Origin of the sequence: Burkholderia sp. IMCC1007, assembly GCF_027257875.1 — a bacterium.
Taxonomy (GTDB): Bacteria; Pseudomonadota; Gammaproteobacteria; order Burkholderiales; family Burkholderiaceae; genus Burkholderia.
Genome location: NZ_JAPVQY010000002.1, coordinates 160,355 through 275,697, shown reverse-complemented (window position 1 = coordinate 275,697; position 115,343 = coordinate 160,355). Strand labels below are relative to the sequence as shown.

The 115,343-nt window shown below is 61.5% G+C and carries 103 protein-coding genes and 2 pseudogenes (2 of these 105 running past the window's edge); 65 read left to right on the top strand and 40 right to left on the bottom strand.

The features are described 5' to 3' along the window. The 6 genes from O1Q03_RS03765 to O1Q03_RS03740 all read right to left on the bottom strand — a co-directional run. Nucleotides 1-1,157 carry the 5' portion of a porin gene (locus tag O1Q03_RS03765; protein WP_059623711.1) on the bottom strand. 22 nt of this gene lie to the left of the window's left edge, so 1,157 of the gene's 1,179 nt are visible here — the first part of the coding sequence; the start codon lies at nt 1,155-1,157; its stop codon lies off the left edge, out of view. A 694-nt stretch (nt 1,158-1,851) separates the two neighbouring features. Continuing rightward, a complete protein-coding gene (locus O1Q03_RS03760) occupies nt 1,852-2,595 on the bottom strand; it encodes an SDR family NAD(P)-dependent oxidoreductase (RefSeq protein ID WP_059623713.1) in 744 nt (247 codons plus the stop codon). 123 nt (nt 2,596-2,718) lie between these two features. Continuing rightward, complete coding sequence (locus O1Q03_RS03755) at nt 2,719-4,389, bottom strand: class I adenylate-forming enzyme family protein (RefSeq protein ID WP_059623714.1); 1,671 nt, start codon at nt 4,387-4,389, stop codon at nt 2,719-2,721. 27 nt (nt 4,390-4,416) lie between these two features. Next, entirely contained in the window at nt 4,417-5,196 is a 780-nt protein-coding gene (locus tag O1Q03_RS03750; RefSeq protein ID WP_059623715.1) for an enoyl-CoA hydratase-related protein, read from the bottom strand. Nucleotides 5,197-5,694: 498 nt separating this feature from the next. Continuing rightward, the gene (locus O1Q03_RS03745) at nt 5,695-6,489 is read right to left on the bottom strand and encodes an enoyl-CoA hydratase/isomerase family protein (RefSeq protein ID WP_059623717.1); all 795 of its coding nucleotides are present in this window, start codon (nt 6,487-6,489) and stop codon (nt 5,695-5,697) included. Nucleotides 6,490-6,757: 268 nt separating this feature from the next. Beyond that, nucleotides 6,758-7,744 carry an NADPH:quinone oxidoreductase family protein gene (locus tag O1Q03_RS03740; RefSeq protein ID WP_269501695.1) on the bottom strand — a complete coding sequence of 329 codons (987 nt, stop codon included), beginning with the start codon at nt 7,742-7,744 and terminating at the stop codon, nt 6,758-6,760. A 503-nt stretch (nt 7,745-8,247) separates the two neighbouring features. Between O1Q03_RS03740 and O1Q03_RS03735 the strand changes: the two genes are divergently transcribed. The 17 genes from O1Q03_RS03735 (at nt 8,248) to O1Q03_RS03655 (ending at nt 28,078) form a co-directional block, all read left to right on the top strand. Further along, complete coding sequence (locus O1Q03_RS03735) at nt 8,248-9,036, top strand: enoyl-CoA hydratase/isomerase family protein (protein ID WP_059623724.1); 789 nt, start codon at nt 8,248-8,250, stop codon at nt 9,034-9,036. A 30-nt stretch (nt 9,037-9,066) separates the two neighbouring features. Next, on the top strand, nt 9,067-11,142 hold the full coding sequence (locus O1Q03_RS03730) for an acetate--CoA ligase family protein (protein ID WP_111442762.1): 2,076 nt from the start codon (nt 9,067-9,069) through the stop codon (nt 11,140-11,142). Nucleotides 11,143-11,208: 66 nt separating this feature from the next. Continuing rightward, nucleotides 11,209-11,958 carry an electron transfer flavoprotein subunit beta/FixA family protein gene (locus O1Q03_RS03725; RefSeq protein WP_059623727.1) on the top strand — a complete coding sequence of 250 codons (750 nt, stop codon included), beginning with the start codon at nt 11,209-11,211 and terminating at the stop codon, nt 11,956-11,958. Nucleotides 11,959-11,989: 31 nt separating this feature from the next. After that, complete coding sequence (locus O1Q03_RS03720) at nt 11,990-12,937, top strand: electron transfer flavoprotein subunit alpha/FixB family protein (protein WP_111442769.1); 948 nt, start codon at nt 11,990-11,992, stop codon at nt 12,935-12,937. A 538-nt stretch (nt 12,938-13,475) separates the two neighbouring features. Then, nucleotides 13,476-14,993: a 3-hydroxyacyl-CoA dehydrogenase gene (locus O1Q03_RS03715; RefSeq protein ID WP_258399111.1), complete on the top strand. Its 1,518-nt coding sequence runs from the start codon at nt 13,476-13,478 to the stop codon at nt 14,991-14,993. A gap of 89 nt (nt 14,994-15,082) precedes the next feature. Next, nucleotides 15,083-16,291 carry an ABC transporter substrate-binding protein gene (locus tag O1Q03_RS03710; protein ID WP_059623774.1) on the top strand — a complete coding sequence of 403 codons (1,209 nt, stop codon included), beginning with the start codon at nt 15,083-15,085 and terminating at the stop codon, nt 16,289-16,291. A 306-nt stretch (nt 16,292-16,597) separates the two neighbouring features. After that, nucleotides 16,598-17,803 carry a 3-oxoadipyl-CoA thiolase gene (gene pcaF / locus O1Q03_RS03705; protein WP_059623729.1) on the top strand — a complete coding sequence of 402 codons (1,206 nt, stop codon included), beginning with the start codon at nt 16,598-16,600 and terminating at the stop codon, nt 17,801-17,803. 185 nt (nt 17,804-17,988) lie between these two features. Then, nucleotides 17,989-19,149, top strand: coding sequence for a Re/Si-specific NAD(P)(+) transhydrogenase subunit alpha (locus O1Q03_RS03700; RefSeq protein ID WP_059623731.1), 1,161 nt, complete (start codon nt 17,989-17,991; stop codon nt 19,147-19,149). Nucleotides 19,150-19,157: 8 nt separating this feature from the next. Continuing rightward, nucleotides 19,158-19,475, top strand: coding sequence for an NAD(P) transhydrogenase subunit alpha (locus O1Q03_RS03695; RefSeq protein WP_059623733.1), 318 nt, complete (start codon nt 19,158-19,160; stop codon nt 19,473-19,475). A gap of 5 nt (nt 19,476-19,480) precedes the next feature. Further along, nucleotides 19,481-20,938 carry an NAD(P)(+) transhydrogenase (Re/Si-specific) subunit beta gene (locus O1Q03_RS03690; protein WP_059623735.1) on the top strand — a complete coding sequence of 486 codons (1,458 nt, stop codon included), beginning with the start codon at nt 19,481-19,483 and terminating at the stop codon, nt 20,936-20,938. A gap of 63 nt (nt 20,939-21,001) precedes the next feature. Continuing rightward, nucleotides 21,002-21,229: a hypothetical protein gene (locus tag O1Q03_RS03685; protein WP_111442765.1), complete on the top strand. Its 228-nt coding sequence runs from the start codon at nt 21,002-21,004 to the stop codon at nt 21,227-21,229. A gap of 90 nt (nt 21,230-21,319) precedes the next feature. Beyond that, nucleotides 21,320-22,999, top strand: a complete 1,680-nt coding sequence (locus O1Q03_RS03680; protein WP_269501685.1) for an electron transfer flavoprotein-ubiquinone oxidoreductase — start codon at nt 21,320-21,322, stop codon at nt 22,997-22,999. A 697-nt stretch (nt 23,000-23,696) separates the two neighbouring features. Continuing rightward, nucleotides 23,697-24,563, top strand: coding sequence for a branched-chain amino acid ABC transporter permease (locus O1Q03_RS03675; RefSeq protein WP_111442627.1), 867 nt, complete (start codon nt 23,697-23,699; stop codon nt 24,561-24,563). Between the two features lie 3 nt (nt 24,564-24,566). After that, complete coding sequence (locus tag O1Q03_RS03670; RefSeq protein WP_111442628.1) at nt 24,567-25,565, top strand: branched-chain amino acid ABC transporter permease; 999 nt, start codon at nt 24,567-24,569, stop codon at nt 25,563-25,565. Next, nucleotides 25,562-26,329: an ABC transporter ATP-binding protein gene (locus O1Q03_RS03665; RefSeq protein ID WP_059623742.1), complete on the top strand. Its 768-nt coding sequence runs from the start codon at nt 25,562-25,564 to the stop codon at nt 26,327-26,329. The genes O1Q03_RS03670 and O1Q03_RS03665 overlap by 4 nt, the downstream gene beginning before the upstream one ends. A gap of 2 nt (nt 26,330-26,331) precedes the next feature. Beyond that, a complete protein-coding gene (locus O1Q03_RS03660) occupies nt 26,332-27,024 on the top strand; it encodes an ABC transporter ATP-binding protein (protein ID WP_059623744.1) in 693 nt (230 codons plus the stop codon). A 31-nt stretch (nt 27,025-27,055) separates the two neighbouring features. Then, nucleotides 27,056-28,078, top strand: a complete 1,023-nt coding sequence (locus O1Q03_RS03655; RefSeq protein WP_241308701.1) for an amidohydrolase family protein — start codon at nt 27,056-27,058, stop codon at nt 28,076-28,078. Nucleotides 28,079-28,196: 118 nt separating this feature from the next. On the opposite strand, the gene O1Q03_RS03650 is transcribed toward O1Q03_RS03655, so the two are convergent. After that, nucleotides 28,197-28,961 (bottom strand): SDR family NAD(P)-dependent oxidoreductase, encoded by a 765-nt coding sequence (locus tag O1Q03_RS03650; protein ID WP_059623746.1) that lies wholly within the window; start codon nt 28,959-28,961, stop codon nt 28,197-28,199. Between the two features lie 183 nt (nt 28,962-29,144). After that, nucleotides 29,145-30,344: an ABC transporter substrate-binding protein gene (locus O1Q03_RS03645; RefSeq protein ID WP_059623748.1), complete on the bottom strand. Its 1,200-nt coding sequence runs from the start codon at nt 30,342-30,344 to the stop codon at nt 29,145-29,147. A gap of 449 nt (nt 30,345-30,793) precedes the next feature. Here O1Q03_RS03645 and O1Q03_RS03640 point away from each other — a divergent pair, with 449 nt between their 5' ends. From O1Q03_RS03640 to O1Q03_RS03605, 8 genes are all read left to right on the top strand, one after another. Further along, on the top strand, nt 30,794-32,611 hold the full coding sequence (locus tag O1Q03_RS03640; protein WP_269501680.1) for an NAD(P)-dependent oxidoreductase: 1,818 nt from the start codon (nt 30,794-30,796) through the stop codon (nt 32,609-32,611). A gap of 205 nt (nt 32,612-32,816) precedes the next feature. Then, complete coding sequence (locus tag O1Q03_RS03635) at nt 32,817-34,004, top strand: iron-containing alcohol dehydrogenase family protein (RefSeq protein WP_166677943.1); 1,188 nt, start codon at nt 32,817-32,819, stop codon at nt 34,002-34,004. Between the two features lie 31 nt (nt 34,005-34,035). Next, the gene (locus O1Q03_RS03630; RefSeq protein WP_269501677.1) at nt 34,036-35,016 is read left to right on the top strand and encodes a Bug family tripartite tricarboxylate transporter substrate binding protein; all 981 of its coding nucleotides are present in this window, start codon (nt 34,036-34,038) and stop codon (nt 35,014-35,016) included. 99 nt (nt 35,017-35,115) lie between these two features. Beyond that, entirely contained in the window at nt 35,116-36,096 is a 981-nt protein-coding gene (locus tag O1Q03_RS03625; RefSeq protein WP_111442634.1) for a Bug family tripartite tricarboxylate transporter substrate binding protein, read from the top strand. Nucleotides 36,097-36,127: 31 nt separating this feature from the next. Further along, on the top strand, nt 36,128-37,522 hold the full coding sequence (locus O1Q03_RS03620; protein ID WP_063808274.1) for an MmgE/PrpD family protein: 1,395 nt from the start codon (nt 36,128-36,130) through the stop codon (nt 37,520-37,522). 283 nt (nt 37,523-37,805) lie between these two features. Continuing rightward, nucleotides 37,806-39,524, top strand: coding sequence for a sigma-54 interaction domain-containing protein (locus tag O1Q03_RS03615; RefSeq protein WP_059620118.1), 1,719 nt, complete (start codon nt 37,806-37,808; stop codon nt 39,522-39,524). A gap of 397 nt (nt 39,525-39,921) precedes the next feature. Further along, entirely contained in the window at nt 39,922-41,340 is a 1,419-nt protein-coding gene (locus O1Q03_RS03610; RefSeq protein ID WP_059620116.1) for an aldehyde dehydrogenase family protein, read from the top strand. 141 nt (nt 41,341-41,481) lie between these two features. Beyond that, on the top strand, nt 41,482-42,576 hold the full coding sequence (locus O1Q03_RS03605; RefSeq protein ID WP_241308702.1) for an alpha/beta hydrolase: 1,095 nt from the start codon (nt 41,482-41,484) through the stop codon (nt 42,574-42,576). 58 nt (nt 42,577-42,634) lie between these two features. On the opposite strand, the gene O1Q03_RS03600 is transcribed toward O1Q03_RS03605, so the two are convergent. The 6 genes from O1Q03_RS03600 to O1Q03_RS03575 all read right to left on the bottom strand — a co-directional run bounded on the left by O1Q03_RS03600 (nt 42,635) and on the right by O1Q03_RS03575 (nt 46,663). After that, nucleotides 42,635-43,339 (bottom strand): helix-turn-helix transcriptional regulator, encoded by a 705-nt coding sequence (locus tag O1Q03_RS03600; protein WP_111442635.1) that lies wholly within the window; start codon nt 43,337-43,339, stop codon nt 42,635-42,637. 2 nt (nt 43,340-43,341) lie between these two features. Further along, nucleotides 43,342-44,274 (bottom strand): NAD(P)-dependent alcohol dehydrogenase, encoded by a 933-nt coding sequence (locus tag O1Q03_RS03595; RefSeq protein ID WP_111442636.1) that lies wholly within the window; start codon nt 44,272-44,274, stop codon nt 43,342-43,344. Between the two features lie 19 nt (nt 44,275-44,293). Continuing rightward, nucleotides 44,294-44,662 carry an antibiotic biosynthesis monooxygenase gene (locus tag O1Q03_RS03590; RefSeq protein ID WP_111442637.1) on the bottom strand — a complete coding sequence of 123 codons (369 nt, stop codon included), beginning with the start codon at nt 44,660-44,662 and terminating at the stop codon, nt 44,294-44,296. 166 nt (nt 44,663-44,828) lie between these two features. After that, on the bottom strand, nt 44,829-45,239 hold the full coding sequence (locus O1Q03_RS03585) for a DUF1330 domain-containing protein (RefSeq protein ID WP_059620112.1): 411 nt from the start codon (nt 45,237-45,239) through the stop codon (nt 44,829-44,831). Between the two features lie 25 nt (nt 45,240-45,264). Continuing rightward, the gene (locus O1Q03_RS03580) at nt 45,265-45,687 is read right to left on the bottom strand and encodes a putative quinol monooxygenase (RefSeq protein WP_111442638.1); all 423 of its coding nucleotides are present in this window, start codon (nt 45,685-45,687) and stop codon (nt 45,265-45,267) included. A gap of 70 nt (nt 45,688-45,757) precedes the next feature. Further along, the gene (locus O1Q03_RS03575; RefSeq protein ID WP_059620110.1) at nt 45,758-46,663 is read right to left on the bottom strand and encodes a LysR family transcriptional regulator; all 906 of its coding nucleotides are present in this window, start codon (nt 46,661-46,663) and stop codon (nt 45,758-45,760) included. A gap of 182 nt (nt 46,664-46,845) precedes the next feature. On the opposite strand from O1Q03_RS03575, the gene O1Q03_RS03570 reads away from it, so the two are divergent. The 6 genes from O1Q03_RS03570 (at nt 46,846) to O1Q03_RS03545 (ending at nt 51,951) form a co-directional block, all read left to right on the top strand. Next, nucleotides 46,846-47,412, top strand: a complete 567-nt coding sequence (locus O1Q03_RS03570; protein ID WP_059620109.1) for a flavodoxin family protein — start codon at nt 46,846-46,848, stop codon at nt 47,410-47,412. Nucleotides 47,413-47,443: 31 nt separating this feature from the next. Then, nucleotides 47,444-47,743: a hypothetical protein gene (locus O1Q03_RS03565; RefSeq protein WP_059620107.1), complete on the top strand. Its 300-nt coding sequence runs from the start codon at nt 47,444-47,446 to the stop codon at nt 47,741-47,743. 104 nt (nt 47,744-47,847) lie between these two features. Beyond that, nucleotides 47,848-48,912 (top strand): NAD(P)-dependent alcohol dehydrogenase, encoded by a 1,065-nt coding sequence (locus O1Q03_RS03560; RefSeq protein WP_059620105.1) that lies wholly within the window; start codon nt 47,848-47,850, stop codon nt 48,910-48,912. Beyond that, the gene (locus O1Q03_RS03555; RefSeq protein ID WP_111442639.1) at nt 48,909-49,607 is read left to right on the top strand and encodes a type 1 glutamine amidotransferase domain-containing protein; all 699 of its coding nucleotides are present in this window, start codon (nt 48,909-48,911) and stop codon (nt 49,605-49,607) included. The genes O1Q03_RS03560 and O1Q03_RS03555 overlap by 4 nt, the downstream gene beginning before the upstream one ends. Nucleotides 49,608-49,825: 218 nt before the next feature. Continuing rightward, nucleotides 49,826-50,809, top strand: coding sequence for an aldo/keto reductase (locus tag O1Q03_RS03550; protein ID WP_059620102.1), 984 nt, complete (start codon nt 49,826-49,828; stop codon nt 50,807-50,809). 149 nt (nt 50,810-50,958) lie between these two features. Next, complete coding sequence (locus O1Q03_RS03545; RefSeq protein ID WP_059620100.1) at nt 50,959-51,951, top strand: amidohydrolase family protein; 993 nt, start codon at nt 50,959-50,961, stop codon at nt 51,949-51,951. A 23-nt stretch (nt 51,952-51,974) separates the two neighbouring features. Here O1Q03_RS03545 and O1Q03_RS03540 read toward each other — a convergent pair whose 3' ends face one another. The 3 genes from O1Q03_RS03540 to O1Q03_RS03530 form a co-directional block, all read right to left on the bottom strand. Continuing rightward, entirely contained in the window at nt 51,975-52,742 is a 768-nt protein-coding gene (locus O1Q03_RS03540) for a glucose 1-dehydrogenase (RefSeq protein WP_111442640.1), read from the bottom strand. Nucleotides 52,743-52,789: 47 nt separating this feature from the next. Then, complete coding sequence (locus O1Q03_RS03535) at nt 52,790-53,815, bottom strand: aldo/keto reductase (protein ID WP_111442641.1); 1,026 nt, start codon at nt 53,813-53,815, stop codon at nt 52,790-52,792. A 139-nt stretch (nt 53,816-53,954) separates the two neighbouring features. Further along, nucleotides 53,955-55,148 (bottom strand): arabinose transporter, encoded by a 1,194-nt coding sequence (locus tag O1Q03_RS03530; RefSeq protein WP_111442642.1) that lies wholly within the window; start codon nt 55,146-55,148, stop codon nt 53,955-53,957. A 370-nt stretch (nt 55,149-55,518) separates the two neighbouring features. Here O1Q03_RS03530 and O1Q03_RS03525 point away from each other — a divergent pair, with 370 nt between their 5' ends. From O1Q03_RS03525 to O1Q03_RS03500, 6 genes are all read left to right on the top strand, one after another. Beyond that, on the top strand, nt 55,519-56,505 hold the full coding sequence (locus O1Q03_RS03525; RefSeq protein WP_059620092.1) for an aldo/keto reductase: 987 nt from the start codon (nt 55,519-55,521) through the stop codon (nt 56,503-56,505). 73 nt (nt 56,506-56,578) lie between these two features. After that, a complete protein-coding gene (paoA, locus tag O1Q03_RS03520) occupies nt 56,579-57,238 on the top strand; it encodes an aldehyde dehydrogenase iron-sulfur subunit PaoA (RefSeq protein ID WP_059620090.1) in 660 nt (219 codons plus the stop codon). Continuing rightward, nucleotides 57,235-58,185 carry an FAD binding domain-containing protein gene (locus O1Q03_RS03515; protein WP_111442643.1) on the top strand — a complete coding sequence of 317 codons (951 nt, stop codon included), beginning with the start codon at nt 57,235-57,237 and terminating at the stop codon, nt 58,183-58,185. The genes paoA and O1Q03_RS03515 overlap by 4 nt, the downstream gene beginning before the upstream one ends. 3 nt (nt 58,186-58,188) lie before the next feature. After that, entirely contained in the window at nt 58,189-60,399 is a 2,211-nt protein-coding gene (gene paoC / locus O1Q03_RS03510) for an aldehyde oxidoreductase molybdenum-binding subunit PaoC (RefSeq protein ID WP_111442644.1), read from the top strand. Nucleotides 60,400-60,586: 187 nt separating this feature from the next. Further along, nucleotides 60,587-61,264: a carboxymuconolactone decarboxylase family protein gene (locus O1Q03_RS03505; RefSeq protein ID WP_059620084.1), complete on the top strand. Its 678-nt coding sequence runs from the start codon at nt 60,587-60,589 to the stop codon at nt 61,262-61,264. Nucleotides 61,265-61,466: 202 nt separating this feature from the next. Continuing rightward, entirely contained in the window at nt 61,467-62,387 is a 921-nt protein-coding gene (locus tag O1Q03_RS03500; protein WP_111442645.1) for a branched-chain amino acid ABC transporter substrate-binding protein, read from the top strand. A gap of 250 nt (nt 62,388-62,637) precedes the next feature. Here the strand turns inward: O1Q03_RS03500 and O1Q03_RS03495 are convergent, their stop codons facing one another. The 8 genes and pseudogenes from O1Q03_RS03495 to O1Q03_RS03460 form a co-directional block, all read right to left on the bottom strand. Beyond that, nucleotides 62,638-64,197 (bottom strand): methyl-accepting chemotaxis protein, encoded by a 1,560-nt coding sequence (locus tag O1Q03_RS03495; RefSeq protein ID WP_111442646.1) that lies wholly within the window; start codon nt 64,195-64,197, stop codon nt 62,638-62,640. 163 nt (nt 64,198-64,360) lie between these two features. After that, nucleotides 64,361-65,452: a lactonase family protein gene (locus tag O1Q03_RS03490; protein ID WP_111442647.1), complete on the bottom strand. Its 1,092-nt coding sequence runs from the start codon at nt 65,450-65,452 to the stop codon at nt 64,361-64,363. 248 nt (nt 65,453-65,700) lie between these two features. Further along, nucleotides 65,701-65,958: pseudogene (locus O1Q03_RS40090) on the bottom strand (hypothetical protein); the annotation flags it as partial. A gap of 28 nt (nt 65,959-65,986) precedes the next feature. Then, on the bottom strand, nt 65,987-67,363 hold the full coding sequence (locus tag O1Q03_RS03480; protein ID WP_111442649.1) for a glycoside hydrolase family 28 protein: 1,377 nt from the start codon (nt 67,361-67,363) through the stop codon (nt 65,987-65,989). 168 nt (nt 67,364-67,531) lie between these two features. Next, the gene (locus tag O1Q03_RS03475) at nt 67,532-69,454 is read right to left on the bottom strand and encodes a glycoside hydrolase family 28 protein (protein WP_241308703.1); all 1,923 of its coding nucleotides are present in this window, start codon (nt 69,452-69,454) and stop codon (nt 67,532-67,534) included. Nucleotides 69,455-70,091: 637 nt separating this feature from the next. Next, nucleotides 70,092-70,677 (bottom strand): annotated as a pseudogene (locus tag O1Q03_RS03470) (LacI family DNA-binding transcriptional regulator); the annotation flags it as partial. Between the two features lie 565 nt (nt 70,678-71,242). Beyond that, nucleotides 71,243-72,405 (bottom strand): IS3 family transposase gene (locus tag O1Q03_RS03465; RefSeq protein WP_124455148.1). Its coding sequence is split into 2 segments (ribosomal slippage): nt 71,243-72,150 and nt 72,150-72,405, totalling 1,164 coding nucleotides; the frame shifts between segments, so codons are not numbered across the junction. A gap of 337 nt (nt 72,406-72,742) precedes the next feature. Then, nucleotides 72,743-73,036 carry an H-NS histone family protein gene (locus O1Q03_RS03460; RefSeq protein WP_059620058.1) on the bottom strand — a complete coding sequence of 98 codons (294 nt, stop codon included), beginning with the start codon at nt 73,034-73,036 and terminating at the stop codon, nt 72,743-72,745. A gap of 683 nt (nt 73,037-73,719) precedes the next feature. Here O1Q03_RS03460 and O1Q03_RS03455 point away from each other — a divergent pair. Beyond that, nucleotides 73,720-74,286 carry a hypothetical protein gene (locus O1Q03_RS03455; protein ID WP_185658222.1) on the top strand — a complete coding sequence of 189 codons (567 nt, stop codon included), beginning with the start codon at nt 73,720-73,722 and terminating at the stop codon, nt 74,284-74,286. 65 nt (nt 74,287-74,351) lie between these two features. Here the strand turns inward: O1Q03_RS03455 and O1Q03_RS03450 are convergent, their stop codons facing one another. The 12 genes from O1Q03_RS03450 to O1Q03_RS03395 all read right to left on the bottom strand — a co-directional run bounded on the left by O1Q03_RS03450 (nt 74,352) and on the right by O1Q03_RS03395 (nt 86,461). Beyond that, a complete protein-coding gene (locus tag O1Q03_RS03450) occupies nt 74,352-75,002 on the bottom strand; it encodes an acyl-homoserine-lactone synthase (protein WP_269501669.1) in 651 nt (216 codons plus the stop codon). 237 nt (nt 75,003-75,239) lie between these two features. Continuing rightward, nucleotides 75,240-75,944: an autoinducer binding domain-containing protein gene (locus tag O1Q03_RS03445; RefSeq protein ID WP_260434949.1), complete on the bottom strand. Its 705-nt coding sequence runs from the start codon at nt 75,942-75,944 to the stop codon at nt 75,240-75,242. A gap of 419 nt (nt 75,945-76,363) precedes the next feature. After that, nucleotides 76,364-77,290: a 3-oxoacyl-ACP synthase gene (locus O1Q03_RS03440; protein WP_124455146.1), complete on the bottom strand. Its 927-nt coding sequence runs from the start codon at nt 77,288-77,290 to the stop codon at nt 76,364-76,366. Then, the gene (locus O1Q03_RS03435; protein WP_269501667.1) at nt 77,287-78,327 is read right to left on the bottom strand and encodes a 3-oxoacyl-ACP synthase; all 1,041 of its coding nucleotides are present in this window, start codon (nt 78,325-78,327) and stop codon (nt 77,287-77,289) included. Before O1Q03_RS03435 ends, O1Q03_RS03440 begins: the two co-directional genes overlap by 4 nt. Continuing rightward, nucleotides 78,324-78,917 (bottom strand): GNAT family N-acetyltransferase, encoded by a 594-nt coding sequence (locus O1Q03_RS03430; RefSeq protein ID WP_124455144.1) that lies wholly within the window; start codon nt 78,915-78,917, stop codon nt 78,324-78,326. The genes O1Q03_RS03435 and O1Q03_RS03430 overlap by 4 nt, the downstream gene beginning before the upstream one ends. Continuing rightward, nucleotides 78,914-80,023, bottom strand: coding sequence for an acyl-CoA dehydrogenase family protein (locus O1Q03_RS03425; protein WP_124455143.1), 1,110 nt, complete (start codon nt 80,021-80,023; stop codon nt 78,914-78,916). The genes O1Q03_RS03430 and O1Q03_RS03425 overlap by 4 nt, the downstream gene beginning before the upstream one ends. A 28-nt stretch (nt 80,024-80,051) precedes the next feature. Further along, nucleotides 80,052-81,260, bottom strand: coding sequence for a pyridoxal-dependent decarboxylase, exosortase A system-associated (locus O1Q03_RS03420; RefSeq protein ID WP_124455142.1), 1,209 nt, complete (start codon nt 81,258-81,260; stop codon nt 80,052-80,054). Further along, the gene (locus O1Q03_RS03415; RefSeq protein WP_124455140.1) at nt 81,257-82,876 is read right to left on the bottom strand and encodes an acyl-CoA ligase (AMP-forming), exosortase A system-associated; all 1,620 of its coding nucleotides are present in this window, start codon (nt 82,874-82,876) and stop codon (nt 81,257-81,259) included. The genes O1Q03_RS03420 and O1Q03_RS03415 overlap by 4 nt, the downstream gene beginning before the upstream one ends. A gap of 50 nt (nt 82,877-82,926) precedes the next feature. Then, nucleotides 82,927-83,874: a 3-oxoacyl-[acyl-carrier-protein] synthase III C-terminal domain-containing protein gene (locus O1Q03_RS03410; protein WP_111442660.1), complete on the bottom strand. Its 948-nt coding sequence runs from the start codon at nt 83,872-83,874 to the stop codon at nt 82,927-82,929. Next, nucleotides 83,871-84,770: a 3-oxoacyl-[acyl-carrier-protein] synthase III C-terminal domain-containing protein gene (locus tag O1Q03_RS03405; RefSeq protein WP_260434948.1), complete on the bottom strand. Its 900-nt coding sequence runs from the start codon at nt 84,768-84,770 to the stop codon at nt 83,871-83,873. Before O1Q03_RS03405 ends, O1Q03_RS03410 begins: the two co-directional genes overlap by 4 nt. Before the next feature lie 121 nt (nt 84,771-84,891). Continuing rightward, on the bottom strand, nt 84,892-85,170 hold the full coding sequence (locus tag O1Q03_RS03400; protein WP_124455136.1) for an acyl carrier protein: 279 nt from the start codon (nt 85,168-85,170) through the stop codon (nt 84,892-84,894). 31 nt (nt 85,171-85,201) lie between these two features. After that, nucleotides 85,202-86,461 (bottom strand): acyl-CoA dehydrogenase family protein, encoded by a 1,260-nt coding sequence (locus O1Q03_RS03395; protein WP_124455134.1) that lies wholly within the window; start codon nt 86,459-86,461, stop codon nt 85,202-85,204. Between the two features lie 231 nt (nt 86,462-86,692). On the opposite strand from O1Q03_RS03395, the gene O1Q03_RS03390 reads away from it, so the two are divergent. After that, nucleotides 86,693-87,529 (top strand): FadR/GntR family transcriptional regulator, encoded by an 837-nt coding sequence (locus O1Q03_RS03390; RefSeq protein WP_124455160.1) that lies wholly within the window; start codon nt 86,693-86,695, stop codon nt 87,527-87,529. 41 nt (nt 87,530-87,570) lie between these two features. On the opposite strand, the gene O1Q03_RS03385 is transcribed toward O1Q03_RS03390, so the two are convergent. The 3 genes from O1Q03_RS03385 to O1Q03_RS03375 all read right to left on the bottom strand — a co-directional run bounded on the left by O1Q03_RS03385 (nt 87,571) and on the right by O1Q03_RS03375 (nt 90,097). Continuing rightward, nucleotides 87,571-88,995 carry an amidase family protein gene (locus tag O1Q03_RS03385; RefSeq protein WP_124455132.1) on the bottom strand — a complete coding sequence of 475 codons (1,425 nt, stop codon included), beginning with the start codon at nt 88,993-88,995 and terminating at the stop codon, nt 87,571-87,573. 360 nt (nt 88,996-89,355) lie between these two features. Further along, a complete protein-coding gene (locus tag O1Q03_RS03380) occupies nt 89,356-89,682 on the bottom strand; it encodes a helix-turn-helix transcriptional regulator (protein WP_124455130.1) in 327 nt (108 codons plus the stop codon). A gap of 64 nt (nt 89,683-89,746) precedes the next feature. After that, nucleotides 89,747-90,097 carry a helix-turn-helix domain-containing protein gene (locus O1Q03_RS03375; protein ID WP_124455128.1) on the bottom strand — a complete coding sequence of 117 codons (351 nt, stop codon included), beginning with the start codon at nt 90,095-90,097 and terminating at the stop codon, nt 89,747-89,749. A gap of 180 nt (nt 90,098-90,277) precedes the next feature. On the opposite strand from O1Q03_RS03375, the gene O1Q03_RS03370 reads away from it, so the two are divergent. From O1Q03_RS03370 to O1Q03_RS03245, 26 genes are all read left to right on the top strand, one after another. Next, the gene (locus O1Q03_RS03370; protein WP_124455126.1) at nt 90,278-91,153 is read left to right on the top strand and encodes a branched-chain amino acid ABC transporter permease; all 876 of its coding nucleotides are present in this window, start codon (nt 90,278-90,280) and stop codon (nt 91,151-91,153) included. Between the two features lie 3 nt (nt 91,154-91,156). Beyond that, on the top strand, nt 91,157-92,230 hold the full coding sequence (locus O1Q03_RS03365; RefSeq protein ID WP_124455124.1) for a branched-chain amino acid ABC transporter permease: 1,074 nt from the start codon (nt 91,157-91,159) through the stop codon (nt 92,228-92,230). Continuing rightward, nucleotides 92,230-92,964: an ABC transporter ATP-binding protein gene (locus tag O1Q03_RS03360; protein ID WP_124455122.1), complete on the top strand. Its 735-nt coding sequence runs from the start codon at nt 92,230-92,232 to the stop codon at nt 92,962-92,964. Before O1Q03_RS03365 ends, O1Q03_RS03360 begins: the two co-directional genes overlap by 1 nt. Next, nucleotides 92,951-93,721 carry an ABC transporter ATP-binding protein gene (locus O1Q03_RS03355; RefSeq protein ID WP_124455120.1) on the top strand — a complete coding sequence of 257 codons (771 nt, stop codon included), beginning with the start codon at nt 92,951-92,953 and terminating at the stop codon, nt 93,719-93,721. The genes O1Q03_RS03360 and O1Q03_RS03355 overlap by 14 nt, the downstream gene beginning before the upstream one ends. Nucleotides 93,722-93,729: 8 nt before the next feature. Continuing rightward, nucleotides 93,730-94,908 (top strand): ABC transporter substrate-binding protein, encoded by a 1,179-nt coding sequence (locus O1Q03_RS03350; protein WP_269501737.1) that lies wholly within the window; start codon nt 93,730-93,732, stop codon nt 94,906-94,908. A 52-nt stretch (nt 94,909-94,960) separates the two neighbouring features. Next, a complete protein-coding gene (locus O1Q03_RS03345) occupies nt 94,961-96,373 on the top strand; it encodes an amidase family protein (protein ID WP_124455118.1) in 1,413 nt (470 codons plus the stop codon). After that, the gene (locus O1Q03_RS03340; RefSeq protein ID WP_124455116.1) at nt 96,370-96,924 is read left to right on the top strand and encodes an amino acid synthesis family protein; all 555 of its coding nucleotides are present in this window, start codon (nt 96,370-96,372) and stop codon (nt 96,922-96,924) included. The genes O1Q03_RS03345 and O1Q03_RS03340 overlap by 4 nt, the downstream gene beginning before the upstream one ends. A gap of 115 nt (nt 96,925-97,039) precedes the next feature. Next, entirely contained in the window at nt 97,040-98,023 is a 984-nt protein-coding gene (locus tag O1Q03_RS03335; protein WP_260434953.1) for a porin, read from the top strand. Between the two features lie 149 nt (nt 98,024-98,172). Continuing rightward, complete coding sequence (locus tag O1Q03_RS03330) at nt 98,173-98,631, top strand: hypothetical protein (protein WP_124455112.1); 459 nt, start codon at nt 98,173-98,175, stop codon at nt 98,629-98,631. A 277-nt stretch (nt 98,632-98,908) separates the two neighbouring features. Continuing rightward, nucleotides 98,909-99,160, top strand: a complete 252-nt coding sequence (locus O1Q03_RS03325; protein WP_124455110.1) for a helix-turn-helix transcriptional regulator — start codon at nt 98,909-98,911, stop codon at nt 99,158-99,160. Next, nucleotides 99,147-99,440 carry a hypothetical protein gene (locus O1Q03_RS03320; RefSeq protein WP_124455108.1) on the top strand — a complete coding sequence of 98 codons (294 nt, stop codon included), beginning with the start codon at nt 99,147-99,149 and terminating at the stop codon, nt 99,438-99,440. Before O1Q03_RS03325 ends, O1Q03_RS03320 begins: the two co-directional genes overlap by 14 nt. Nucleotides 99,441-99,914: 474 nt before the next feature. Next, complete coding sequence (locus O1Q03_RS03315) at nt 99,915-100,760, top strand: ParA family protein (protein ID WP_185658220.1); 846 nt, start codon at nt 99,915-99,917, stop codon at nt 100,758-100,760. Between the two features lie 357 nt (nt 100,761-101,117). Continuing rightward, entirely contained in the window at nt 101,118-101,795 is a 678-nt protein-coding gene (locus O1Q03_RS03310; RefSeq protein ID WP_124455101.1) for a lytic transglycosylase domain-containing protein, read from the top strand. Between the two features lie 95 nt (nt 101,796-101,890). Further along, the gene (locus O1Q03_RS03305; RefSeq protein WP_260434947.1) at nt 101,891-102,184 is read left to right on the top strand and encodes a TrbC/VirB2 family protein; all 294 of its coding nucleotides are present in this window, start codon (nt 101,891-101,893) and stop codon (nt 102,182-102,184) included. A 17-nt stretch (nt 102,185-102,201) separates the two neighbouring features. Then, a complete protein-coding gene (locus O1Q03_RS03300) occupies nt 102,202-102,522 on the top strand; it encodes a type IV secretion system protein VirB3 (RefSeq protein WP_269501659.1) in 321 nt (106 codons plus the stop codon). 1 nt (nt 102,523) lies between these two features. Next, nucleotides 102,524-104,992: a VirB4 family type IV secretion/conjugal transfer ATPase gene (locus O1Q03_RS03295; protein WP_124455095.1), complete on the top strand. Its 2,469-nt coding sequence runs from the start codon at nt 102,524-102,526 to the stop codon at nt 104,990-104,992. Further along, the gene (locus tag O1Q03_RS03290) at nt 104,989-106,152 is read left to right on the top strand and encodes a type IV secretion system protein (protein WP_124455093.1); all 1,164 of its coding nucleotides are present in this window, start codon (nt 104,989-104,991) and stop codon (nt 106,150-106,152) included. Before O1Q03_RS03295 ends, O1Q03_RS03290 begins: the two co-directional genes overlap by 4 nt. A gap of 16 nt (nt 106,153-106,168) precedes the next feature. After that, a complete protein-coding gene (virB5, locus tag O1Q03_RS03285; RefSeq protein WP_124455091.1) occupies nt 106,169-106,864 on the top strand; it encodes a P-type DNA transfer protein VirB5 in 696 nt (231 codons plus the stop codon). Nucleotides 106,865-107,073: 209 nt separating this feature from the next. Further along, nucleotides 107,074-107,769 (top strand): virB8 family protein, encoded by a 696-nt coding sequence (locus O1Q03_RS03280; protein WP_124455087.1) that lies wholly within the window; start codon nt 107,074-107,076, stop codon nt 107,767-107,769. After that, a complete protein-coding gene (locus O1Q03_RS03275; protein ID WP_124455086.1) occupies nt 107,766-108,590 on the top strand; it encodes a TrbG/VirB9 family P-type conjugative transfer protein in 825 nt (274 codons plus the stop codon). The genes O1Q03_RS03280 and O1Q03_RS03275 overlap by 4 nt, the downstream gene beginning before the upstream one ends. Beyond that, entirely contained in the window at nt 108,583-109,809 is a 1,227-nt protein-coding gene (gene virB10, locus O1Q03_RS03270; protein WP_124455085.1) for a type IV secretion system protein VirB10, read from the top strand. The genes O1Q03_RS03275 and virB10 overlap by 8 nt, the downstream gene beginning before the upstream one ends. After that, nucleotides 109,806-110,924: a P-type DNA transfer ATPase VirB11 gene (gene virB11 / locus O1Q03_RS03265; protein ID WP_111442662.1), complete on the top strand. Its 1,119-nt coding sequence runs from the start codon at nt 109,806-109,808 to the stop codon at nt 110,922-110,924. Before virB10 ends, virB11 begins: the two co-directional genes overlap by 4 nt. 9 nt (nt 110,925-110,933) lie before the next feature. Beyond that, nucleotides 110,934-111,308, top strand: coding sequence for a hypothetical protein (locus tag O1Q03_RS03260; RefSeq protein ID WP_111442663.1), 375 nt, complete (start codon nt 110,934-110,936; stop codon nt 111,306-111,308). Continuing rightward, on the top strand, nt 111,305-113,023 hold the full coding sequence (locus O1Q03_RS03255) for a type IV secretory system conjugative DNA transfer family protein (protein ID WP_124455083.1): 1,719 nt from the start codon (nt 111,305-111,307) through the stop codon (nt 113,021-113,023). Before O1Q03_RS03260 ends, O1Q03_RS03255 begins: the two co-directional genes overlap by 4 nt. Beyond that, nucleotides 113,020-114,876, top strand: a complete 1,857-nt coding sequence (locus O1Q03_RS03250; protein ID WP_124455081.1) for a PriCT-2 domain-containing protein — start codon at nt 113,020-113,022, stop codon at nt 114,874-114,876. The genes O1Q03_RS03255 and O1Q03_RS03250 overlap by 4 nt, the downstream gene beginning before the upstream one ends. 56 nt (nt 114,877-114,932) lie before the next feature. Further along, nucleotides 114,933-115,343: the 5' end (the start) of an LPD7 domain-containing protein gene (locus tag O1Q03_RS03245; RefSeq protein ID WP_124455079.1), read on the top strand. Its footprint extends 1,113 nt past the window's final position; only the first 411 of its 1,524 coding nucleotides appear in the window; the start codon lies at nt 114,933-114,935; the stop codon falls past the right edge of the window.

The following is a 115,343-nucleotide window of genomic DNA, read 5'->3' as shown; positions in this document are numbered from 1 at the left end:
ACGCGGATCAGGAACTGGTGATTGTTTGAAGAATCGCCAAGGTTGTCGATGTCGGCAACGGCGGGCGTGCCCACCGACGAGGTCCCGGACGCGCGCTGCCAGCCCACCGTTCCGTAAATATCGGTTCGTTTGGAAAACAGGTAGTCCGCCAGAATGGCGACTTGATTGTAGTGTTGGCCACCCACTGTCGTGCCGGTCGCCGTATGCACGGCTCGGCCGTTCAGATAGTCGTAGGCGATGCCGGCGAAAAAGGTCGGCGCGAATTGATACTGCGCGCCCACGTCGAAGTTGTTGAAACGCGCGGAGCCGCTCGCAAACCCGGCGCCCAATTGCCCGTATTGAACGTTCGAGTAGGATGCCGCGAGCGTCAATGCGCCGATTCTGTAGTTGGCGGCGACCAGGGCCGTTTGATACGCTTGCGCGCTCTTGTACCCCTTGTTGAGGGAAAGAGCCAGTGGGGAGGCGCCGCTCACGTTATCGGTGAAGAATCCGGATCCGGCGGTCGCAGCGGTCGGATTCTTGAAGTATTCGAAACCGGCGCCGATCTGCAGCGGGCCATATTGATAGGACGTTCCCAATGAATACCCGCTGTTGGCGGTGAGATTCCCCGCAACGCCGCCCACACTATATTCACCGCCGAACTTCAGGCCGTTGAAATTCGGACTCATGTAGCGAATGGCATTGTTGACGCGCACCGTATTCGCGCCGTTGTCGATATCCCCCGGGTGCACCGCGGCAGGGCCGCCGATTAAGCTGGCTGCGGTCAGCGGCAGAGGATAGTAGTAGATCATGTCGTACTGGCGGCCGAGGGTGATGGTACCGAGACGGTCGCTGCTCAGACCGACGAAAGCCTGACGGCCAAACGCGGTGCCCCCTTGGCCGAACGCGCCGTTGTTCAGGTTGACGCCGGATTCGATCGTGAAGATCGCTTTCATCCCGCCGCCAAGGTCCTCGCTGCCGATCATCCCCCACCGGCTGCCAAAGATGCCGCTCAGTGAATCAAGAAAGACTCTCCGACCACCTTCGTTGTTGTTCTGGAACATGATGCCTTCGTCGATGACCCCGTAGAGGGTGATGTTGCTTTGAGCATGTGCTGCTGCTGCGAATGCGCCGGCGAGGGAAGCGCAAAGAATTTTCCGTGTGAAAGTCTTGTTCATAATTAGGTATACGAAGTATTGTATGAATATTGGCACCGCTGAGCCGATATTTATCCGACATGGCCGTCGCGCCTACTCGGCCGCAGGGGCTCGAAAGTCCGCTGAATGCGGACGATATATCGGTAGGCGCAGGCTGAATGCGGGTGTGCAGCGCGATGTCTGAATGGCGAGAAATTGAATTGACGTGCTTCTGCGAACATCTCCTTCGGGTCGAGGACAACGCGTGGCAGGTCACGCACGCCTTGTCGGTTACGGTGCGTTCGGATGAGAATGATCGAGTGCGGGCAGCGGATGCTCGCCAGGCGTCGATGCGGGTCGACGTGCGATTACGAAGGAGGGCTGATCGTCACGGAAGTCTCCAATTGATGCGTTCTTTTATTTGCTGGCGTCACCGAACGATTCGGTCATACGTGGCAGCTGTTATCGATAACGCAACGTCCGTGCCAGTGAGACAGCGCTGTGTCAGGCTGATGTCATGTGTCGCGCGCCAGCCGTGACGGCGCGCGGCGCGCTATTGCGTTGTGCGTCCGTGTCATCGTGTTCGAGCGTGTTTTTGATTTCGACAGTGATGTACTTGGGGACAACAGATCACGATCCTGGGTGTCTCGCATGGCGAGAAGGGTCGTGCGTCAGCGGGACACGTGTACCGCTCGGCAAGGCCGCGCCACCGCGACCTTGCGCGACTGCTGAACCGTCAGTGTGCGATTCCTTGCCCGCCGTCAACGTAAATCGTTTCCCCGGTCAGGAACGTCGTTCCATGCGCAAACAGCGTCGCCACAAGCGTGCCGATTTCCTCAGCACTACCGGGACGACCCCGCGGAATCCGCTTTTCGAGATACGCAGACAGGGAACCTGACGCGATCATGTCGGCGTTCAGGTCAGTGTGAATGTAACCGGGCGCGATGTTGATGACGCGAATTCCCTTGCTGGCCCACTCGACGGCCAGACAGCGGGTGATGGCTCCGACGGCTGCCTTGCTCGCACAGTACGCGAGGTTGCGTTTGACGCCGAGCTTGTCGAAGAAGGAGCCGATATTGACGATCAGCGCATTACCTGCCGATACGAGATGGGGGTAGGCGGCCTGACATGCAGCGATGACAGACGTCGCGTTCATGTCCATCACCTGATGCCACTCATCGAGAGAAAGCTCCGCTGACGGGGCGTCGATGTGCAATCCCGCGTTATTGACGAGGCCGACGATACGCCATCCTTCTTGGGCGAGCGCTCCCAGTACTGTCTTGAGGTCGTCCGGACGCATGACGTCCGCGGTGCGCGGCAGCCAGCGCGCGGACACGTCGGGACTGACGTCGGAAAATGGCGGCAGCGCGCCCGAACGTGACAGACACGCCACATGGAGGCCCTGCTGGGCCAGCGCTAGCGCGATGCCGGCGCCAATGCCACGGCTCGCGCCGGTTACGACTATGCAATCACGGGTCATGAAGACTACTCCAGGGAAACGATTGCGGTGTTGGAGAGCGAGTCGACAGTCGTACGCGGCCATCGACGCGCGGTTCGACTTTCAGCCCTCGCAACACATGCAGAATTGCGGATCGGAAATATGTCAGGCGGCGCGAAACCGTACAGGAGCGGGCGCGATACGGCCGTCTCGTACCCACTGGACCAACTCGCGCTTCAGGATCTTGCCGCTGGCGGTCAGCGGAAACGCTGGCAGCACGACGAAGTACTCGGGCATGTCGAACTTCGATAGCCCTTCTCGGGCCAGATGCGCAAGCAACTCTTCGGCGGCGGGTGGCGCGCCGTCGCCGATAATCGCAAGGCACACCTTTTCCCCGAGGCGCTCGTCTGGTACACCGAATGCCGCCGCTTTCTTGACGGCAGGATGACGATGAGCGAACTCCTCGATGTGCGACGGATGAATGTTGTGGCCGCCGCGTATGATCAGATCCTTTTTGCGCCCGACGATTTCGAGGTTGCCGTCGCCATCGAAGCGCCCCAGGTCGCCGCTCATGAACCAGCCGCTGCTGTTGAAGGACGATTCGGTGGCAGACTGATTGTCGAAGTAGCCAAGCATCAGCACGCCGCCGCGGCCGCCGATTTCGCCGACTTCGCCGGGAACGGCCTCCAGATCGGGGTTGTCGGGTTGCCAGAGGCGCACCTCGTATCCGTTACATGCCTTTCCGCATGTCGCGGTAATGACGTCCATCAAATCGGTGGGGCTGGTGTATTGATGCGAGCCGTTTTCCGTCATCCCGTACACGTTCTGCGGCGTTGCGCCAAGCGCGAGGAGCTTGCGGGCGGTTTCGCTCGGAATCAAGCTTCCGGCCATGTAGAAAACCTTGACGGAGCCGAGCTGGGTGACGCCGCGTCGCTCGATTTCCTGCAGCAGGTCGATTGCGTGCGTGGGGACACCCATCACGTAGGTGGCCTCGGTGGATACGATCCAATCGAGCGGCGCGATGGCGGCGGTGGGATCGTAAATGACCAGCTCGCAGCCTGCGACGAGCGCTTGTTCGAAGGCCACTGTGCCGACATGATGACTCAGAGGACTCAAAGTGAGCAGTACGGTGTCGCTGGTTTGTTTCCAGTCGGATACCAATGCGCGCCCGTTTGCGAGCAGCGTGTTGTCGCTGTGCATCACGCCTTTCGGCGCGCCGGTCGTGCCGCTCGTGAATGCCAGGTAGACGACTTGATCGGGATTCTGGCTCGGCGGCGGAAGAGGAATTTGCGACATGTGTCCCGGAATCGGGAACGGGTGGGTTCCGGGCGGCGTGTCGGGATCGGCTGCACGCAATGAAGGCAGCGCATAGACGCGCTTGACGTGACTCAAAGCGCTGGCGGCCGAGAATACATCGGCCCGATCGGCATCCGCGCCCCAGCCGGGCTGGGCAAACAACGCCCGGCATTCGATGCGGCCGAGCATCGACAGAATCTCGGCAACCGTATAGTTCTGATGCAACGACGGGTTGCAGACGTATCCATTGCGCGAGCACGCCAGTTGAATGACCGTCATTTCGACGCGGTTTGGGAGCCATACGGACACGCGATCGCCGCTGCACAGTCCGCTGTCATGGAGATCGGCGGCGACGGCGTCCGCCCATGCGACGAGCGCGCTCCAGGTCAGGCGCCTGGTGCTGTCTCTCACGGCGAAAGCGGTGCCTCGCTCGGTTGCATGGCGTCTCGCGAGCGAGTAAAGCGTGTCGGTTTGCCAGATTCCGGTCAGATAGTGTTTTCGGGCCGTTGCCGGATCATGCAAGGTAAGGAGATGCGACATGGTCGGGAGCTCCAGGAGTCGTGCGCGTTAATGGCCGAATCGCGTTGCATCCGGCGCCCTGCGGTCGGCGAATGCATCGGCCAGTTCCGCGTGCTCGCCGGAGTCGAGGTATGCGCGCAGCAGCAGATCGTGCGCCATGCGTGACAGGCCGGACACACCGCCGTGGCGCGCGTTGAATGCGGCCTTGATCGATGCGAGTGCGAATGCGCCGCGGTCGGCGATTTCGAGCGCCAACTTGCGCGTCGCCTCCTGGAGTTCCGCGTCGGGAACCACGTGATTGACGAGGCCCCAGTCGAGCGCTTCTCGTGCAGTCAACTTGGGGTTGCGATACCACATCTCTTTCGCGCGCTTTTTGCCGACGAGATCTTCGAGATACCAGGTGCCGTAGCCGCCATCGAAACTGCCGACCATCGGTCCGACTTGTCGGAACACCGCGCTTTCCTTCGCGATGGTGATATCGCACACGACCTGCAGCACGTTGCCGCCACCTACGGCGTAGCCGTTGACCGATGCGATCACCGGTTTTTGCAGCCGGTCGATGCTCTCGTACATTTCCAGGGTTGGCAGGACGCCTGCATACAGCAGCGAGTCCTCCATGCCCTCCTTGCGGCCTCCCGTACAAAAGAACTTGTCGCCGGCTCCGGTAATCACGACGACGCGCGTGCGCGTCTCGCGACGGATTTCGTTGATGCAATCGCGAATCTCGTGGCACATGCGCGGCGTGAACATGTTGCCGTCTTGCGGGCGATTGAGCGTGATGGTGCCGATCGGGCCGTCTTCCTGATAAATGATTTCTTCGAATTGCATGGACTGTCCTTTCAGAGCGATGCGCAGTGCGCGAAGTTGACGAATTCCGGACGATCGCGATGGACCGCGACAGCGCAATTGGGGCCTTGTGCTCAAACCGATGGCAGCTGGCGCGAGCGCCGCGAATGTCGTCACGGCGTCTGATCTGCAAGCTTCGTGCCAAACGGGGGTGTGGCGGGCGATCTCGATTGCGTCCGGAAAACGCGGTACCCGGATCTGGTCGAACCGCCGGCAAGTGTCCGCGGCGACGACAGTGGTTGGCCGTGCTCAGGTGATTTCCGTGCAGACACCACCGGTCACATTGCAGTGCACAGTGCCGACCGCCGATGTACTGGCATACCGGGATGAGACTGCGCGATGCTGGCGTCGCGCTGCGACCCCGGATAAAAAAGATGCCCGCCTAGAGGGCGGGCGATATTCGCGGTAACGCCGTCGACGGCAAGCGTGAGGCCAAGCGGCCGCCTCATGGTCGCGTCGGGAGCGAGTACTTGCCGCGGCTTATTGGTCCGATGCGGCTCGGCTGAAGTCCGCAGGGCGGCCGTCCAGGGCGGCGCCGAGTCCTTCCTGAAACTCGGGACTGGACATGGCCAGAATCTGCCCGAATCCTTCGAACGCGAGCATGTCCTGAAGGCTTGTTTCGAAACTGCGCGCCATCAGGTTCTTGGCAAGCCCCATGACCTCGGCGGGACCATTCGCGAGACGCGTGGCTTCCGCGAGTCCGGCTTCATCGACCTTCTCGTCGGGCACCACCTGTGCAACGAGCCCCAGCTCGAGCGCGTCCTGCGCGGACAGCGTCGCGCCGCTGTACAGCAGCCGCTTCGCAGCCGCCATACCGATGAGCCGCGGAAGGTGGTACATCGTTCCAATGTCGGGGACCACGCCGATACGGAAGAATCCGGGGATGAACTTCGCCCCCTCGCCGGCGATCAGCAGGTCGCCTGTCAGCGCGAGGCCGAATCCTCCTCCCACTGCCTGGCCTCGTACGCCCACGACGACCGGCTTGTCGAGCGTGATGAGCGGGGTCAGCCATGTGCTGAGACCGCGAAAGCGCCGATGGACGGCCCAGGGTGCGGACGCATTTTTCAACATGTTCAGATTTCCCCCGGAGCAGAACGTCGGACCTTCGCCCGTGAGATAAACCGCGCGCACCGCGCGACTGTTCTGCGCGCGTTCGATCGCATCGCCGAGCTGTTCCCGCAGTTCCGTCGTCAACGCATTGCGGTCGGCAGGGCTACAGAGCCGGATGACGAGTACGGAACCTTCGACCGAGGTGTTCACCAACTGTTGGGTCATGCGATGTCTCCTGGACGCTGCTTTGACGAGTGATTGCGGATGCATGCAATCGCCATGCCAATCCGCCTGGTTCGCGTGGTGGGCACTCAGCGCCCGGGGAATGCGTTTTTGCAGAACACGGATGTGCCCGGGCGGCAGACACGCGATACACGTACGAACGTCGACGTATCGAGCAACGAGCGCCGGCATGGAGGTCGCGCAATCGAGCTCTTACGCGCTCGTCGCGCATCGGACACGCCAGAGAACACGGCCCGATTCAACTCCGCGTTCAGTCCATCGTCAGTACGACGCGCCCCGTCGCGCGACGCGTGGCGATCAGCCGGAGGGCTTCGGAAAAGTGGCTCAGCGCAATCGTTTGCATGATATTGGCGCTCAGCGTCCCCTTGGCCCACATGGATGCCATGACCGTGTGCGCTTGTGCGACCTTCCATGGCTGCCGATCGCGATAGTCTGTCCATTGCAATCCGCTGACCGTAGCGTTCTTTACGAGCAGGTGGCCGGCCTTGACTTCGGGAATTCGTCCGGCGGCGAAACCGATAGTGACGATTCGGCCATCCCATGCAAGCGCACGCAGCGACGCATCGAAGATTTCGCCACCGAGCATATCGATCACGATGTCCGCGCCTCGGCTCTCAGTCGCAGTGTGGACCTGGGTGCGAAGGCTGTTGCGCAGATCGGGTGCACTCAGGTCGATGATGCTGCAAGGTACGTCGCTCAGCAGGGTTCTCGCACGCTCCGGTGAATTCACGCCTGCGAGGACTGTCGCGCCCATCGCTCGTGCAATCTGCACGGCGGCATACCCGACTGCGCCTGTGGCGCCATTGACGAGGACGGTGTCGCCGGGCCAGCGGCCGCGTTCCATCAGTGCGAACCATGCCGTTTGCGCCGGAAGGCCGAGGACGGCCGCCTCCGTGAACGCCATACCGTCGGGCAGCGGCAGGCATTGATCTTCGTGCGCGAGCGCCTGCGTTGCGAAAGCGCCCCATTCCACATGGATCAGCACGTGATCTCCAGGTTTGACCCGCGTGACGCCCGCTCCGACGATGCGTACGACACCCGCCGCTTCCTTCCCCGCGGTGAACGGCAATGGCGGGCGCGTTTGATATTGACCGGAAATCACGAGCAGATCCGGATAATTGATCGCAGCGCTCTTGACGTCGATGACGACCTCGTGATGCCCCGGTTCGAGATCGGGAAGCTCCTCAAGCGTATGAGTTTCAGCCAGGCCGAGCGTCTTGATCCGAACCGCGCGCATTGATGTTCCTCCGCTTTTTTTCGATATGGCCGAGTGCTTCCAGCTATGCCGGGTGAGTTCGCTGGGCCGCGTGTATCGCTTGCAATGCGCGTGCCATCTTCGCCGCAGGCTGGATCGGCCACCAGCCCGCGCGGCATGTCTCTGGATCGCGCGCGGCATTTCACTCGTGTCCGCGTCGCGGACACTTTGCAATGCGCCCGTCCGCCTGATGTACATGATCGAGAACGTGTGTGTGCGGTCGCCGCCGACAGCGCGGGCTCCGACGGCCGATAGCGGTTGCAAAACGACTCATGGTGATCGATGGCATGCATGTTGCTGAGATGACGTGTCGAAAAGCACGCGAGGTGGGCTGACGAGGATACCGTTCGGCGCGCCCCAACCGAAGCCTCGACCGAAAGACCCGTGAAGGAGGAGGCGAGTGGATCAGGCGACATCAGAGGAAATCGATGCGATACACGACGTGCTGAAGCATTTAGAACAAGCGGAGTAGTGAGGATGACGATATGGTGGATCAACTGAAATTCGAAATCGATCGTGGCATTGCGACGATTACGCTCAATCGTCCGGACAAGCTGAACGCCTTTACCGAGGCGATGCAGGACGTATGGCTCGAGGCGCTTGAGGAGTGCCGTGCGAATCCGGAGATTCGCGTCGTCGTGATGACTGGTACCGGGCGCGCATTCACGACGGGTGGTGACATCGAGACCTTTTCCGAGTCGGCAGCGCAGACGCCGGCGAATATCAAGGCGCGAGTAGCCGATGGCGTACAGCGTCTGCCACGCAAGATCACCGAGCTCGACAAGCCGGTAATCGCAGCGTTGAACGGTCTGGCGACAGGCGGTGGTCTGGATATCGCCCTCGCATGCGACATCCGTTTCGCAGCGCAGAGTGCGCGCTTTGCCGAGACCTACGTGCGCATGGGACTGATTCCCGGCGTCGGCGGGGCGTATCTGCTGCCGCGCATCGTCGGGATGTCGAAGGCGCTCGAGATGTTCTGGACAGCGGACTGGGTGGAGGCGTGCGATGCGGAACGAATCGGTCTGGTGAACAGAGTATTTCCCGACGCGGAGTTGATGGACGAGACGTATGCGTTCGCACGCCGGATCGCGGACGGGCCGCCGCTTGCCGTGCAGTTGATCAAGCGAGTGATGCGGTTTGGTCTGGACAAAGACCTTCAGACGGCTCACGAACTGGTGGCTGCGAATCTGCCGATCGTACGCGCGAGCGAGGACCATCAGGAAGCGGTGAATGCGTTCAAGGAGAAGCGCACACCTAAATTCATTGGGCGCTGACAGCGCTGTCGACTCGAGAAGAAACGGAATATGGACAGACAGGCATTCGAGAAGTTTATTGAACCGCGCAGCGTCGCGATCGTCGGCGCATCACCGCAGCCGGGTAGTCCGCGCAATTCGCTGGTGCGTGTGCTGTTGAAGCATGGATTTGACGGCACCGTGTATCCGGTGAGCCCGAACCACGCCGAGGTAGAAGGGCTGAAGGCGTATCCGTCGGTGGCGGAATTGCCGGAAGTGCCGGACGTTGCGCTGGTGATCACGCCGGCTCACACAGTGCCGGGCGTCATTGCGGAGTGCGGTGAGAAGGGGATACGCAGCGCGATTGTCTTCAGTTCCGGATTCGAAGAGACGGAAGCCGGAAAGGAACATGCGCAGCGCCTGGCCGAAGCGGCGCGGGAGCACGGTGTGGCGGTAATCGGCGCCAACTGTCAGGGCGTGTGGTCGGTTCGTCGGCGCGTCATGATGACGTTCGGATCGGCAGCAATGAGTCTTCCGGCGCTCAAGCACGCGCCGATCGCGGTCGTCAGCCAGAGTGGCGCGCTTGCCGGGGCAATCGGCAATTTCCTGCAGAGCAACGGGATCGGATGCTCGTACATCGTCAGCGTCGGCAATGAGACATGCGCCGATGCGCTCGACGTACTCGAACACATCGTCGAGCAGGACGATGTGCGCGTGGTCGCGCTCTACATCGAAGGACTCGATGAAGCGAGCCGGATCGTGAGGATCGCCGAGCGTGCGCGAGAACGCGGTGTGCAAATCGTCGCATTGAAGGCTGGCCGATCGACGATCGGCCAGCAGGCGACGGCGTCGCACACCGGGAAAATTGCTTCGGCGCACGCGGTCTATGCGGATGTGCTGGAGCAGGCAGGGGTGATCACGGTCGACAGCCTGATCGATGCAATGTCGGCGGTCGAGGTGCTGGCGTATCTGCCGTCACCGCGCTTGAGCGGCGATAGGCAGGGGGGGCTGGCCGTGTTGAGTTCGTCGGGCGGGGCAGGCGCGCTGCTCGCCGACCACAGCAGTGAATATGGGATCTCGATGGCGGAATTCGGCCTGCAAACCGCAGCAGAACTGGAGCGGGTTCTGCCGGCGTTCGCACGGACAGCCAATCCGGTGGATTTAACGGGGCAGATTCAGAGCGTGCCGACGCTGTTCCGTGACACGTGTTTCGCTATCGAGGCGGAGCCGAGGGCGGAGGCACTGATCGTGCAGTTTGCCAGTAGCGGTCGTCGGTACCTCGAGCCGAACGCCGAAGTGTTCAAGAAAGTGGCGCAGTCCATGCCGGTGGTGCTGAGTTTCATCGGGGAGTTGCCGGATCACGAGGCGCGCCGGTCGTTCAGGGAGGCGGGCGTGCTGCTGGTCGCGGATCCGTCCCATGCGATGAAAGCGCTGTCGTTGCTGTACAAGCGTACTCGGATGCTGTCATTGCCAAGATCAGAGATTCGGACGCCATTGGCGAGCCGGGCGGCGCCGCAGGATTGGACGCAGACGATGCGGTTTTGCGCTGAGAGCGGGATGACGCCCGCGAAGTGGGCGGTGCTTGGGCCGGAGGACCGCGCGTCGGACGCATGTGCCGGAATGGCCTACCCGCTGGTCGTGAAAGTACTGCCATCGGAATGCGAGCACAAGACCGAGCTTGGCCTGGTGAAGTTGCGCGTTCAAACCGCGGAGGAGGTCGATGCGTGTGCGCGCGAGTTTCGCGAGCGGGTAGGCAGACCTGATATGGGTGTGCTGGTTCAGGAAATGATCAGTGATGGCGTAGAGATCGTCGTGTCGTGCATGAGGCAGACGGACTTCGGACCGATCATCTCGATCGGCTCCGGTGGCGTCGCGGTGGAACTGTACCGCGACATGTCGCACCTGGCGCTGCCGGTGACTGCCGATCAGGTTCGTCAGGCGCTTCGGAAGCTGAAGCTATGGACGCTTCTGGAAGGTTTCCGTGGAAAGCCTGCGGCGGACCTGGACGCGCTGGTGGCGGCTGCAGTGCGGTTTGGCGACATGTTCCTCGCGAGCCCGGCGATCCAGGAGTTCGAGATCAACCCGGTGATCGTGAAGTCTCGTGGCCGGGGACTGGGTGCCGTCGATGCGCTGGTGACGGTGCAGTGAAAGAATGCCGGACGCGCTGGGGACAGCGCGTTCGGCTGCTTCGGTTCTTGATGTTCGGGTTAAAGAATGAAAATCCTGGTGCCAGTGAAAAGAGTGGTCGATTACAACGTGAAGGTCCGCGTGAAGCCGGGCAACACGGGTGTCGACATTACGAATGTGAAGATGTCGATGAACCCGTTCGACGAAATCGCGGTGGAAGAAGCCGTGCGCCTGAAGGAAGCGGGCGTGGCGACTGAAGTGATCGCCGTGTCGGTGGGCGTTGCGCAAGCGCAGGAAACGCTGCGTACGGCGCTGGCGATCGGCGCGGATCGCGCGATCCTCGTCGAGTCGAACGACAGTGTCGAGCCGCTGGGCGTCGCGAAGATCCTGAAGGCGCTGGTCGACAAGGAACAGCCGCAACTGGTGATCCTCGGCAAGCAGGCGATCGACGACGATTCGAACCAGACGGGCCAGATGCTGGCTGCGCTGGCTGGCCTGCCGCAAGCGACGTTTGCATCGAAGGTGACGGTCGCCGACGGTAAGGCAACGGTTGCACGCGAAGTCGACGGCGGCGCGGAAACGCTGTCGCTGACGCTGCCGGCCGTGGTCACGACCGACCTGCGCCTGAACGAGCCGCGCTACGTGACGCTGCCGAACATCATGAAGGCGAAGAAGAAGCCGCTCGAAACCGTGAAGCCGGAAGACCTGGGCGTCGACGTTACGCCGCGTCTGAAGACGCTGAAGGTGGTCGAGCCGCCGAAGCGCGCAGCCGGCGTGAAGGTGCCGGACGTGAAGACGCTGGTCGAGAAGCTGAAGACCGAAGCCAAGGTGATGTAAGAGGGAGCGGAAAGAAATGACGGTTCTGGTGATGGCAGAGCACGAGACGATTCTGGTGATTGCAGAACACGACAATGCGTCGCTCAAGGCCGCGACGTTGAACACGGTGGCAGCGGCGGCGAAGATTGGCGGTGACATTCACGTGCTGGTGGCAGGCCACAACGCACAGGGCGCAGCCGATGCGGCAGCGAAGATTGCAGGCGTGTCGAAGGTGCTGCTGGCCGACGCACCGCAACTGGCCGCAGGCCTGGCGGAAAACGTCGAAGCGACGGCGCTGAACATCGCGAAGGACTACTCGCACATCCTCGCGCCGGCAACGGCCTACGGCAAGAACATCGCGCCGCGTATCGCCGCGAAGCTGGACGTCGCGCAGATCTCGGACATCACGGCAGTGGACTCGGCCGATACGTTCGAGCGTCCGATCTACGCAGGCAATGCGATCGCGACGGTGCAGTCGGGCGACCCGATCAAGGTCATCACGGTGCGTGCGACGGGCTTCGATCCGGTCGCAGCGGCAGGCGGCAGCGCGTCGGTCGAGAAGATCGAAGCCGCGGCCGATACAGGCAAGTCGCAATTCGTGAGCCGTGAAGTGACGAAGCTGGACCGTCCGGAACTCACCAGCGCGAAGATCATCGTGTCGGGCGGCCGCGGTCTGGGTAGCGGCGAGAACTACACGAAGGTGCTGGAGCCGCTGGCGGACAAGCTGTCGGCAGCGCTGGGCGCATCGCGCGCGGCAGTCGATGCGGGCTACGTACCGAACGACTATCAGGTTGGCCAGACCGGCAAGATCGTCGCCGCGCAGCTGTACATCGCGGTCGGCATCTCGGGTGCGATCCAGCATCTGGCCGGCATGAAGGATTCGAAGGTGATCGTCGCGATCAACAAGGATCCGGAAGCGCCGATCTTCAGCGTGGCCGATTACGGCCTCGTCGGCGATTTGTTCACGGTCGTGCCGGAACTCGTCGGCGAACTGGGCTGACGCGCGCGATATCGTGACGACGATTTTAGGTGACGCAACGCGGCCTTGCTTCATGAACAGGCGGCGACGCCACCGGGGATCGTTCAGGCCGACGCCCCGATCACGAGCCCACGCAATGCCGCGAGATGCGGTCGCGTGACTCACCGGGCGGAGGAGCTGAGATGACTGCACCGAAACGTTCTCTGCGAGCGGCAATCGGGAAATGGTTGGGCAGCGGTGTTGCCGGGTGTTTTCGTCTCTCGCGTATCGGTCGATCGGATGAAAGCCGGTGGCGTTGTGTGCGAATCGACGTCGATTGCCCGTCCGGAACCTTATCGCTCGTGTTCTTTCGTCACGACGACGGGGCGTGGCACGTTTTTCCCCCCGGCAGAAGGCGGGCGGCGATCGGCGGATCGCGCTATGCCGGCCAGTTTCTCTTCGACGTACACGAACCGAGAAAAAATCTTGCACGTGTTTAGCGCGTCGGCGGTGCGCGCACGACTGCCGGTGACTGACGTTTGTCGATTGAATGAAGCGCAAATTGAATGGGAGATCGAGATTGGGACAATCTCTGAATAGCGTCGGCGTGGTAGGCGCGGGCGCGATGGGGCGCGGTATCGCACAAGTTTGCGCGATGGCCGGTTGCGACGTGACATTGTTCGATGTGAATGACGGCGCAGTGACACGGGCCATTTCAGCGATACGCAACGATCTGATGCGGTCGGTTGAAAATGGGCGGATCGAGCAGTGCGACGCGGACGCTGCGCTGCACCGGATCACCGCGGCGACCAGTCTGACAGAAATGGCCGGGTGCGATCTGGTCGTGGAAGCGATCGTCGAGAACCTCGAGTTCAAGCAGCGGCTGTTGCGGGATCTGGAGTCGATCGTGTCGCCGTCGTGCATTCTGGTGACCAACACGTCGTCGTTGAGCGTGACGTCGATCGCATCCGGTTGTGTACAGCCATCTCGCGTGGCCGGGTGGCACTTCTTCAATCCCGTCACGCGGATGAGACTGGTCGAGATCGTGCAGGCGCCCCGAACGGCAACGGAAGCGATCGATGCGCTGGCCGAGCTGTCGCGGCGCATCGGACATCGGCCGATCGTTGTGCCGGATTCGCCGGGTTTCGTGGTCAACCATGCGGGCCGTGCCTTTGTCACCGAAGGGTTGAAGCTGCTCGCGGAAAAAAACGCTGAGCACTCGGTGCTGGATGCGATCCTGCGCCAGTGCGCAGGGTTCCGCATGGGTCCGTTCGAGCTGCTGGATCTGACTGGGCTCGACGTGTCTGTTCCCGTGATGGAATCGATTCATGCGCAGTACTACGGCGACGATCGCTACCGACCGGTGATGCTCGCACGCACGCGCCTCCACGCCGGCCTGTTGGGTCGCAAGGCGGGACAAGGTTTTTACAGCTACGACGGCAAGCCGGCGGCGGCACATGCGCCGGCGCAGCAGGCGGTACCGGTGGTCGACTTCGCGGTGTGGTGGCCGACGGAGGGGGCGGCGGCGTTGCCCGAAACGGTTGTGCCGTTGCTGTCGCAGGTGACGCGTGCGGCCGACTTGCATGCCGCCGATGTGGTCCTGATCGCGCCACTGGACACGGACCTTTCAACTGCGATTGCGAATTTCCGGCTCGATCCGAGCAAGGTCGTCGGGATCGATCCCGTGTTCTGCGGGACTTCGGGCGTGACGTTGATGACCTGCCCGGGAACAGTGAAGTCGACGGTAGATCGCGCGCAGGCGATATTCGCAGCGCAATCGATTCCCGCGTTTGTCATTTCGGATTCCCCTGGATTCGTTGCGCCCCGAGTGGTGGCGTGCATTGTCAATCTCGCTTGCGAAATGGCCCAGCAGGGCATCGCGTCACCGGAGGATATCGATGTATCGGTGCGTCTCGGCCTCGGTTATCCGACGGGGCCATTCGAGTGGGGCGATGCGCTCGGCGCGCATCGGGTGCTCGACATCCTCAGGGGACTTTACGAGACCTTCGGGGATCAGCGATACCGACCGTCGCCGTGGCTCGTTCGGCGTGCACGTCTCGGTCTGCCGTTGACGTCACCGGAGCGGGCCGCTGCCTGACGAACATCGATCGACGGACGACGGACTGCTCCGGCCGTTCCGCGTACTGTGCGTCGCGCAGCCGGAAATTAAACGGGAGGAGACTGATGATGAAACTGCGATTTGCGCTTACATGGACGCTCGCCGTCGCCGTGGCGATGCCGGGCGCCTTTGCGGCTTCGTCGGGAGAGCCGCTGAAGGTCGGCGTGATTGTCGATATGTCCGGCGTCTACTCGGGCATCGGCGGAACGGGCGGGGTGGCGGCGGTCAAGATGGCCGTGCGCGATTTCGGTGGCAAGGTGCTCGGCAGACCGATCGAAGTGCTGTCTGCAGACTACCAGAACAAGGTCGATATTACGGCGACGCGCGCGCGGCAATGGTACGACAGGGATAACGTGTCGATGGTGATCGAATCGACCGATTCGGCCTCGGCACTCGCGCTGCAGAAGCTAGGCATGGAAAAGCGCAAGGTGACGATCTTTGCTGGCTCGGCAACGACGGATCTGACCGGCAAGCAGTGTTCCCCGTACGGCGTGCACTATGTGTACGACACCTATGCGCTCGCGAACGGGACGGCCCGGGCGGTGGTATCGGAAGGTGGGAAACGCTGGTTCTTCATCACGGCCGACTACGCATTCGGTCATTCGTTGCAGTCGCAGGCCACGCAGGTTGTCACGTCGATGGGCGGACAGGTCGTGGGAAGTATCGACCATCCTCTGGCGACATCGGACTTCGCGTCCTTCCTGATGCAGGCCCAGTCGTCGAAGGCCCAGGTCATCGGGCTCGCGAACGCGGGGCGCGACACGCAAAATGCGATTCGTCAGGCTGCCGAGTTCGGCATGATGACCGGCAAGCAGATCGTTGCACCGCTGCTGATCTTCGATGGCGATCTGAAGGGCATCGGCCTGAAGACGGCTCAGGGTGTTCAGTTCACCACCGCGTTCTACTGGGACTACAACGATCGGACGCGCGCGTTCGCGAAGGCATTCAACGCCGAGACCGGCAAGATGCCTACGATGGTCCAGGCGGGCATGTACTCCGCCGTAACTCACTATCTCCAGGCCGTTCAGGCAGCGGGAACGGTGGACAGCGATGCGGTCATAGCGAAAATGAAGGCGATGCCGATCAATGATTTCTTTGCCCGGGACGGCCGTATTCTGGCAAACGGCCTGATGGTGCACGACATGTATCTGGCCGAGGCGAAGAAACCGTCGGAATCGAAGGGCGAGTGGGACCTGCTGAAGATTCGATCGGTGATCCCGAAGGAAACGGCGTTCCAGACGCTCCAGCAGAGTGGGTGCCAATTTACCGCACACTGAGCGAGCGTACGTTGCAGGCGCGTGCGCGGTATGCCGTTCAGGAAGCAGCACTGCACATCATGTCGGACTCGACTCGGCACATGTCCGTCGAAACGACATCTGATGTAGAGACCGCAGACAACGATGCATCGCTGTCGCGTGAACGTGATCATGTCGTGGCGCGAAGAGCGGGCGTCGCACGTCGGTGAAAGCCCGTTGCGCATGTCCATGCCGACCGCATTGGAGCCCGAAAGCCGAATCCGGGCGTGACTGGCATGTTCATTGCATTAAGAGTGTGATTTCAACTTCTCGATGCGACGCCACGTCATGAGTACACAAGCCTTTATCTGCGATGCAATCCGTACGCCGTTCGGCCGCTATGGCGGCTCGCTTTCTTCCGTGCGCGCCGACGATTTGGCCGCGATTCCGATCAGGGCGCTGATGGCGCGCAATCCTGGCGTCGACTGGGAGGCGGTCGGCGACGTGCTGCTCGGCTGCGCGAATCAGGCCGGTGAGGACAACCGCAACGTCGCGCGCATGGCGAGCTTGCTCGCCGGCCTGCCGCTCGGCGTACCGGGCGCCACGATCAATCGACTGTGCGGCTCGGGCCTCGATGCGGTGGGCAGCGCAGCGCGCGCGATCAAGTCCGGCGAAACAGCGTTGATGGTTGCGGGCGGCGTGGAAAGCATGAGTCGCGCGCCCTTTGTCATGCCGAAGGCGGAGTCGGCTTTCAGCCGTGCGAACGCGGTCTACGACACGACGATCGGCTGGCGATTCGTCAACAAGCTGATGAAGGAGCAGTACGGCGCCGATGCGATGCCGGAAACGGCGGAGAACGTTGCGGTCGACTACAAGATCGGGCGTGACGCTCAGGATCGGATGGCGCTGGCTTCGCAGACGAAGGCGCTGGCCGCGCAAAAGCGCGGGTTCTTCGATAGCGAGATCACGCCTGTCTACATCCCGCAGAAAAAAGGCGAGCCGCTGGTCGTGAAGCAGGACGAGCATCCTCGCGAGACGTCGTTCGAAGCCCTTGCGAAGCTCAAGGGTGTCGTGCGGCCTGACGGCAGCGTGACGGCCGGAAACGCGAGCGGCGTCAACGACGGAGCCTGTGCGTTGCTGCTGTCCGACGAGCGCGCGATCGCCCAACACAGTCTCACGCCCCGTGCTCGGGTGGTCGCGATGGCAACCGCGGGTGTGCCGCCGCGCGTGATGGGTATCGGTCCGGCGCCGGCGACGGAGAAGGTTCTGGCACTGGCCGGATTGCGGCTCGACGAGATCGACGTGATCGAACTCAACGAGGCGTTCGCCGCACAGGGGCTGGCCGTGTTGCGCCTGCTGGGCCTGAAGGACGATGATCCCCGGGTCAACCCCAACGGCGGGGCGATTGCACTCGGTCATCCGCTCGGCGCGTCGGGCGCGCGTCTCGTGACGACGGCAATCAATCAGTTGCACGCCACGAGCGGTCGCTACGCATTGTGCACGATGTGCATCGGAGTGGGCCAGGGCATCGCATTGATCCTGGAGCGCGTCTGAGTGCGATCGGATACGCGTAACGAATTCGGCTGAAACCGGCGAGTTCATTTCGCGCGCCGGCCGCGTGGCGTTCATGTAACACACGTGCCGCTCATCGTTGGTTCATCGCCGGCGCGACATCGAGCGTTGGTCCGCGTATCCGCTGCGCGGCAACGAACGATCATTTTTCTCAAGGAGCAGAAGTCATGCTGATAGGTGTGCCCGTCGAAACAACGCCGGGCGAAGCCCGCGTCGCCGTTACCCCGGAGACGGCCAGGAAACTGCAGGATCAGGGACACACGGTGCGCGTGGCTTCCGGTGCGGGGCAGGGGGCCAGCTATACCGACGACGTTTATCGGGCCGCCGGCGCCGAGATCGTGGATCAAGCGGCTGCGCTCGGCTGCGAGGTCGTGCTGAAAGTCAGGTCGCCTCTCGACAGCGAACTCGCCGCTTTCCGCGTGGGGGCCGTGCTGGTCGGGATGCTCAATCCGTTCGATGCAACTGGTCTCCAACGGCTCGCCAAAGCTGGCATCACGGCGTTCGCGCTCGAGGCCGCGCCGCGAACGACGCGCGCGCAAAGCCTGGATGTGCTGTCGAGCCAGGCGAATATCGCAGGCTACAAGGCTGTCATGATCGCCGCCGATCGATATCGGCGCATCTTCCCGATGTTGATGACGGCGGCGGGGACCGTGAAGGCGGCGCGCGTCGTGATTCTCGGTGTCGGGGTTGCCGGGTTGCAGGCCATCGCGACGGCAAAACGCCTGGGCGCTGTCATCGAAGCGAGCGACGTGCGTCCGAGCGTCAAGGAGCAGGTGGAGTCTCTGGGGGCGAAGTTCATCGACGTGCCCTACGAAACGGCGGAAGAAAAAGAGGCCGCGGAGGGTGTCGGCGGATACGCGAGGCCGATGCCGGCCTCGTGGCTGCAGCGTCAGCAGGTTGAAGTGGCCAGGCGTGTCGCGGCCGCCGATATCGTCATCACCACGGCGCTGATTCCCGGGCGGCCCGCGCCGGTGCTGGTGACCGAGGCGATGGTGGAATCGATGAAGCCGGGTTCCGTCATCGTGGATCTCGCGGCGGCCCAGGGTGGCAATTGCCCGCTGACCGAGCCGGGCAGCACTGCGATTCGGCACGGGGTGACGATCGTCGGCGAAACGAACCTGCCTGCGCTGGTTGCCACCGACGCCAGCAACCTGTATGCGCGCAACGTACTCGATTTCCTGAAACTGATTCTGCCGAAGGGCGGCGGCGTGACGATCGATCTCGAGGATGACATCGTTGCCGCCTGCCTGGTTGCCCGGGACGGAATGGTCATGCGCGATCAACCTGCTCCCGTCCGGTCAACGGCGGAAGCTTCGACCACGAACTGAGAATCGCCATGGAAGCTGTCAGCCACATCATCACCAACCTGATCATCTTTGCCCTGGCCATCTATGTCGGCTATCACGTCGTCTGGAATGTGACGCCCGCACTGCATACGCCCTTGATGGCCGTGACCAACGCGATCTCGGCGATCGTCATCGTCGGCGCGATGCTCGCGGCGGGACTGACATCGAGCGGTCTCGGCAGAACCGCTGGCGTGCTCGCGGTTGCGCTCGCCGCGGTCAACGTGTTCGGGGGCTTCCTCGTCACGCGACGGATGCTGGAAATGTTCAGGAAGAAAGAAAGAAAGACGACTGAAAAGGCGGGGGCGTAACGATCATGAGCATGAACCTCGTTACCTTGTTGTATTTGCTGGCCAGCATCTGTTTCATTCAGGCGCTGAAGGGGCTGTCTCACCCGACGACGGCCATTCGCGGAAACGCATTCGGCATGACGGGCATGGCAATCGCAGTACTGACCACCGCGGCTCTGATCGTGAAGCTCGCCGCCACGCCGACCGGGATCGGGCTCGTGCTGCTCGGTCTGCTCCTGGGGGGAACCGTCGGCGCCGTGATGGCGTATCGCGTGGAAATGACCAAGATGCCGGAGCTGGTGGCGTTCATGCACAGCATGATCGGCTTGGCAGCCGTCTTCATCGCGGTGGCCGCGGTGACGGAGCCTTGGGCGTTCGGCATTACGCCTGCACCGTTGGCTGCGGGCGCGGGCCTGGACGGTCTCGCGCACCCGTCGATCCCGACCGGCAACCGGCTCGAGCTTTTCCTCGGAGCGGCGATTGGCGCGATCACGTTCAGCGGATCAGTGATCGCGTTCGGCAAGCTCAGCGGTAAGTACACGCTGCGCGTATTTCAGGGCGCGCCGGTCCAGTTCAAGGGGCAGCATTTTCTGAACCTCGTGCTGGGACTGACCACGATCGGGCTCGGCCTGACGTTCATGGCGACCGAAAGCTGGTCCGTGTTTCTGTTGATGCTGGCATTCGCGTTCGTGATGGGCGTGTTGATCATCATCCCGATCGGCGGCGCAGACATGCCGGTGGTGGTGTCGATGCTGAACAGCTACTCCGGCTGGGCGGCTGCGGGCATCGGCTTTTCGCTCGGCAATCCGATGCTGATCATTGCCGGCTCGTTGGTGGGCAGCTCCGGTGCGATTCTGTCCTACATCATGTGCAAGGCGATGAACCGATCGTTCTTCAACGTGATTCTGGGCGGGTTCGGCGGCGAGGCCAATGCCGCTGCCGGCGGGGCCAAGGAACAGCGTCCGGTCAAGAGCGGCAGCGCGGACGACGCCGCGTACATGCTGTCGAACGCGGAATCCGTGATCATCGTTCCGGGATATGGCCTGGCGGTCGCGCGTGCGCAACACGCGATCAACGAGCTGTCTCAGAAACTCACGGAAAAGGGTGTGACGGTGAAGTATGCAATTCATCCGGTCGCGGGGCGCATGCCCGGTCACATGAACGTGCTGCTCGCGGAAGCCGAGGTGCCGTATGACCAGGTGTTCGAGATGGAGGAGATCAACGGCGAATTCTCGCAGGCCGATGTCGCGATCGTGCTCGGTGCCAACGACGTGGTGAACCCGGTCGCGCTGGAAAAGGGCAGTCCGATCTACGGTATGCCGATCCTCGACGCATACAAGGCGCGGACGGTCATCGTCAATAAACGTTCGATGGCTGCCGGATATGCGGGGCTCGACAACGAGTTGTTCTATATGGACAAGACGATGATGGTTTTCGGCGATGCGAAGAAGGTTGTCGAGGACATGGTGAAGGCCATCGACTAAACGGGCCGACTGACACGGACTCGCTCCGGTCCGCATCCGTGTCCGAGTGATCAGGAGGGGAAAATGTTTGGTTCGACGCTGGTACAAAGGCATGTCGGCAACACGTCGCTGACGGCCGAATTTCACGAAGGCTCGGGACGACTTCGCATATCGTCGAACGGCGTGCTGTCGCACGAATTCTTTCCGCCCCAGTCATGGATGATCGTGGCCACGAGCGCCGGTGTAAGCAATTGGGGCACGCGCCCGAGCAAGACAGACCTTCTGCATGTCCTCGAGCAGTTCGACGGATGACGCGAGACGGCGGTCTGCGATTCCGGGTTACGCGTTGCATGGGGCGCCGTCTCGCCATCGCGCAGTTCGTCCGTTTATTCAGAGAGATCGATGACAAATTCAGCTGTCGTGCATAGTGACGCAGCGCAACAGCGCGAATCCATGGAATACGACGTCGTGATCGTCGGCGGCGGCCCCGCCGGGCTGTCGGCGGCGATCCGGCTCAAGCAGCTGGCCGCCGAGAAAGGCACCGAGATCGGCGTGTGCGTGCTCGAGAAGGGTTCCGAGATCGGCGCGCACATCCTGTCGGGCGCGGTGATGGACCCGCGCGCGATCAACGAACTGTTCCCCGACTGGAAGGAACAAGGCGCGCCGCTCACCGTCGAGGTGACGGAAGACCGCTTCCTGTTCCTGTCCGAGAAGAGCGCGGTCACCACGCCGAACTGGGCGCTGCCCGCGAACTTCAAGAACCACGGCAACTACGTGATTTCGCTGGGCAACGTCACGCGCTGGCTCGGCGCGCAGGCCGAAGCGCTCGGCGTCGAGATCTTCCCGGGCTTCCCGGCCGCGGAGATTCTCTATAACGACGACGGCTCGGTGAAGGGCGTCGCGACCGGCAACATGGGCGTGGGCAAGGACGGCGAGCCGACCGAGAACTTCCAGCTCGGCATGGAGCTGCACGCGAAGTACACGCTGTTCGCCGAAGGCTGCCGTGGCCACCTCGGCCGCCAGCTGATCTCCAAGTTCAAGCTCGACGCGAACGCCGATCCGCAGGCCTACGGGATCGGCATCAAGGAACTGTGGGAAATCGACCCGGCCAAGCACAAGCCGGGCCTCGTGATCCACACGGCCGGCTGGCCGCTGAAGTCCGACACGTACGGCGGCTCGTTCCTGTATCACATGGACAACAACCAGGTGGTGGTCGGCTTCGTGGTGGGCCTGGGCTACACGAACCCGTACCTGTCGCCGTTCGAGGAATTCCAGCGCTACAAGACGCATCCGTCGATCCGCGCGTTCCTCGAAGGCGGCAAGCGCGTGTCGTACGGCGCGCGCGCGATCACGGCCGGCGGCCTGCTGTCGCTGCCGAAGACGGTGTTCCCGGGCGGCGCGCTGATCGGTGACGACGCGGGTTTCCTGAACGCATCGCGGATCAAGGGCAGCCACGCGGCGATCAAGACCGGCATGCTGGCCGCCGACGCCGCGTTCGACGCGGTGCAGGCAGGCCGCCAGTCGGACGAGCTCAATGCGTACCCGGACGCGTTCAAGCAATCGTGGCTGTACACGGAGCTGTACCGCGCGCGCAACTTCAAGCAGTGGATGGCGAAGGGCCTGTACCTCGGCACGCTGATGGTCGGGCTCGAGCAGAAGGTGATGGGCGGCAACGTGCCGTGGACGCTGCACCACAAGCACGCGGACCACGAGATGCTGAAGCCGGCGTCGCAATGCACGCCGATCGAGTATCCGAAGCCGGACGGCAAGCTGACGTTCGATCGGCTGTCGTCGGTGTTCATCTCGAACACGAACCACGAGGAGAACCAGCCGGCGCACCTGACGCTGAAGGACGCGAGCGTGCCGGTGAACGTGAACCTGCGCACGTACGCGGGGCCGGAGGCGCGCTTCTGCCCGGCGGCCGTGTACGAGTTCGTGAAGAACGACGATGGCAGCGACCGGCTGGTGATCAACGCGCAGAACTGCGTGCACTGCAAGACCTGCGACATCAAGGACCCGACGCAGAACATCGTGTGGGTCACGCCGGAAGGCGGCGGCGGGCCGAATTACCCGGCCCTGTAGCGCACCATCGAAACGAGAGCGGCCGTGACGCGAAATCGGCGATCCACGCCAGTTCGATACGGCGTCCGAAGTGGACGGCACAGGTTACTTTCGAGGGTATTCCCGATGCCCGGGGCCTTGCCTGGCGGGAGTCGCCGGAATGGACACCTGTCTTTTGCAAGGACACATCTGCCGCGTTGTGTGCACTTGTCCCTTTCGCATCTCCGTCGACTTCGATGATCGATGAAGTCGCGTCTTGCCAGACGCCCTCCGATCGGAGCCGCATGGATACGGGGCCCCGGTTCTTTCGCTTCAAGATCACGTTTGCCCGGCGTGGGTGCCGTGCGGGTCGCCTGGAACATCGGCCCGATGCTGGCATGGGCATTGCATTATCCGTGCTACTTGACGTGCCGCCGGAGGACGGCGGATTCAAGCACAGGGCCGATGCCCCCGAGGTCGCGGACGGTTCGTCGTTTCGCACAGACAGCCGGCGGCATTCGAGGTCGAGCGATAGCAGCAAAAAACAGGAGACAATCGATGCACAACCTTCCATTTTTCGAAACCGCACACCGCGACGCGCGGCGCGGGACAGACGACGCTTCCCATGCGCGGCCATCGGTGATCCGCCTTTCGATTGACTGAACGCCGTCCCGAACGTTGACAGCCGTTCGTTCGGCGCGTCCTCTATCCCTACGATCGAAAGAGAGGTATCAAAGTCATGGAAGGCTTGATTTCGGCTGGCGTCATCGGCCTGAGCCTGGGCACCCAGTATGCGTTGATCAGCATCGGGTTCACGCTCATATTCGGCATCATGGGCGTGGTGAACTTCGCTCATGGCGGTTTCTACATCCTCGGCGGTTACATCGCCTATTCACTGTCCCAGTCCCTGGGCGTGCCGTTTGCGGCAGCGGTGCTGATCGCCGCGTTGGCCACGGGCGTGGTCGGCTATCTGGTGGAAGTCGTGGTTGTGGAGCGGAACGTCTCCGACCATTTGGCGACGATGCTGATGACGTTGGGCATCTATCAGATCATCACGACCGGCATGACGGCCGTCTATGGGGCCGAGCCGATGAATTTCCCGTTCCCGGTGACCGGCTCGCTGCGCGGTCCGGGTTTCTATATCCCTTACGCAAACCTGATCGTCTTCGGCGTGTGCGCGCTCGCGATCGGCAGCGTCTATTACCTCGTCTTCAGGACCCGATACGGTATTGCGCTGCGTGCGATGGCAGACGACAGCCCGGTTGCGCGCGCACAGGGAATTCGGCCCGCGCGTATGTTCCCGCTGGCGTTTGCCATTGCAACGGCGCTGGCGGGGCTCACCGGCGCACTCGTCACGCCGATTCTTGCGTTGGAGCCTTCCAGCGGAGATGCCGTGCTCGGCAGGGCGTTCATCGTCGTCGTCATGGGCGGACTGGGCAGTGTCGGCGGTGCCACGATCTCCGCATTCGTCGTCGGCCTCGTGGAGGCTTATGCGAGTGTCTATCTCGGCGGTTCCCAAGGCGCGCTCGTGCTGTTCGTGATCGTGATGCTGATCCTCTTGGTTCGCCCGCAGGGGCTGTTCGGTACCGTTACACGCAAGGCCTGAATTATGAAAATGACCTATCGTCGCCGTGACTTCATGCTCGACATATCGGGCGTGATCGTACTGCTACTGCTTCTTATCGTACCCTTCGCGTCAACGGACCCGTTCATGTATTCGCTGGCCGGTCAGTCCGCCATCGGCGTGTGTGCCGCGCTGGGCATCTACATCATGCTGCGGCTTGGGCTCCTGTCGTTCTCCGCGCCGTCTTTCATGGCGCTCGGTGGCTATGCCGCCGCCATCGCGGCGAATGCCGGTACGACGAACCTCGTTCTGCTCATGCTGATCAGTGCGATCGTGCCGGCGCTCGTGGCGCTGCCGCTCGGGGCGTTGGTGCTCCGACTCAAAGGCGTGTACTTCATTTTCATTACGTTCGTCTTCAACGAAATACTTCAGATCGTCATCTTCCAAACGCCGACATTGACAGGCGGTGCCAACGGGATCACCGGTGTCCCGCCAGCATTGCTGTTCGGGATGGGTGCCACGTCGCCGGCGACGGTCGTCGTCGTCACTGTTGCCATTTGCATCGTCTCCGCGTTGTTTACGCTTGGCATGACGCACGTTCTCCGGCCCGAGTTCTCGTCGATCGAGGAGAACGAGACGCTCGCGGAAAGCCTGGGCGTTGCGCCGTGGAAATATCGCACCATCGGCTTCGTTACCTCGGCCGCCGTATCCGGACTGGCGGGTTTCGCACTTGTCAACATGCTCTCGACCGCCCATCCGAGCTCGTTCACCACGTGGTCGGTGAACAGCTACATCGCGTACGTCTTCGTCGGGGGCCGCGGATCGTTGCTGGGTGTCGTGGTGGGCAGCCTTCTGCTCATCACGATGAACGATGTTTTCAGCAGCTACGCTCAATTGTCGTCCGGATTGTTCGGGCTGCTGCTCGTCATCGTGATGATGATTGCACCCGGCGGCATCGTGGGAACACTGACGAACGTGTTTGACAAGATGAGGGTACGCCATCGCGGCGTACTTCAACCGCGTATCGAGGATCGTCGAGCATGAGTTCGCCTATTGGTATTTCAAAACAGAGCAACCGAGCGCCCGTGCCGGCGACATTGCAAGTCGAAGCGATCACCAAGCGATTCGGCGGCCTGCGCGTATTCGAAGGCATTTCATTCGAAGTGTCGGCGGGCGACGTGCTTGGCGTGATCGGCCCGAACGGCGCGGGCAAGACTACGCTGATCAATGTCATGAGCGGCATGCTGCCGCCGACGTCGGGACGCATTTTGCTGGGCGGGCAGGTCATCTCCGGGATGCGGTTCTACAACGTGGCACGTCTTGGTGTCGCTCGCAGCTTCCAGCAGACCAACACGTTCAAGAGCGCGACGGTCGAAGAGAACCTGTTTCGTGCGCAGCGCTTCAGCACGATCCATTCGAATGCGGATCTCGGCATCGAAGGGTTGCTGGACGAGTTCGGTCTTGCACAGCACCTTTACGACCCGAGCGACAAGTTGCCGTATGGACTCCAGAAAATGCTTGGCCTGGTGATGGTGCTCGCTTCGAGACCCCGATTTTTGCTTCTGGACGAGCCGGCCGCAGGGCTGGAGGCCCGGGAGCGGCCGCAGGTGGACCGCTTCATCGAGCATGCGCGCAGCGTGCTGGGCTGCGGCGTCCTGATCGTGGAGCACGACATGGATATGGTCAAGCGACTGTGCCCGCGCATTGTCGTGCTCGAGGCGGGGCGGCTTCTCGCTGAGGGAGCGCCGGGCGATGTGCTTTCCCGCCGTGATGTCATCGAGGCCTATCTGGGCGTGAGTGAGGAATGAAAATGCTGAGCATCGAGAAGCTGGTCGTTCGTTATGGCGGCATCGTGGCCCTACGGGAAGTGTCGATCGACGTGAAGGAGGGCGAAACGGTCCTGTTGGTCGGCGCGAATGGCGCGGGCAAGTCGAGCCTGATCAATGCCGTAGTCGGTCTGGTTCCCGCGATATCCGGTCAGATCCGTTTTGCCGGGAAGGACCTGGTTGGTGTCTCGTGCCCGGGCCGAGCCCGTCTGGGCATCGGCTATTCGCCGGAGGGGCGCCGGATATTCCGCTCGCTGAGCGTGAGGGAAAACGTCCTGGCGGGCACGCTCGGTATTTCGAAGATGCAGGCGCAAGCGAACCTCGAGTGGATGGAGCGGACTTTTCCGTTGCTCGCTGAGCGCGCAGACCAACCGGCCAACCAACTGAGCGGCGGGCAGCAGCAGGTCGTCGCGCTGGCTCGAGCGGCAAGCACGCTGCCCAAACTGCTGCTTTTGGACGAACCGTTCCTCGGACTGGCACCCGTCTGGATCGAGCGCATCAGCGAGTCGATTCGGGAGCTGCAGCGTCGCGGCACCACGATCCTGATGACTGAACAAATGGCCCGCCCCGCGCTTAAGCTTGTCGACCGCGCGTACGTCATGCGTGGCGGCGAGGTCCGGCGAAGCGGCACGGTCGACGAGATTCGGGATGTCGCGCTCGCGGAGGAATATCTTTGAATTCGAATTCACATCAAGACAAGGTGATGCAATGACGAACATGTTTCCGTACCCGCAACTGAAGGCCGGTCGCGATGAGCCTATCATCGATCCCGACCTGCCGATCATCGACTCAGCTCACCATCTCTTTGACAGACCGGCATTGCGCTACATGTTCGAGGATTACCTGGCGGACGTGAACGCGGGACATCGAATCGTCGCGTCCATCTACGTGGAAACGCTTGCCTTCGCACGCAAGGATGGCCCGGAGGTGCTGCGGCCGCTTGGCGAGGTTGAGTTCGCGAACGGGGTTGCGGCGATGAGCGCCACCGGCGCCTATGGCGATTGCCGCGTCTGCGCGGCGATCGTCGGGAACGCGGACCTGCGATTCGGGTCGGCAGTGGCCGAATTGCTCGACCGGTCGCTTGAAGCCGCGCCAGAGCGATTCCGGGGCGTTCGGCAGATCACGATCGAGGATCCGAGCGATGCGCCTTTCCGCTATGTCACGAACCGGCCGGCGCCCGGAATCATGAAATCCCCGGGATTTCGTGCCGGCTTCCAGGAGGTGGCAGCACGCGGCCTGACGTTCGATGCGGCAGTGTTCCATCACCAGATGGCCGACGTTTGCGAGCTTGCCGATATGTTTCCCGATACGTCCATCGTCCTCAACCACCTGGGCCAGGCGATGGGCATGGACATGGACGCCGACGGCCGTGCCGGCGTGTTCGCGCAGTGGCGATCGGCAGTGCGCGAGGTGGCGCGCCGCCAAAACGTGCTGTGCAAGATCGGCGGCCTGGGATTGCCGTTTTGGGGGTTCGGTTTCGAGAAACGCGCGGAGCCGGTCGGCTATCTGGAACTCGCGGATGCGTGGAGGCCCTATGTCGAGACCGTCATTGATGCTTTCGGCGTCGAGCGCTGCATGATGGAAAGCAATTATCCGCCCGATGGTCGATCGTGCGGATTCGTGCCGATGTGGAACGCGCTGAAGCATATCGTCCGGGGCGCATCGGCTCGAGAAAAGGCAGCGCTTTTTCACGATACCGCAGCCCGCGTTTACCGCATCGACCTTTCCTGAACCGGGCGTCGTGCGCCGTGGGCGCGCGAGCAGATTGCTCGACGCGCCGCACCAACCCGGCGAGAAGATCCACGGTTCAGCCTGCCGTCCGCGCATCGTGGACGGCAGGCGCGATGTCTCAGTGAGATGGAATGCCCGCCGTGGAGCCGCCGTCCACGGGCATGACGATGCCCGTGACGAAGCTGGCATCATCCGACAGCAGAAACGCGATGGCGGCGGCAACCTCTTCAGGCTCTCCCTCGCGGCCGATCGGATGCGCCGCGCGAATGCGCTTTTCGTTTTCCGGATCCTCGAACATCACGGCTGTCATCGGGGTGCGAATCATCCCCGGCGCTACGGCGTTCACGCGGATACCGTAAGAGGCAAGTTCGAGCGCCATGGTATGCGTGATGCCCGAGACGCCGAACTTCGACGCGGAGTATGCGAGGCGGTTCGGTACGCCGCGGATTCCCGCCCCCGACGAAACGTTGACGATTGCCGCGGGTGTTTTCGCTTCCGTCGCGACGCGTGCAAATGCTTGGCAGACGTTGAACGTTCCATCGAGATTCACTGACAGGACGCGATGCCACGCCTCCGGATCGAAATCCAGCACGTTGCCCACGCCGCGGATGCCGGCGGAGTTCACGAGCCCGTGAAGCGGGCCGAATCGTCGAGCGGCGTCGGCCACGATGGCGTTGACGTCGTCGCGATTCGACACGTCCATCGCGACGGCGTGGATACGGTTAGTCGGGCCGAATTCCGAGGCGACCTTGTCAACATCGCCCTTGCGTACGTCTGCTGCGACGACCAATGCACCCTCGTCGAACAGACGTCGAACACACGCCGCGCCAATCCCGCTGCCGGCTCCCGTTACGAGGATCGTTTTCCCTTCAAAACGCTTCATGTCACCTTTTCCTTTTCATGTCGAAGCCACCACGTGCGGTCGGGCAACGCGGTCGAGACGCACGGATTCCGGATGTGGTCTCGTTGCTCCGCGATGCCGTGGCGATCGAGAGATTCGCCGAAAGTCGCGCGGTAGCGCGGACGCCCCATACGGCCTTCGGCGATTAACCGCACTATCCGAGGTTCACGGCGTCGCGGGTTCCGACGCAATGGCGATGCGTCGATCCTTTTGCCTTTTACCGTTCGCGATCACGCCCATCCCGATCGGGAAGGCGAGCTGCTGATTGATTCCGTATTGCGCCTTGCCGCGCCATCCGCCTTTGCCGAGGTAGCGGGATTCCGGCGTCGTCTCTCGCAACGCGGCCGCGATCTTTTGGCCATCCTGATCGGTTCCGGCTCGCGAGATCGCACGCAGAAGATGCTCCGCGGCGAGTGCGGACGGATAGAACAGCGTGTTGTCCGGCACCTTCGACTTCATCACGCGCTCGTAGTCGGCATTCAGACGCTGGATGCCGGGGTCGTCCAGCGGAGCGAGTTCGAGCCAGTAGAACGCCTTCTGGGTTGAAATGTCTCCCACGGTGTTCAGCACCACCTCTGCGCCGCTGCCGAGGTCACCGAACGCGCCCGTGTATCCGGCGCCTAGCATTTGCTTGACTAGGACGCCGGCTTCACCCGGCGGCATCGGTCCGAACTCCACCGATTCGGGGCCCATGCTCATCAGGCGGGCCACGATGGGCGCGAAGTTCGTGGTGCCGCGTTGATAGAATTCGAGCGTCGCCTTGGCACCGGCCTTTTCGTACTCCTGGACCAGTGCTTTGCCTGCATCGGTGCCGCCCTGGTCGTTCGGTGCAACAACGATCACCTTGTTGAATTTGAACTCGTCCCTTGCGGCTTTCACGACATAGGCACCCCAGACCTGCGGCGTGAGTGATACCGCGAAGGCGAGCGGATATTGCGTGTTGATGACATCCTTCGCGTACGAGTGCGCGAAATTCACGATGCCGTACCGCTTCGCGATGGGCTTGAATCCCGCCAGTTCGACCGACGGAACCGGGCCCACAGCCGCATGAACCCCCTGGCTCGCGAAATAGTTGGCGGCGGCCGCTCCACCGGCAGCGGTCGCTTGCGAGTCATAACTCGTCGGCACCACCTTGCACTTGCGGTTGCCGACTTGCAGGCCGCCATTGGCATTGGTATAGGCGGCCTCGAACTCGACGGCGGCTTTCTCGGCGAGGCCCTGCGACGATCCACCGCCGCTCATCGGGCCGAGCACGCCGATCTTGACTTCGCACGATTGTGCTGCCGCCGGCGTGCAAACCGCCCAGGATGCGGCGAGCGTCGCTGCGCAGGCCGCCGCTTTGGCCGTGTTCCAATGTTTCGCCATCAAAGTCTCCTTCTGGTAGTTATCTATGGGTGCAAGTCCGGAAAGGGCGCTACCTCATCCGAACACCCGAATCGGCCCGAAATACCTAGCGCTGGGCGCGAAAAAGATTGGCTTCGCGATTCGACCGAAAACGGATAGCCGTTTTTCGGCCCGGCGATAACCGATCTGGCAGTAATGAAGCAATTGCGATGCCAACGGACGCCGGATGTGCTGCCGATCTAAGGAGAAGCGTCGCACGCGGGCGCGCCCGGTGTGATTCGACCGTCGCTGATACGGACAACTGTGTTTCCCGACGACATGCACGAGCAATAGCGACGTTCCGGCGATCGCGCGATCGCCGTGGCGGCGTATGGGGTGGCGCCCAACGAAGCTGGTACGGAACCTGCAATCGATTCGCGCCTGAGCGGAATGAAACCGCGACGCGGCATATTTTGGAAAAGGGGCTGTACATGAAAGTCGGGTATATCGGTTTGGGCGCGATGGGGGCGCCGTTGGCACAAAGGCTCATCGGCACATACGACCTGTGCGTCTGGGATATCAATACTGCGGCTGTCGCCGAGTTCGAGAAGCTCGGTGCGGGCGTCGCATCATCCGCGGCTGAGCTGGCGTATCGCTGCGACGTCCTGATGCTGTGTCTGCCGCGCACGGAGAACGTGCGGCAGGTGATCTTCGGCGCACAAGGGCTGGCGCAAGGGCTGACGCCAGGAAAGATCATCATCGATCAGACGAGCGGTGTGCCGGAGCAAACCCGGGACATCGCACGCCAATTGGAGGCAAAGGGCGTCGCGATGATCGACGCGCCGGTGGCGGGCGGTGTGGCGGCCGCTCGCGCGGGCAAGGTGACCATCATGGTTTCCGGTCCCGATAGTGCCTATCAGACAGTATCGCCGATCCTGCATGCAATCAGTTCGAACGTCTTCCGATGCGGGGAACGGGTCGGCGACGGGCAGGCAATCAAGCTCGTCAACAACGTGATGAACGCGGCATGCCGCCTGGCGACGCTGGAAATCGTCGCGATGGGAAGAAAGTCGGGACTGCCGCTCGCGACCTTGACTGACTTGCTCAACAAAAGCACGGCTCGGAACCGCATCACGGAGACCATGTTGCCGGCCATTGTCGAAGGCAGGGCCGCGACCAACTTCGCGCTTCCCCTGATGGTGAAGGACGTTCGTCAAGCGATCGAACTCGGCATGAATGCCGGTGCGCCGATGCCTGTGTCGAGCATCGCGCTCGGCTTGCTGCAGACCGGCGTCAATACGTTGGGGCAGGATGCCCGGCTCGAGGATGTCGTCAAGCTGATCGAGTCGATGGCGGGCACGCGGCTGCGTGATGATGCGATGTCGATGTCGATGTCGACGGCAGCAACGGCGGGGCGGGACGAGCTGACGGTCGGCTATGTCGGGCTTGGCGCCATGGGCGCGGCGCTGGTGCGGCGTCTGATGAAGTTTCGAAAGGTGCAGGTGTTCGATGTGCGGCCCGATATCGTCCGCGATCTCGAAGCCGACGGCGCGGTCGCGGCGTCGGACTTGCCCTCGCTGGCACGCGACTGCGACGTCATCATGATTTGCGTGCCCGACTCGACAGTCGTCCGAGAGGTTGTGTTCGGAAAGGGGGGGTTAAGGGAAGGCCTCGCCGCAGGCAAGGTCGTCATCGATCAGACGACGGGCGATCCGTCCGTCACGCGACAGACGGCAGAGGAACTCAGGGCGCTGGGCGTGGCGCTAGTGGACGCGCCCGTTTCAGGCGGTCCGAGCGGCGCGCAGGCAGGTACCGTGGCGATTATGTGCAGCGGGGCGCAGGACGTGTGCGCACGCGTGCGGCCGCTTCTCGAATCCATCAGCCCGAACGTGGTGTATTGCGGCGAAACCGGATATGGGCATATCGCCAAGCTAGTCAAGAACGCATTGGGTGCGTGCAATCGGCTGATCGCGTATGAAGCCGTGGCGATGGGTATCAAAAACGGCCTGAAACTCCGGGACATGGAGAAAGTGATCAACAGCGGTTCAGGGTGGAGCGCTACGTTCGAGCGTGTCGTTCCTGTTCTCGCGGCGGGCGGCCGGTCGGCGAGCCTGCGGCTGGAACTCATGGTGAAGGACCTTCGGCTTGCATGTGAGACCGCCATGAATTGCGGGGCGCCGATGTTGATTGCGAATGCGGTCCGTAATGCGGTCGAGGCCGGAGCGAACGAGCTTGGGGGAGACGCCAATATCGACGAACTGGCCAGGCTGTTCGAAGCGCGGGCGGGGATCACGTTTGCCGCTGCATGAGCGGGCCATTCTGCACGCACCGGTGCGGCAGCGATGAAGGCGCGGCGAGCGGCACGTGTCGCCGCGGTGGACACGAATCGGGCAGGCCGTCGCCGGCGTGGACAGTTTGTCGGCACCCGTAGACTGCGACGTTCCTGCGGCAAGCATGGCACGTCAATTGCAAGTTGATGGGCAACCTCGTTCCACGCGTTCGCGCATACAGACAATGAACCAGACCTTTCGATCGATCTCCTTTCAACACATTGCCCCGGAATTGCGACTGTACTGCGGTGAGGAAAGTCTCGCTGCCTTGGCGAGGGAGATCAAGCGCAGTGGGTGTCAGCGTGCAGTGATCGTCAGCGGTCGGTCAGTCGGCTCGTCCAATGCGATGCAGCAGTTGCGCGATGTGCTCGGCCCCGTGCTGGTCGGCGAATCTCCTACGGTTCGGCCGAATAGTCCCGTGCGCGCCGTGGAGGAAGCGGCGCGTGCGCTGAGCGCACTGGACGCAGACGCCGTGATCGCGGTGGGCGGTGGGTCGGCCGCCGTCACGGCGCGTGCGGCAAGCATCCTGCTCGCGGAGAAGCGGCCTGCGCACGAGCTTTGCACCCGCAGGCTCCCGGACGGCGCGTTCGATAGTCCTCGGCTTGCCGCTCCCAAGCTCGCGCAATTCGTTGTGCCGACCACACCCAGTACGGCGTTCGTCAAGGCGGGAAGCGCCGTGCATGACGAGGAGACGGGACAGCGGCTTGCCTTGTTCGATCCGAAGACGCGGGCCAAGGCAATCTTCCTTCACTCGGGGTTTCTCGGCACCGCACCGGCGGCGCTCGTCGAGGGTGCGACGCTCAACACGCTTTCCACTGCAGTCGAGGCGCTGGAGTCGCCGCGCTGCGACCTCGTGTCGGAGGCGATGTTGACACAAGCGCTACGACTTGTCGCGCGCAACATCGACCGCATGTCGCCCGAAGACGTCGCGGCTCGGGAACGTTTGGCGATCGCCGCCGTTCTTTGCGGCCGGGGTACCGAGCAGTCGGGCGGCGGGCTTTCGTCGGTACTCGCACACGCAATCGGTCATCGAAGCGACGTATCGAACGGGATCATCAACGCAATCGTGCTGCCGCACACGATGGGTTTCAATAGCCCGGCGACGCACTATACGGTCGGGCGCATTGCCGAAAGCCTATGGCTTCCGCTGACTGCCGATTCGGACCAGCGGTACGCGATGTCGGCCGTCGAGATCCTTGAGCGCCTGCTCGCGAAAGTGGACATTCCCCGGAGGCTTCGCGACATCGGCGTGGCCCGGGAGGCTCTCGATCCGATCGCGGAAGCGGCGATGCAGGACTGGTTCATCAAGCGTAGCCCCCGTGAGGTGACGAACGTCGCCGATGTGCGGGCGATCCTCGACGCAGCGTGGTAGGCAATAACAATCTCGGAGACGGAGGCTTCTCGTGAAGCACGCTTCTTTTGACTGTCGATTCGCGGCGTGCGCCTTCGTGGTGGTCAGGGCAACGACGGCTTCGGCATCCGACCAGTTTCCGGTCAAGCCCGTGCATATCGTGGTGGCGATGGCGCCTGGCGGCATGGTCGATACGGTCACGCGTTTGCTGGCGCCAAAGCTGGGGCAGAGCCTGGGGCAGCCGGTGATTATCGAGAATCGCGGCGGCGGAGGCGGCCTGGTCGGCATCCGCTATGTGAAGGATGCGGCGCCGGATGGATATACGCTGCTGGCCACTTCGGCGGATACGCTCGGCCTCCAGTCGGCAGTCCGCCAGGATCCGGGCTTTGTTCTCCGCAGGGACTTTGCGGGAGTGGGGCCGATGGTCGAATCGCCGCTTTTGCTCGACGTTGGCGCCGGCCAGCCCTTCAAGACATTCGGCGAACTGGCCGCGTACGCGAAGGCGAATCCGGACAAGCTGACCTACGGATCGGGCGGCGTGGGCAGTGCGACTCACTTTGCGACGGCCGCATTCCTGCAGCGGACCGCTCTGAAGATGATGCACGTTCCGTTCAAAGGCAACGGGGAGGCGCTGCCTGAAGTAATGAGTGGACGCATCTCCGTCATCTTCGACGCGCCAGTCAGCAGTGCTCCCTATCTGAAGGCAGGGAAGCTGAGAGCCCTGGCAGTGATATCCCCGAAGCGCCTCGCTGCCCTTCCGGACGTGCCGACGGTCGCCGAGGCCGGTTATCCCGACTACAGCTACGTTCTGTATCAAGGGCTGATGGCGCCGGCCGGAACGCCGCCGGCCGTCGTTCAACGCCTGTCGGCGGCGTTGCAGGCGGCCCTGTCGGACAAGGTGCTGGCGGACCGCCTTCGAAGCTACGGGCTCGAGCCGGTGGCCATGTCGCCCACGGCGTTTACGAATCTTCTTTTGAAAAACGAAGCCGGGAAGGCAAAGCTGGCCGCCTATGTCGGCATGCCGAAGCAGTAGCCGGCGGGATCGGCAAGCAGGTGACGAACGCCGTCGACATGCGAGGCATCCTCGACGCGGCGTAGCAGGAAATCAAGGTCTTGGAGAAAGGATTCTCTTATGAAGAAAGCATTGTTTTGCCGCAGACTGGCGGCGGGCACATTCGTCCTGTTCAGCGCGGCGGCCGCTTCGGCGTCGGACCCATTCCCCACCAAGCCGGTGCATATTGTGGTTGCGACGGCGCCGGGTGGCCTGGCAGACACCGTCACCCGCTTGCTGGCGCCAAAGCTGGGGCAGAGCCTGGGGCAGCCGGTGATTATCGAGAATCGCGGCGGCGGAGGTGGCCTGGTTGGCATCCGCTATGTGAAGGATGCGGCGCCGGATGGATATACGCTGCTGGCCACTTCGGCGGATACGCTCGGCCTCCAGTCAGCAGTCAAGCGTGATCCGGGCTTCGTTCTCCGCAAGGACTTCACGGGCGTGGGGCCGTCGGTCGCGGCACCGCTTTTGATCGAAGTCGGCGCCAGCCAGCCCTTCAAGACGTTCGGCGAACTGGCCGCGTACGCGAAGGCGAACCCGGACAAGCTGTCATACGGATCCGCGGGCGTGGGCAGTACGACTCACCTTGCGACAGCTGCGTTCCTCCAGCAGAGCGCCTTGAAGATGATGCACGTTCCGTTCAAAGGCAACGGGGAGGCGCTGCCTGAAGTAATGAGTGGTCGCATCTCCGTCATCTTCGACGCGCTGATCAGCAGTTCTCCGTATCTGAAGGCAGGAAAGATGAGGGCGCTGGCGGTGACATCCCCGAAGCGCGTCACTGCCCTTCCGGACGTGCCGACGGTCGCCGAGGCCGGTTATCCCAACTACAGCTACGTTCTGTATCAAGGGCTGATGGCGCCGGCCGGAACGCCGCCGGCCGTCGTTCAACGCCTGTCGGCGGCGTTGCAGGCGGCGCTGTCGGACAAGGCGCTGGCAGACCGCCTTCGGAGCTATGGACTCGAGCCGGTGACCATGTCACCACGAGAGTTCACGGATCTCCTGTTGAAAAATGAAGCCGAGAAAACAAAGCTGGCCGCCTATGTGGGCATGCCGAAGCAGTGATTTGCACAATGAAATTTGGAGGAGTTGATTCATGACGTCATATACGCGTCAATTGGCAGATTTTGCAGCAGGACTCAAACTGGCCGACGTTCCGGAGGATGTGCGCAATCGCGCGAAGCTGATCATGCTCGATGGTCTCGGATGCGGGTTGTTCGGCGCAAATCTCGAGTGGACCCGAATCCTGGCTGGCGTCGTCGGCAAGCTCGAACCAGATGGCGGCCGAGCATCGGTGTGGGGGCGGGGCGAAACGGCATCTGCGGTGAATGCGGCGCTACTCAACGGCACGATGATTCAAGGTTATGAGCTGGACGACGCGAATCCGGCTTCCATTCACAGCTGCGCCGCCGTGCTGCCGGCGGCGCTCGCGGCGGCCGAATTGGTCGGCACCGAAAACGTAGATGGCGAAACTCTCCTGACCGCCATCATCGCAGGCTTCGAAGTCGGCCCTCGCGTGGGCCTGTGCATGAACGGCAACAAGATGCTGGTGCGGGGCTGGCATACGCCCGGCATCTTCGGACCATTTCCGGCGGCGGTGGCGGCCGGCATCGTTCTCGGTCTCGACGGCGAGCAGATCTACCATGCGTTTGGTATTGCGGGTGCCCAGGCGTCCGGCATCATGGCCGCCCAGTTCGGCTCGATGGTGAAGCGGATGCTGTCGGCGAAGGCGGCGCAAAGCGGGCTGTATTCGGCACTACTCGCTGCGGACGGATTTACCGGCATCGAGGACGTGTTCGAGGAAACCTATGGCGGATATTGCACCACCTTCACGCAGACCGCCGACCAGTTCGACTTGTCGGCGCTGACCAGCGAGCTCGGCACGCGCTGGGAAACGATGCGGATTTCGATCAAGCGGCACGCGGCAGTCGGCACGAATCTGTCCGCACTGGACGCGATTGAGGAGCTCATGGAGGAAACGGGCCTGACCGCGACCGACGTCGAGCGAATTACCGTGCGAATGACCGAGGATGCGGTGCGCCATTCATTCTGGACACCCTACATCCCCAACGGTCTGACGGCGGCCCAGATGCATCTCGGCTTCTGCATCGGCATGAAGCTCATCGACGGTGAGGTGTTCGTCGATCAGATGATCGACGAAAACGTCGGCCGACCGGATCTCGTTGAATTCGCGAAGCGCGTCGATGTGGTGCGAAGCGAAGCGCGCGAGCAAAAGGGCAGGGCGTTTGCGCGAGGTGCTGATGTCGAGATTCTGCTGACCAGCGGAAAGAAATTGAGCAAGACCGTCGACAACTTTCTCGGAAGTTACCAGCGTCCGATGAGCGATGAACTGATGGCGGCCAAGTTTCGCCGCCTCGCATCGAAAGCGCTGCCTGTGGATCAGGTGGGCCGCCTGGAGGCCGCTGTGTGCGCGCTCGAACGTGCCGACTCTACAACAGAGTTGCTTCGTCTTCTGCAGTTGCCCCAGTGATGAATCGAGCGGTTCGTCCGGCGATATGCGAGTGGATAGGGAAAAGTGGAATGATACGTATGATGAATGGGCGATCCTCATCGTAGGTACGGTTTCGTCAGCGACGAAGCGGCAGTGCGGGCGGTCGCCACGGTGACGTCGAAAGATTGATGAGTCCGATAGACAGGTACTGTCGATTCGGCTCACTAATCATTGGGTATCGTGGTGATAGGCTATGTCCGCGGTGAAGACACATCCAAAAAAAGCGATTCAATGATCGCCACGGAGACATAGGGATAACACCATGGAGACACTCGATTTGGCAAGGCCTGGTGTGACGGCGGCGTCGCTGCGTGGCGTTTTGATTCTGTCGTCAGACGGAAAGGAGATGATGGCGACCGGTATCGTCGAGCAACGCGAAATGGCGACGAGAATCATCGCGGGTTGGCACGAAGCACGGCGTCGCCAGCAACACCTTTTCTCGGTTGAAGGTCCCGATTCTTCGTCGGTTGTGGTAATCGTGTTACCGGCCACGGACGCGACGATACTCGTTGCGCTGCTTCGAGATGGACGCGATGCGCTGTTCGAATTCGTCGGTTCCGTTGATTTCGCGAGCGACATCCTCAGTCATTTTCTGACGAATCCATTCGAGGCGCTGACCGTCGTCGATCGCGACGGGGTGCTGCGGTATATCAGCCCCGTCCATGAGCGCTTTTTCGGAATGAAACCTGGCAGCTCGGTTGGCCGTCACGTATCCGAGGTAATCGAAAATACACGGCTCGATCAGGTCGCGTCGTCCGGTAAGGCGGAGATTGGCGCAATTCAGGAGATGCGAGGCGTGACGCGGGTTGTCACGCGACATCCGATCAAGAACGCTCGTGGGGAGACCGTCGGCGCGATTGGTCAAGTCATGTTCAAGGGACCTGAGCAATTGCAGTCGTTCTCGACGGAGTTGACGAAATTGAAGTCGGAGGTGGCGTACTACAGGCGCGAGCTGAAGGATCTGAAAAATCGGAGCTACGGTCTGGATCAGATTGTCGGGGACAGTCAGGCGATGCAGCGCTTGAAGCAGCAAATCGTGAAGGTTGCGCCGCTCGATGTACCGGTTCTGCTGACAGGGGAAAGCGGAACGGGCAAGGAATTGGCGGCGCACGCGATTCATAAGTTAAGCGCCCGGCGGGATGGCAATCTGGTGATGGTGAACGCGGCGGCATTACCGTCGACGCTGGTCGAGAGTGAGCTGTTCGGTTATGAGGGCGGGTCATTCACCGGTGCTGAACGCAAAGGCCGGCGCGGCAAGATAGAGCAGGCAGATGCCGGGAGCCTGTTTTTCGACGAGGTCGGAGACATGCCGGCCGACGTGCAGGTGAAGTTGCTGCGCGTGTTGCAGGACGGGTCGTTCCAGCGTGTCGGCGGAACCGAAGCACGAAACTCCAATTTCCGTTTGATCAGCGCGAGCAACCGCAACTTCGAAGCGATGATTGCCGACGGGACGTTTCGGCTCGATTTGTTCTATCGAATCGGAGCGGTCGTCATTCGACTACCGGCGCTTCGCGAGCGACTCGACGATATCCCGCTGCTTGCGGATCTGGCGCTTGACCAGTTTGCGGAACGGCACGGGCAGCGGCCGAAGCGGCTGTCGGACCATGCGCTTGCCTATCTCCAAGCACATTCATGGCCGGGTAACGTGCGACAGCTGATGCATACGGTCGAGCGGGCCGCCATATTCAGCGACACGGACATCATTGATGCAACCGACTTCGGCATCATCGATCTGTCGGATGCAGGTCCTCAGGCGGCCGTGATGGCTCCGACGTTCTCGAATCAGTCGTCGCATCCGCCTTCACTGGGCCAGTCGGACACGATGCGCGTGAGTAGCGCAGTGGAGCAGGTCGAGGAGCAACTCATCCGGAAGGCGATGACGCAATTCGGCGGAAACAAGAAGCGAGTGGCTTCGAGCCTCGGAATCTCGCGGTCATATCTATATAAACGGCTTGCCCAAATGGGGATGACCACGTCTTGACAGACCGTGTGAGGCCGGATAGCGGAGTCACATGATTGTGACGATGCAAGCGCGTCTCTCGTTTGCTCGATGGCATATTGTTTGTGGGATTGCTGACGGAATGGCTTTTACGACGTCAGCGATCGCGAAAATATCAGGCGATGCCGTGCACACCGGATCGCCGAGCCCGACAAAGCTGCGAACCTGATTCGCGAGCGCAGCGGGTGACGTGATTCAGACGCCAGATACGATCGTCGAGCCTCGTGCTCGTGTAGAAGACAATCGTGCTTACCGTGCGGACAATCGATTCGAAATCGTTCAATGGTCGGCCTGAGAGATCGGTTGAGTGCCACGAATAGATCTGATGGCACATCTCTTGCGAGGTGGTTTGCATACCTCAACCGTTAAAACCGAGACAATGCGAAAATTCGAGCAGTTCTACATTGATGGCGAGTGGGTCGATCCCGTCGAGTCGCGGCCGTTTGACCTCGTCAACCCCGCGACGGAGGAGACCTTCGGCGTCGTGGCGTTGGGAAGTGCCGCGGACGTGGACCGAGCGGTGCAGGCAGCCAAGCGTGCGTTCCCGGCCTTTAGTGCCGCGTCCAAGCAGGAGCGGATCGAACTCCTCGATAACATCGTCGCGGTCTACCTGCGCCGCGAAGACGACATCATGGCGGCACTCACCGAGGAGATGGGTACGCCGTGTTCGTTGAAACAACATACGGCGTCCGGCCTTGCCGCGCTTCGGCAGGCAATCGAGACGCTCAAGGGTTACGAATTCGAGAGTTGGCTGGGCGTCAGCATCATTCGTCGTGAAGCGATTGGCGTGGCCGGGCTCATTACCCCCTGGAACTGGCCAAACCAGCTCATTTGCAACAAGCTCGCGTCGGCCTTCGCAGCAGGCTGCCCAGTCGTGCTGAAACCGTCTGAATTCACGCCCGTGAGCGCGTTGATCCTGGCCGAAATTCTTCACGAGGCAGGGGTGCCCAACGGGGTATTCAATCTTGTGAACGGCGACGGTCCAACCGTCGGCAACGCGATCAGCGCGCACGAGGATATTGGCATCGTGTCGTTTACCGGCTCGACCCGTGCCGGGATTCTCGTGGCCGAGGCGGCTGCGTCGTCGGTAAAGCGTGTCGCGCAGGAACTCGGCGGCAAGTCGGCGAACATTGTCCTGCCGGACGCCGATTTGCGGGCGGCCGCGGTATATAACGCGACACGTGGTTTTTCGAACAGCGGGCAGTCTTGCCATTCTCCGACGCGCCTTCTCGTGCATCAGGATCAACTCGAAGAAGTGCTCGGCTATCTTCGCGAAGCCGTCGCCGACATGTGTATCGGCGACCCGAAAAACCCCGCAACGACACACGGCCCGGTGGTTAATCGCGCACAGTTCGATCGGATTCAGCACTACATCAATGTGGGCCTCGAGGAAGGCGCGCGTCTGGTTTGCGGGGGCCCAGGCCGTCCGGACGGGTTGGACCGCGGATTCTTCGTTCGTCCTACGATTTTTGCCGATGTCACTCCTGATATGACGATTGCTCGTGAGGAAATCTTCGGGATGGTCACTTCGGTCCTGACGTACAGCACGGTAGAACAAGCGATCGAGATCGCAAACGATACCGAATATGGACTTGGTGCATACGTCTTCACCAAGGATCGCGAAAAAGGACTGAACGTCTGTCGCAAATTGAACGCTGGTCGCGTTTTCTTCAACGGTGCGCCCGCGAACACAGTCGCTCCGATGGGAGGGTATCGGAAATCGGGTAACGGTCGTGAAATGGGCGTGTTCGGGATGGAGGAATATCTCGAAACGAAGGCCATGATCGGTTTCGCCTGATTGTCTGTCGCGGCGCCGTGGCTATCGCTGTCGGGGGCTGCCGACAGCCAGGGCAAGCGGCGCCTTAGCGGTGCAATGTGTTGCAAAAAACGGGGCGCGAGCTGATGAAGCGCGGTTCTCGGATTCCAGGAGAATGCATCGGTGGCGAGCTTCAGTTCCCTGATTCAGCAGGTTGAAAGGAGAAAACCCGTGGCGCAAGGTGGTCGCTTTCTGCTCCTGTTTGCCCTGACCTTGTTGATGCTGGGTTCCGCGAACGCCTACGAGAGTGGGCTGAATCGAGCTAATCGCGTGATCCCTGTTCCGACTACGGTCAGCCCGGAAATTCAAACGATAATCGCGGCGGGGCCACCTCCATTTTGGGACGATCATCCGAAGACACGGGCGGAATGGAAACGCTGGGTTGGCAGGTTGGCAGACGCAACTGACAAACGCCTGGCTGATCTAATCTTGAAGATGGGTGTGACAGTTCAGCCGGAAAAGATCGCAGGGGTCAACGTTTTTAAAGTCTTGCCAAACATTGTGTCGGAACGCAATGAGAACAGACTTTTTCTCAATCTCCACGGAGGCGGCTACGTATTGAATCCCGGTAGAGCAGGGCTGTACGAGGCCATTCTGATGGCTGGCTTCGTACACGCCAGAGTGTTGGCGATCGATTACCGCATGCCACCTGACCATCCCTATCCGGCAGCCTTGGACGATGCGGTTGCGGTTTATAAGGAAGTCATAAAAGGCACGGATCCCAACAGAATCGCGGTATTTGGCGATTCAGCCGGCGGCGCCTTGACGCTGGCTTTGGTCCTCCGCGCCAAAGCGGAAGGACTGCCTGTTCCCGGGGCCATCGCACCGGGCACGCCGTGGTCCGATCTCACCGAGACTGGCGACACGTACTTTACTAATAGAGGTATCGACAATGTGCTTGTCAGTTACAGCGGATGGCTTGGTGATGCGGCGACGCTGTATGCGAACGGGCACGATCCAAAGGATCCGATGCTTTCCCCCGTTTATGGTGATTTTCACGGTTTCCCTCCTGCGATACTCACGACTGGGTCTCGTGATCTGTTTCTAAGCAACACCTTGAGAGTTCATCGCAAGATGCGAGATTCCGGCGTGACGGCAGATCTGATCGTTTTCGAAGGCTTGTCTCACTATCAGTATCTCCTTTCTCCCGATGCACCGGAGACCAAGGCGCACTTTGCGGATCTGAGCGCGTTCTTCGACAAGTATCTGCATCCCTAACGATATTGCAGGCGTATCTCACCGGTTCCGGCAGTCCGACTGGACCCAATCCAACTCGTTAGCAAACGGTGCCTTGGCTATTGCATGGACACATCTCCTGGGTGCGCCATTCCTTGACTAGCTGCCGGCGGTTGCGAGTGTAGCGTTCGGCGAGAACGTCCGCGGTAGCAATGTCATCCATACCGATCACTCGGAATCGGCTATCCAGCTCGCACCAGGCGGCGATAAACCGCTTGCCGTCGATCAAACCCAACATGATCGGCCAGACAACTTGTTCGTCAGTGGGTGCATGTTCGATCGACAGGGTGATACGCAACTTGCGCTGTTCGCGAAGCGCCCGGCGGATGTCGCTCAAGTCGAGTGCCGCTTGGGTCTTCAGCGGGTGACCCACGTAGACCGTATCGTCCTGGAGTGCCGTTCGCATGTCAGGGGGCAAAACAGCGTCGATCTTGGCCAATGCATTCGTCACGGCAAGGGCAAGTGCGTCGTCCGTTTGGTGGCTGACCCACTGCGCTCCGATGACTAGCGCCTGGATTTCATCCGCAGTGAACGAGAGTGGTGGCAGAAGGAATCCTGGTCGCAAGATGTAGCCGACACCCGGCTCTCCATCGATATCGGCGCCCATGTCTTGCAGCGTTGCGACGTCGCGACGGATGGTGCGTAGCGACACGCCGAGTTCCAGCGCAAGCGCTTTTCCCGACACTGTTCTTCGGTGTCGTCGAAGCGCTTGCATCAGATCGAACAGTCGATGACTTCTGGCCATGCTTACTCCATCGCCACGACGCCTTTGCCGCCGAGCTTACGGCCTCTTTCCAGCTCGGTAATCAGCTGGATGGCACCGTTCAGGGAAACGATTTCTCCAATGGGAATTTTGAATCTGTTTTCCCGAGCGGCGCTCGCCAGCTTTTCCAGAAGCTCCGCCCGCGGCGAACCGATGATGGGCTTGAGCCGTCGATCGAAAATCGCCCGAATAAGCTTGGCCGGGCCTGGGTCAAGATCCAGGAACACGCCGCCGCGGCACAGCATGGCCAGGCCGTCCGATACCGTCATGGTGGTCGCGGTATCGTAAACCACATCGAAGCGTGTAGTGATTTTCGATAGATCGCTCGTCCGGTAATCGTAGATGTGCTGTACACCCAGTGATGTTGCTCGCTCCATGTCTCGGGCACTACAGCTGCCGGAGACGACGGCACCGAAAAGTTGGGCGATCTGCACGGCCGCTTCACCGACCGCTCCGGCACAGCCATTGATGAAGACGTGCTGGCCGGTTCGCAGTTTCGCTTTGTCGATCAGCCCGTTCCATGCCGTGACACCGGGGGTGCCGAGGCACGCCGCGGCCTCGAACGAAATGTTCTCGGGCTTCGTCGCTAGAAAGTCATCCTTCGTCACGACTGCTTCCCCAAGCGCGCCGCTTTCCTTGAAGCGGGCGAGACCGAATACCGCGTCGCCTGCTTTGTGGCGCGTCACACCGGCACCGACGCCGATGACCGTCCCCGAAAAATCCATGCCCATCGCGCGGGGAAAAGCCTCGCCGGTAACAATCTTCATCTGTCCATTGCGTAACTTCCAGTCGATCGGATTGATGGCGGCAAACTTGACCTGCACGGCCACTTCGCCTTTGCCCGGCGCAGCCAATTGGAAATCCTCCACGCGCATGAACTCCGGGCCGCCATAGCGGCTGTATTGAATGCGTTTCATGTGTGTTGCTACCTCAGCGTCAAGCCGTGCACAGGTCCGGAACCGCGACCTTGGCGAAGCAGGGTGGCCGGGCCACGACGGATGCCGGGTGTGCCTTGAGCCCGTCCTGGAACTCGGGCGTTCTGAAGGCATTGCGCCGTGCGGCCACGCGATCAAGGACGGCACGGTTGAGGTAGGTCGGGTTCTCGCCGATCGCGTGATGCAACTGCGTCAAGATGAAGTCCGGTTGGCGCTTCATGGACAGCGAATCGGCGGCCCATGCCGCAAGCAACGCGGCCTCGTCTTCCGGCCCCATCGTCAGGGGATTGTCCATAGCGATGGGGCCGGTGTCGATATCTGCCTGGCGGGCTACCGGATAAATGGGGTTGGGCGGTTCGAATCGAGGCATGGCGCAGATCCTTCGCGGTAATAGGGGAGCGCGGTTCGCTGCCCTTTGTTCGCGGAGCCATTCTATGCAGGGGTGGTGCCAGTTTCTGGCACCATTCGAACGCGCTTGTTGCATAGCATCGTTTCGAACCAGGGTTTGAACGAGCGAATGCCCGACACATCATCAGCTACTGCGGCAGTCCTTCGACGATGTACGCATTCGTGTGGCCGGAGCGCTGGCGGAACGGGCGGATTCGGGCGTACTCGGGCGAGTTGTACCACGCGCGGGCCAGGTCGAGGCTGTCGAACTCGATGATGATCAGACGATGGTTCGGCGGATTGCCCTCCAGCCCATCCACATGGCCCGCACGCACGATGTAACGTCCGCTGTAGCGTTTGAATGTTGCATCCACCTGATCGCGGTATGGCTTAATGCCTTCCGGATCGGTGAGTTCGAAGTCGGCGATGTAGTACGCCGGCGTTTTGCCATGCGTGAGTGGGGATTCGGAAGTTGGCGTTTGAGCATGCGCGGCCAACACACTCATGGTCAATGTAGCGGTCGCGCCGATTGCGGCAAGCAAGGTGTGTTTCCGTTTCATGCAGGGAACTCCGTCGTGAGCAGGGTCAATCAACCGCCTTCGGTTGCCGCGCTTTGGCGCTGAGCTGTACGGGCGTCGTCTCGATCAGCGTGCGCGACTGGATCATCCGCTGTGTGAGTGCGACATATTTCTTGAAGTGCGGAGCTTCGATATGCGCCCGATAGGCTTCGTCGCTGGCATAGATCTCGAAGAAACGCAGATGGTTCGGCTTGTCCTTGACGGCGACCGAGTAGATGGCGAGCACGCCGGGTTCGAGCCGGACGGAGTCGTCCATCTCTTCCTTGACGATCGCTTTGTAGGTCTCCAGTTGTGCCGGATCGATCACTAGTTCGGCGATGCGCACTACGGTCTTGTCCGGTTCCTGGGCATGCAGCACGTTCGTTCCGGGGCTGCAGAGCGTGGCTGCGGCAAGCAGCCATGTTCTCAACCGAATGCGACGTTCAGGCATATGAGGTCTCGCTGGTTTGGTTGATGGAGGGCGAAGTTTTCGGATGGCGTGTTCGAGCGGGACTGTGCGATCACGCCTCGACGCGTTTCGGCAGTTCCGAGGCGAGGACATCGATAGCCAGACGGCAGCGCAGCGGAAGATACTGCGCTGCCGGCCAAACGGCGTAGCCCTCGACGACGGCCGTCGGCCGATGTCCCCAGATCTCGACCAGTTCGCCACGTCGCATCCGGTCGCGAATCAGCCAGTAGGGAATCCAGGCCAGGCCCATGCCGTCGACAGCGGCATCGGCGATTGCCTCGAGATCGTCGAAACGCAAGCGCGAAGTGGGCTGAAAATCGACAAGCGTATCGGTCGCGTCAGGAAGCTGCCAGAGCAAACCGTGCTCGTTGCGCCAGTAGGGGAGCAGGTCGTGTTTCGCAAGATCGGCCAGCGTGTGCGGCTCGCCTCTCGTTGCGAGATAGGCAGGCGATGCACACAGTACCTTGCGCTGGTTGACCAGCAGGCGTGCTCGCAGCGTGGTGCCGGTACCCGCCACGCCGTTGCGCACCGCGAGATCGAAACCCTCGGCGATCACGTCGACCTGACGATCGCTGAAGTTCAATTCCAGTTCGAGCTTCGGATGCGCTCGCGCGTACGATCGCAGGATCGGGGCGACACAGTAGCGGCCGAACAGCGTGGGGAGCGTGACGCGCAACTTCCCGACCACTTCCCGGCGGCCGTTTTCCAGCATGGTTTCCGCAGCGCGCATCTCTTCGATTGCTCGAAGGCAGCGCTCGTAATATTGCTGTCCGTCCTCGGTCAGACACTGATTCCTGGTTGTGCGCTGAAACAACTGCACCCCGAGCCGCTCCTCGAGACGCGCGATAGCCTTTCCGACCGCCGAGCGCGTCAGCGAAAGCCGTTCACCGGCTTTCGCAAAGCCGCCTGCTTCGACGACCTCCACAAACAATTGCACGCCATCGAATCGGTCACGCACAGATCTGCTCCGCGATTGTAGAAATTAAGGAAGCACAGATGGGAATTATTTCCACCCATGCTTCTCAAAATTCTACTTTAAAGTGTTCAACCAGCAACGAGATTTTCGGGTGCGCTTGTGACGCGCTGCCCATTCAACCGACTCTCGAGACGCGCAAACCTTCAAGGCAAGGACAAACACCGGTGTTGATTTCAATCGTGCATGACAGTGGCTACGGCCACACCGCGCGCGTGGCAGAGGCCGTCGCGGAAGGAGTTCGGCAGATCCATGGGGCCGAGGTGAAGCTGTTTGCAGTCGCTGATGGCGTCGATTGGGCAACGCTCGAAGCGAGCCACGCGATTATCTTCGGTTCGCCGACCTACAACGGCATGATCAGCGCCCGGCTCAAGCAGTTCTTCGAGGATTCCACGAAGGCTGCATGGACCGCACTGAAATGGCGCAACAAGATCGCCGCAGGGTTCACGAACTCCGGTGCGCAGCACGGCGACAAGCTGAACTCGCTGGTATCGATGGCGCTGTTCGCCGCACAGCACGGGATGATCTGGGTTGGCCTCGACCTCATGCCCGGCAACAACAGCAGCACCGCCAGCGCTGACGATCTGAACCGGCTGGGCAGCTGGCTGGGTGTCATGACCCATGCGAACGTGGATCAGGCACCCGATGTAGCGCCGCCGGCAAGCGACCTCATGACAGCCCAGTACCTCGGTCGCCGCGTGGCGACGATAGCCGGCCGCCTCCAACCCGCCTGAACCGTTCTGCATCGCTTAAGGAAAACCAACGATGAAACTGCTTTGCCTCGATGTCCCCCAGCCGGGCGCCAGCCTCGAGAAATACCAGCCACACATGCAGGACGAAGCCCGCCATGCGTGGCAGATGTACAAAGGGGGCATCATCCGCGACATCTATTTTCGACAGGACCGTCCCGGTGTCGCCATCATCGCGGAAGCCGAGTCTGTCGAGGCCGCAAGAATTGCGCTTGCTGAGTTTCCGCTGGCCAAGGCCGGTCTGATCGGCTGGGACGTCATCCCCCTTGGCCCCTTCACGAACTGGGAGGCCCTGTTCGCTCCCGGCATTGCCTGAGTCTGGGACGTCGGGTGTATCACGACTGGTCATGTCACCGCGTATGACCTGATCGAGCCATCTTTCTACCGTGGTCGCGCGACGCGCGACGAGGACCACACTTCATGAACGCAACAGGATTCGCAGCTTATTCGGCCAACGATCCGCTCCAGCATCTCGACTTCAAGCGGCGAGCTCCGCGGTCAGACGATGTGGTGATCGATATCCTCTTTTGCGGCGTCTGTCATACCGATCTGCACATGGCACGCAACCACGGCGGCTTTACCACCTATCCGATCGTGCCTGGCCACGAGATCATAGGACGCGTGCGCCAGGTCGGCGAGAACGTGACTCGCTTCAAGGTGGGCGAGATGGTCGGCGTCGGTTGCATGGTCGATTCCTGTCAGCACTGCCAACCTTGTCTGAAGGGATGGGAGCAAGACTGCGTCGAGGGTTCCACGTTCAGTTACAACAGCGTCGATCGGCAGGACGGCAGCATCACGTATGGCGGCTACTCGGACGTGATTGTCGTGCGCGACAAGTTCGTACTGTCTCTCCCCGACGGCCTTGATCCAGCAGGCGCGGCACCGCTCCTTTGCGCCGGCATCACAACATGGTCGCCGCTGCTCCATTGGAATGTTGGGGCGGAGAGCAAGGTCGCGGTCATTGGGCTCGGCGGGCTCGGTCACATGGCCTTGAAACTGGCCAAGGCGCTTGGTGCCGATGTCACGCTGTTCACCCGTTCGGCGGGCAAGGAAGACGATGCGGTCCGCCTCGGTGCCGATCATGTGGTGCTGTCGAACGACCCCGAACAGATGAAGGCCGTTACCGGCCGATTCGACGTGGTCATTGACACGGTCCCTTATGATCACGACGTCAATCCTTATATGCCGACCCTTGCGTTGGAAGGCGTGCTGGTACTAGTCGGCTACATGGGGCCACTCAGCACCCCGGTGAATGCCGGATCGGTGGTGCGTGGCCGCAAGGCGATCTCGGGGTCGTTCATCGGTGGCCTGCGCGATACCCAGCAAATGCTCGATTTCTGCGGCGAGCACGGCATCGTCTCGGACGTCGAGATCATCCCTATCCAGAAGATCAACGAAGCCTATGAGCGCATGTTGAAAAGCGACGTGAAATATCGTTTCGTCATTGACATGACTTCACTCGAAACCTCAGGACAGCAAGCATGAACAGCACCCGCATCAAACCTATCCTGTGCGTGGTCACCAGTCACCCGATCCGCGGCGATTCGGGCGAGCCGACCGGTTTTGCGATGGTCGAGTTGACGCATCCGCTTGCCGTGTTCGAAGAAGCCGGCATCCCGGTGGAAATCGCCTCGATTCGTGGCGGTCATCCGCCAATCGACTTCTTCGATCTGACGGATCCCATCAATGATCGCTACTGGCAGGACAAGCATTTTCGCGACGAGCTCGCCCATTCACGCGTGCTCGGCGATCTCGAACCATCACACTATTCGGCCGTTTTCTTTGCCGGTGGTCACGGCACGATGTGGGACTTCGCCGACAGCCCGGCTGTGCAGAAAGTCGTTCGCGAGATCTGGGAAGCCGGCGGCATCGTGTCGGCGGTCTGTCACGGACCGGCTGCGCTGGTTAACGCGACGCTCTCCGACGGCAGCTACCTTGTAGCCGGCAAGAATCTTGCGTGTTTCACCGACGAAGAGGAAGCCGAGGTCAACTACACGAAGGTCGTGCCCTATCTGCTGGCGAGCACGCTGAAGCAGCGCGGTGCGATGCACCGTCCTGCGCCGAACTGGAGCGAGAATGTCGTCATCGACGGGCGCCTCGTGACCGGCCAGAATCCGGCGTCCGCGCATGCCGTGGGGCACGCAGTCGTCAACCAGCTCAACGTCGGCCAGACGGCCTGAAGACGGAGCCAATCGTTGGACTGGCGATTGCCACGTCCTGATCCAGGCTGCGGATCGCGGAATCGGTAGTGAATTCGGTCGTGTTTGATTGTCGGCATTGTCGGCGGGTAATTGTAGACCGGGCGCCTGGTCATCCAGCCGCCTTGAGCCAATGCTCGAGAGCAGACATGCGCTGCAACGGTTTGCGTCACACCGCACGACGAAACAGGAGATGCGGCATGATCAAGCGAAAACTTGGCCAAGGGCTTGAAGTATCGGCTTTATCTCTCGGGGCGATGGGCTACGGCAAGGCGCGTGAATTGCCCGACCGCGCAGAGATGATCGCCCTCATTCGCGCGGCCGTCGAGCGTGGCATGGATTTCTTCGACACCGCAGAAGTCTATGGCCCGTGGACCAATGAAGAGATGGTGGGCGAAGCCCTCGCACCAATGCGTAACAAGGTCAGGATCGCGACCAAGTTCGGCTGGGACATCGATCAGGACACGGGCGAACACCGGGGCGGAGTCAACAGCAAACCGGCTCAGATCCGCCGGTCCATCGAGGGCAGCTTGCGGCGCCTGCGTACTGATCATATCGATTTGTACTATCAGCACAGGGTTGACCCCGAAGTGCCGATGGAAGACGTCGCAGGCACGGTGAAAGATTTGATAGCCGAGGGCAAGGTGCTGTGGTTCGGCATGTCCGAGGCAAGTGCGCAATCGATTCGCCGCGCGCATGCGGTGCAGCCGCTCGCGGCGCTGCAGAGCGAGTATTCGCTGTGGACCCGCGAGCCCGAGGCGGAGATCATCCCGACGCTCGAAGAGCTGGGTATCGGGCTGGTGCCGTATAGCCCGCTTGGCAAGGGTTTTCTGACAGGCAGGATCGACGTCGACACCACGTTCGACAGCTCCGACATCCGTGCGCAAACGCCGCGGTTTGCCGAAGAGGCTCGCGTCGCGAACCAGAAGCTGGTGGATCTCATCCGACGAATCGGACAAAAACACGGCGCGACACCCGCCCAGATAGCGCTCGCGTGGTTGCTGTCACAGAAGCCGTGGATCGTGCCGCTGTTCGGCACGCGCAAGCTCGAACGCTTCGAGGAGAACATCGGTGCGCTGAGCGTGACGCTGGATCAGGACGACCTCGACGTGATCCGGCAGGCGAACATCTGCGTCAAGGGGGCTCGGTACCCGGAGGCCATGCTGCGCTTTTCCGGGCAATAGACCGGACGTGATCGCCACAACGGCGTGTATTGGCGGACGATGTGCGATGCCGGCATGCGCTCCGGGATTGCAGGAGATCGGCCGGTTTGCGTCGGTCGTGCGGGTCCAGCCCGTGGCAGACATTTCAACTGCAGTAGAGGGGTGCGGCAATGAAGATCGTGGGAATCGAAGAACATGTCCTGCCGGCCGATATCAAGGACGCGTGGCTGACCATCCCCGGCGCAGACGACGGTAGCCTGGACCTCAACACGGCGGTCCTCGACGAGCGCCTCGCCGACCTCGGCGAGAAACGACTGGCTCTGATGGACGAAACTGGCGTTGAGCAGCAGGTTCTGTCGTTGACCACACCCGGGTTGAACAATCTCGGGAACCACGGCACTGGCCTGGCTCGACGCGTGAACGACCTGTTGGCTGAAACCGTGCACCGCAATCCGGCGCGCTTCCAGGCACTCGCCGCGCTACCGTTTGCCAGTCCGCATGCTGCGGCCAACGAACTGCGTCGAGCCGTGACGGAGCTGGGCGCCAAGGGCGCTATTCTCTACGGCCGCGTGGGGAGCAGGCATCTCGATGACTCGCTGTTTGAACCTACCTATGCGTGTGCGGCCGAGCTTCGTGTCCCGTTGCTGATTCATCCGCAGATTCCGCAGGCCGTCGTGCGAGATGCATACTACGGCGGCTTTTCGCCATCGATCGATCTGGCTTTTTCGACATTCGGTCTCGGTTGGCATTACGAGGCCGGAATCGAATTCCTGCGCATGGTTCTCGCTGGCGTTTTCGACCGTTATCCCGATCTGCAGGTGATTCTCGGACACTGGGGGGAGGTTGTGATCTTCTATCTCGAGCGGCTTGCCATGCTGGATCGGGTGTCGAATTTGCAAAAGCCGCTTGTTGAATACGTGCGAGGCAATCTCTATCTGACGTCGAGCGGCATGTTCAGCGAAAGCTATCTGCGACGGGCGATTGAAGCAGTCGGTCCGGATCGCATTCTTTTCTCCACTGATTATCCATACCAGTACCGTGCGGGCGGCGACGCCAGGAATTTCGTAAACGGGCTCGCTCTTGATGGTGGCGACAAGGCCAAATTTGCTCACCGGAATTGGGAACGGTTGTGCCAGGGAGCGACACCGCGCAGCCCGGAATGATGACGCGAAGTCGGGGGACGTGCTTAGTGGGCCGTGAAGCCCCCATCGATCGGCAAGCCGACGCCCACGACGAAGCTCGCACCGGGACTGCACAGCCATAGTACGGCGGCGGCCACTTCATCTGCTCGTCCGAGGCGACCGATGGACTGGTCCTTCAGTATCACTTTCATGGCATCGGCTTGCCCCGTCAGCATGTCCTGCACCATCGGCGTATCGATGGTGCCGGGACAAACGGCGTTGATGCGTATGCCGCGGGACGCGTATTCGACACCAGCGCTCTTCGTCATCCCCAGCACGGCATGCTTCGTGCCGTGATAGGCGGCACGCTCAGGCAGGCCGACCAGCCCGCCGAGCGACGAGTTGTTGACGATCGCGCCGGATCCCTGGGCGCGCATTATGCGCAGTTCGTGCTTCATGCTTGCCCAGACGCCGAACTGGTTGACTGCTACCACGCGCTGGAAATGCTCGGCCGGCTCGTCCGCCGCATCGCTGGGCGGCACCTGGATGCCGGCGTTGTTGAATGCCATGTCGAGCCGGCCATACTCGGCGACCGCGTGGTCGACTGCAGCAGCGACCTGGGCTTCGTCGGTGACGTCGCACGCGATACCTGTTGCGATGCCGCCTTCGTCGACGATATTTTGCGCTTCCCGCAAGGCGAGGTTCCCGTCACGATCGGCCAGGACCACGGAGGCCCCGCTTTGCGCAAATGCACGGGCTGCAGCGAGACCCATGCCCATCGCAGCCCCGGTTACGAAGGCCACCTGACCTTTGAAGTCATAGATCGGATTCATGTTCCATTTCCCTGATGGAAGACCGTCGAAGTCGATGTATTTCGCTTTCAGTTACGTGGCAAAGTAAGGGTCGGTGGACCATCAGGAAGCGGCGGAACGATCCCATCGACTGGATGAGGGATATAGGGCGCCTCCAGCGCGTTGATTTCATCGCCGGTCAACGAGAAGTCGAGCGCGCGGATCGCCGTTGCAAGATGCTCAGGCTTCGTCGCTCCGATGATCGGAGCGGTCACACCGGGCTTCGCCAGCAGCCACGCGAGCGCGACGTGCGCCCGTGGAACGCCATGATCGTCGGCAAGCCTGGCGACCACGTCGATCACCTTCCGGTCCTGCGCCTCCGTATTCAGATACATCTGGATCGCGAACGCATCGTTCTTCGTTCGATGTGTGCTTTCGCTCCAGTCGCGCGTCAGCCTGCCTCGCGCCATCGGGCTCCATGGAATGACGCCGACGCCCTGGTCCATGCAAAGCGGCAGCATCTCGCGCTCCTCCTCGCGATAGAGCAGGTTGTACTGCGGTTGCATGGAGATGAAACGTGTCCAGCCGTTGCGCTCCGCAACGTGCTGCATCTTGGCGAAACGCCATGCTTCCATTGACGAGGCGCCGAGGTAGCGCGCTTTTCCGGCTTTGACGATGTCGTGCAGCGCCTCCATCGTCTCTTCGACCGGCGTGCCGGGATCGAAGCGATGAATCTGGTACAGATCGACGTAGTCCATGCCGAGTCGCTTCAGGCTGTCGTCAATCGACTGGAACAGCGCCTTGCGCGAAAGGAAACCGGTATTGGGCGAATTTCTCCACGGAAAGAATGCCTTCGTTGCGACGACGATTTCTTCGCGTCGCGCCATGTCGCGAAGTGCGCGCCCGACAATTTCCTCGGAACCGCCGCCGGAATAGATGTTCGCCGTATCGAAGAAGTTGATTCCTGCCTCGAGTGCCTGACGAAAAAACGGGCGAGACGCCTCTTCATCCAACGACCACGGTTGGGGCAGTCGGGCGGGTTCCCCGTAACTCATGCAGCCCAGACAAAGGCGCGAGACCTTGAGGCCGGTGCGGCCAAGATTGACGTATTGCATGTGCTTCTCCGAATGAGCGAGATTTTGAACAGCGACGATGCGCGATTACGAAACCGTGATGGCGACCCGGATAGGAAACCGGCCAGACGCACTTGTCGAGAGGTAACGCCGCGCTCGCCTGTCATGTGAGATGCGCGTCTCAAGCGGCTTCAGTAGATGAACGAAGTCTCATCGCGATGGGCAGGGCGAACAGGGCGAGAATCGCGCTGATGAGAAAGATGGCGCCGAGGCCCGTTACATTGGCAACGAGGCCGAGCAGAGGCGCAAAGACGCCGAGCGCGAGATCGATGAACGCAGTGTAGATGCCCATGGCCAGCCCTCTGGCGTCCGTTGGCGCCCTTGCTACAGCCTCCATGCCGAAACCGGGATAGATGAGCGCGTAGCCGAATCCCGCAAGCGTCGTTCCCGCAAACGCCAGCCATGCAACCGGGGCGGCCCAGACGAGCGCCATGCCGAAGCTGTAGAGGGCGACGAAGATGACCGCAGTACGGGCTCCGCCGAGGCGATCGGGCAATGCACCGAAAAAAACCCGCGCAACCATCAGCGCAGCGGCGAATGCTGTAAAGGAGAGCCATGCGGGTTGCCAGCCGCGTTGAACGAACAGCAGCACGGAGAACGCGGTCATGATGCCGTAGCCGAGGCCGGGAAATGCCATGCCGAGTCCTGGCAGCCAGACGGCTTTCAGTACTTTCCCGACGGCTTCTGCATTGCTGGACTGGGTTCTGGCATCCGAAACCGGGCTGACCAGCAGCATCGTCACGACCGCGCCGGCGGAAGTGGCGAGCCCGATCGAAGCAAATCCGAATGCGTCGAACAGAAAGCTGCCGAGCGGTGCGCCGGCCGCCAGTGCGACGAACATCGACGTTCCGATCCACGCGATCGTTTTGCCGGCATGGCCCGGACCGGCGAGAGCGAGGCACCAGCTTTGCGAGCCGGTCATGATGAAACTCTCGGCGGCACCGAGCAGCGTGCGGCCCATGAGCAGGATCGCGATGGACAGTGACGGGTTGCCGGAGAACGTCAGCGACAACAGGTACAGGAGTCCGGCCGTCGCGGACAGTCCAAGACCGGTGGAAACGGCGAACTTCGGTCCGCGCCGGTCTGCAATCGCACCGGACCACAGGCGAGAGACCAGCGACGATGCGAACTGGGCGCCGGAGACCAGACCGACGGTGAATGTTCCGAAGCCTAGGTCGTGGTGAATGTGCAGCGGCAAAGCGGACAGCGCCGCGCCCGTGACCAGGAACACGGTGAATACGCAGCTCATCAGCGGAAGCAAAGAGCGGTCTGCCGCTGCCGAATGGTATTGCGGTGGTGTCACGGGTATTTCCATCGAGTGGTGAACGCGTCAGCGTCGATCGATTCAGCGTCGGATCGGCGTATCGTGCGGGCTACTTGGCGTCGAATTTAGCGTAACGGTGCCTGTTTGTTTAGCCGGCGTTCGGTTGACGCACCAATGAGTTGTATTCACAAATGCGACGGTGACTGCGACGGATGCATCATCGATTCGTGCGGCGTCGCCGCCCGTTGTTGAGCGTCATTCACAGCGCCATCAAATGAACGGGGGCTTTCGACAACCATCGTTCCCGCTAAAGTCCTGTCGAGGCGCATCGTCGTGCGAGCCTGCGGGAGCGAGAACCGCCGCAGTTGCCGATGTGAGGCCACCAAACCGGAATCCGACAACCTACATCGGCGGCATCGGCATGCAATACGTACACCTCGGACGCTCGGGTCTGAAAGTCAGTCGTCTCTGTCTTGGCACCATGAATTTCGGTGATAGGGCGGACGAATCCACCAGCTTCGGGATCCTCGACACCGCGCTGGATTCGGGCATCAACTTCATCGATACGGCCGACGTGTACGGTGGCCCGCAGTCACCCGACCTTGAAAAGGGTTTCGGCATCTCCGAGGAGATCATCGGACGCTGGATCGCTCAAGGCGGCCGTCGCGAGCGCATCGTCCTTGCCACCAAGGTCTATCAGCCGATGGGTACCGGCCCGAACGACCGGCGCCTGTCGGCCTACCATATCCGCCGTGCCTGCGAGGACAGCCTGAAGCGGCTGAAGGTCGATCATATCGACCTCTACCAGATGCACCACGTCGACCGGTCGACGCCCTGGGAGGAAGTCTGGCAGGCGATGGAACTGTTGGTGCAGCAGGGTAAGGTGCTCTATATCGGCAGCTGCAATTTCGCCGGCTGGGACGTCGCGACCGCGCAAGCCGCGGCCCGTTCGCGTCAGTTCATGGGACTGATCGCCGAACAGAGTCTCTACAACCTTTCCGCGCGAACCGTTGAACTCGAACTGATCCCGTCGTGTCGTCATCATGGGCTGGGCTTGATTCCGTGGAGTCCGTTGGGGGGCGGGCTGCTGGGGGGCGTATTGCGCGGGACGCTCGAGGGGCGGCGCGCCACGCCCGACATGGCGCGCAAGATCGCGTGCCACCGGCAACAGCTGGAGGCATGGGAATCGCTGTGCGAGGACCTCGGCGAGCGCCCCGCGGACGTCGCATTGGCCTGGCTGCTCCATCATCCGGCGGTGACCGCGCCCATCGTGGGGCCGAGAACCGTGGAGCAGACGAGATCCGCATTGCGGGCGCTGGATATTGCACTGTCCGACGACACGCTTCGCTGCCTCGACGAAATCTGGCCAGGACCAGGGGGCGCCGCGCCTGAAGCTTATGCCTGGTGAACCGGGCCATCGAAAGAGCGTTCGCAGCCGGTCGACCGGCACGCGCCCGCTGCAACGAGAGGAGTGCAGACATATGGACGATTCGGAACAACTGAATGCGAGGAGACGTCACCTTCTGATCGCCGGCGCCGTCTCCGCTGTCACCCCTTTTCTGCCCGATACCGCCAACGCCATGTCGCCGGCCGGGGAGGCCGGGCCAAGCGAGTCGTCGCCGATGACGAGCACGATGCGCGTCGTCTTCAATGTCAACGGAAACGATCGACACCTCGACGTCGATCCTCGGACCACGTTGCTCGATGCGTTGCGGGAACACCTCCTTTTGACCGGTACGAAAAAGGGCTGCGATCACGGACAGTGTGGCGCATGCACGGTTCACGTGAACGGTATCCGGATCAATGGGTGCCTGAGCCTCGCGGTGATGCACGACGGCGACGCGATCACCACGATTGAGGGGTTGGGCACGCCGTCCGAACTTCATCGGATGCAGGCTGCGTTCATCAGGCACGACGGATATCAGTGCGGCTACTGCACGCCGGGTCAGATATGTTCGGCCGTTGCCGTGCTGGACGAAATCAAGGCCGGGGTGCCCAGTCATGTCACGGACGACCTGATGGCGCCCGCCGAGGCGACACGCGTCGAGATGCGCGAACGGATGAGCGGCAACCTCTGCCGTTGCGGTGCGTATTCGAACATCTCCGATGCGATGGCCGAAGTCGCGGGGAGCCGTGCATGAAGGCGTTTACCTACGAGAGGGCGAAAAGTGCTGCGGACGCGGCAAGCATCGTCGCACAGCGCCAGGGAGCAAAATTCATCGCTGGCGGCACGAACCTGCTGGACCTGATGAAACTGGAGATCGAGACGCCGACTCACCTCGTTGATATTCAGGACATCGGGCTCGATCATATCGACGACACACCGGAAGGCGGACTGCGAATCGGCACGCTCGTGACCAATACGGCGCTTGCGTCGCATCCTCGAGTGCGACGCGATTACGGGGTCCTGGTACGTGCGATCGTTGCGGGCGCATCCGGTCAGCTACGCAACAAGGCCACGACCGGCGGAAACCTGCTCCAGCGCACGCGTTGCCCGTATTTCTACGATCCGAATCTGCCGTGCAACAAGCGTATGCCCGGCTCCGGCTGCGCCGCGATCGGCGGATTCACGCGGCAGCTTGCTGTCGTCGGCGCGAGCGCCAGTTGCATTGCGACGTATCCGGGCGATATGGCCGTTGCATTGCGTGCACTCGATGCATCGGTGGAAACGGTTCGCGGCGACGGACAGACGAGGACGATCCCCATCGCCGATTTCCATCGATTGCCGGACACGACGCCGCATGTCGAGACTGCGCTCGTGCCCGGCGAGCTGATCACGGCAGTGACGCTTCCGCGCCCGATCGGCGGCCGTCACTTCTACCAGAAAGTCCGTGATCGGGCCTCCTATGCGTTTGCGCTCGTGTCGGTCGCTGCGATCGTTCATGAGGACGGCAGCGGCCGCGTCGCGCTGGGCGGTGTCGCACCGAAGCCGTGGCGGGTCGCATCCGCAGACGCAGCGATGCGGCACGGGGCTGCAGCCGTCGCGAATGCGTTGATGAAAGAGGCGCAGCCCACGCAGCAGAATGCGTTCAAGATTCCACTGGTGGAGCGCACGCTCGCCTATGTAATGGAACAAGCGAGAGGTTGATCCATGAAGTTCGACACGCCTGCAGGACAGAATCCCATCGACCGGATGACGGTCGTCGGTCAGCCATATGATCGCTACGAGGCCGGGCTGAAGACGACCGGGACTGCAACCTATGCGTACGAATATCACGACGTTGGCCCGGACGTTGCCTATGGCTACATCCTGGGCGCGGGCGTAGCCAAGGGGAGGATCTTGTCCATCGACACGCGGCGTGCGCAGGCAGCGCCGGGCGTGCTTGCCGTTGTCACGTATCGAAATGTCGGCCGGCTCGGTGTCGGCAAGTTCTATGTACAGCGCATGCTCGCGGCGCCGGACGTCGACCATTACCATCAGCCGGTGGCCGTCGTCGTCGCGGAGACGTTCGAGCAGGCGTGCGCGGCAGCCGCGCTGATTCGCGTGCAATATGTGCGCAGCAACGGGCAGTTCGACCTCGAGACGCAGATGCAGACTGCGCCGGTCGCGCGCCAGATGGCGTTCGGCGGGCCGACCGACACGCGCGTTGGAGACTTCGAGCAGGGTTTCGCACAGGCGCACGTCAAGGTGGACGAGACATACACGGTTCCCGATCAAGCGCACGCGATGATGGAACCGCACGCGACCATTGCGAAATGGGACGGCGACCGCGTGACGTGCTGGACGTCCATCCAGCAGATGAACTGGGGTACGCGCGATCTTGGCGCAATTCTTGGCATACCGCGCGAAAACGTCCGCTTGATTTCGTCGTTCGTCGGCGGTGGCTTCGGCGGCAAGGGGACCGTGCAGTCGGATCTCGCGCTCGCCGCAGTGGCAGCGCGAATGGTGCGACGCCCGGTCAAGATCGCGCTCCAGCGTCCAATCATGTTCAACAACACGATTCACCGACCGAAGACCATTCAGCGGATCCGGCTCGGTGCCACGCGCGACGGAAGGCTGATCGCGATCGGTCACGAGAGCTGGTCGGGCAATCTCGCTGGCGGGCGTACCGAACCCACGACGTTGTCGACGCGGATGCTCTATGGCGGCCCGAACCGGATGACGTGCGTCCGGCTTGCGACACTCGATCTGGCCGAAGGCAACGCGATGAGGGCGCCTGGCGAAGCGCCGGGGCTGATGGCGCTCGAAATCGCGATGGACGAGATGGCCGAGAAGCTCGGTATGGACCCTGTCGAGTTTCGTGTCCGGAACGACACACAGTTTGATCCCGAGCTTCCGCAACGGCCTTTCTCGTCGCGTCCTTTCGTCGAGTGCCTGCGCACCGGCGCAGAACGCTTCGGCTGGAACGCACGACAAGCGCGGCCCGGACAGGTCCGCGACGGTCATTGGCTCGTCGGTCTTGGCATGGCCGCGGCGATCCGCGGTGCGCCCATTGCCAAAGCCGGTGCGCGCGTACGGCTCGACAGCAGCGGGATCGTCACGATCGAAACCGACATGACCGACATCGGGACCGGAAGCTATACGGTTGTTCAACAGACGGCGGCCGAAATGATGGGTGTGCCGATCGATCGGGTCGTCGTCCGATTGGGCGATTCGAGCTTTCCGGAGACGCCGGGTTCGGGGGGGCAGCAGGGCGCGGCCTCCGTTACCGCAGGCGTCTACGCCGCGTGCACGAAGCTGCGCGAGATGGTCGCTCGGCGCCTCGGCTTCGACATTGCCGGGGCCGAGTTCGCCGCGGGCGAAATTCGCTCCGGCAGCAGAAGCGTTCCGCTCGCGCGCGCGGCAGACAACGGACCGCTCGTCGTGGAGGAAAGCATGGAGTTCGGCGACTTGTCGAAGCGGTTCGCGATCCAGACGTTCGGCGCCCACTTTGCCGAAGTCGGCGTGAACGCCTTCACCGGCGAAATCCGCGTGCGCCGAATGCTGGCCGTTTGTGCGGCCGGCCGCATACTGAATCCCAAGACGGCGCGCAGCCAGGTGATCGGCGGAATGACGATGGGAATCGGCGCGGCGTTGATGGAGGAGATGGCGGTCGACAAGCGATTCGGGCTCTTCATCAACCATGACCTGGCCGGCTACGAGGTACCGGTTCATGCCGACGTACCGCATCTCGACGTCGCGTTCATCGACGAGGTCGATCCGACAATTTCACCGGTCAAGGCGAAGGGCGTCGGCGAACTCGGTCTCACCGGTGTCGCGCCCGCGGTGGCGAATGCCGTCTACAACGCGACCGGCGTTCGTGTGCGCCAATATCCGATCACGCTGGAGAAGTTTCTCGATCGCTTGCCGGCAACGGTTTGATATCTCGGACACAGAGCAAATGCGGCTTACTTCATTCGACATGGTTACGCCGTCGGTCTCGCGGGGCAGACGTGCTGTCTGGCGCGACGGGGCCGTTCGGACACTTCTGCGGGCAGCGGTACTCGTTTTAGCCGTCGGCTTTCCGGCGGTACCGACGCAGGCAACTTCACATGAGGAATCGAACGACATGGCAAACACGGGAACGTCTCTTCCAAACGTTGCTGAAACGCTGACCGCGCGACAGCAGGCGATCGTGCCCATCGCGGCCTTTGCTGCCGCAGGGGACATCGACAATCTCACCGCTGCGCTGAATGAGGGGCTGGACACCGGTCTGACAATCAGCGAGATTCGAGAGATCCTGGTGCAGCTTTATGCTTACGCAGGTTTTCCGCGCAGCCTCAATGCGCTCGGATCGCTTATGAAGGTGATGGAGACCCGCAAGCAGGCGGGGCGCCAGGATACGGAAGGTCATGCGCCGAGCCGCCGTGCGCCAACCGGTGACGCATTGCTTGTAGCCGGTACGGCAAACCAGACGAAGCTGTCCGGCGGTCCGGTGAAAGGCGCATTGTTCGATTTTGCGCCGGCGATTGACCAATTTCTGAAGACTCACTTGTTTGGCGATATTTTCGAGCGCGACAATCTCGATTGGCAGAGCCGCGAACTGGCGACGGTAAGCATGCTCGCCGCGATGACAGGGGTCGATTCGCAGCTGCAAGCGCATATGCGCATAAGCATGAACGTTGGGCTTGCTGCTGGTCAGTTAAAGCAGCTCTGTGGGATATTGGCCGACCGCGTAGACGGACAGGCTGCCCGACGCGCGAGCGGGGCATTGGAGCGGCAACTTGCGGTAGCGATGGGGCACTAGGTCGCGGCGGTGAATCATACGCCGGCTCGATCGATTCGGACCGAGCCAACGTTCGGGGTGAATTGGCATCGGCAACCGGCCCGTGACATGTGCGCTACTCACGCAGTCTTACGCTCAGGCGAAGTGCAGATTCAATCGCATTGGCGGACGATGGGCGAACACAGCGCAAGCTGGTCGTCAATCGCTGGAGCACATCGACGTGATGACATCCAGGCTCACTCACCAAAGTCGCAGCTTCGGCAAGGACGACGAGCGCGGCGTCCGGCTCGCGGTCGAGCACCTGAACAAGAACCCAATCGTCGTGAACGGTCAGCCGGTGACGTTCCAGGTGGTCTCCGAAGATGACGCGGCCGATCCGAAGACGGGTGTGTCGGTCGCGCAGAAGCTTGTCGACAGCGGCGTCAAGGCGGTGCTCGGCCACTACAACTCGGGCGTGACGATCCCGGCATCGCGCATCTATCACAGCGCGAATGTTCCGATGATCACGGGAGCGGCGTCCAACCCGGCGATCACGCAGCAGAACTTCCCATACATCGTCCGTCTTGCGGCTAACGACAACGTGATCGGCGCACGCATCGCGGACTTTGCCGCAAATCTGCTGCATGCGAAGAGGGTAGCGGTAATCGACGATCGCACCGTGTACGGTTCGGGAGTGGCCGACGTATTCGTGGAAACGGCCAAGAAGAACGGCACGAACGTCGTGGCGCGTGAGTATTCGAACGACAAGGTGACCGATTTCAACGCGATCCTCACGCACATCAAGGCGACGGGTCCCGATGCGATCTTCTACGGTGGCTACTATTCGCAGGCGGCGTCGATCGGCCGGCAGTCGAAGCAACTGGGCCTGAGCGTGCCCGTCCTCGGCGGCGACGGCATCTGCTCGGTCGACATGCCGAAGCTCGCCGCGGGCGCGCTGGACAGTCGCGGCTTCTGTGCGGAGGGCGGCGCGCCGCTGGCGACGCTGAAGGATGGCCTGGAATTCGTGGCGCGATACGAAAAGACGTTCGGCGTGAAGAACGACGTTAGCCGTATCAATTTCGAACGACCTGATGGTAACGTCGTCCCCCACATGAGCGAGGCTCAAAAGGTGGCAGCTCGCTCGGCGGAAGGCCTCCAGGGATAGTTTGACGGCCGAATGTCGGGCGCTCCCAAGAACACGAACGGAGCTTCAACAGCCGCAGGATCGAGTGTTGGGGCAACTATGGGGGCCATTACTCAGCGACAAAAGCTCATCGGCTTGATAGTAAAGGCTCATATCGGTTAATTCGAATCAGGCCTCATCAAGGGGTTTTCATTGGCCTAGGAAGGCTAGACTTTGCTTCGCGGGACGAATACCTGCCGATTTCGTTGATATGCACGGTGTGTCATCCCGTTCACCCCTCCCGCGCAATCCGGAAAACCGCCATCGCGGCCTGCATGGAACCGGCCTGCTGCTCGAGCGCGGTCGCGGCGGCACTCGCCTGTTCGACGAGCGCCGCGTTCTGCTGCGTCATCTGGTCCATCTGCGTGACCGCCTGGCCGACCTGGTCAATGCCTGCACTCTGCTCGACGGTGGCCGTCGTGATCTCGCTCATGATCGTCGCCACGCGCCGCACCGACGCCACGATCTCGTTCATTGCTTGTCCGGCCTGCGTCACGAGCGCATTGCCGTCGCGTACATCGTCGATCGACGCGCCGATCAGTTGCCGAATCTCGCGCGCGGCGCTCGCGCTGCGCTGGGCCAGCGTGCGCACCTCGCCCGCGACGACCGCGAAGCCGCGCCCGTGCTCGCCCGCACGCGCCGACTCGACCGCCGCGTTGAGCGCGAGGATATTGGTCTGGAACGCGATGCCGTCGATCATCCCGGTGATCTCCGCGATCTTCTGCGAACTCGTGTTGATCACGCCCATCATGTCGACGGCGCGGCCGACCAGTTCGCCGCCGTGCTGCGCGAGGTCCGCCGCGCTCGCCGCGAGCGTGCTCGCCTGCTGCGCGTTGTCCGCGTTCTGGCGCACCGTCGACGTCAGCTGCTCCATGCTCGCGGCCGTTTCCTCGAGCGACGCGGACTGCTGCTCGGTGCGGCTCGACAGGTCGAGATTGCCCGCGGCGATCTCGCGCGCGGCCGTATGGATCGCGTCGCTGCTGTCGCGCATGCCGGTGACGGTCGCGGCGAGCCCGGCCTGCATCCGCTTCATCGCCGCGAACAGCTGGCCGATTTCGTTGCGGCCGGCATCGGGCACCGTCACGGTCAAATCGTTCGATGCAATCCGGTCGAGCAGCGCGGCCGCGTTCGCGAGCGGCCGGGACACGATCGCGCGCAGCGCGAAGTGCGTCGCGGCGATCAGTGCAAGCGCCAGCGCGACGCCGAGGCCGACCATCGCGATGATGCGGGCGTATGCGGCGTTGTCGTCGTCGATCGTGTCTTCCGCCAGCTGGTTGGCCGTGCGCTGGAATTTCTCGACGTTCGCCGAATACACCTGGCCGGCGAGCGTGATTTCCTTGTCGTTGATCTCGGCATACGCGGTGGTATCGCCGTTGCGCAGCGCGTCGGTCGCGCGGGCGAGCACGTTCGCGAGATGCGTCGACGATTCGACCAGCGCCTGCTTCAGGTCGGCACCGAGGCTGCCGATCGGCGCGGCGTCCTTGAACGCCTGCGTTTCCTTGGCGGACAGGTCGAACGTGCGCTGCGCGCTTTGCAATGCCGAATCGCGCTGCGCCGGGTCGTTGTGTTCCTTCAGTGCCGAATACGCACGCACGAGCGCCGAGCGGGTGCGGGTGCTGTCCTTGTACGCATCGTTGACGAGCGAGGTCTGCGTCGCGATGGCGTGCAGACGTTTCGCGTTCGTGTTCGCGCTGCCGAGCGCAACGACGCCGACGATGCCGCCGACGATGATCATCGCAGCGAACGCGGCCAGCACGGCGAGCAAACTGTTTTTTACCTTCAGATCGCGCATGGTGAATCGACTCTCGAAGTTATCCCTTGTCGGTTAACGACAGCGGATTTTTCAACTTGAGTCGATCGAGTGCGGTTTCGATGCGCGACCCGGCATCGCATGTAGGCAAACCTCGCGAAACGGGCGGCACGCGTGCCATGCCGCCCGCTCCGTCGCAAGCGGATCAGTTCGTCCCGTCGTACGTGACGATCTCGACCCAGTTCGCGCCCTTGCCGACTGGATACTTGCCGATCGCGTCGAGGTGGCCCGTGTGCCGGTCGATCCGGTACACCGCGAGCGTCGGCGACAGTTGCCCGGCCGCGAGCAGATACGCGCCCGATGGATCGATCGCGAAGCCGCGCGGCTGCTGCTCGGTCGCGAACGTGCCGATCCGCGCGAGCTTGCCCGACGCCGAATCGACACGGTACGCCGCGAGCGTGCTCGACGTGCGTTCCGACGCGTAGAGGAATGTCCCGTCCGGCGTCAGATGCAGATCGGCGCCCCACGGCTTGTCGCCATGAAAATCCGGCGGCAGGATCGATACGGTCTGGACCGGCCGCGCATCGGCGCCGCCTTGCGACAGCGCAATCACGTGCAGCTTGCCATCGAGCTCGTCGATCAGGTATGCGAAGCGCCCGTTCGACGAAAACACGAAATGGCGCGGGCCCGACTTCGCCGGCAGCCGGTACGCGGGTTCGGCAGCATCGGTCAGCTTGCCGTTCGACGCATCGAACGGCAAGCGCAGCCACGCATCGGCGCCGAGCACGGACGCGAACGCGTAGCGACCGTCCGGCGACTGGCGGATCGCATGCGCCATCGGGCCGGTCCTGATCGTCTGCTGCACGTCGCCGGCGACACCGTTCTCGCCGATCCGGTTGACCGCGAGCAGGTTGCCGCCGTACGACGCGGAGAACAGGTAGCGGCCCGACGCATCGGTCGACACATACGCCATGCTGTCCGCGAGCGGCGAGCGGCCGAGTTCGATCAACCGCCCGTCGAGCGGATTGATCGCGAAGCTGACGACGCGATAGGGCGTCGAGCGCAGCGCCGCGTACAGCCGGTGATGATCGGGCGACAACGCCATCGGCATCACGGTGCCGTCGACCGGCACGGTTTCGATCGCGCGCAGCGCGCCGGTCGACGTGTCGACGCCGAACACCGAGATGTCGCGGCTGTCGCTGTTCGATACGTACGCATACGTCGCGGCGTGCGCGAGCGAGGAGGCCAGCGCGAACGCAGCCGCCGCAACGGCACGCATGAGTGTTTTCGTGTTCATGGGGCTCTAGGTGAAGTAAAGGAAGCGGTGGATGCGGCTACGGAGCCGGACAACTTCGGTCGTCCGGCACAGCGTCGGGAGAGGCGCGCAATCGGAGAATCTGAATACCGCACGTCCGTTGAGCTGACTCGGCAACCACGCATGTAGGTGACGATTTTGATCGCACTGAAGACGCAAGGTAGTGCTGTCACGCCATCTTCGTGGTCTCGCCGATCGACACGTTTCGGATCGCGCAGCCTGCGCTATCAACTCATGCCCGAGCCACGGCTCATTTCCTGAGGAAGCATTTCCCTGGGAGCAGCGGACTGCAACACGAATAGGAGGTCCGTCAGCAAGGCGCGATCGTCGAGCGGCTTGCTGACGGGGTATCGCGTCCGGCGCGGCTTCGGTAGTGGCAATAGTGGTTGGATGAGTAGCCACAGTTCGACATTGAGTATAGGTTTGGCCGTGGCCTCCTCATCGGAGAAACAACGAAGAGGTTCACGGAGTAAGCGACGGGGTAGCAGCCCCTCGCAGTTCATTTTGTTAGGGTTCTTAGATCTGCGTCGGAATGGTGATGCTGCTTGGGCAAGACAAGGTCGGACCGTTGTCCGTAATTGGTACCACCGTGCCGTTCGAACTGGTCGAGGTCGTCACGCTGCTATGGTTGCCTACCTGAAGTTCGCCATCCGTAACCGAGAAGGCCCCGCCGCCACTGATCTGGCTATTGGTGATGCGGATCCCGGTGTCACCCGATTTCGGCACACCCATCAGGTTGTTCGAGAGCCCGACAATGGCGCCCTGGGTCTTGGTGGCGGTAGCGATCACGTTGTCGATGCTCACATTCGCGATGATCGGCAGGGCGCCGCCGGTACCGGACGCATAGGTATAGGTGAACAGGAACGGCTGCTGGACGTTGCGCATGCAAGTGTTCCGGTAGGTCACGCCCGTGGTCGCGCCACTATCCTTGGCAGTCTGGTCGGTCTTGATCCGGTAGCCATAGTCGGTGCCGCTGAATTGAACGGTGTCGACCGTCACCTGCGATACACCGGGGCTTGCGAGCGTGGTGCCTGCCGCTTCCTGTCCGCCGATCGAGATGCCGTGGCCGCCGCCGACCACGCAGTGATTGATGTTGACGTTCGAGGTGGCCGCACCGCCCGCGTTGGATTTAATGGCGATATCGTCATCGCCGGTATCGAGCAAGCAGTTCTTGATCGTGGCGGTCTGGGTGCCGATGATGTCGATCGCGTCGGTGTTCGGTGCGAGATCGTTGCCGCTGGAATTGCGTTTCGGGTTCGCGTAGATCCACACGCCGTCGATCGTGACGTTCTTCGAGCCCGATTCGATCACCAGTTGCTCTTTCGGCGAATTTCGAATGATCAGCGCGTTGTCGGTGGCGTTGGTCGAACTCGGAAGGCTGATGATCGACTGCGATTTCCCGGCATCGGTGAAGTTCGAGCCGATCTGCAGATTCGAGCCGGTGATGGCAATCAGCTTCGGCCGGGGTGTGTTGTTTTGACCGACTGCTGCCGGCCAATAGTCCTGTCCGTCGCCATCGATCGCACCGGTGCCGGTGATCGTGACGTTGCTGAGATTGCTGCCTGCCAACATCGCACTGCTCGAGGGTTGCGACGGCGAACCTTTCAGCGTGAAGCCCTTCTCGAGCTTCAGTACGATGTTGCTGGAAAGGTTCACGCTTGTGATAACTGCCGTCGATATGCCGTTGTTGCTGGTCAGGTCGACCAAGCCTGGGCTGCTGCTGGTGCCGCTACCGGAACACTGCTTGATGGCGTTCTGCAGGTTGGTTGTATTCGTGCTCGGCACGCTACTCCATGGCGGCGTGCAGGTCTCGGCCTGGGCAGCTGCTGGCACGGCGAGCGCTGATAAGGTGGACAGGATGAGTGCCGCGCGGATGCTGATTTTCCCTTTCATCAGGTTTTTCCTTGTCTTCGAATGGAGGAGGGGGGGAAACCTAGTTCGGACGGTGTGCGGCAGCAAGCGGACAGTGAACTGCTGCCGGTCGGCGGCCGACATCGATCAGGGTCCGGCACGGACCCCGGGTGCTGCTCGGGACTGCCGACGTGCGGGAATCCGTGCGGATCAGCGCAGGTCGGTGATGGTGGTGTTGTAGAGCTGGCCCGCGATCGTGACGTTCTGCAGAGTGATGCCGTTGACGTTCCAGGCGTAGATCGGGCCGGGCACGGTGGCGCTGGCTGGCCCGGCGGCGGTCGGCGAGCCGAAGTTGCAGTTCGAGATCGTCACGCCGGTGATCGCGGGAATCGTCGGGGTGGGCGCGGGGCCGTTGTAGTCGAAGACGACAGGGCCCTGCGCAACGATCGCCTGGAAGCACGAGCCGGTCTTGCCGCCGAGCGTGACGTTGCTGGCCGTTACATTGGCGATGTTGACGTTCTGCACCTGAGCTGGGCGCGTCCGGATCGCGTCGCCGGCCGGCTGGTAGTCGCAGTCGAAGGTGATCAGCCCGCCCTGCGACGCGGAAGGATTGCCTGCCGCCGCAGTCGCTACACCGAGCGGCACCGTGCCGTTGATCGGGCTGCCGGCCAGCAGCTTGCTGCCGTATCCGCCGCCCGTCAGGCTCACGCCGTTTGGAAGGGTGACGCCGTTGACGTAGAAGTTGCGGACGAAACCGCCCCGGTTCATGTTGGTCTTGATGCGGATCGCGATATTCAGCGAGTTGGTCGCCCAGAACTGGTTCAGCATCGTCAGGTTGCGTGCGTAGATGTTCTCGACGCCGCCACCCATCTCGCTGCCGAGCGTGATGCCGCCGTGGCCGCTGTTCATCGTGCAGTTCTGCACCACGTGGTTGCGCGCCGAGCCGTATTCGGTATCGAGATCCTTGCCCGACTTGATGGCGATGCAATCGTCTCCGGTGTTGAAGACCATGCCGTCGCACAGCACGTTGTTGCAGGCATCGGGATCGAAACCATCGTTGTTCGGGCCGATACTATCGGCCATCACGCCGCGGATCACCACATTGGTACAAGCAGTCGGATGGTGCTGCCAGAACGGCGTGTTTTGCGTGTGGTAGTTCTCCATCAGCACATTGGTGCAGCCGATGAATTCGACCATACAGGGGCGCAGGTAATGGCCCAGTCCGAAGATCCGCTGTGCGACCGGCACGCCGGCTTCCGACAGCGCAGGCAGATAGTTCTGATCCTGCTGCCAGGGCGTCGCAGGATTGGTCAGCAGCGCATATAGCGATGCGGAGATGCCCGGCACCGCCGTCTTCAGGTCTACGTTATTCGGGTTGGCGTAGGCCTGCGAAGGGGTTGAGGAACTCGCGCAGCCATAGGCGCCGGTGGTGCCCTTGTAGGTCCACCAGCAGGTGGCTGTGTTGCCGGAGCCGGCGAACGGTGTCATTGCCTGGCCGTTGAGGATCGACGTGGCGCCCTCGCCAGTCAGCGCGATGTTGCTGGCATTGCGCGCATAGACGGGCGCACCGAAATTCAGGCAGTCGTTGGCCTGCCAGCGACTGTAGAAGAGGTTGCCGTTCGCGCCGCAATTGATTGGGCCGTCCTTGGCGTAGTCGGCCGGGTTGGGGCTGAAGAAGATCGTGCAGTTCGCGCTAAGGTGAAAGTTGACGTTACTCTGCAGTACGATCGGCCCGGCGCAATACCAGGCTCCCGCTGGTACCACGACACGGCCGCCGCCGGCCGCCGCGCATGCGCTGATCGCCGCCAGGAAGGCGGGACGCGAATCGAACGCGCCAGCACCTTGGGTCGCGCCCGCGCCGGGGCTCAGCGGCGACTTGGTCGCGTCGGTGTAGGGGCTCGTCTGGGCGATGACGGAGCAGGGCTGTGCGCCATAGGCCTCGACCTGGAAATCCGTGGCCCGGAAGGCCGACTGCGTGATTCCGTTCAGCGAGGAGATGATGTTGGTTGCCGAGCCGTTGGGCCCCCAGATCGGATCGGTCGGCGTGGTGGTGCCGCCCGGCGAGCGGGTGTCGGTCGGGGCTGGCGTGTCGATGCCGCCACCGCACGCACCGAGCAGGGCGCTGCCCATCATGACACCGTAGTACCCGAGGAAATGTCGTCTGGTAACCCGGTGCGCCGTGTTCTGCTTGAGGTCGTCGGGTTTTCCGTTGCAGTCGGGTGCGGTCACGGCTGTCTCCATCCTGGTTGTTAGATGATGTCGATACGGCAATGGTGGTATGACATCTATTGTCATATGTCGTCATGATGATACGCGGAACATGCGAATTTCGCGTACGTGACTACCCTATGAAAAGGATTCCGTAATCTTCTTGTATAACTGACGTATAGTTGAAACTTGAAGAATTTCCGGGCTTGTCTTGTAGAGAACGAGACTGGCGCTGAACACGAGGGGCAGAGGTGAAAATTACGCCTTAGAAATATGATGTCGTATATTAAAGAGACGACTCGAGGTGCGCGACAGGGAACGGTACTGGTGCGCGAACGCCGTAAGCCGCCTGTCAAAAGAGCATGATCACGAGTCGAATCGGGCGATCCGGGAAAGGCGTCACCCGACCGTGATTTCCGTGCCTCGGTTCATTGCGCTTCGGGCATAGCTGCCCGGATCGATCGCTGGCAGGTTGTAGCAGCGGTGGTCGCGACGTGAGCGCCGATTGCTCGGGCTACCGCTCGATGGGCTGAAGAGTCTGAACGGGCCCGGCGCGACAGCTTCAATTCGAGCGTCGCGCCGATGTCGCCTTGCGGCGCGTCGGTGCGACGGCCGTTGATTCCCTGACCACGAGTTCCGGTGTGCCGCACACACGCGTGCTTTCGCTTGGCGGTTCTCCCTCGATCATCTCGAGCGCCATGGCAATCGCATGCGCGGCGATCAGCGGCGTCGGGAACCGGACCGTCGTCAGCGCGGGACGGAACTGGTGCGCGAGCTGGATATCCGTCATGCCGATGACCGAGAGGTCGTCAGGCACGCGCCGGCCCAGGTCGGCCGCCGCCTGCAGCGCGCCGATCGCCATCAGGTCGTTGGTCGCGAACAGTGCAGTGAGATTCGGATGCGCGTGCAGCAGTGCCATAGTGGCGTCGTAGCCGCCCTCGATCGAATCGTGCGTCGACACCGTCGTGACCGCACGTTCGGCATGGCCGCGCGCCGCGAGCGCATCGACGAAGCCGCGCAGCCGCACCGGCCGCCGCGAAGTCGACCGTTACGCAGGGCAGCGTATGCGACGCCGGCACGTGCTCCAATATGCACAGCACGATAGCTGCGCCATGGCGCGAGAGGTCGGCTAGTTCGGATGGCGAGATCGCTATCTTCGCGCCGGGAATGTCTTGGGATCTACCGCTATGCTCGGTGCCATCCTGTTCAGCTTGTCGGACATCGTCAGCGGCCTCATTTTTATTCCGATCCCAGCTTATTCGCCTCACTGACGTTTAGCCCCTGTTCCGCAAATGGACTGGATTTTTGTTCGCTCGGTGAAGCAAAGATCAATCAGGACATGGAAGCTTCCGGTGCTGCTCCGCACAAAAAAACACTTGCTACCACGCGCAAACGATTGCGTGTGGACTTGTTACAAAAAAGACTGATGCTCGTGTCTAGTTGGATTGGTGTTACGTAAAAATGGCACTACACTTGGGGTGAATCAGCCTGGTCGACACTATATCTAGTATTTCGTTTGGGTGCCGGCTCTTTTTAAGCAAACGGAGAAAAGATGGCCGGTCCTAGTGCAATTCCCGATCCGCTGACGGCGCGATTTCGCCGCCCCTCGACATCCGATCTGTCCCGTCGCTTTTTCTTTCTGGTTGATGCGATAGCACGTCACCAGGAGCCCACCGCCACCCAGCTCGAGCGATTGGCGTCTTCTTGTAGTGGTCAACTAATCCCGGACACTGCGTTAAGTTTTTCTTCCGCAACTGCCGGCGCCAGTCCGTCATTGAACTGATGCGGCCGTATCCAGTTGTACCGGTGCATCAGGTAGTGGCTGATGTCCCGGTGTGCCTCCTGCGCCGACATGTAGCCCACTGACGGTAGCCATTCGATCTTGAAGCTGCGGAACAGCCTCTCCATCGGGGAGTTATCCCAACAATTTCCTCGACGGCTCATGCTCTGCCGTATCCGATAACGCCAGAGGCGCTGACGGAATTTCCGGCTTGCATATTGGCCGCCTTGATCCGAGTGAAACAGCAAGCCTTGTGGTCGACCACGTTGCTCATAGGCCATCTCCAACGCCTGCACGACCAGATCGGCATCAGGGCGTGTCGAGAATGCCCAGCCAACAACCCGACGCGTGAACAGGTCGAGTACTACGGCCAGATAATGCCAACGGCCCTGCGCCCAGACATACGTGATGTCACCACACCACACCTGATTCGGCGTACCAACCTCGAATTCGCGATTGAGATGGTTCGGGATATCGATCCGCTCGACCGTGGCCTGCTTGTAGGCATGGCCGCCCGGCTGCTTGCAGATCAACCCGAGTTCTTCCATCAAGCGGCTGACCTTGAAGCGGCCAATCGCCGTACCTTCCTCGCGTATCATGCCCATGATGCTGCGACTGCCAGCAGAGCTTCGACTCTCGATGAACAGCTCGTGTACCCGGCTACGCAGTGCCATGCGCTCGGCATCAACGCGTCGGGCTCGCCCTCGGTGTGCATACAGGCAGGACCGCGACACGTCGAATACCGCGCAGATCAGCTCGACCGATTCGCTTGCGCCAATCTGATCAATTACTTCGTACGTTCGATGCCTTCCGACATCAAGAGCGCGGTAGCCTTTTTTAAAATGGCCTTCTCACGCTCGAGGCGTTCGATACGCGCCTCGAGTTCCTGAATACGCTGTTGATCCGGCGTGATTGCCTTGCCCTGCGGCGTGACGCCCTGGCGTTCCATCTGAAGTTGCTGCACGCAGCGGCGCAGCACCGTCTCGCCGACGCCGACCGAGCGGCTTGCTTCCATATGGCTATAACCCTGGTCGAGCACCAGACAGGCGGCTTGCTGTTTGAACTCCGGGGAAAACGTACGTCGTTGCTTGCTCATCAGACACCTCTTCATGGCGACCATTCTCGCCTAAATCAGTGTCCGGATTCATTAGACCACTACAGGCTGTGTCGTCGGTATGTCGTTTGATCCTGATGCAATGCAGGCCGAATTCATCGACATCTGGCGGTATCACCGCTATGTGTGAAATTTAGTCGCCGCGGAGACGAACGGCACGGATTCCAAAGGAGCGCGGAGTGTCTCCAAGATCGGGGCAGCTAAGGCGGATCTGAATCGCTTGGGCCGGCGTGGCTTGATACAGATTCAATGGGCCTGCAGCGTGAAACTGCAAGCCCAGAGAGTGTCCGTAGGGCTACCGATCGCTACGCTGCGGTGATCATTCAGCGATCAAGAAGCGATCACGTTTCTTACCCTTGATCCATGACGGTTCGCGGCCACGCCCGCTCCACGTCTTGCCGGTTTTCGGATCCTGATACTTCGGCGTCGCGGGCTGGCTACCATTCGCGCTACGTGTGCGCTTACGGCCGAAGACCTGTTCCGGCGTGAGACCATACTCTTGAATACGGGCGCGAACTTCTTCGAGCACGGTCTCTAGTTCGGCCTGCCGAGCTTCTTCCGCCTGCACGAGCAGTGCATCAGCCTTGGCTTTCAACTCTTGATAGGTGGCCATTCTTCACTCCACGTGGTTAAAAGAAACAGTATTGAAATGGTCGCTTCGAGGCGTCCAATTCGGCGCGACGCATCATGTCTGCGGCATGCCATTGTTGGCAGTCCAATCAGAACGATTGCACAATTCTCTCATCGTTTGGACCAGGAGTCGATCATTTATCACCTCCGAGGCCGCGAATTTGGTTGTGAATCGAAGCCGTACATCGGACTATGGCGTTTGGGTATGCAAATTGCCGTCGATCATCAGCGAATTGGCGGGTGGTTGCACGTCGAGCACCACGTACAGTCAACCGCTCTGATCCGCCAGGGCACGGGGCTTCGATATTGGATTGCGTTGGCGGCACAATGAGGATATCTATTTTGTGATCGAGAAGGTAAACCAAAGCGCAAAACTTCAGACAAGCCGCGTTATTTTTTTGAGGATGCGCGTGATCTCGTGCAACTGACAGACCAAGTCTGCGCCGATGTTGTGGTTCGATGTTTCGTGTTTTTGATAGAGCTCAAACTAGGCAGACGCGCTGATTGCTGATTGGTGTCCCCCCAATCTTCGCAGTTGACACTGCTGCCTGAAGGAACGAAAAAAGACGCACCGATTTCGGCCGGTCCGGTCAGATCGGTGCATCGGTGGTCCGATTTCTCGTGGTGTGTGGATTACATATCGCCACGTTCGAGGCGAGGTCTGCTATGGAGCAACGCGATAGTGTTTGGCGATCTATTGATTCAAACGCATGCTTGGCGCCGGCCTGCGATTGCGAGGCTTTGAAGATTCGTTTGCAACGCGCCGAAGCGCAGATTCGTCGTCTCACAAGATGTATTCAACTGAAGGACGAGAAGCTGAGTGAGCTTGGCAAGGCTCTGGCGAACTCGGCGACCGCGCACTATTGCGTTGAAGAGCGATTGCAGCGTGAACTCGATGCGCTACGGATCGATATGCCGGCCGACGTGTCAAGCGAGCCCCACGGTCCAGTTGACGGCGGTTCAATTGGAGGCGGTGTGATCGTTCGGCTGCCTTACCTGACCGCGATCCTGTCGGTGTTGTTTGATGCAATGCATGTGTTTTGGGCCGACTGCGATGACGGTCGCCTGCCAAAATCTTCGACTATCGCCCATGCAATTGACGAACGTCTCGGACTGCGCGCACAGGCAAGCGGCGAAGGTTCGCGCACAGGTCAGGCCTATGCGTCCGCCATCCGGCCGGATTGGGTAAAGGACGCGGATAACCGGCATCACCGCCGGCGATCCCCATCCTAATTGTGGTCTTGGAAGTCGAGCGCACCAATTCCCGCGGAGCGCGACGGTCCCGGCCGGGGCGGGATCTATTGCACGTCTGCCGTGCAATGAGCAACGCGTGGCACGGTCCTCGGCGAGCCAGGAACGTTCGACGTGAGCGATCGATGCCACGTGATTGATGATCGGAGGCTCTCGAGGTCGGTTCCAAGGTTGGCGAACGCGACGGCCGTGAGATCAATGGCACAGGCCACGAACGGAGAGGTAGCAGTCTCCGGATGAGGTCCCACGTACTGAAGATCGAGGCCAAAGCGGCGATACAGTCGTGCGATTGCCTGGGTGACGACACCAATGATGCGGATCGCGCCGAGGGACGCCGCGACGGCCATGACATAGGGAAACAGTTGTATGCCCGAACCGGCGAACCGCGATAGCTCCCATACGGTCGGTGAGGAGGGAAAATCGAGTTCCGACGAACGAAGAAGTAGTTCTCGGAGCAGGTACGGGGCGGTAGTTGGCATCAGACGTGCGCAACCACATATCTGTCCTTCGGAAGTGAGTTCAACAACCTGAATGGTGTTTTCGCCATCGAAGTGATCCCATTCCATGGTTTCATTTTCCTTAACATCGGGGAGCGTCCAGCCGAGGCGGCGCACGAACACGTCGTACCGGAACGCACCGAGTCCATCACGAAGTTCAAGCGGCAAGTCGCACAACCTACCCGCGATAATGAGTGGCATTTGCGTTCTCCATCGTTTATCGATGGGCGCCACCGTATCAAGTGGAAGCAACAACCGGAACTAGTTAGGTAGGGAGGGTGGCGAAAATGAATATTGGCCGCGCATTATCCGTTCGAGATTGAAGATCTCTGGCTAGTCAGGAATTATCAATATATGGGATTCGAGAGGCGTGGGGTATGGTTAAAACACGCCGGCGGCGCGCTTACACACGGAAAGCTTTGAATGAAAATAAGAGATCTAATCAAGTAGGCCGTAATTGGAGGCAATGACGGCGGCTGCTATTCTGCTATTCACGTTCAGAACCTTCATTGCTTCAGCGATATGATATTCGACGGTATGGCGGGATATTTCGAGAATCATGCAGATATCCGACGATGTTTTACCTTGCGCGACCCACGAAAGACATTGGCGCTGGCGTGGAGAAAGCTCAACCAATGCCTTTGGATGGGGAGGAGCGAACCGATCCAGCTCCAAGCGAAATAGATTGCTGATTACGCTCGCGAGCTGCCGGCTCGTCCCTGCATTGATACGGGATGACGGTCCTGACAGATTGATGAGCAAAACACTGCCCCCGACCTCACGAATTGGAATGCTCAGCCCGTTTTTGAGTCCGGCGTCGCATGCTTCCACAAGTACATGCCGCTCATTTTGGTTCAGATCGGCAATGTCACCCCAGCGATAAGGTCCGGAGGAGGTAAAAGCCGCTCGATGTACCGGATCGACGACGCCATAGTTGTGCTGTAGATAGTGCTGCACCCAATTGTTGGGATAATGTGAGCAAATTGCCTCCATTGAGATGCTGGGTCTGGAGCGGATGCATGTTAGGGCGATCCGCGTGACGGCGTAACATGGAAACCCCAATGGAAGCACCGCATTGCCAAGCAAGTCGGAAAGCGAAGAAATATCCGTTGCATCGGTAAAGAGAGACAGGATTGGTGCCATTCGCGTGGCTAATGTGACATTCCATGGTGGTGGCTTGGACGTTTTTTTGCTTGTACGATGCCGAAATCGCGTTCTCATGACTTCTACCTCGCTTATTGCCTAGTGGCATTCAAGAGGAGTGCTGGATCAGGGCGCCAGCACAGGGTCAGCGACTCCGGAAATTGGTATGGTAGTGGGGCGCTGATTGCCCGTGCACCCGCTATGCGGTGGGCGGGCGTCGGAGGTTACGTCGAGATAGACGGTGGGCGCATAGCAAATTTAAAGTCTAATGGTTGGGATCGGAACGTCCAATAGATTGTAATAATTTAATGCAGGGTTTAATTTTTAAAGACCGCTGTCCGGAACAGGAGCGATATTGCGACATATTTGGCGATCGTGTGCCGCGCCATCGGCAAAATTTCCGGAATTCAACGATCGTATTAGCGAACGAAGAGTGCCGCCGCGGAAAATCCTCCCACTCCGCGGGCGCATAGCAGGAAAGGCTTACCGGAAACCAGATCATCGCAGTCGACGAGATTGATGAATGGATCGCTGACCGTCACATGTGCGACGCGAGCAAAGTTGTCAGTAAACAGGCATCGTGGTGGAAGACCAAGCGATGCGACAGTTCGACGCCAGGTTGGCAGATCAAGGTGGGAAGGCAAGATGCGCCGAATCTCGGCTAGGGGCACATTCGCCACAGCGCTCGTTTGCGTCGCGAGTCGACGGGCCGCCAAGAAGTACTGAGCTGCGAAACGCGATTCATCTTCTCCCAGTGTGCCGCGCCAACCTTCTCCACTCGCGTGAAAGGCCAACGAGACCAATCGATTGATCGAGGCATTGCGTTCGACGAGCACGGCACACGCGCCGTCGCTGAGCAATCCGGCCCCGGCTATCAACCGGTCGCTTGCGAGGGGCATGACGTCCGCGCCGACCAGCAGACCGCGGTTGATGGCCGGACGGGCGATAAACATCGCGCGAATGATCCGTAGCGCGCCCAGTGATGAGGCGCAGTGCTGTTGTGCAAACGAGAATGCATCCGCCTGCTCGAAACCAAAGTGTTCGCATAGCAGGTGCGGCAAGGATAGCGGTGGTGGGGCGACGCTCCCCTGAAGCGTATGAACGTAGACGAGAAAGTCGATCGTGTCGGGAGCAAGTTGGGTCGCACGAACGAGCGATTGGATGGCGTTCGCGGCGAGCGAAAGCGCGGTCTGTCCCCGCGCGTCATAGAACAAGCGCACCCCAGCATTTTCGAGGGATTTGACGGTCTCGGCGGACTGCTTCGTTTGTTGCGCCCAGCTGCGGACGTCCACGGCTGGCTCAGGCAGATAGTAAGCGGTATGGACGATCCCGATAGAGGCGCTCATGGCGGATTGAGATATAAGAGCGGCCTGCCATGCGATTCGAACAGTGCGCAACCGGCGAAGCCGCCCAGGCCGATGCCCCACATCAGGATTCGATCGCACACTGACAGGCCGTGAGATTGGAGTGCATCGGCGAGCCGCACGATAGGTTCGGCTGCGCCTAGATGGGCGCGGTGGCGGTCGGAAAATTCAATGACGCGGCGACTGAGATGTCGGCAAATAGCTTCATCAAGTTGCCGATCTATTCGTGCTCCTACGACGGTGCCAATGTCGTTCGGTTGAAGCTCGTGCCGGCGCAGTATCGCGTCGATCGTCGATCGCAGCGCCGGAACCCAATCTGTGCGGATATCTAGGCTTGAGAGTGGGGCGGGTGTCGCGAACCGGTGGAGGCGGCTGGCGCGTGCGTCGATCACCACCAGTCCGCAAGACGTGGGTCTGGTGCGTTCCACCAGGATGGCACCGGCTGCGTCGCCCTGCACGATTCCCTGATCCGTCCATCGCGAGAACGGCGGACACCACTTTTCTGCAGCGACGATCAAGATGGTGTGGATTTCGGGTTCCGCAATCAGCAGATCACTCGCCAGCTGCAGCGCCGTGAACGTGGAGGCCCCCTGCTGTTGGGAGACGGAGAACGGGAAGCAGGGCGTGCCGATTACTGCGCGCAAGCGTCCAGCGGTCGTTGTGGACACATGCTCGTTGAGGCTACTGTGACAGAACATTGCAATATCGATCGGCGCTGCGTCGACTGGCCGCCCCGCACATATTGTCTGCGCCACTTTCGCGGCGAGCCCGGATAGATCGGTATCGCGCTCAACTGGCACACAATGAAATTCGTCCGGCGGTGCGTTGACTGCAGCGCTTCTGGCTGCAGCCGCTTTCTTTGTGGGGTGGGGGGCGTAATCTGCTTTCCACGACGCGACCCAGGCGTGCCAACCGGACCGAATCGGAGCACCGAGCGTCGGCTCGATTCCGCACTCACGATGTACCGCGACTGTGCGCGGCACATAGCTGGCAAGTGCCGTGATCACGGGTGTATTCATGGTGCGCGTGGTAGTGCGAGGTCCTCGGGCAGCAGGTCGTAAAGGAGCCGCCCGACGCGCGTGCCATCGACGAGATGACAGTCTCGTTGCAGTCCGATCAGACGAAAACCCAACCGCGCGAGCAGACGTTGCGACGGAACATTGCAGTCGACAGCCCATGCAGTGATGCACCGCAGCCGGTCACGGACGAACGCTTCATGAAGGAGGTGCGTGGCGGCGTTGTAAGCCATATTGACGCAGGCGGGCCGCAACCGGTCGCGAAGGATCCAGAATGAGCCCGTCGCGAAGCGATGCGTGACATCACTAACGGCGACCACACCGCTCGGCACCGGATAGCCAGCCGAACCGAACACGCGTATTCGATGCTGTCTGCTATAGACCATCGCTTGTACCGCCAATGCGGGCAGGGCTTGGCGGCCGAGCCCGAAGTCGAACCACCGACTGATGGTCGGCTGCGCGAGCCACGCGACGATGTCGTCGATGTCATTCGGCCCTGGTTCGCGTAACCAGCACGTGGCGGACGTTACATGCGTTGCAGCATTGTCCACCGAGGGCTGAAGCGTGCCATCCGTAGGGGCGCAACCACTCATCCGTCGACCTCCTCATTCGCGACCCGCGGCTCCGCGAGCCAGCCGAGTGCTGTGTCGATGCGCTGCAGCAGGAAGGCAAGCCAGTGGCCCGTCTGGAAGCGGGCTGCCGGCGGGAGACCTTCGACATAGCCATGGCCGCCGCAAAGCTGCACGAATTCGCGACTGACGCTGACAGACTCCGCCGCGACGTGTCGCAGTAACTGACGGACCAGCGAGACCGGCGCCGACGGGCGAGCCGTACTGACAGCCTGCAAAAACAGGTGGCTGCCATGGGTGGCGATCAGCATGTCGGACAATCGCGCCGCGACGAGTTGATGGTTTGACAACGGCTTTCGGAACGCTTGCCGAGTCGCCGCGTAATCGAACGCGAACCGGATGCTATGTTGCATGGCACCCGTCAGGAGCACAGCGAGATAGAGGCCGATTTCCGTCAGGTACGTTTGCGCGGGAGGAGCGCCATCGCTGTCGGCTCGCGTAATCACGGCGAGCAGCGTTTCGGCCGCGGCTTCGTCGGAATGCAATTGCTCCAACACGAGGGCGCCGAGCGTGGCGATGCCTGTCGATCTCGAGGATCGGTGATCACGTGGGCGCTCGGTGAGGAGGAGGCGACGCTTGTCATCTAACCGCATGGTGAGGGGCGCCGTGCGGCCCAGTGGACCGAGTTGCCATATCGTTGCGTTATCTATGCCGGGCACGGACAATGCGATCGCTGCTGTGCCATCGAAATACGCTTGAACAGGCCGAGCCAGAACCGAACCGAGCGCATTGTGTGTCCGGAGCACCATGAGCGCGGGTGCTGTCAGCGTCAACTCCAACGCACGCTCAAGCGGTCCGGCGGCGAGCGCTTCGACAACAAGTGCCAGGCCGTGACGGTCGATTCCCAGGCCGCCGGATTCCTCGGGTAAAACCATTGCTCCAAGATCAAGTGTTGCGGCTGCGAGTCTGACGGTTTCTTGCCACGCTGCTACGCTGGGTGAACTGGCTAGCAAGGGCTCCAGTCGGTCGCGCGCGAAGCGTTGGCTCGCGATATAGAGGTTGCGTTGATCATCGGTCAGTGTCCAAGGCGCCGGAGCTGGCCCCGGCGGGAAGGAATCAGGGGAGAACATCACAATCCTCCACAAAGAACGAGGGTGGTCAGACGAGCATCTCGATCGCATCAGGGTGGCCGAGAAAGTCCCTAGGGCTGGCCGAGCGTCCATACGCACCCGATTGGAAGACGACCACAAAGTCTCCAATGCGAGCCTCGGGAAGCAGCACGTCGTCGGCGATCCGATCAAGTGGCGTGCACAGGCATCCGACAATGTCGCAGCGCTCCGTTGGGGCTTGTGTCTGGCGATTCGCGATGGCCACCGGAAAATTGCGACGCAGGACCTGCCCGAAGTTACCGGATGCAGCCAGATGGTGATGCAGTCCGCCATCGGTGATCAGGAATGTTCGATCGCGGGATACCTTGCGATCGATGACGCGGCAGACATAGATGCCGGCTTCCCCGACCAAATAGCGTCCAAATTCCAGGACCGCGCGCGTGTCCGGCAAACGGCTGCGGAACAGGCCGAGCCAATCATCCATGGCATCGGTGACCGCAGCGAGGTCGATTGGCATTTCCCCTGCGAAATAGGGGATGCCGAAACCACCTCCGAAGTTCACGTATTGCGGTATGGGCGAGAGGCCTGCGGCCAATCTCACGACGAGATCCGCGCTTTTCCGTTGAGCCTCGATGACGGTCGGGGCGTGCAGGCACTGGGACCCCCAGAAAATATGAAAACCGGCCAGCTTCACTTCTCTCGCATCGAGCTCGCGCAATAACGCGGGTACCCGCTCCGCGTCGAGCCCAAAAGGGGTGGCGCCGCCGCCCATGCGCATGCCGCTGTGATTGACGTGAAAGTCCGGGTTGACTCGAATGGCGACCTTCGGCTGCACGCCGAGCTCCCAGCCGAGTGCTGTCACGAGGTGCAACTGGGTGATCGATTCGAGGTGTATGTTGACACCGCTCGCGACGGCGCGACGCAAGTCGTCGCGGCTCTTGCCTGGGCCTGCGAAGCCGATCAGTTCTGCGGGCATGCCCGCATTCAGCGCAAGTGCCATCTCGTTGGCCGATGCCACGTCGAACCCATCCATCTGTGGCGCGAGGTGATGGACGACCGCGGGCATTGGGTTGGCCTTGATCGAGTAATGGAGGTCGATACCGGCTGGCAGCGTATCGCGCAGCGTGCATACACGCGCGTCGAGCATTGCGCGATCATAGGCGAAGAACGGTGTGCGCCCTGCGCGATCGGCCAGGCGATTGATTTCAACGCCGCCGACGGTGAGGATGCCATCGCGCTCGCCAAACAGTCCGTTCATGATTGGCTCACTTCGGCGGCGGCGTCCGGATTGGAGAAGGCGGCGCGCAATGCGGCTCGATCGAATTTCCCGTTGGGGTTGCGCGAAACTGTGTCGCGAACCACGATGCGCTGCGGCACCATGTAGCGCGGCAGATGTTCCACACACCAGGCCTGAAGCACTTGAGCATCGAAGCCATTGGCGACCGGCACGACCAACAGGACGATCGCTTCACCAAGTTCATCGTCAGGGATGCCTAGGGCAAGCGCTTCCGTGACAAGACCGCTGTCGTGAACGACTTCTTCGATCTCTTCCGGGCTGATGCGATAACCAGAACTCTTGATTTGGGCGTCGTTGCGCGCGACGAAGTACAGGAATCCTTCTGCATCTCGCCGTACCAGATCACCTGACCAGACAGCACGATCTCGCGGCGCGCCACCGGGTTTCAGCTCGGGCGAAGGGCGATAGCGCTGGGCTGTGCGCGTCGCGTCATTCCAATAACCGAGCGTGACGCAGGCTCCAACATGGACGAGTTCTCCGGTTTCGTCTGGTCCACAAGGCGAGCCATCATCGCGAACGACCAGAATTCGGGCGTTAGGGACGGCTTTCCCGATGGAGTCGGGGCGACGATCGACCTCTGAGGGGTCGAGAAACGTGGAGCGAAATGCCTCGGTCAGGCCATACATTAGATAGGGTTTGGCCTGTGGAAACAATGCTCGGAGTTGCTGCAAGACGGGCGCCGGCAGCTTGCCGCCGGTATTCGCAAAGTAGCGCAGCTTTCGGCGTGCCGTTTCGGGCCAAGCCGCACGGGCCAGTTGCATCCATAAGGGCGGCACACCCGTGATTGCTGTAATACGTTCGCTCGCGCACGCATCAATGACGTCTTGCGGTGCAAGATAGTTGATGAGCACGGCCGTGGCCCCCACGGCCCATGTGGATGTGAGCTGGCTCAGGCCAGCATCGAAACTGAGCGGCAGGGCCGCGAGGATTCGATCGGATGAGGCGTGGTTCAGATAATGGGCAACGCTCCAGGCACCCTCGAGCAGGTTGCGGTGGCTTAGCATGACGCCTTTTGGCAGTCCGGTCGAGCCTGAGGTGTACAGGATGGCGGCCAGATCCGTGTCGACATTGGCTGGCGCTGGTGATCGTGGTGGATTTTCACTATCCCGTTCCGTGCGATTTCCGCTTGCGGACTCGGGCCAGCTTTGAACGTGCGTTGTTGATCGGAGATGTCGGCTTGCGGAGCCTGCATCGTCCACAATGATAGTGTTGGAAACGCCGGTAAGACCATGTTCGTCAAGGACCCGCGCGCGCAGCGCGCTGGTAATCAGGCAATCGGCACCGGAGTCGAGCAGGATGTGAGCAACCTGCTGGGGTTTGAGGAGCGGATTGATAGGAACGAACACGCATTGCGCGGCAGCTGCACCAAGCATCGACACGACGGTTTCGATACGTTTGTCCAGATAGATCGCAATGCGCGCGCCGGCCGTGAATCCAAGCGCGGAGAGCGCATTGCCCATGCTTCGCGAGCGGTGAGTCAGGTCCTGATAGGTTACTCGGGCGGAACCGCAGACGAGAGCTTCCGCGTCAGGTGTGCGGTTTGCAGCGGCTTGCACGAGGTCGAGGACGTTTCTCATGATGGTATCCGGATCGAATGTCGAGCGTTGAAAGGAAATCGTTCAGGTGATCAGTGGCGGACCACCATGGCACCGAAGCAGCCAGCGAGGCCACACGAGAACAGCAGCGACCAGCCGCCCGGTTCCCGGTTCGAACATGTCTGGAAGTTAATGAAGGGGTCCGCGCCAAAGACGTGACCGATTGACGCGAAGTTCGCCGTGAAGAGCCGCTCACGAGGAATGGAAAGCATTGTCATCAGCCTGAACCAACCCGGAAGATTGGCGTGATGAGGCAGTACGTGCGTAATCTCGCGTGTCGTGATGCCTGCTTGTTGAATGGCGGCCCGCATGGTCGTGAATGCAGACCAGTAGTACCGGTCGTCGGGAACCGGCTGCAGATCCTCGTCGGTGCCGCGGAAGGATCGTCCGTCTGCGTACACGTGCAGGCCCGCAATGGCGTTTCGATGACCGTCTCGTTCGAGCAATAGCGCACAAGCACCGTCACTATGGAGGGCAAGATCCCGAATTGCTCGCAGTCGGTCGCAGTGGGATCCGATCACATCGGCGCAGACCACAATTGCGCGCCGGATGGAGGGCCGTCGCATGGCGAGCGCCTGCAACACACGGATCGCGGCCATTGGCGAGACGCAGTGCTGCTGCGTGACTGAAAATGCGAGCGCGCGGTTCAGATTCAGTTGGAACTGGATCTGTTGCGTAGTACTGGCAGGCGGTGCGATAACGCTGCTCTGAATCGTGTGTGTGTACACGAGCGCATCGATCGTTTCATGCGCTATTCGGGTGTCGCGTAGCAGGGACGATATGGCGTCAACGGCGAGCGTCACGGGCGATTCGCCAGCCGCGTCGTGGAACTGCGTTACGCCGTTTTCGATCAGTGCGCGCGCGCGAATCGACGGCTGACCACATCGCTCCGCCCAGCGATGTGCATCCACAGTTCGATCCGGCAGACTGAATGCGATGCCAGCCAGTGCAAGCGAGCTAGGCCGTTGCGACACGATCATGATCCACCTCCACGATATTCAAGGAGAGCGCAACCGGCCTGTCCTTGGAAGCCGGCGGACCAAACGAGGGCATGTTGTCCCTTGCTAGGGTTGATCGACCGCAGCAGCGCGTCGAGCCGTGCAGGCGTGTCGGCGGCGCAGAAATGGCCAGGCGCGTCCATACGTATGTGGCAGACCCGTTCGGGCCGCAGTCCGCAACGCGTATTGATTTCGCGAGCCAGTCGAGTGTCGATTGGCGCTGGAAGGACCCAGTCGACATTCGCAGGTTGCAAATCCGCGCCTGAGCAAGTCTCGCTAATGACGTCCGTGAGCGTCAATGTGTAGACGGGTTCGCGCTCACTTGCGAGCGGTGGGATTCCGGGCGTCCGTACGGTGAGCCCGCTCACGCGCCATCCCGGGCCGGGGTTTCTCGCGATCAGTACGGCCGCGGCCCCGTCACCCATGTCGATCATTGCGCCGATCCGACGAGAGAACGGCCGGCGCCAGCGTTCCGCGGCGACAATCACGACGGTCTTCAGTCGAATGTCAGCGGCCATCATCGCCACGGCAATCTCCAGCGCCATCAGGAACGACACGCCTTGCAGTTGGCCGACCGCCAGCGGTGCTCGGCTTGATCCAAGTTCGCTGTGGAGACGGCAAGCACACGACAATGCCAGATCATGCTCAAAGCTCGTTGTGCATACGATGATTTGATCGGGTGTGGATGCGTCGACCTGAGGCGACGAGTCAAGCAGCGTTCGCACTGTGGCAAGTGCCATGTCGGACAATGTCTGGTTGGATTCCACAGCGACACGGTTATCAGTAGCCCGTGATGCTTGCGGCAACGGAATACCGGCCACGCCGAATGGGGCACCACTGTCGCGCCACCGGAGCGTATCGGCATACACGGCTTGCATCACGTCCTCTCGTGCGGACCCACCCGAAACCATGAATGGTTCGATATCTGCATCGGCCGGGACATCGTGCCGCGGGATATATCGTGCCGTGGCGACAATGCGCGGCTCGGCGCCAGTGAAGTTAGTCGAAGGACGCATGGGATTCGACGAACGAGACGAGATTGCCGAAACGCAGGAACAGATCGGCGGACAGATCCTCGGGGGCCAGCGTGAAGCCGAAGCGCTGTTCGAGTTGCAGCAGCAAGTCCGTCATATTCATTGAATCCACGCCGACATCGAAGAGGTTGGTGTCGTCTACGATGAGATCGGTGCTCAGGGTGCTGCCAAGTACCGATAGCAAGCAGGTTTTGACTGTCTCGGACACGCTAGCGGAGCTGGGGGAAGCGGGGTTGGGTGCCATGAACGATCTCCAGTGCGAATTTCGGACGGGTTCAGGATGGATGCGCTTCTGAGCAGCGGTGCGACGCGGGAGAGATGGCCTCCCAGGGAAGTGAGGTCGAGCGGAGTGCGGAGCGAGCGATCATGAGCCGCTGCAGGTCCCCGGTGCCTTCCATGATGTCGAAAGCCTTCGCATCGCGATAGCTTTGGTCAAGCGAGGGAAAGGCAGCGATACCATCGAGACCGACGAGATCGATCGCCGCTCGGGTGACGCGGGCGGCTACTTGTGACGCATACGCCTTGGCCATTGACGAATCCGTGGAAGTTGCGATGCCTTGATCGGTTTTCCACGCGGCGTGCCGGCAGAGCAACTGCGCTGTAGTGATTTGCCGATCGATATCGAGCAAGGCGTTGTTCACATCGGCAGTGCGCTGGCGTTGATTCACAGGATGCCCGCCGGCTTCGAAGTAGGCCGCGAGATCGTCGCGTACTCGTCGACATGCGCCGACCATGACCGCGGAAAGTAGGGGGCGGAAGTAGTCCCATGCGTGTTGTGCGCCCGAAAACGCGTCGTTGAGGGGCTTTTCGTCACTGCGTCTGAGAAGCGCGTCGTCAGGTACTTCGCAATCGGTGTAAGAGAGGACCGCAAGCTGACTCGCGCGCAGGCCGACCATTTTCTCGATGCGATCGACAGAGAAGCCCGGGATATTGCGATCGACGTGGAACGCTCGAACGCCGAAACGACCAGCGTGCCGATTGATGGTGGCGAACGTGATCACGTCGTCCGCGCGTGCGCCGTTGGTGATGAAGCACTTGGTACCGTTCAGCACCCAGCCGCGTGCCGTCTTGCGAGCGGTGGTCCGCATCGCGGTCGCATCCGAGCCGCAGTCGGGCTCCGTAATGGCAAACGCACCCCAGCGCGGTATGTCGCTGCGAAATCGTTTGAAGAAGCGGATCTGTTGCTCGCCGCTGCCGAGTGCGAGGACGGGCGGCATTGCAAGGCCAGGGCCGGGCAGCGCGAGCGCTAGCGCCGCGTCGGCGTACCCGAGATATTCCATGAGTGTGGTGCGCGACATCAGTGATTGCACGTCTATGCAACCGCCGTACGCGGCCGGAACGAGATTCAAGTTCAGCGCAGTTACGTCCGAGGGTGCACAAACTGCATCCGGAATCTGCCGTGTCCGGTCGGCTTCGGGGCCGTGCAAACGCATGCGCGCAGCAAGCTGATCCAGTTCCAGCCCGTCGGCCGAGAGCTTGGCCCGGATGGTCGCAAGCGTGGATTGCATCTGAGACGACTTCACCGACTGTGACATGAGGGATTTCTCCTGATGGCAACCGACATCGAGTGACCGACATGCAGGGAATTGATGGGTACTCGGCGTATGGTGTTCGGATTGCAGCGTAGGTCCTGGTCACCATCCCGGCTACTCCTAACGTTGGGAGGGAGCCTTGTATGGAGTTGGAAATCTGGCCGTGTCGGGCGCGGATGCCTGATAATGGCGCCGGGATACAGCAGTGAATGGCCAACGACGGACGTGACCGATATGGCAGGGCGAAAACCGACAACCGAAAAGAAGATGTCGCCGGCGCAGCCGGATAAACGAGGTTCGCGCGCAATCAAGCGCGGCGACCAAGTGGCCGAGCAGATCAAGCGTTGGATTAACGACGGGCAGGCACGGCCAGGAAAGCGCTTGAACAAGGAGGCCGAGCTTCAGCAGATGTTCAACGTCAGCCGGGGTTCGATGCGCGATGCGCTCAAGGCGCTGGAGATGCAAGGGCTCGTGAGACTGAGTACCGGGCCGGATGGCGGCGCGACGATTACGCGCGTACCACTGGCCCGAGCATTCCAGTCGCTGCAGAACTATCTGTTTTTCGAGAGCATCACGCTTGAGGACATTTATGCGGTACGCCGCACGCTGGAACCCATGGTGGCGGCGGGTGCGGTTCCCCATCTGAGCGACGCGGACTTCGATGCGCTCGAGCGCAGTGTGTCCGTCTGCGAGCCATTCGAAGCACGTCACGCCGAGGCGCTCGACCAGCGACACGAGGATATCCATTTCCACGATGTACTGGCTGCAGCACATCCGAATGCGTTTCTGCGTAGCCTATGCCAGATCATCAACCAGATGCTGCACACGCTCGTGATCGTGGCGGGGAACGTGACGCAGCAGGACTATCAGGCATTCGGGCGGCACACGGTTGCCGCGCACCGCGCGATACTGGACGCCGCGCGACGTCGGGATGCCGACGCGGTCGCGCAGCTCATGACGGCGCACATGGACGAAGCACATTCGCAGCTGCGCACAGTGCACGCTGCGCTGCAGCAGAAGCTGGTGCTGGATTCAGAGTTGGACCTGGATTCCGATCGTGATGCCGGCTAAAGCATTCAGACCGGATCCGGTCGACTTCTGCTCTTAGCTCATTAGGCAGGGGTTGCGCCGGCCGCGGAGGCGAAGAGCTCGCGTGTCAGCTCGGCGAACGGGGCGCGCCCAAATGCGCGTTCGAGCATATGACTCGCCCACAACACCAACGCATCGGCATGGCGACTGCCTACAATCTGGATGCCGACGGGCAGGCGCGTGGCAGTCATCCCGGCATAGAGGCTTGCCGCCGGCAGTCCCAGCTGATTGCACCATGCCGTGAAATGCGGAAACAAGGCTGTGCTTGAACTCACTTCGGCAAGTGACGGGGCCACGTCGGGATATACCGGGCAGATGAGGAGATCGTGCCGCTCGAAAAACGCATTGACGGCGGCGCCCAACTCTCCACGTTCGATCAGCGCGCCCAATAGCTCCCCCCGCGAGATGCCGTTGCCGGATTGCGCGTATGCCTGCAGCGACGGGTCGAGTTCGGCCCACCTGTCGGTCATGCCGTCCGTGAGCTGACGGCAGCATGCACGCCAAAGTGTTGTGTGGACCGCATTGCACTGCGCGACGCCAGGCGGATCGGCGACGTGAACGAGTGCTCCAAGTTCGCGAAACATCGCTGCAGTTCGTACCACGGCATCGTGGATTTCAGCCTCGGCGATGACAGGCAATCCGAGCGTGGGACTGCACGCAATACGAATGCCGCCCGGAACGGGAAGGCATGACAGCCCGCGCGCATAGTCTGCTCCCTCGAACGGTAAAGCGTACCAGTCGCGGCTGTCCGGGCGGGTGATGATCGTTAGGATCTGCGCGGCATCCTCGACGCAACGTGTCATCGGGCCGACATGACTGAGCAGACCGAAGGGACCGCGAGGTGCGTGGGGTACTCGCCCAAAACTGGGCTTGAATCCGAAGACGCCGGTGAAGGAGGCTGGGATGCGAATGGATCCGCCGCCGTCCGTGCCGATGGCCACCGGGCCCATTCCGAGCGCAACGGCGACGGCCGCACCTCCGCTGCTGCCACCCGGCGTACGCGAGCGGTCCCATGGATTGCGCGTGGTGCCGGTGAGGGGACTGTCGGTGACGATCTTGTGTGCGAAATCCGGCATGGTCGTTTTGCCAAAGCAGATTGCCCCCGCCTCACGTAGGCGCGCCACGCTGGGACTGTCCGATGCGGCGGCTTCAGGCATCGTTGCCCGCGACCCGTATCGCGTGGGGAGTCCGGCAACGGCGATATTGTCCTTGATGCTGACCGGGACGCCGTCGAGTTGGCTGAGGGGCGCGCCACGTTGCCAGCGCGCCTCGGACGCCCGCGCCAATTCGAGAGCCTCATCGGCGACTTGGCAGAATGCGTTGACCGTCGGATCCAATGACTGGATCCGTTCCAAGATGGTCTTCATCACATCGACGGGCGACGTCCGTCCGTTCGCATACAGCCCGCTAAGTTCCCACGCAGTCAGTTCACACAGGTCGATTTCCATGCCATCCTCCAATTAATTATAATAAATCAACGGTAGGCGTGACCGGCCGCGTTTGTCAAGCTGCGGGGCATCATGTTAGAGGGAGATTTGCCGGGTAAACGCTTGGATGAGGCACGTTGACGAGTGACCGTGACGAGCGTAGATTTAATGATAATAAATAGGTGATGCGCCAAGCGTTATCCGCAGCGGAGACGCAGAATTCGTGACATGCCGCGTATTTCGGGGCGCAAGGTGTCCAGTCACCGAAATCGGCGACGCGTCGTTTGCTCGAGAGAACTGGGGGCGTATTGGGAGGGTATGTGGTGTCGTTGCCGACACCGAGGGTGCTGCGATGCGCCCGGTGAGGAGCGACTTTGAGCGCTATTCCTGCGCGAGTGCTTCCGCACTCGCAATGAGTGCTCTCTTCTTTTCCTTGCTCAGTCGGCCGGCGATGGCAAGAAGGTTTGCGAGCAGGTCGTCTTCCTCATAGAGGAAACTGGTGGGAACGAGCATCGCGCGCGCCAGACGTTGGCTGGTTTGAAGCGTGGGCGTATGTTTGCCCTTTTCGTACTGGTTGACGCGGGCGCTGGCGGAAAATTCGTCGATGCCCGCCTGAATGCCGAGCTGTTCCTGTGTAAGGCCCGAGCGTAATCGAGCCTGTTTCAGGCGCTTGGGAAACACGGAGGGAGAGGTGGCATCGCTGGACATTCACGGAGTGTCCGGGAAAGGCGTGCCGTTTTTACTAAGTAACTCTTAGTCTGCAGGCTAAAAATTACTTGGTCTTGGAGGTCAGGCCGATAGTCTGCGTCAACGCTTCAGCGCTCTTGAGGAGGGCCTTTCTCTTTTCGCGAGGCAACCTTGCAGCAGTTGCGAGAAGGCTAGCGAGCAGGTCGTCTTCTTCGTAAAGGTAACTGGTCGGAACCTGCAGTGCACTGGCCAGCCGTTGGCCGATCTGCAGCTTCGGTGTGTGCTTTCCGCTTTCGTATTGGTTCACGCGCGCGCTTGCGGAGAATTCGTCGATACCCGCTGCGATCCCAAGTTGCTCCTGGGTGAGGCGCGAGTGCAGACGGGCCTGTTTCAGGCGCTTGGGGAAAGCAGAGGATGTCGATGAGGGCCGAGGCATCCTAAGAGTTTCTTTAGTTATTGCAGGATTTTTACTAAGTATCTCTTAGCCTAAAAACTAAGAATTGCTTAGCCTGATGGCGGCGAAGTGATGACTTCTCCGCTTGGTGAAACGAGACTCCGCAGTTTCTCGAGTTGGACGGGATTGGCATGGCGGACATGACATGACGGACTTTTGACGATGGCGACAATCTTGAACATCCTCAGCTACGTGAGCATCCTCGCGCTAGTCGCGCTGGGTCTCGCGATCATCTTCGGTTTGATGGACATCGTGAACCTCGCACACGCGGAATGGGTGACGATCGGGGCCTACACGTTAGCAGTGGCGCAATCGTTGGGCGGGCCGCATGCGTTCTGGCTCGCGTTGTTTGTGGCGCCGGTGGTTGGTGCGGTGCTCGGGTGGTTCCTTGAGCGCCTCGTGATCCGACTGCTCTACGACCGTCCGCTCGACACATTGCTGGCGACGTACGCGATCAGCTTGATCGTCCAGAAAGCCCTTGAACTGATTTTCGGCACACATCCGATGTTGGTGTACGCGCCTATAGATGGGGCGATTCCCGTGCCGGGGGGCAGCTATCCGGCGTATCGGCTGTTCGTGATTGGCGTTGCAGCGACGGTGACGACCGGTTGCTGGCTGCTATTCGCCTGTACGCGCTTCGGAACTCAGTTGCGTGCTGTGATCCAGCACCCAGCGATGGCAGAGGCGGTCGGTATCGACACGCGACGGCTGAACCGGCTGGCGTTCTGTGGCGGTGCCGCACTCGCATCGCTGGCCGGCGTACTTGTCGCACCGATGATATCGGTGGAGTCCCACCTTGGCGTCGCTTATCTGGCCAAGGCGTTCTTCGTGATCGTGTTGGGCGGTATCGGTTCGATCGCCGGCAGTCTGCTAGGCAGCGCCTTCGTCGGCACGGCTGAAACGCTGCTCAGCTATCGCGTGGATCCGTCACTCGCCTCGGCGATCGTGCTGGTCCTGTCCATCGTTCTGATCCGTTTTCGGCCACAAGGCCTGTTGCCCGGTTTCAGCGCCGCCCATCAGCTCCACGGTAAAGGTTGAATCATGCTCCGACAACTTCTTGCGAGTGCGCGCCGCTGGCTGTTTCAGCCAGCGATCGGTATCGAAGACATCTCTCCGATGGCAATCGGCGCCGCGATTGTTGCGGCCGCATTGGTCTTGCCGTTTTGCCTAGGGAGCTATTTGCTTTTGACCGTGCGGGATGCGCTGATCATGGGACTGCTGGCACTGAGCTACGACCTGTTGTGGGGCAGGGCCGGTGTGCTCACGCTCGGACACACGACTTTCTTCGGGCTCGGCGCGTACGGTTTCGCAATCGCTACCATGCAATATGGACAGACGTCCGCCGTCGGAGTGATCGTTGGACTGGTCTGTGCCGTGGTCGTCGCAGCCGTGTTGGGCTATTTCCTGTTGTTCGCCGGTGTGCGGTTGCACTTTTTCGCCATTATCAGCATGGCCGTGCTGATTGTCGTCCAGCAATTGGCGACAAGCTGGCAGTCGGTCACGGGCGGTGATACGGGCCTCCTCGGCATTCCGGGATTGTCCTTCTCACCGGTCGGGCAGACGCTCGATTTGAGCGGACCGCGCGGGTCCTGGTACACGGTCGTGACGGTGCTTGCCGTGCTGCTCGTCGCGACCTGGTTCGTATGCCGCAGCCGGTACGGCAAAGTCCTGACCGCGATCGCGACGAACGAATGGCGCGCAAAGGCGTGCGGCTATCACACGTCCGGGCACCTTTTGCTGGTGTTCGTTGCATCGGCCGGACTTGCCGCTATCGCAGGATCGTTGATGGCCGCCTGTTCGGGGGTAGTGGCGCCCGATGTGTTTTCGCCGGTGCTGGCCACCGAAGTCATTCTATGGGTGGCGATCGGCGGTAAAGGCACGCTCGGTGGTCCGGTGCTCGCCGCCGTCGGGTTGACGCTGCTCAAACAAACGGTATCGAGCGCAACCACTGACGGATGGCCGCTTCTGCTCGGCGCATTGTTCCTCTGCTGCGTGCTGTTCCTGCCCAACGGCGTACGACTCGGGGGCTTGATCGCCGGGGCACGTCGGATCGAGCGAATTCGACGGGGACGTAGCCCCTTACATCGTGCCGAACGCGTGGAAGGAGGCCGGTAATGGATACGCCGCTGATAAAGGGTGAAGGGTTGCAGCGCGCGTTCGGCGGCATTCATGCGGTCGACAACGTCGATGTGTCGATTGACTCGCGCGACCTGCTGTGCGTGATTGGCCCGAACGGCGCTGGCAAGAGCACTTTGGTCGGGCTGTTGTCCGGTGCGATCGCGCCGGGGGCCGGAGAGTTGTATCTCGCCGGTGTGCGCATGACGGGGCGGCCGATGCACCAATTCTGCCGACGCGGCGTGGTTCGCAAGTTCCAAGGCACGAACACATTTCTTTCAATGAGCGTGCGCGAGAACCTCGTCGTCGCAGGCCTCGGTGTTGCGTCGTACCGGGACATGCCGATGCCGAACCCGGACGCCATTCTGGACGAGATAGGACTGTCGGACCAGGCCAACTTATGTGCGATGACCCTGCCGCATGGTGAACGCCAATGGCTGGAAATCGGTATGGCGATGATGTGCCAACCCGCGTTGCTCTTGCTCGATGAACCGGCCGCCGGCCTGTCGGCCGCCGATGCGCAACGGCTCGTGCGCCTGATTCACCGGCTGCGCGAGCGCTGCGCGGTACTCGCGATCGAGCACGACCTGAGCTTTGTCGAGGCGCTGCAGTGCGAGACATGGGTCATGCATCGCGGCCAGATCGTTCGGCGAGGCTCCTATGCGGACATCGCGCGCGATGAAGAAATCCGGCGCATCTATCTCGGTCAGGGAGCGGGTCATGCTACACATTGAGAATCTGTCTGCCGGATATGGCGACGTCGCGGTGCTGCATCAACTCGACCTCGACGTCGGGCCAAACGAAGTTGTTGGCGTGCTCGGCTGTAATGGTGCGGGCAAGACGACCCTGGTCAAAGCGATCATGGGCTTGCTGCCACGCGTGACGGGCGACGTGCGGTTTCAGGGGCAATCTATCAACGGCTTGCGCACCCATGTGATTGCCCGACGCGGCATCGGATTGGTACCTCAGGGGCGCTGGATTTTTCCCAAGCTGACCGTGCGCGAGAACCTCATGATGGGCACGCAGGCTGCGGGTGGTGGGGCGATTCTCGACGAGGTGTTCGAATATTTCCCTATTCTCAAGTCCAGACTCTCGCAGCACGGAGGCACGCTGTCCGGCGGTGAGCAACAGGTGCTCGCGATTGCCCGCGCGCTGTGCGGTCGGCCGAAACTGCTGGTGCTGGACGAACCGTCCGACGGTGTGCAGCCGAATCTGGTCGAACTGATCGGCGAGGTCATCCCAACGTTGTGCCGCCGATCGCAGCTCGCCGTGCTCCTGGTCGAGCAGAACCTCGATCTCGTGCTGCGCAGCGCACAGCGCTGCATCGTGCTCAAGAACGGGCGACTTGCCCATGCCGGCCGCATCGAGCCGCGAAGCGGTGCCGCAGGGGCTCATCCGTTGGCGCAATACCTGTCGCCGGCCGCCGAGTCTGACACGTCTTCAATCTCTTCACCACATTCGACGCATTCCAACCTGAGCTCCACCCAATGAAGAACATGATGAACCGCCGTGCCTTTACCCGAACCGCGCTATTCAGTGCCGTCGGCGCACTCACCACGTCCGCTATGCCATCGTTGGTACGGGCCACCACGCCGCTCAAGATTGGCTTGCTTGCACCGCTGAGCGGTCCGGTCACCCGCGTGGGTGAGACCAACCGCAACTGCGCGCAGTTGGCCGTCGACGAAATCAACGCCGCCGGTGGATTGCTGGGACGCCCGTTGCAACTGAGCGTCGAGGATACCCAGATGTCCACCGCTGTGACGCTGCAGAAGGCCAGGCAACTGTTGATGCGCGATGAGGTCGCGGTCCTGACTGGCATGGTGCTACCGTCAGAGCGCGAAGCAGCGTTGCAGGCCGCCAAGTCCGCTGGCCGGCTCGTGATCTACCCGAACTTCGACGAGGGGCGCTGCGATCCGAATCTGTTCACTACGGGCCTGACTGTCAACCAACGCATCGACCCACTGATCGATTGGCTGATGCGTCAGGGTGGTCGCACGGTGTGCGCGGTAGTCTCGGACATCGGCAGCAACCGCAAGGTGCTGGTCCCCAGACTGCAGGCAGCGGTGAAGCGTTACGGCGGGCAGTTTCTCAACGTGTATTGGTTGCCGTTCGGCACGCGCGATTATGGTGCGGTGCTGCAGCAGATCGCCAGCCAGCGCCCACAGATCGTCTGGCACAGCATCGGCGACGACCCGGTCACCTTCGTCAAACAGTACCGCTCGTTCGGCATGAAACCGCAACTGGTGACTGACATTGCACACGAGTCGCTGTCGATTGCAACCACCGGCGCGTCGACCGGGATCATCGGCGTGTCCTCGTATTTCATGAGCGTCGACAACCCAGAGAACCGGGATTTTCTCGCGCGCTACACGGCGCATGAAGCAGGGCCACACGACCCTCGATTAGGGCAGTTGGCCGTGGTGCTACCGCACGGTGAGTGCACGTATGCGGGACTTCGCCTGTTTGCCGCGGCTGTCAAGGCGGCCGGCAGCGTCGACGTGGCCCGCGTGAAAGTCGCGATGCCGGGTGTTTCGTTGAACCTGCCGCGTGGTAAGGCGGGCGTGAGCCAGGACGGTGACCATGTGTTGTGCCAAACCCTTATCGGCAGGGCACTGGCGGACAATAGTTTCGCGGTGTTGGACTCGGCCGGACCGATTCCACCGCAGTGTGAGGGATAGGCATGAGGGAATCGAGCGCGTTCTAATTTATCTCAATTGCTAAGGATTGCATATGAATGACGTACTGGGAATGAATGCCGAGCAGCTAATGGCCGGCTACCGGCGTCGCACGTTCTCGCCCGTCGAAGTTATCTGCGCGGTGCTGGACCGGGTTGCGCACTTCAATCCCTTTGTCAACGGGGTGTGCAGCCTCGACGAGGACAGCGCGCTGGCCGCCGCGCGCGAGTCGGAGCGACGCTGGATGCGGGGGGAGCCGTGTGGATTGTTGGATGGCGTGCCGGTCTCGGTCAAGGACCTCATCGCCGTGCGCGGACTGCCTACCCGATACGGATCGCTCACGTCACCCAGTGCGCCGGAGGCCGATGACGCACCCGCGGTCGCGCGACTGCGACAAGGCGGCGCGCTGCTGTTCGGCAAGACCACGACCTCGGAGTTTGGCAACAAGATCGTCACGGACAGCCCGATCACCGGCATTACCCGTAACCCGTGGGACCGGCGTCTCACGTCCGGCGGGAGCAGCGGTGGATCAGCTGTTGCGGTTGCGCTCGGCATGGGACCGTTGTCGCTGGCCACCGACGGCGGCGGCTCAATCCGCGTCCCAGCTTGCTGGAGCGGGGTGGTCGGAATGAAACCGTCGTTCAACCTGGTGCCAGCCGGCGCGGCGGTGAGTTGGACGCACCTATCGACGCTTGGGCCGATCGCGCGCTGCGTAAGCGACGCGACGCTGATGCTGACCGTGATGGCCCGCCAGAGCGATGCGCGAAGACTGGTTTCTGCTTGTCCCGATCTGCGCATCGGTCTGGATGATGGCATCGCCGGTTTGCGCATCGCCTACTGTCCGGCACCTGCGGGCGTACAGGTTGAGCCCGACATCGCCCTGAGCATCCGTCATGCGGTGGGCCTGTTCGAGGCACTCGGGGCACAGGTCGAGGAAACGGACGTGAAGCCGCTTGACGGCTATCTGGAGAGCCGCATACACGCCATTCAGTGGGCCGTGTTCTTTGCACAAAGGGTCCGGCAGCTTCATCCCGCTGCGCGGCCGAAGCTCGATCCGGATGTGTGTGCGCTGGCCGAGGCGGGCGATAGCGTCCTCACATCGACCTTTGTCGATGCGCTTCAGGCGCGCCACGCACTCACGGTCGCGATGGCTGCGTTCTTTGAAGACTACGACCTGCTGGTCACGCCGACATTCCACTGCGCCCCACCGCTCGCGGAGGGGCGGCCCGAGCGCTCGCGCATGGCACCGCCGTTGACGTCGTGGTGCAACCAGACTGGGTTGCCGGCGGCGAGTGTGCCGTGTGGTTTGCCAGGTGGATTGCCGACGGGCCTACAGATCGTCGGGCCACCGGGCGGCGATGCGCTGGTGTTGCGTGTGGCACGTGCGTACGAATCCGCACGCGGTCCGTTTCCGGTTCCGACAGAAGCAATGCAGGGCCAGACGGAGGGCGCGGAGGTGCGGACATGAATCCTCCCATTACCAAAATCGTCGTCCAACTCCTTGAACGGCGCGCCGAACTGCAAGTGCCGGTCGACCCGCCGCATCGGCAGGTCGTGGTGGCGGCAGTGCTCCAATTCGACGACTGGCGCGCGGACCCGACACGCGCGGCGCTCGAGCCGCTCTATGAGTTCGGCGCTGAGCTGGGCACGTTGCTGACCGGACGGGCGCGATGGGCGCTGGATGTCGCGCCGTCGGCAATTCAGGCCTATGGCAAGGCCGCGCTCGTAGGCAGCGCGGTACCGCTCGAGTGTGCCGCGGCGCTTTTGCATCCCCGCATGGGCAAGGCCATGCGTGAGAGCTTGCCTGGCGCCACGTCGTTGATCCCGTCGGTGACCAAGCGCGGTGCGCCAGGCACATGCCTGGACATTCCGTTGCACTGCACCACCGACATGTGGAGCTTCGACCACTTCGACGCGGTATCGCTCACGCTCGCCGATGCGCCAGCGTCGAACGAGATCGTGGTGGCAATCGCGCTGGCCGACAGCGGTCGGCCGCTCGCGCGGGTACGTCCGGTTTGAACAAGGGCGACGTCAAGACACCACGACACGCACAGACAATCACAAGGACGAAGGAGACATCATGCAGTTAAGGAAATTTGGGGGTAACGCAGGGAAGTGGGTTGTGGTGTTAGGCATGTCAACCTGTGCGGGGATCGCACATGCGCAATCATCGGTCTCGCTCTATGGGCTGGCCGACGCATTCGTTGGCGAAGTGCATCCTGCCGGTGCAGCCGGCAACGCGTGGCAAGTCGGTTCTGGCGGGATGACGACTTCGTATTGGGGGATGTCCGGTACGGAGGATCTGGGCGGTGGCATGAAGGCCGTCTTCACGCTCGAGAGCTTTTATCGTATCAACGGCGGTCAGGCCGGTTCGTTTCCCGGACAGTCATTTTTCGGGCGAAATGCCTTCGTTGGTCTGAGCGGCCATTTCGGGGAGTTGACGCTGGGGCGCAATACCGCGCCGCTGTTCGTGTCGACGCTGCTGTTCAATCCGTTCGGCAATTCGTTTGTCTTCTCGCCGATCGTCGTGCATAGTTTCCTTGGCTCGGCCATGGGTGCTGCGTCACTCCAGAGCGATACTGCGATCGACAATTCGCTCCTTTATCAGACACCCGAGGTGGCCGGTCTGTCGGGAAGTCTGCTTTACAGCAACGCCGGCGTCGCCGGCCATGCAGGGCAGGCCAACTATAGCGCGAACGTGTTGTACTTCGCGGGCCCGTTTTCCGCGACGGCCGCCGTGCAGAGTCTACACACGGCATCGCTGTTTCTCAACGGCGCAACCGCGCAGACCGCCTGGATGGCCGGTGGCGCGTATCGGTTGCGTGCGGTTAAGTTGTTCGCACAGTACGAACGTGTGGACAACAACAATCACGTCACGGACGATACGGTACAGCTCGGGGCAAGTGCTCGGATAGGGTTAGGAAGCGTACTGCTGTCGTGGGCGGGAACACGGCGACGACCGTCGGTAGGCGATCATATCCGTTGGTCGACGGTCGCGTTGGGTTACGACTACCCGCTGTCGAAGCGAACCGATGTGTATGCAGCTTGGCGTTATGACACGATCACAGGTGTGTCGACGGGCAATAGCGCGGGTGCCGGGATGCGGGTCAAATTCTGAGAGTACGACCTCGTTAGGGTAGAACACGGCCGGATCGGGTGTCCGGCCTTCAGTGCAGCGATTGCTTGGGGTGGAGACCAGGATGCATTCGGCTGGATGTGAGGCGCGCGGTATCATGTCTCAACATCATCACGGGTACTTCATGCCTCATGGTTTTGCAGAAAGTCCGACGCCCGGGTCGCAAGCCGCTTACGAAAGGTGACCTCTTGCCATTGCCGACCGCGAAGGTCCGTGCGCTGTCCCTCGAAAATCATATGGCGCTGGCCGCTGTGCGGGCCGGTCATGGGGGAGAAGAGCAAATCAGTTGTCTGTTACGAGTCGTCTACCTCGCGTTCTATATGCGCAGCGAGACCGACACAGGCGCGGATTTGAGTATGTACCGGCAAGCCGAAGCCGCTTTGGAAGCATGCATTGCACGCGCGGAGCAGGGCGCGGCTTGGCTGTTGCTTGGTCGCGAGCAGTCCATGATCGAGCAGATCCTGGTCGTTCATGACGATCAGTTGGCGGCCGTGCCGATGCACCGGTACTGCGCAGCCTGGGAAAACCTCCAACGATTGATGGCGGGACAGCTCGCGTCACCCATTGCAACGCTAAACGTGGCGTCGTGAAACCGACCAGTCTCCCGTAAAGCACCCAGAGATCACCTTCCCTGCCTATGGCGAAGTTACGAAGTCGGCCGCCGCGAGGGCTGCATCTACTCGCGATGACCTCGCACTGCGCTTTGGGCGCGCGGGCCTCCTTCATACCATCCGCGAATTCCACCGAGATGCCGCGCTGAACCGACGGGATGTCCCGTCGATACGACGGGTTTGGTCCATCGTCATTTTCGCTGCTTGAATGCTCTTCACGTCCGGCCACGTTCGTGCCGGGTATGGAGGGCGAATCATGTCTTGGAATGGTGACGGAACGCGGACAATCTTGCGCCGACGACAGGTCGAGCAGTGCACCGGTCTATCGAGGTCGACGATCTACAAGCGCATGCAAGACGGAACGTTTCCTCGTGCCATTGCGCTTGGCGGACGAATGGTAGGGTGGCGGGCGGCCGATATCGAACAGTTCTTGGCAGATCCTGCGCGATATCGCGCTTCGCAGGCGCGCGAACCTGAAGAGCAGGACGGCAGCGGTGAAAAACGATAAGCCGCCGCCGTCGCTCGATGAGCGTCTTCGCAACTGGGGGCAGTCGAATCGTGGTGCCCATGATCCCGTTGATGCCGAATATGTGACCCGAGCATGGCGAACACTGCCGCCCCGAAATCGGGATATTCTGCGCATGGTCTATCTCTGGCATGCGAGTCGAGAAGTCGTGTGTCGACGGCTGAAGATTGCCCGCCATCCACGTCAGCATTTTGATCTGGAACTCCATGCGGCACGGTCCGCGCTTGCCCGCGCCCTTGCAGAAGGCGAGACCAAACAGTGACATTCGAGGAATGAATGTTCGGTGACTTCCATAGTACGGCCGCTCGTGCGGCGTGAGTCGCACTCGCCTCGTGTAGGTCCGCCGCGGACAATATCGAGTTCACCCCGAACACGAAATAAATATAGGAACAGCGAGGAGCTTCACGGCACGATAGAGATATCGTCTCATCTCGTCGACGCATGTCGGCCCTTGAATCGACGTGGCAGCTGACCTACAGTGAAGCCAACAATCTGATCCGGTCAACGTGCACAGCACGACCGAGTACGCGTTAGCGGCCCCGCAGCATTGACGTCTGTGTGATGGCGTAGTGTGCCGTAGCGTTCGTGAGAAAGCCTGTAATCGCAGGCTTTTCTGTTTTCTGGCGTGCTCTCAAGAATGCACGTTGAACTCGTCGGGATCCTTCCTCGTGCCGGGATTCTCTCACTTTCATCAAAGGACGTCGCTGCTCGGAGCCCCATCCGAAGAGTGACGACCATGAAATCGCTTCTTGTGGCTTCGGGCCATGGTGGTACAGGCAGAACGACAGTGGTGTGTCAGTTTGCCCATTATCTTCGTCTTGTACGCGGATATCGGGTGTTGGTGCTTGATCTGGCCGAGCCGGCGTGTAGTGCCATTTCGCTTACACGTGGCGCCCGTGCACGCTCGATGAAGCGTGCGGCGCTCGATATTCGGTCCGACCGACTATCTGATGTGGCAGAACCGTGCATTTGCGTGCTTGCGGCGGACGCCGTTGCCGGCATTGCGTATCGAGCCGATCCGGCTGGCGTGCATTTCTACGCCAACTTGCGACACCTGTTGACCCGGGTCGCTCCGTTGTTTGACGTCTGTTTGATCGATAGCCCGCCGTGGCCTGACGCGCGTGCCATTTGTGCGGCTGCGCTCGCCGACGCGCTGATTAGTCCCGTTCTGTTGTCGCCGGACACGCTTGAGCAGGTCGCCGATTTCGTCAATGGCAGCAATGGCGTGCGCAATGTCCGAGCCCGGCTCAATCCGTCGCTGTGCTTTATCGGTATCGTGCCCAACTGCGTCGAGATGACTCCGCGGCAGCAAGCCCGATTCAAGCCGTTCGAGGCGTGCGTGGCCACCTGGCTGGTTCCACATGATCAGAGCCCAAGCGGCCATCTATTGCTCCCCCGGATTGACGCCATTTCGCAGGCGCAGGCGAATGGGACCTCGGTCCTGGATCTCATTCCAGTCGGTCTGGCGGCCAATCGCGAATGGCAGGCCATGAGCGCGTGTTTCGACGTGCTCGCACGGCGACTCGATTCTGCAAATGATGCGGCATTGCCTTCGGAAATGGCCGAGGCATGCCATGCATAATTCCGCGTTGATTCCGGATGTGCGACAAAACGTGTGGCGTGGTGTGGTGTCGCTTGCGGTCGTGCTTGGAACGTCGATGGCGTGGCCCGATGTCGCACGAGCGGACGATTGGGGTTGTCAGGTGATGTTGTGTCTGTCTAACCCCGGTGGCCCGGAGCAGTACGCCGAATGCGTACCGCCAATCGAGAGATTGTGGGCCGCTCTGCGAGACGGCGATCCTTTTCCAACCTGTGATCTTGCTACGGCTGGCACGCTGAACGGAGCGGCACGTAACAATATACATTCCGCCCATTATTCCGCGACGTCGGCAGTGCATCTCCTGCAGCAGGTCGTTCGCCCAGGAGAGGGGGATCGATAATGCCATTCGATTTTCTGTCGCTCGTGCACGACTGCGCGCCGCAGATCGCCCCGGCCACGATGGCGGCGATCGTGCGCACCGAATCAGGATTCAATCCCTACGCGATCGGCGTCGTTCACGGGCGGCTGCGTCGACAGCCATCGAATTTGGCCGAAGCGGTCGCGACGGTACGCGCGCTGGAGGCAGGCGGCTGGAATTTCAGTGTCGGGCTCGCGCAGGTGAATCGCGCGAACTGGCTGGCCTATGGCCTGACCGCCGAGAACGCATTCGAGCCATGTCGCAACCTAGCTGCTGGTGCAGCCATTCTGCAGCGCTGTTTTACAGCGGCGGTGGCGACCCGAAAGCTCCACGCAGGGACCGATTATCAGGCTGATGTACAGGCCGCATTACGCGCGAGCCTGTCCTGCTATGCGAGCGGCAATTTCTCGACCGGCTACCAGACGGGCTACGTCCAGCGTGTCGTGGAGAGCGCAGCGGCGCTAGCTTCCTCGAATTCGTCTGTTCCGGCGATTGCACCCATTCCGGTCGTACCGATCGGTTCTGCAGTGTCGATTCGTGCCCGTCGCTCAGAACCTGCGGTTCGGCAGCTATTGCGGCGGGATCGTGATGTGATAAACGCCGCTTCGCCCGTTACCGAGGAGCCTCTTAAACCGGACAGTAGTGCAGTGGTGTTCTAACTCGACATTGACGAATTAGATTGAGATGTATCGGAAGGGAGTCGATCATGTGCTTAGGAATACGATATAAATCATCGATATTCGTCGAACGGACGATGCGATTTCTGTCTGACCGAAAGGCGGAACTGGCAATCATTCTTGCCACTTCGGCCCTGATGTTCACGGCCCCGGCCCGCGCGCAACTATCACAGGTCAATACGCTGCTCAACACGATTCAGACGACGTTGCTGAGTGTCGGGGGCGTGATTTGTTCGATTTCGATTATCTGGGCTGGCTTTCGGATGATGTTCCAGCACGCCCGGTTCGGTGATATCGCGAACGTGTTTATCGGCGGTCTATTCGTCGGTTGCGCGACCGTCATCGCCGGCATGTTGATTCCTTCGAGCTGATCCGGGGGCAACTAACCATGCATTCTCTCAAGGATCCCGTCTTCAAAGGCTGCACGCGTCCCGCGATGCTTTGGGGGGTGCCGCTGGTGCCCTTCCTGATGGTCGGCGGCGGCATGCTGATCCCCGCAATCTGGGCACTGCTGGCCAGCCCTGTGCTGGGTGTCGCGATCCTCGTTTTGATGATTCCGGTGTTCGTCGCGATGCGGGTGACGACGCGCCACGACGATCAACGGCTTGCGCAGCACGCGCGACGCGCCCGCATGGCGTTGCGTCAGGTCAATCGCCGCTTCTGGGGCGCACACGCCTATGTGCCGGTGCGCCTGAAGAGGAGGGCATGACATGGCGCGCCAATCGCACGTCGGATCCGTCGCGAGCCGGGAAGTGCCGCTTGCCGGCTATATCCCGTACTCGACGCATGTGACCGACCACGTCATCAAGACGCGAGAAGGCGACTACCTGCAAATCTGGAAGATCGCCGGCATTGCGTTCGAGGCAGCCGATCCCGCCGACATCCTTGCGCGACACGAAGGATTCAACCAATTTGTGCGCGGACTGGCGGGCGGCCATGTGGCGCTGTGGTCGCATCGTCTGCGCCGACGGGTGTCGGACCGATTCTCGACGCAGTACGACAACCGCTTCTGCGAGGAACTGGCGACACGCTACTACGCGAGTTTTGCGGGATACCGGATGATGGCCAACGAGTTGTATCTGACGGTGGTCTATCGGCCAAACCGCACCCGCCTCGGACGTGTCTTCAGCCGTGCGGCACGTCGCACGCGCGACGATATCCGGCGCGATCAACTCGACGCACTGAAGATGATGTCGGAGCTCGCGGCCCAGGTCGAATCGAGCCTGAAACCCTACGAACCGGTCGCGCTCGGTGTCTATCGCCGGCCGAGTCCCATCGTGGCCACTTCGCGCCGCTATTCGTCAGCGCTGGAACTGCTCGGCTATCTGGTCAACGGAGTCTGGGAACCTGAGCCCGTGCCAGCCGGCACGATTCGCGAGGCGCTGCCGATTTCGCGGCTCTTTGTTGGGGCCGAGAAAATCGAGATTCGCATGCCGACGGCAACGCGGTTCGCGGCGATGCTGGACCTCAAGGATTATCCGGAAGACACCGAACCGGGCATGCTCAATGGCCTGCTGTACGGCGACTTCGAATATATCGAGACGCAGAGCTTCACGATTCTGGATAAACCCACGGCGAAGGAGGCGTTGGAGCGGCAGCGCAATCAGCTTATTGCCGGTGAGGACGTTGCCCTGTCCCAGGTCGACGCGATCGACCGCGCGCTCGATGATCTGATCAACGGGAATTTCGTTCTTGGCGAGTATCACTATTCGCTGGCGGTGCTCGGTGACTCGCTGAATGACGTGTCTCGCAGCATCGCGAAGGCACGAACGCAGCTGGCCGACGCCGGGTTCCAGACGGCATTGATCGATCTCGTGGCCGATGCGGCCTGGTTTGCGCAACTACCGGCCAACTGGCGCTACCGGCCGCGCGAAGCGAAGCTCACATCGCGCAATTTTTGCGGTTTGGCAAGCCTGCACAACTTCGCGACCGGCAAGCGCGAAGGCAATCCGTGGGGCGAGGCAATCACGATCGTCAAGACACCCAGCGGCCAGCCGCTTTATCTGAACTTCCACGCGACACCGGATAAGCAGGACTCACTCGACGAGAAGGCACTCGCCAACACGCAGATCATAGGCCGGGCAGGAGCGGGCAAGACGGTACTTGAGCTGTTCTTGCTCGCGATGGCGACCAAGTATGACCTTACGGCGGTGCTGTTCGACAAGGATCGCGGCACGGAGATCGCGATCCGTGCGATGGGCGGCACCTATACCGTGTTCCGCCGCGGCGAGCCCACCGGGCTTAATCCGTTCCAGATGGCACCGGATGAGCCGGTGATCGATTTCTGGGAGCGCCTCGTGCGCAAACTCGTTGACGTCGGCGAGCCATTGTCTGCAAAGGACGAACTCGACATCTCACGTGCTGTGCGAGAGGTCACGCGTATGGACAAGTCCCTGCGCCGTTTGTCGATGGTACGGCAGCTCCTACCGAACGTGGGCGAAAACAGCTTGCATGCGCGGCTGGCCAAATGGTGTGCGGGCGGACGTCTGGGGTGGGTACTCGATAATCCGGCGGACCGTATCGATCTGGCGCACGCGAAACTGTTTGGTTTCGACGACACCGAGCTGCTGGACGATCCCGAGGTGTCGACACCCGTGACGATGTACCTGCTGCATCGGACCGAAAACCTGATCGACGGCCGACGCTTCATCTATGTGATGACCGAGTTCTGGAAGCGGCTCGGGGACCCAGTCTTCACGGATTTTGCGAAGAACAAGCAGAAAACGATCCGCAAGCAGAACGGGCTGGGGATTTTTGATACCCAGTCGCCGGCCGACGTATTGCGAAGCGAAATCGCCAGTGCGCTGATCGAGCAGAGCGCGACGTTTTTCTTCCTGCCGAATCCGCGTGCCGACTACGACGACTACGTGCATGGCTTCAAGCTGACCGAAGCCGAATTCAATATCGTGCGCAACCTGGGCGAGAGCAGCCGCTTGTTCCTCGTCAAGCAGGGCCATCGCTCCGCGATCGGCCGACTCGATCTCGCAGGGCTTGGTGATGTGCTCGATGTCCTGTCCGGCACGACCGATAACGTCGAGCTGCTCGATGCGATCCGTGCCGAAGTCGGAGATATGCCCAAAGACTGGCTGCCCGTTTTTCATGAGCGACTAGCGACGCGCCGGGCGGCTCAGGCGAGCTCGCGCTTGTCCCCGACGCCCGGGCCGGGAGGTGCGGGATGAGCGGCCTCTTTACTGCCGTGGGGGGCACCCTCGAAAACGGCATGTCGACCTACGTGACGACCGTATCGTCGGCGCTTTCCGGAGCGCTCGTGCCGGTCGTGACCACGGGCGTCACGATCTGGGTGCTGGCCTATGGTCTCGCGGTGGTGCGCGGCGAAGCCCACGAGGCGGTGCCGGCCTTTGCCTGGCGAGGGCTGAAAGTGTCGATCACGCTGGCGTTCGCGCTGAGCGCCGGGATCTACCAGCAGCAGGTTGTCACAGCCGTCAACGGCGCGACGGCTGGGCTGGCCCAGACCATCCAGAACGCGGCGAACACGACGGGCGGGGGCAACCCGGGATGCGGGTCGGCCAACGGCAGCACCGTGACGGGACAGGGCGCCGCGACCAGCATTTACCAGACACTCGACTGCTACGACCAACAGGTCGACCTCGTGATGGACGCCTACTTCAACAAGGCGACGCATGAGGGAATCAGTCCGAGCGGTCTGGCCGCCGCGATTGGGGATTTCCTCTGCGGCCTCATTGCTGCGCTCGGCGGGTCCATCTTTTTGATCGTGCTGGCCTTCGAGGTCGTGATGGCAAGGATGCTGCTCGATCTCGTGCTCGGACTGGGCCCGATCTTCATCGCGTGCGCCGCGTTTGCGCCCACAGCGCGATTTTTCGAAGCGTGGACCGCGAAGGTTGCCAATTACGCGTTGCTACAGGTTCTGGTTGCTGCCTTCCTTGGTATGGCGCTCACGGCGTTTTCGGCCGATCTCACTTCGTTCCACGTGACGGACGGTTCACCCGGTGCCGATTCGTCAGCCCTGATGCAAGCCGTTTCCGCCTCCCTAGACGATGCCGCTGCAGCGGCGGCCGCGATTGGGCTCTTTGCGACCGGGATGTTCCTCGCGATGGTCGGTTGGCAGTTGCCTTCGGTTGCAGCGGGTTTGTCTGGCGGCGCCACTCTGTCGGGTTTCGGCGCGTTTGTGGCCGGCATGGCATCGCGAAGCCTCGTCACGGCGATTGGGCGGGCGTTCAGCCGTAACGGACGAGGCCCGCCCTCCGGTGGCGAAATTCGTGATCGGACGGGTTCGGGCGGGAGATCTGGGTCAAGCGGCGGCGGGACCCCAGCTTACCAGCGCGCTGCACGCGCGAATTTGGGCCAGCAGGACAGCTGACCAGGAGGGAATGACCATGAACGGACGAAGCAAATGGATCACTGTCGCATTCGTGTGTGCGGTGCGGTGCATCGGCGCTCACGCGCAAGGGATCCCGGTTTACGACGCGCAGAGCGTCGTGCAGGCCATTGCCACCGTGGGCCAACTCAAGCAGCAAGTGCAGCAAGAAATGCACATCTACCAATCGACGATCGGCACGCGCGGTTTCGGCGCGCTTCTGAGCAATCCGGTCGTCGCCAACTCGTTGCCGTCGAACTGGCAGAGCGTCTATACCGCGATCCAGAACGGCGGCTACGCGGGCCTGACGGGCAGTGCGCAGGCATTGCGCTCGGCCAACCGGATCTACGACTGCGAGGACCAGACCGGGGTGGATCAGCAGGTGTGTCGGCGCACGCTCAACAAGCCCTACCAGGACAAGGCGTTCGGTCTGCAGGCATACCAGACCGAGCTGCAGGAGCTGGACCAGATCCAGAGTCTCGCGCAACAGATCAACGCGACGCAGGACCCGAAGGGCGTTGCGGAGTTGCAGGCTCGCATTCAGGCCGAATCCACCGCGGTCGGCAACGAGATGACCAAACTGCAGCTCTTTCGCATGCTGGCCGAGACGGAGGACAAGCTCGTAGCCGAGCAGCAAAGTGAACTGGTGCTGAGCCGAGCGGGTAAGACCAACCGGCTCCAGGACCAGATGGTGCCCGCGTCATTCGGAAACTGAGGCGACACCATGTCCACACTGAGCTCGCTGACGTTCGCCGGGTGCCTCGCCTGGAGTCTTGCCGCCTGCAGCAGTGGGCCACCCAAGCCCGTATTGCCGGACGGCCTGCACCGCGTGCCGGTCAATCGTGTCCCAGACGTGCCTGACGTGCCAACGACCGTGCCGGCTGCTCCGGACCAGCCTGCGTTGCCGGATGCTGGAGATCGCTCATGAGCTCGCACAGTTATGGCCGCGTGCTTGACATCGAGGCGTCGCTGACACACCTGCAGGAGTGCTCCGAGCGTCGTGCATGGCACGTCGCTTACGCTGCAGTTGGTATTGCCGTGCTGAGCACGGTAGCACTCGCAGTGATGGTGCCGTTCTATCGCGTAGTGCCTTTGCCCATCGAGGTCGATCGCCTGACGGGCGAATCCCAGGTGATCGACGTGCTCGACGCCCGCCACGTGCATACGAAGGAAATCCAGGACAAGCACTGGGTCGAGACTTATGTGCGCGCACGCGAGCGCTATGACTGGGGACTGCTGCAGATGGACTACGACAGCGTGCTCACGATGAGCGATGACGTCGTTGCTCGCGATTACCGTGGCATCTACAGCGGTCCCGATGCACTGGATCGGCAGTTGGGGGCTGGTGTCGAGCGGCGCATCCGGATTCTCTCGGTCACGCTGCCGCCCGACGAACCCGGTCGTGCAGTCGTGCACGTCGAACGGACGTCGTTCAAGAATGGCGAGGCCCATGCCGAGCCAACCCAGCGTTTCGTGATCACGCTGGCTTATACCTACCGGCCGCCCGTGTTCACGCGTGAGAGCGTGGCAATCGCCAACCCGTTCGGCTTCAAGGTCACAGCCTATAGCCGGGATGCGGAATATACGCCGTCGGCGTCGGCAGTAGGAGGCACACCATGAGAGTGCGTCCGTTCGGCATCGCGCTGGCGAGTCTGTTACTCGTGGGGGGCGCGAGGGCGGTTGATCTGCCCGGTTGGAACGGCGACTCGCGCGTTCGCCAGGTGATCTATCGAGCCGATGAGGTGGTGCGTGTGGAGGCTCAACGCGGCTTTGCGACGCACATCGCGCTGGGTTCCCACGAGCACATTCAGGTGGTCGCGCCTGGAGATCGAGACGGCTGGCAGGTGGTGGCGAACAAGGGCGATCACGATGTGTACCTGAAACCGCAGCTTGCCGCCCACGATTCGAATCTCGAAATTCGCACCGACCGGCACAGCTACAGCTTTGATCTCGTGGTGCTTCCGCTGAAGTCGAAGTTCGGCAATGACCGCGTGATGTATCGCGTGACTTTCGTCTATCCGGACGAGTTGGCGAAGCGGGCGTCAGGGGAATCAGATGTCGAGTTGGTTGCGGAGCGCCTGGCACAGCCGGCGGCCGTGCGCAACTCACGGTATTCGATGCAGGTGATGCCGAACTCCGACGACATCGCGCCGACTGCCGCATGGGACGACGGACGTTTTACGTATCTGCGTATCCCGAACAACCGACGCATGCCGGCGATTTTCCGGGTGGCTGACGACGGTACGGAAAGCGTGGTCGACAAGCACATCGACGGTGACACGATAGTCGTGCACGAAGTGGCGAAGCGATTCGTGCTGCGGCTCGCCCGGGAGGTCGTTGGAATTTGGAATGACGCTTACGACATCGACGGCGTGCCGGCTCATGACGGCACGACGGTCAACGGGGTGACGCGCATTCTGCGGAGCCATCGAGATGAATGACGATACCCCGCACAACGTGATTGAACCCGACGATGGCTCTGACCGTCGGTCTGAAGGTGGCCAGAACGCGGGCGCATCTAATGCTTCCGCTGATCGCGGTATGCCAGCGTTGGGGCAATACCGAGGTGCACGTCCGCGCGCTTGGTGGCTGACGCCCGTGGTAATCGTGCTGATCGTCGGTGTGGGTGCCGTTTGGACCGTGCACGGATTTCTCGCGCGGCACGATGCCGAGGCGAAGGCGCGGCGCGATTCGATGGCGGGTACGTCTTCCCAGGGGCGCATGTTCAACGATCTGCCCGCGTCGTCGGTCGGTAGCGCAGCCTCGGCCACGGTACCAGCAAGCGCAGTTGCCGTGCGCCCCGCATCGAGTGCGGGCGTGGTCACACCTGCTCGTATTGCACACGCTGCGACACCCCGCAGCTACTACGATGCGCCGCTGCTGGCAACGGGCGGTGGGCAGGAACTCGCGGGCGTGGCGCCAGGCGTGCCGGGGTCGGGTAGTGCACCTTTCCCGCTTGCCGCCGGCGTAAGCGGCGGCGCAGGCGCGTCAGCGCGAGATCCGGGGCAGATGGGGGGCGGGCTCGCCCAGGCGCTGATGCCGACCGTGACACCGCGTGTTCAGGCCGGGACGCTCGGCAATCGGAGTCTGATGCTTGCGCAGGGCGCCAAAATCGACTGCGCGGGCGATACGGCGTTTGATTCAACCGAGGCTGGCGTGTCGACCTGCACGGTGACCAAGAACGTGTATTCCGACGACGGCCACGTCGTGCTGATTGAACGGGGTTCGCAGATCAACAGCCAGTATCGCTCGAACATGTCTCCGGGACAGAAGCGGGTATTCGTGCTGTCGGCCCGTATCAAGACACCCAACGGTGTCACGGTCGAGATCGATTCGCCGGCGGCCGACGCACTCGGCCGCATGGGCATCGACGGCGACGTGGACAACCATTGGAGCCAACGCATTGGTGCCGCAATGCTGTTGGGCGTTACCCAGGACGCGATCGGCTATCTGTCGACGCGCGGCGGCAACGCCAACGGATCGGTGGTGTTCCAGAGCACGCAACAGCAGGGCAACGACATGGCCACGCGCGTGCTCGACAGCACGATCGGTATCCCACCGACGCTCACCCAGAACCAGGGCGCGGAGTTCACGATCGTGATTGCGCGCGATCTCGACTTCGGGTCGGTGTATGTCCTGCAGCCGGAGGGCACGCAATGATGATTCACTCGCCCCAGTTAGATGCGTCGCGCGACTCGGTGCTCGCTCGGTTACCCGACGACGCATCCGTGCGCGAACTGATGCGACCGTTCGCGCCGCTGCTCGACGATCCCGACGTGACTGAACTGGTGATCAATCGGCCGCAGCGCGTTTTGACCGAGAACTCGGTCGGTTGGCACGGCCACGACTACGCGGATCTCGATTTCGACCGGCTGATGTCATTCGCGGTGTCGGTAGCCACCCTGACCAATCAGGAAGTATCGTCGCAGTATCCGATTCTGTCGGCGCTGTTGCCGGACGACGCGCGTATCCAGATCGTGGTTCCGCCGGTCGTGCCGGCGCGGACGGTGTCGGTCACGATTCGCCGTCCGTCCCCAGACGAAAAGACGCTCGACGCATGTCGCGACGAGGGATTGTTCGACGATACGGTATGGCGCAGGCCGGACGGACTCGATTCAGCGCTGCCGTCCTTGCGCGCCGAAGACCGGAAGCTCGTCCAGTGCCTGGAAGAGCATGATTGGGGCGCATTCTTCGAGCGCACTGTCACGGGCAGGCTCAACATCGCAGTGGTTGGCAATACGGGGTCAGGCAAGACCAGCTTCATGAAGACCCTGTGCCGCTCGATTCCTGCGACCGAGCGGATCGTGACGATCGAGGACGTCCGGGAGCTATTCATCCGGCACATCGAGAACTGCGTGCATCTTCTATACAGCAAGGGCGGGCATGGTCACGCGCAGGTGACACCAGCGGACCTGATTGCAAGCGCGATGCGTATGCGTCCGGATCGCGTGCTGTTGGCCGAACTGCGTGGTGCTGAAGCTTACGACTTCCTGAAGCTTCTGACGACAGGACATGCAGGGTCGATCACGAGCTATCACGCGCCCAATGTGACCGTCGCGATCGAGCGATTCGCGCTGATGGCAAAGGAACATCCGGAGGCCGTCGCCTGGGACGATGCCGCACTCAAGAGGTTGCTGTTCCTGACAGTCGATGTCGTCGCGCATATGGAATCACGCCCGGTGTTCGACGTAGAGGGTAAACAGACCGGGCGGCGCTGGGGCATAACCGAAGTCTGGTTCGATCCGGTGCGTAAGGCACGCACCGCGTTTGTATAGGCGGCGGCCATGGATCATCCGTCTTCTCCTTTGCGCCAGCATATTCGGATAGCTGTAGTGACGTTGGCCACGCTAGCTTGCTTGGTGGCTGGACTGGCAGCGTCGCTCTGGCTCGCGTCATTCCTCTTCTATGCCAGCCTGCGCATTAATCCGCTGCACGCGGGACTGTGGGGTTGGCTCGATGCGGTGCTGATGTGGCGAGACGGAATGATGCCGAACGTCGGGCGCAAGCTGGTGGGATCGGCGCTGTTTGCTGTGCTCGGGTCCTTGGGTGGTCCGGCATTAGGCGTTCATGCGCTATGGGCGAGCTCGCGTCGACGCCGCTTGTATGGCAGTGCGCGCTTTGCGAATGAATCGGAAATCCGGCAGGCGGGGCTGCTATGACGACGCACGCCCACCTCAATCCGTCCCCTGCGATTGTCGTGGGGGTATGGCGCGGCCGCTATCTGCGGTTTGCAGGTCAGCAGTTTGTGCTGCTTGCTGCTCCTGCCCGCTCAGGCAAGGGTGTCGGCGTAGTGATCCCGAATCTGCTCACCTTTCCAGATTCGGTGGTAGTGCTCGACATCAAGCAGGAAAACTATGCGGCCACAGCCGGCTTCCGCCGCGCGAATGGGCAGGAGGTGTATCTGTTCAATCCGTTTGCCGAAGATGGCCGGACACATCGCTACAACCCGCTGTCGGCAATCTCCGATGGCTTGTTCCGGGTGGGCGACATTCTCGCGATCGGCTATGCACTGTATCCACCAGGCGGCAACGACGATTTCTGGAAAGATCAGGCGCGAAACTTGTTCCTCGGCATCGTGCTTCTGCTGTGCGAATGGCGCGATGCGCACCGGGCTGGCAAGGATGCGTCGACTCCCGATTTTCCCGTCACGATGGGCGAAGTGCTGCGGCAATCGTCGGGCAATGGCATGCCGGTCAAAACCTATTTGCAGCGAGCGCTGGTCCGGCATCGTGGCTTGCTCTCGCAACAATGCGTGGATGCACTGAATCGCTTCCTGTCCAATGACGACAAGGTGCTGGCGAGCGTGTTGGCGACCTTCAATGCGCCGCTGACGATCTGGGCCAACCCGATTGTCGACGCAGCAACGAGCGTGAGCGATTTTGATCCGCGGGATCTGCGGCGCCGACGTATTTCCATCTATATCGGTGTCACGCCCGACCATCTGTCGGAAGCGGCCTTGATCGTGAACCTGCTCTTTTCGCAGATTATCAACCTGAACACGAAGCAACTGCCCGAAGCCGATCCGACACTCAAGTTCCAGTGCCTGCTTTTGTTCGATGAGATGACAGCAATCGGAAAGATCCACATTCTTCCGCGCGCGATTGCCTATTTGCCAGGCTTCAACCTGCGCGTGCTGTCGATCGTGCAATCGATCGCGCAATTCGAATCCGTTTACGGGCGATCCGATGCGCGTACCATCATCACGAACCACGCGATGCAGATCCTCTATGCACCGCGCGAGCAGAAGGACGCGAACGAATACTCGGAAATGCTCGGTACGTTCACCGACCAGTCGCGCAGCGTGAGCCGCCCCAACGCATTCTTCGGCGGGCGGGGTGGTTCAAGCGAAAGCGTATCCGAACAGCGCCGGCCGTTGCTGTTGCCGCAGGAGTTGAAGGAACTGGAGCGAGATAAGGAAATCATCTTGCTCGAAAACACCAAGCCGATTTTGGCCGACAAGATTTGCTATTGGCGCGATCCCGAGTTCGCCTCCCGCGTCGTGCCCGCGCCGTCCGTGCCCGCCCTGAACATGGCGCATTTCTCTGCGGTGGTCGAGCGCCGGTTGCGTGACCTGCATCCTGATGAGCTCGACCCGGAGGGTGCGGGGCTCATCCATCTTCCGCACGAGTACCTGGAAGTATTGCAGGCGTGGAATCCGCGTGATCTGCCGCCGAACCTCGCAGACATCAGCGAGGAGGAGGCTGTGGCCTACGTGGAGCGGCATTTCATGCTGCTGGGCATGCCAGTCAGTAAGGTTGAGCAGGCGCGACGTTGCCTGAGCGTGAATGATCTTGATGTGGCTGAGCTCGACTTTGTTGAACCTGCGCGCCAGGCAACCGCGAGCGGTCCGCCAGTTGCGGGAGCCCGGCAATGACGACACCCTATGTGAATGACGCAGACCGCGCACGTGCAGCGCTTGCCGTGATTCCGGCCGACGACTACGAGACCTGGGTCGATATGGCGTTTGCGCTCAAGCAGGGCTTCGGTGACGAAGGCTTTGAAATCTGGGACGCATGGAGCCGCACGGCAGCCAACTACAACGCGCAAGCGGCCCGGACCACATGGCGCTCGGCCAGTGCATCAGGTGGCAAGACGCTCGCGACGCTTTTCTGGCAGGCGCGTCAGCACGGCTTCGATCTGAAGCGGGCGAATTATCCGGATCGCGTGACCGCCGTACTGGCGGCGTCGCCCGAGGTATTGGCTCAGCGCGCACGGGAGGAGGCTCAACGGCAAGCACGTCACGCAGCGGTTGCTCACGAGGCCGCATCGATCTGGCAGTGGGCGAGGCCAGTCGGCCCGGCGCATCCCTATCTTGTACGTAAGCACCTTGACCCTGCATACACGTTGCGCGAGCTCGATGCACTTGAACTGCGTGCGCTGCTTGGCTACCTGCCGGCCAGCGAGGACGTGCCGCTGAGTGGACGTGTTTTGATCGTGCCTGTCTGGAACGGATCGATCTCGACGCTCGAACTGATCGACGAACACGGGCGCAAATCGTCCCTGGCTGGCGGCGCGAAGCGAGGAGGTTATTGGACGACGGAGCCGAGATGGGTTCCGGCCAGCGCTCCGTCGCAGGTTCTGATCGCGGAGGGTATGGCGACGGCATTGGCGGCTTCGAGAGCCACAGGCTGGTTCGCAACGGCGGCACTGTCCAGCGGGAACCTCGGGCTGGTGGCGCAGAGGTTGCGTGAACAGTATCCCGCCGCGGACCTGATCGTGCTAGGTGAACTGGGTAGTGGCGAGGCGCAGGCTCGGTGTGCGGCGGAAGATGCGAGGGCGCATCTGGTTTGGCCACGATTCGCCGCAGATGCGCGCATCCACGGCATGGTGCCGAACGACTTCAGCGACATGGTGGTGCTGAGCGGATCTGAAGCGGTCGGCGAATACCTGCGCGCCATGGTCCGCTCTGTTGTAAGGGCAGATGGTCGATCGGAAATATGCACCGAATCCGGTTTCACCTTGGTTGATGTCAATGAGTATGAGGAGGGCGGGAAGATGAGCAACGTCAAGGAAAAGCTGTTGGCAGATGATGACGGTACGTCGCGTCGCCGGTCCTCAAAGCGCGGTGCACCGAAACAGGCGACGCCGGATGTGCCGGCAACGGACCGTGCATCCGGCTCGGCATCACGCTCGGTGGATGCTCTGCCTGACACGCTGCCCGTTGCGGCGCCATCGGCTGCCGATCCGCCTCGATTTGCGTCGACGCGTCCGCCAATCGGCGAGCCGCTGTTTGGCGTCGGTGACGTTCCGAACGAGGTCAGGGCGCTGGCCGAGCATCGGTTTGGCTCACCCCTGAGACTGGGCACGCCACGCGAAAACGGCGGCCCCTATCGGGGTGAGGTGTTCAACACGGAACACTATCTGATCCAGCAGGTCGCGACGCGCAGTGTCGTGTTCCATCGCAAAGATCGGATGACGTTTGTGTCCGACCGTCTGAAATGGATGGATGAAAACGCCCGGTTGAACGGATCCGAGTTGCAAGTGGGTTATGACGGCGACCAGGCGAAGGTTTATCCGTGGGACCGGGCGCGCGATCTGCTGGAACGTATGGTGGGTTCGCTGAAGAAGTCGGCACGCGAGTTGAATTACAGCCCCAATCTGGAGGCGATGCTCGATCAGTTGCAGGCGAGGTCCTGGACGCGCATCCGTGAAGCGCGTGCGGCCGCACTGGAAAAGTCGCGGGAACAGGAAGCGTCTCGCGAAGCCGGTTTAATGCCTGACCGATAAGGCATACCGGCATCGCGCCGACATACCACGCCGATCTCTGGAATGCGAGGTGCCACATGGCTCTGAGAACATCCGCGGACGAAGCCGAGCCGGTTATCAACGTGATCGAACAGGATTTGCCGGCCAACAGTGACGGGCCGGCTGCGTCGGACGAACGCCGGGGCAGGCTGGAATCGGCTGCAATAGCTGCCGTATCGGCTCGGCGCCGACGTGAGTTCGATGCCGCTCGGGCGAAATTGCGGGAGCGGGCCATCCGTGATGATGCGACCACGCCGCAGAAGGCCGGGACTCGGTCACCGAGCGGGACGCCGGCCGACATGGATCTGTTCGGTGTGCCGCTCGACCAACCGCCCGAACGCATACGCAAGCGTTACTTGCGCGCGGGCAATCAGTATTTCCTGAAGGACGCGCCGTATCAACTCGCGTTCGAAGATTTAGGGCCATACCTCGTCACCGAGCACAACCGG

Excerpts from the sequence above, each read along its gene's own strand:
- O1Q03_RS03760 (WP_059623713.1), bottom strand. The coding sequence starts at position 2,595 with ATGACCCGTGATTGCATAGTCGTAACCGGCGCGAGCCGTGGCATTGGC.
- O1Q03_RS03755 (WP_059623714.1), bottom strand. The coding sequence starts at position 4,389 with ATGTCGCATCTCCTTACCTTGCATGATCCGGCAACGGCCCGAAAACAC.
- O1Q03_RS03750 (WP_059623715.1), bottom strand. The coding sequence starts at position 5,196 with ATGCAATTCGAAGAAATCATTTATCAGGAAGACGGCCCGATCGGCACC.
- O1Q03_RS03745 (WP_059623717.1), bottom strand. The coding sequence starts at position 6,489 with ATGACCCAACAGTTGGTGAACACCTCGGTCGAAGGTTCCGTACTCGTC.
- O1Q03_RS03740 (WP_269501695.1), bottom strand. The coding sequence starts at position 7,744 with ATGCGCGCGGTTCGGATCAAGACGCTCGGCCTGGCTGAAACTCATACG.
- O1Q03_RS03735 (WP_059623724.1), top strand. The coding sequence starts at position 8,248 with ATGGTGGATCAACTGAAATTCGAAATCGATCGTGGCATTGCGACGATT.
- O1Q03_RS03730 (WP_111442762.1), top strand. The coding sequence starts at position 9,067 with ATGGACAGACAGGCATTCGAGAAGTTTATTGAACCGCGCAGCGTCGCG.
- O1Q03_RS03725 (WP_059623727.1), top strand. The coding sequence starts at position 11,209 with ATGAAAATCCTGGTGCCAGTGAAAAGAGTGGTCGATTACAACGTGAAG.
- O1Q03_RS03720 (WP_111442769.1), top strand. The coding sequence starts at position 11,990 with ATGGCAGAGCACGAGACGATTCTGGTGATTGCAGAACACGACAATGCG.
- O1Q03_RS03710 (WP_059623774.1), top strand. The coding sequence starts at position 15,083 with ATGAAACTGCGATTTGCGCTTACATGGACGCTCGCCGTCGCCGTGGCG.
- pcaF (WP_059623729.1), top strand. The coding sequence starts at position 16,598 with ATGAGTACACAAGCCTTTATCTGCGATGCAATCCGTACGCCGTTCGGC.
- O1Q03_RS03700 (WP_059623731.1), top strand. The coding sequence starts at position 17,989 with ATGCTGATAGGTGTGCCCGTCGAAACAACGCCGGGCGAAGCCCGCGTC.
- O1Q03_RS03695 (WP_059623733.1), top strand. The coding sequence starts at position 19,158 with ATGGAAGCTGTCAGCCACATCATCACCAACCTGATCATCTTTGCCCTG.
- O1Q03_RS03690 (WP_059623735.1), top strand. The coding sequence starts at position 19,481 with ATGAGCATGAACCTCGTTACCTTGTTGTATTTGCTGGCCAGCATCTGT.
- O1Q03_RS03685 (WP_111442765.1), top strand. The coding sequence starts at position 21,002 with ATGTTTGGTTCGACGCTGGTACAAAGGCATGTCGGCAACACGTCGCTG.
- O1Q03_RS03680 (WP_269501685.1), top strand. The coding sequence starts at position 21,320 with ATGACAAATTCAGCTGTCGTGCATAGTGACGCAGCGCAACAGCGCGAA.
- O1Q03_RS03675 (WP_111442627.1), top strand. The coding sequence starts at position 23,697 with ATGGAAGGCTTGATTTCGGCTGGCGTCATCGGCCTGAGCCTGGGCACC.
- O1Q03_RS03670 (WP_111442628.1), top strand. The coding sequence starts at position 24,567 with ATGAAAATGACCTATCGTCGCCGTGACTTCATGCTCGACATATCGGGC.
- O1Q03_RS03665 (WP_059623742.1), top strand. The coding sequence starts at position 25,562 with ATGAGTTCGCCTATTGGTATTTCAAAACAGAGCAACCGAGCGCCCGTG.
- O1Q03_RS03660 (WP_059623744.1), top strand. The coding sequence starts at position 26,332 with ATGCTGAGCATCGAGAAGCTGGTCGTTCGTTATGGCGGCATCGTGGCC.
- O1Q03_RS03655 (WP_241308701.1), top strand. The coding sequence starts at position 27,056 with ATGACGAACATGTTTCCGTACCCGCAACTGAAGGCCGGTCGCGATGAG.
- O1Q03_RS03650 (WP_059623746.1), bottom strand. The coding sequence starts at position 28,961 with ATGAAGCGTTTTGAAGGGAAAACGATCCTCGTAACGGGAGCCGGCAGC.
- O1Q03_RS03645 (WP_059623748.1), bottom strand. The coding sequence starts at position 30,344 with ATGGCGAAACATTGGAACACGGCCAAAGCGGCGGCCTGCGCAGCGACG.
- O1Q03_RS03640 (WP_269501680.1), top strand. The coding sequence starts at position 30,794 with ATGAAAGTCGGGTATATCGGTTTGGGCGCGATGGGGGCGCCGTTGGCA.
- O1Q03_RS03635 (WP_166677943.1), top strand. The coding sequence starts at position 32,817 with ATGAACCAGACCTTTCGATCGATCTCCTTTCAACACATTGCCCCGGAA.
- O1Q03_RS03625 (WP_111442634.1), top strand. The coding sequence starts at position 35,116 with ATGAAGAAAGCATTGTTTTGCCGCAGACTGGCGGCGGGCACATTCGTC.
- O1Q03_RS03620 (WP_063808274.1), top strand. The coding sequence starts at position 36,128 with ATGACGTCATATACGCGTCAATTGGCAGATTTTGCAGCAGGACTCAAA.
- O1Q03_RS03615 (WP_059620118.1), top strand. The coding sequence starts at position 37,806 with ATGGAGACACTCGATTTGGCAAGGCCTGGTGTGACGGCGGCGTCGCTG.
- O1Q03_RS03610 (WP_059620116.1), top strand. The coding sequence starts at position 39,922 with ATGCGAAAATTCGAGCAGTTCTACATTGATGGCGAGTGGGTCGATCCC.
- O1Q03_RS03600 (WP_111442635.1), bottom strand. The coding sequence starts at position 43,339 with ATGGCCAGAAGTCATCGACTGTTCGATCTGATGCAAGCGCTTCGACGA.
- O1Q03_RS03595 (WP_111442636.1), bottom strand. The coding sequence starts at position 44,274 with ATGAAACGCATTCAATACAGCCGCTATGGCGGCCCGGAGTTCATGCGC.
- O1Q03_RS03590 (WP_111442637.1), bottom strand. The coding sequence starts at position 44,662 with ATGCCTCGATTCGAACCGCCCAACCCCATTTATCCGGTAGCCCGCCAG.
- O1Q03_RS03585 (WP_059620112.1), bottom strand. The coding sequence starts at position 45,239 with ATGAAACGGAAACACACCTTGCTTGCCGCAATCGGCGCGACCGCTACA.
- O1Q03_RS03580 (WP_111442638.1), bottom strand. The coding sequence starts at position 45,687 with ATGCCTGAACGTCGCATTCGGTTGAGAACATGGCTGCTTGCCGCAGCC.
- O1Q03_RS03565 (WP_059620107.1), top strand. The coding sequence starts at position 47,444 with ATGAAACTGCTTTGCCTCGATGTCCCCCAGCCGGGCGCCAGCCTCGAG.
- O1Q03_RS03560 (WP_059620105.1), top strand. The coding sequence starts at position 47,848 with ATGAACGCAACAGGATTCGCAGCTTATTCGGCCAACGATCCGCTCCAG.
- O1Q03_RS03555 (WP_111442639.1), top strand. The coding sequence starts at position 48,909 with ATGAACAGCACCCGCATCAAACCTATCCTGTGCGTGGTCACCAGTCAC.
- O1Q03_RS03550 (WP_059620102.1), top strand. The coding sequence starts at position 49,826 with ATGATCAAGCGAAAACTTGGCCAAGGGCTTGAAGTATCGGCTTTATCT.
- O1Q03_RS03545 (WP_059620100.1), top strand. The coding sequence starts at position 50,959 with ATGAAGATCGTGGGAATCGAAGAACATGTCCTGCCGGCCGATATCAAG.
- O1Q03_RS03540 (WP_111442640.1), bottom strand. The coding sequence starts at position 52,742 with ATGAATCCGATCTATGACTTCAAAGGTCAGGTGGCCTTCGTAACCGGG.
- O1Q03_RS03535 (WP_111442641.1), bottom strand. The coding sequence starts at position 53,815 with ATGCAATACGTCAATCTTGGCCGCACCGGCCTCAAGGTCTCGCGCCTT.
- O1Q03_RS03530 (WP_111442642.1), bottom strand. The coding sequence starts at position 55,148 with ATGGAAATACCCGTGACACCACCGCAATACCATTCGGCAGCGGCAGAC.
- O1Q03_RS03525 (WP_059620092.1), top strand. The coding sequence starts at position 55,519 with ATGCAATACGTACACCTCGGACGCTCGGGTCTGAAAGTCAGTCGTCTC.
- paoA (WP_059620090.1), top strand. The coding sequence starts at position 56,579 with ATGGACGATTCGGAACAACTGAATGCGAGGAGACGTCACCTTCTGATC.
- O1Q03_RS03515 (WP_111442643.1), top strand. The coding sequence starts at position 57,235 with ATGAAGGCGTTTACCTACGAGAGGGCGAAAAGTGCTGCGGACGCGGCA.
- paoC (WP_111442644.1), top strand. The coding sequence starts at position 58,189 with ATGAAGTTCGACACGCCTGCAGGACAGAATCCCATCGACCGGATGACG.
- O1Q03_RS03505 (WP_059620084.1), top strand. The coding sequence starts at position 60,587 with ATGGCAAACACGGGAACGTCTCTTCCAAACGTTGCTGAAACGCTGACC.
- O1Q03_RS03500 (WP_111442645.1), top strand. The coding sequence starts at position 61,467 with ATGACATCCAGGCTCACTCACCAAAGTCGCAGCTTCGGCAAGGACGAC.
- O1Q03_RS03495 (WP_111442646.1), bottom strand. The coding sequence starts at position 64,197 with ATGCGCGATCTGAAGGTAAAAAACAGTTTGCTCGCCGTGCTGGCCGCG.
- O1Q03_RS03490 (WP_111442647.1), bottom strand. The coding sequence starts at position 65,452 with ATGAACACGAAAACACTCATGCGTGCCGTTGCGGCGGCTGCGTTCGCG.
- O1Q03_RS03480 (WP_111442649.1), bottom strand. The coding sequence starts at position 67,363 with ATGAAAGGGAAAATCAGCATCCGCGCGGCACTCATCCTGTCCACCTTA.
- O1Q03_RS03475 (WP_241308703.1), bottom strand. The coding sequence starts at position 69,454 with ATGATGGGCAGCGCCCTGCTCGGTGCGTGCGGTGGCGGCATCGACACG.
- O1Q03_RS03460 (WP_059620058.1), bottom strand. The coding sequence starts at position 73,036 with ATGGCCACCTATCAAGAGTTGAAAGCCAAGGCTGATGCACTGCTCGTG.
- O1Q03_RS03455 (WP_185658222.1), top strand. The coding sequence starts at position 73,720 with ATGGAGCAACGCGATAGTGTTTGGCGATCTATTGATTCAAACGCATGC.
- O1Q03_RS03450 (WP_269501669.1), bottom strand. The coding sequence starts at position 75,002 with ATGCCACTCATTATCGCGGGTAGGTTGTGCGACTTGCCGCTTGAACTT.
- O1Q03_RS03445 (WP_260434949.1), bottom strand. The coding sequence starts at position 75,944 with ATGGCACCAATCCTGTCTCTCTTTACCGATGCAACGGATATTTCTTCG.
- O1Q03_RS03440 (WP_124455146.1), bottom strand. The coding sequence starts at position 77,290 with ATGAGCGCCTCTATCGGGATCGTCCATACCGCTTACTATCTGCCTGAG.
- O1Q03_RS03435 (WP_269501667.1), bottom strand. The coding sequence starts at position 78,327 with ATGAATACACCCGTGATCACGGCACTTGCCAGCTATGTGCCGCGCACA.
- O1Q03_RS03430 (WP_124455144.1), bottom strand. The coding sequence starts at position 78,917 with ATGAGTGGTTGCGCCCCTACGGATGGCACGCTTCAGCCCTCGGTGGAC.
- O1Q03_RS03425 (WP_124455143.1), bottom strand. The coding sequence starts at position 80,023 with ATGTTCTCCCCTGATTCCTTCCCGCCGGGGCCAGCTCCGGCGCCTTGG.
- O1Q03_RS03420 (WP_124455142.1), bottom strand. The coding sequence starts at position 81,260 with ATGAACGGACTGTTTGGCGAGCGCGATGGCATCCTCACCGTCGGCGGC.
- O1Q03_RS03415 (WP_124455140.1), bottom strand. The coding sequence starts at position 82,876 with ATGAGAAACGTCCTCGACCTCGTGCAAGCCGCTGCAAACCGCACACCT.
- O1Q03_RS03410 (WP_111442660.1), bottom strand. The coding sequence starts at position 83,874 with ATGATCGTGTCGCAACGGCCTAGCTCGCTTGCACTGGCTGGCATCGCA.
- O1Q03_RS03405 (WP_260434948.1), bottom strand. The coding sequence starts at position 84,770 with ATGCAAGCCGTGTATGCCGATACGCTCCGGTGGCGCGACAGTGGTGCC.
- O1Q03_RS03400 (WP_124455136.1), bottom strand. The coding sequence starts at position 85,170 with ATGGCACCCAACCCCGCTTCCCCCAGCTCCGCTAGCGTGTCCGAGACA.
- O1Q03_RS03395 (WP_124455134.1), bottom strand. The coding sequence starts at position 86,461 with ATGTCACAGTCGGTGAAGTCGTCTCAGATGCAATCCACGCTTGCGACC.
- O1Q03_RS03390 (WP_124455160.1), top strand. The coding sequence starts at position 86,693 with ATGGCAGGGCGAAAACCGACAACCGAAAAGAAGATGTCGCCGGCGCAG.
- O1Q03_RS03385 (WP_124455132.1), bottom strand. The coding sequence starts at position 88,995 with ATGGAAATCGACCTGTGTGAACTGACTGCGTGGGAACTTAGCGGGCTG.
- O1Q03_RS03380 (WP_124455130.1), bottom strand. The coding sequence starts at position 89,682 with ATGTCCAGCGATGCCACCTCTCCCTCCGTGTTTCCCAAGCGCCTGAAA.
- O1Q03_RS03375 (WP_124455128.1), bottom strand. The coding sequence starts at position 90,097 with ATGCCTCGGCCCTCATCGACATCCTCTGCTTTCCCCAAGCGCCTGAAA.
- O1Q03_RS03370 (WP_124455126.1), top strand. The coding sequence starts at position 90,278 with ATGGCGACAATCTTGAACATCCTCAGCTACGTGAGCATCCTCGCGCTA.
- O1Q03_RS03365 (WP_124455124.1), top strand. The coding sequence starts at position 91,157 with ATGCTCCGACAACTTCTTGCGAGTGCGCGCCGCTGGCTGTTTCAGCCA.
- O1Q03_RS03360 (WP_124455122.1), top strand. The coding sequence starts at position 92,230 with ATGGATACGCCGCTGATAAAGGGTGAAGGGTTGCAGCGCGCGTTCGGC.
- O1Q03_RS03355 (WP_124455120.1), top strand. The coding sequence starts at position 92,951 with ATGCTACACATTGAGAATCTGTCTGCCGGATATGGCGACGTCGCGGTG.
- O1Q03_RS03350 (WP_269501737.1), top strand. The coding sequence starts at position 93,730 with ATGAACCGCCGTGCCTTTACCCGAACCGCGCTATTCAGTGCCGTCGGC.
- O1Q03_RS03345 (WP_124455118.1), top strand. The coding sequence starts at position 94,961 with ATGAATGACGTACTGGGAATGAATGCCGAGCAGCTAATGGCCGGCTAC.
- O1Q03_RS03340 (WP_124455116.1), top strand. The coding sequence starts at position 96,370 with ATGAATCCTCCCATTACCAAAATCGTCGTCCAACTCCTTGAACGGCGC.
- O1Q03_RS03335 (WP_260434953.1), top strand. The coding sequence starts at position 97,040 with ATGTCAACCTGTGCGGGGATCGCACATGCGCAATCATCGGTCTCGCTC.
- O1Q03_RS03330 (WP_124455112.1), top strand. The coding sequence starts at position 98,173 with ATGGTTTTGCAGAAAGTCCGACGCCCGGGTCGCAAGCCGCTTACGAAA.
- O1Q03_RS03325 (WP_124455110.1), top strand. The coding sequence starts at position 98,909 with ATGTCTTGGAATGGTGACGGAACGCGGACAATCTTGCGCCGACGACAG.
- O1Q03_RS03315 (WP_185658220.1), top strand. The coding sequence starts at position 99,915 with ATGAAATCGCTTCTTGTGGCTTCGGGCCATGGTGGTACAGGCAGAACG.
- O1Q03_RS03310 (WP_124455101.1), top strand. The coding sequence starts at position 101,118 with ATGCCATTCGATTTTCTGTCGCTCGTGCACGACTGCGCGCCGCAGATC.
- O1Q03_RS03305 (WP_260434947.1), top strand. The coding sequence starts at position 101,891 with ATGCGATTTCTGTCTGACCGAAAGGCGGAACTGGCAATCATTCTTGCC.
- O1Q03_RS03300 (WP_269501659.1), top strand. The coding sequence starts at position 102,202 with ATGCATTCTCTCAAGGATCCCGTCTTCAAAGGCTGCACGCGTCCCGCG.
- O1Q03_RS03295 (WP_124455095.1), top strand. The coding sequence starts at position 102,524 with ATGGCGCGCCAATCGCACGTCGGATCCGTCGCGAGCCGGGAAGTGCCG.
- O1Q03_RS03290 (WP_124455093.1), top strand. The coding sequence starts at position 104,989 with ATGAGCGGCCTCTTTACTGCCGTGGGGGGCACCCTCGAAAACGGCATG.
- virB5 (WP_124455091.1), top strand. The coding sequence starts at position 106,169 with ATGAACGGACGAAGCAAATGGATCACTGTCGCATTCGTGTGTGCGGTG.
- O1Q03_RS03280 (WP_124455087.1), top strand. The coding sequence starts at position 107,074 with ATGAGCTCGCACAGTTATGGCCGCGTGCTTGACATCGAGGCGTCGCTG.
- O1Q03_RS03275 (WP_124455086.1), top strand. The coding sequence starts at position 107,766 with ATGAGAGTGCGTCCGTTCGGCATCGCGCTGGCGAGTCTGTTACTCGTG.
- virB10 (WP_124455085.1), top strand. The coding sequence starts at position 108,583 with ATGAATGACGATACCCCGCACAACGTGATTGAACCCGACGATGGCTCT.
- virB11 (WP_111442662.1), top strand. The coding sequence starts at position 109,806 with ATGATGATTCACTCGCCCCAGTTAGATGCGTCGCGCGACTCGGTGCTC.
- O1Q03_RS03260 (WP_111442663.1), top strand. The coding sequence starts at position 110,934 with ATGGATCATCCGTCTTCTCCTTTGCGCCAGCATATTCGGATAGCTGTA.
- O1Q03_RS03255 (WP_124455083.1), top strand. The coding sequence starts at position 111,305 with ATGACGACGCACGCCCACCTCAATCCGTCCCCTGCGATTGTCGTGGGG.
- O1Q03_RS03250 (WP_124455081.1), top strand. The coding sequence starts at position 113,020 with ATGACGACACCCTATGTGAATGACGCAGACCGCGCACGTGCAGCGCTT.